The sequence below is a fragment of the Massilia sp. CFBP9012 genome (assembly GCF_034045115.1).
Lineage (GTDB): Bacteria > Pseudomonadota > Gammaproteobacteria > Burkholderiales > Burkholderiaceae_D > Telluria.
This window is the reverse complement of the sequence record NZ_JAXCWM010000001.1, coordinates 1-103938: the sequence shown is the minus strand read 5'-3', so window position 1 is coordinate 103938 and position 103938 is coordinate 1. Positions and strand designations below refer to the sequence as shown.

The 103938-nt window shown below is 66.7% G+C and carries 72 protein-coding genes and 1 pseudogene; 48 read left to right on the top strand and 25 right to left on the bottom strand.

Annotated elements, in window-relative coordinates; genetic code table 11:
* From SOM61_RS00365 to SOM61_RS00270, 20 genes and pseudogenes are all read left to right on the top strand, one after another.
* Positions 1-415 (top strand): annotated as a pseudogene (locus SOM61_RS00365) (IS1595 family transposase); the annotation flags it as partial.
* A gap of 668 nt (positions 416-1083) precedes the next feature.
* A complete protein-coding gene (locus SOM61_RS00360) occupies positions 1084-1665 on the top strand; it encodes a Pvc16 family protein (RefSeq protein WP_320472227.1) in 582 nt (193 codons plus the stop codon).
* Positions 1662-2480 carry a hypothetical protein gene (locus SOM61_RS00355; protein ID WP_320472226.1) on the top strand — a complete coding sequence of 273 codons (819 nt, stop codon included), beginning with the start codon at positions 1662-1664 and terminating at the stop codon, positions 2478-2480. Before SOM61_RS00360 ends, SOM61_RS00355 begins: the two co-directional genes overlap by 4 nt.
* A gap of 17 nt (positions 2481-2497) precedes the next feature.
* Positions 2498-4096: a phage tail sheath family protein gene (locus SOM61_RS00350; RefSeq protein WP_320472225.1), complete on the top strand. Its 1599-nt coding sequence runs from the start codon at positions 2498-2500 to the stop codon at positions 4094-4096.
* A 55-nt stretch (positions 4097-4151) separates the two neighbouring features.
* Positions 4152-4610, top strand: coding sequence for a phage tail protein (locus SOM61_RS00345; RefSeq protein WP_320472224.1), 459 nt, complete (start codon positions 4152-4154; stop codon positions 4608-4610).
* Between the two features lie 144 nt (positions 4611-4754).
* On the top strand, positions 4755-5258 hold the full coding sequence (locus SOM61_RS00340; protein WP_320472223.1) for a phage tail protein: 504 nt from the start codon (positions 4755-4757) through the stop codon (positions 5256-5258).
* Positions 5259-5262: 4 nt separating this feature from the next.
* On the top strand, positions 5263-5448 hold the full coding sequence (locus SOM61_RS00335; protein ID WP_320472222.1) for a DUF5908 family protein: 186 nt from the start codon (positions 5263-5265) through the stop codon (positions 5446-5448).
* Position 5449: 1 nt separating this feature from the next.
* Positions 5450-6088: a CIS tube protein gene (locus SOM61_RS00330; RefSeq protein ID WP_320472221.1), complete on the top strand. Its 639-nt coding sequence runs from the start codon at positions 5450-5452 to the stop codon at positions 6086-6088.
* 2 nt (positions 6089-6090) lie between these two features.
* Positions 6091-7887 (top strand): type VI secretion system tip protein VgrG, encoded by a 1797-nt coding sequence (gene vgrG, locus SOM61_RS00325; RefSeq protein ID WP_320472220.1) that lies wholly within the window; start codon positions 6091-6093, stop codon positions 7885-7887.
* A gap of 34 nt (positions 7888-7921) precedes the next feature.
* A complete protein-coding gene (locus SOM61_RS00320) occupies positions 7922-8194 on the top strand; it encodes a PAAR domain-containing protein (RefSeq protein WP_320472219.1) in 273 nt (90 codons plus the stop codon).
* Between the two features lies 1 nt (position 8195).
* A complete protein-coding gene (locus tag SOM61_RS00315; protein WP_320472218.1) occupies positions 8196-8606 on the top strand; it encodes a GPW/gp25 family protein in 411 nt (136 codons plus the stop codon).
* Complete coding sequence (locus SOM61_RS00310) at positions 8603-12352, top strand: hypothetical protein (protein WP_320472217.1); 3750 nt, start codon at positions 8603-8605, stop codon at positions 12350-12352. Before SOM61_RS00315 ends, SOM61_RS00310 begins: the two co-directional genes overlap by 4 nt.
* On the top strand, positions 12336-13157 hold the full coding sequence (locus SOM61_RS00305) for a hypothetical protein (protein ID WP_320472216.1): 822 nt from the start codon (positions 12336-12338) through the stop codon (positions 13155-13157). The genes SOM61_RS00310 and SOM61_RS00305 overlap by 17 nt, the downstream gene beginning before the upstream one ends.
* On the top strand, positions 13154-13483 hold the full coding sequence (locus tag SOM61_RS00300; protein ID WP_320472215.1) for a hypothetical protein: 330 nt from the start codon (positions 13154-13156) through the stop codon (positions 13481-13483). The genes SOM61_RS00305 and SOM61_RS00300 overlap by 4 nt, the downstream gene beginning before the upstream one ends.
* On the top strand, positions 13480-16011 hold the full coding sequence (locus tag SOM61_RS00295; protein WP_320472214.1) for a hypothetical protein: 2532 nt from the start codon (positions 13480-13482) through the stop codon (positions 16009-16011). The genes SOM61_RS00300 and SOM61_RS00295 overlap by 4 nt, the downstream gene beginning before the upstream one ends.
* A gap of 10 nt (positions 16012-16021) precedes the next feature.
* Positions 16022-21466, top strand: coding sequence for a contractile injection system tape measure protein (locus SOM61_RS00290; protein WP_320472213.1), 5445 nt, complete (start codon positions 16022-16024; stop codon positions 21464-21466).
* A gap of 30 nt (positions 21467-21496) precedes the next feature.
* The gene (locus tag SOM61_RS00285; RefSeq protein ID WP_320472212.1) at positions 21497-22615 is read left to right on the top strand and encodes a contractile injection system tape measure protein; all 1119 of its coding nucleotides are present in this window, start codon (positions 21497-21499) and stop codon (positions 22613-22615) included.
* A 10-nt stretch (positions 22616-22625) separates the two neighbouring features.
* Positions 22626-23999 carry an ATP-binding protein gene (locus tag SOM61_RS00280; protein ID WP_320472211.1) on the top strand — a complete coding sequence of 458 codons (1374 nt, stop codon included), beginning with the start codon at positions 22626-22628 and terminating at the stop codon, positions 23997-23999.
* Between the two features lies 1 nt (position 24000).
* Complete coding sequence (locus SOM61_RS00275) at positions 24001-26826, top strand: hypothetical protein (protein WP_320472210.1); 2826 nt, start codon at positions 24001-24003, stop codon at positions 26824-26826.
* Between the two features lie 77 nt (positions 26827-26903).
* Entirely contained in the window at positions 26904-28391 is a 1488-nt protein-coding gene (locus tag SOM61_RS00270; protein WP_320472209.1) for a hypothetical protein, read from the top strand.
* A gap of 60 nt (positions 28392-28451) precedes the next feature.
* Here SOM61_RS00270 and SOM61_RS00265 read toward each other — a convergent pair whose 3' ends face one another.
* Complete coding sequence (locus SOM61_RS00265; RefSeq protein WP_320472654.1) at positions 28452-29519, bottom strand: AI-2E family transporter; 1068 nt, start codon at positions 29517-29519, stop codon at positions 28452-28454.
* 243 nt (positions 29520-29762) lie between these two features.
* Between SOM61_RS00265 and SOM61_RS00260 the strand changes: the two genes are divergently transcribed.
* The 4 genes from SOM61_RS00260 (at position 29763) to SOM61_RS00245 (ending at position 34245) form a co-directional block, all read left to right on the top strand.
* Positions 29763-30620: a porin gene (locus SOM61_RS00260; RefSeq protein WP_320472208.1), complete on the top strand. Its 858-nt coding sequence runs from the start codon at positions 29763-29765 to the stop codon at positions 30618-30620.
* A 100-nt stretch (positions 30621-30720) separates the two neighbouring features.
* Entirely contained in the window at positions 30721-32007 is a 1287-nt protein-coding gene (locus SOM61_RS00255) for a paraquat-inducible protein A (protein ID WP_320472207.1), read from the top strand.
* Positions 32000-33610 carry a PqiB family protein gene (locus tag SOM61_RS00250; protein ID WP_320472206.1) on the top strand — a complete coding sequence of 537 codons (1611 nt, stop codon included), beginning with the start codon at positions 32000-32002 and terminating at the stop codon, positions 33608-33610. Before SOM61_RS00255 ends, SOM61_RS00250 begins: the two co-directional genes overlap by 8 nt.
* A complete protein-coding gene (locus SOM61_RS00245) occupies positions 33610-34245 on the top strand; it encodes a PqiC family protein (protein WP_320472205.1) in 636 nt (211 codons plus the stop codon). Before SOM61_RS00250 ends, SOM61_RS00245 begins: the two co-directional genes overlap by 1 nt.
* Before the next feature lie 4 nt (positions 34246-34249).
* Here the strand turns inward: SOM61_RS00245 and SOM61_RS00240 are convergent, their stop codons facing one another.
* Together SOM61_RS00240 and SOM61_RS00235 are read right to left on the bottom strand one after the other, a co-directional pair.
* The gene (locus SOM61_RS00240; protein WP_320472204.1) at positions 34250-35317 is read right to left on the bottom strand and encodes an SDR family oxidoreductase; all 1068 of its coding nucleotides are present in this window, start codon (positions 35315-35317) and stop codon (positions 34250-34252) included.
* Positions 35318-35441: 124 nt separating this feature from the next.
* Entirely contained in the window at positions 35442-37667 is a 2226-nt protein-coding gene (locus tag SOM61_RS00235; protein WP_320472203.1) for a TonB-dependent siderophore receptor, read from the bottom strand.
* Between the two features lie 252 nt (positions 37668-37919).
* On the opposite strand from SOM61_RS00235, the gene SOM61_RS00230 reads away from it, so the two are divergent.
* Entirely contained in the window at positions 37920-38321 is a 402-nt protein-coding gene (locus SOM61_RS00230) for a RidA family protein (RefSeq protein ID WP_320472202.1), read from the top strand.
* A gap of 22 nt (positions 38322-38343) precedes the next feature.
* On the opposite strand, the gene SOM61_RS00225 is transcribed toward SOM61_RS00230, so the two are convergent.
* A complete protein-coding gene (locus SOM61_RS00225) occupies positions 38344-39231 on the bottom strand; it encodes a LysR family transcriptional regulator (RefSeq protein WP_320472201.1) in 888 nt (295 codons plus the stop codon).
* Between the two features lie 218 nt (positions 39232-39449).
* Between SOM61_RS00225 and SOM61_RS00220 the strand changes: the two genes are divergently transcribed.
* The 4 genes from SOM61_RS00220 to SOM61_RS00205 are packed head-to-tail and all read left to right on the top strand — an operon-like array spanning position 39450 to position 46683.
* Positions 39450-42257: a type VI secretion system Vgr family protein gene (locus SOM61_RS00220; RefSeq protein WP_320472200.1), complete on the top strand. Its 2808-nt coding sequence runs from the start codon at positions 39450-39452 to the stop codon at positions 42255-42257.
* Positions 42258-42282: 25 nt separating this feature from the next.
* Positions 42283-43116, top strand: a complete 834-nt coding sequence (locus SOM61_RS00215; RefSeq protein WP_320472199.1) for a DUF4123 domain-containing protein — start codon at positions 42283-42285, stop codon at positions 43114-43116.
* Between the two features lie 19 nt (positions 43117-43135).
* Complete coding sequence (locus SOM61_RS00210) at positions 43136-45604, top strand: T6SS effector BTH_I2691 family protein (protein WP_320472198.1); 2469 nt, start codon at positions 43136-43138, stop codon at positions 45602-45604.
* Positions 45605-45612: 8 nt separating this feature from the next.
* Positions 45613-46683 carry a DUF6708 domain-containing protein gene (locus SOM61_RS00205; protein WP_320472197.1) on the top strand — a complete coding sequence of 357 codons (1071 nt, stop codon included), beginning with the start codon at positions 45613-45615 and terminating at the stop codon, positions 46681-46683.
* A gap of 77 nt (positions 46684-46760) precedes the next feature.
* On the opposite strand, the gene SOM61_RS00200 is transcribed toward SOM61_RS00205, so the two are convergent.
* The 3 genes from SOM61_RS00200 to SOM61_RS00190 form a co-directional block, all read right to left on the bottom strand.
* Positions 46761-47351: a class I SAM-dependent methyltransferase gene (locus SOM61_RS00200; RefSeq protein ID WP_320472196.1), complete on the bottom strand. Its 591-nt coding sequence runs from the start codon at positions 47349-47351 to the stop codon at positions 46761-46763.
* 51 nt (positions 47352-47402) lie between these two features.
* The gene (locus SOM61_RS00195; protein ID WP_320472195.1) at positions 47403-48809 is read right to left on the bottom strand and encodes an APC family permease; all 1407 of its coding nucleotides are present in this window, start codon (positions 48807-48809) and stop codon (positions 47403-47405) included.
* Between the two features lie 393 nt (positions 48810-49202).
* Positions 49203-50387, bottom strand: a complete 1185-nt coding sequence (locus tag SOM61_RS00190; RefSeq protein ID WP_320472194.1) for an alpha/beta fold hydrolase — start codon at positions 50385-50387, stop codon at positions 49203-49205.
* 234 nt (positions 50388-50621) lie between these two features.
* Between SOM61_RS00190 and SOM61_RS00185 the strand changes: the two genes are divergently transcribed.
* Complete coding sequence (locus SOM61_RS00185; RefSeq protein WP_320472193.1) at positions 50622-51566, top strand: 2-hydroxyacid dehydrogenase; 945 nt, start codon at positions 50622-50624, stop codon at positions 51564-51566.
* 7 nt (positions 51567-51573) lie between these two features.
* Here the strand turns inward: SOM61_RS00185 and SOM61_RS00180 are convergent, their stop codons facing one another.
* The gene (locus SOM61_RS00180) at positions 51574-52302 is read right to left on the bottom strand and encodes a siderophore-interacting protein (RefSeq protein WP_320472192.1); all 729 of its coding nucleotides are present in this window, start codon (positions 52300-52302) and stop codon (positions 51574-51576) included.
* A gap of 36 nt (positions 52303-52338) precedes the next feature.
* On the opposite strand from SOM61_RS00180, the gene SOM61_RS00175 reads away from it, so the two are divergent.
* On the top strand, positions 52339-52815 hold the full coding sequence (locus SOM61_RS00175; protein ID WP_320472191.1) for a MarR family winged helix-turn-helix transcriptional regulator: 477 nt from the start codon (positions 52339-52341) through the stop codon (positions 52813-52815).
* A gap of 19 nt (positions 52816-52834) precedes the next feature.
* Here SOM61_RS00175 and zwf read toward each other — a convergent pair whose 3' ends face one another.
* The 5 genes from zwf to SOM61_RS00150 form a co-directional block, all read right to left on the bottom strand.
* Positions 52835-54313 carry a glucose-6-phosphate dehydrogenase gene (gene zwf / locus SOM61_RS00170; protein WP_320472190.1) on the bottom strand — a complete coding sequence of 493 codons (1479 nt, stop codon included), beginning with the start codon at positions 54311-54313 and terminating at the stop codon, positions 52835-52837.
* A 192-nt stretch (positions 54314-54505) separates the two neighbouring features.
* Complete coding sequence (locus tag SOM61_RS00165) at positions 54506-57457, bottom strand: TonB-dependent receptor (RefSeq protein WP_320472189.1); 2952 nt, start codon at positions 57455-57457, stop codon at positions 54506-54508.
* A gap of 156 nt (positions 57458-57613) precedes the next feature.
* The gene (locus SOM61_RS00160) at positions 57614-59485 is read right to left on the bottom strand and encodes a glycoside hydrolase family 28 protein (RefSeq protein WP_320472188.1); all 1872 of its coding nucleotides are present in this window, start codon (positions 59483-59485) and stop codon (positions 57614-57616) included.
* An 8-nt stretch (positions 59486-59493) separates the two neighbouring features.
* Entirely contained in the window at positions 59494-60726 is a 1233-nt protein-coding gene (locus tag SOM61_RS00155) for a DUF4861 family protein (protein WP_320472187.1), read from the bottom strand.
* Positions 60727-60739: 13 nt separating this feature from the next.
* On the bottom strand, positions 60740-62146 hold the full coding sequence (locus SOM61_RS00150) for a glycoside hydrolase family 88/105 protein (protein ID WP_320472186.1): 1407 nt from the start codon (positions 62144-62146) through the stop codon (positions 60740-60742).
* A gap of 250 nt (positions 62147-62396) precedes the next feature.
* Here SOM61_RS00150 and garD point away from each other — a divergent pair, with 250 nt between their 5' ends.
* From garD to SOM61_RS00130, 4 genes are read left to right on the top strand one after another with little or no spacing between them, the layout of a single operon-like run.
* Positions 62397-63938, top strand: a complete 1542-nt coding sequence (garD, locus tag SOM61_RS00145) for a galactarate dehydratase (protein ID WP_147935544.1) — start codon at positions 62397-62399, stop codon at positions 63936-63938.
* A gap of 22 nt (positions 63939-63960) precedes the next feature.
* Positions 63961-64788 (top strand): NAD-dependent epimerase/dehydratase family protein, encoded by an 828-nt coding sequence (locus tag SOM61_RS00140; RefSeq protein ID WP_320472185.1) that lies wholly within the window; start codon positions 63961-63963, stop codon positions 64786-64788.
* Positions 64789-64792: 4 nt separating this feature from the next.
* Positions 64793-65668, top strand: coding sequence for an aldose 1-epimerase (locus tag SOM61_RS00135; protein WP_320472184.1), 876 nt, complete (start codon positions 64793-64795; stop codon positions 65666-65668).
* Positions 65665-68106 (top strand): alpha/beta fold hydrolase, encoded by a 2442-nt coding sequence (locus SOM61_RS00130; protein WP_320472183.1) that lies wholly within the window; start codon positions 65665-65667, stop codon positions 68104-68106. The genes SOM61_RS00135 and SOM61_RS00130 overlap by 4 nt, the downstream gene beginning before the upstream one ends.
* Here SOM61_RS00130 and SOM61_RS00125 read toward each other — a convergent pair whose 3' ends face one another.
* The 6 genes from SOM61_RS00125 to SOM61_RS00100 all read right to left on the bottom strand — a co-directional run bounded on the left by SOM61_RS00125 (position 68107) and on the right by SOM61_RS00100 (position 79016).
* Positions 68107-69948 carry a glycoside hydrolase family 28 protein gene (locus tag SOM61_RS00125; RefSeq protein WP_320472182.1) on the bottom strand — a complete coding sequence of 614 codons (1842 nt, stop codon included), beginning with the start codon at positions 69946-69948 and terminating at the stop codon, positions 68107-68109.
* 19 nt (positions 69949-69967) lie between these two features.
* Complete coding sequence (locus tag SOM61_RS00120; protein WP_320472181.1) at positions 69968-71122, bottom strand: pectate lyase family protein; 1155 nt, start codon at positions 71120-71122, stop codon at positions 69968-69970.
* A gap of 69 nt (positions 71123-71191) precedes the next feature.
* Positions 71192-74002 carry a TonB-dependent receptor domain-containing protein gene (locus SOM61_RS00115; RefSeq protein WP_320472180.1) on the bottom strand — a complete coding sequence of 937 codons (2811 nt, stop codon included), beginning with the start codon at positions 74000-74002 and terminating at the stop codon, positions 71192-71194.
* 302 nt (positions 74003-74304) lie between these two features.
* Positions 74305-75003: a FadR/GntR family transcriptional regulator gene (locus tag SOM61_RS00110; RefSeq protein WP_320472179.1), complete on the bottom strand. Its 699-nt coding sequence runs from the start codon at positions 75001-75003 to the stop codon at positions 74305-74307.
* A gap of 111 nt (positions 75004-75114) precedes the next feature.
* Positions 75115-78273, bottom strand: a complete 3159-nt coding sequence (locus SOM61_RS00105; protein ID WP_320472178.1) for a pectinesterase family protein — start codon at positions 78271-78273, stop codon at positions 75115-75117.
* 5 nt (positions 78274-78278) lie between these two features.
* The gene (locus SOM61_RS00100; protein WP_320472177.1) at positions 78279-79016 is read right to left on the bottom strand and encodes a rhamnogalacturonan acetylesterase; all 738 of its coding nucleotides are present in this window, start codon (positions 79014-79016) and stop codon (positions 78279-78281) included.
* Positions 79017-79190: 174 nt separating this feature from the next.
* Between SOM61_RS00100 and SOM61_RS00095 the strand changes: the two genes are divergently transcribed.
* From SOM61_RS00095 to SOM61_RS00075, 5 genes are all read left to right on the top strand, one after another.
* Positions 79191-79919 carry a FadR/GntR family transcriptional regulator gene (locus tag SOM61_RS00095; protein ID WP_320472176.1) on the top strand — a complete coding sequence of 243 codons (729 nt, stop codon included), beginning with the start codon at positions 79191-79193 and terminating at the stop codon, positions 79917-79919.
* 113 nt (positions 79920-80032) lie between these two features.
* A complete protein-coding gene (gene kdgD / locus SOM61_RS00090) occupies positions 80033-80944 on the top strand; it encodes a 5-dehydro-4-deoxyglucarate dehydratase (protein WP_320472175.1) in 912 nt (303 codons plus the stop codon).
* A gap of 2 nt (positions 80945-80946) precedes the next feature.
* Positions 80947-82533 (top strand): aldehyde dehydrogenase (NADP(+)), encoded by a 1587-nt coding sequence (locus SOM61_RS00085; RefSeq protein ID WP_320472174.1) that lies wholly within the window; start codon positions 80947-80949, stop codon positions 82531-82533.
* A gap of 72 nt (positions 82534-82605) precedes the next feature.
* The gene (locus SOM61_RS00080; RefSeq protein ID WP_320472173.1) at positions 82606-84000 is read left to right on the top strand and encodes an MFS transporter; all 1395 of its coding nucleotides are present in this window, start codon (positions 82606-82608) and stop codon (positions 83998-84000) included.
* Between the two features lie 14 nt (positions 84001-84014).
* On the top strand, positions 84015-84890 hold the full coding sequence (locus tag SOM61_RS00075; protein WP_320472172.1) for an SMP-30/gluconolactonase/LRE family protein: 876 nt from the start codon (positions 84015-84017) through the stop codon (positions 84888-84890).
* Here SOM61_RS00075 and SOM61_RS00070 read toward each other — a convergent pair.
* From SOM61_RS00070 to SOM61_RS00060, 3 genes are all read right to left on the bottom strand, one after another.
* Complete coding sequence (locus SOM61_RS00070; RefSeq protein WP_320472171.1) at positions 84879-85919, bottom strand: DUF4380 domain-containing protein; 1041 nt, start codon at positions 85917-85919, stop codon at positions 84879-84881. The genes SOM61_RS00075 and SOM61_RS00070 overlap by 12 nt on opposite strands.
* 131 nt (positions 85920-86050) lie before the next feature.
* The gene (locus tag SOM61_RS00065; RefSeq protein ID WP_123070517.1) at positions 86051-86440 is read right to left on the bottom strand and encodes a hypothetical protein; all 390 of its coding nucleotides are present in this window, start codon (positions 86438-86440) and stop codon (positions 86051-86053) included.
* A gap of 112 nt (positions 86441-86552) precedes the next feature.
* Positions 86553-87440: a LysR family transcriptional regulator gene (locus SOM61_RS00060; protein ID WP_320472170.1), complete on the bottom strand. Its 888-nt coding sequence runs from the start codon at positions 87438-87440 to the stop codon at positions 86553-86555.
* Between the two features lie 96 nt (positions 87441-87536).
* Between SOM61_RS00060 and SOM61_RS00055 the strand changes: the two genes are divergently transcribed.
* Both SOM61_RS00055 and SOM61_RS00050 read left to right on the top strand, forming a co-directional pair.
* On the top strand, positions 87537-88466 hold the full coding sequence (locus SOM61_RS00055) for a DMT family transporter (protein WP_320472169.1): 930 nt from the start codon (positions 87537-87539) through the stop codon (positions 88464-88466).
* Positions 88467-88571: 105 nt separating this feature from the next.
* Positions 88572-90086, top strand: a complete 1515-nt coding sequence (locus SOM61_RS00050) for a S41 family peptidase (protein WP_320472168.1) — start codon at positions 88572-88574, stop codon at positions 90084-90086.
* On the opposite strand, the gene SOM61_RS00045 is transcribed toward SOM61_RS00050, so the two are convergent.
* Together SOM61_RS00045 and SOM61_RS00040 are read right to left on the bottom strand one after the other, a co-directional pair.
* On the bottom strand, positions 90004-90696 hold the full coding sequence (locus tag SOM61_RS00045; protein ID WP_320472167.1) for an MOSC domain-containing protein: 693 nt from the start codon (positions 90694-90696) through the stop codon (positions 90004-90006). The two genes, SOM61_RS00050 and SOM61_RS00045, sit on opposite strands and share 83 nt — an antisense overlap.
* A gap of 14 nt (positions 90697-90710) precedes the next feature.
* On the bottom strand, positions 90711-92168 hold the full coding sequence (locus SOM61_RS00040; RefSeq protein ID WP_320472166.1) for a M28 family peptidase: 1458 nt from the start codon (positions 92166-92168) through the stop codon (positions 90711-90713).
* 387 nt (positions 92169-92555) lie between these two features.
* Here SOM61_RS00040 and SOM61_RS00035 point away from each other — a divergent pair, with 387 nt between their 5' ends.
* The 5 genes from SOM61_RS00035 (at position 92556) to SOM61_RS00015 (ending at position 100686) form a co-directional block, all read left to right on the top strand.
* Complete coding sequence (locus SOM61_RS00035; protein WP_320472165.1) at positions 92556-95123, top strand: TonB-dependent receptor plug domain-containing protein; 2568 nt, start codon at positions 92556-92558, stop codon at positions 95121-95123.
* A gap of 154 nt (positions 95124-95277) precedes the next feature.
* Positions 95278-96378 carry a sensor histidine kinase gene (locus SOM61_RS00030; protein ID WP_320472164.1) on the top strand — a complete coding sequence of 367 codons (1101 nt, stop codon included), beginning with the start codon at positions 95278-95280 and terminating at the stop codon, positions 96376-96378.
* Positions 96375-97175, top strand: coding sequence for a LytR/AlgR family response regulator transcription factor (locus SOM61_RS00025; RefSeq protein WP_320472163.1), 801 nt, complete (start codon positions 96375-96377; stop codon positions 97173-97175). The genes SOM61_RS00030 and SOM61_RS00025 overlap by 4 nt, the downstream gene beginning before the upstream one ends.
* Before the next feature lie 362 nt (positions 97176-97537).
* Positions 97538-98326, top strand: coding sequence for a ferritin-like domain-containing protein (locus SOM61_RS00020; protein WP_320472162.1), 789 nt, complete (start codon positions 97538-97540; stop codon positions 98324-98326).
* Complete coding sequence (locus SOM61_RS00015) at positions 98326-100686, top strand: DNA polymerase II (protein ID WP_320472161.1); 2361 nt, start codon at positions 98326-98328, stop codon at positions 100684-100686. The genes SOM61_RS00020 and SOM61_RS00015 overlap by 1 nt, the downstream gene beginning before the upstream one ends.
* Here SOM61_RS00015 and SOM61_RS00010 read toward each other — a convergent pair.
* On the bottom strand, positions 100683-101852 hold the full coding sequence (locus SOM61_RS00010; RefSeq protein WP_320472160.1) for an FAD-dependent oxidoreductase: 1170 nt from the start codon (positions 101850-101852) through the stop codon (positions 100683-100685). The genes SOM61_RS00015 and SOM61_RS00010 overlap by 4 nt on opposite strands.
* 132 nt (positions 101853-101984) lie before the next feature.
* Between SOM61_RS00010 and SOM61_RS00005 the strand changes: the two genes are divergently transcribed.
* On the top strand, positions 101985-103763 hold the full coding sequence (locus tag SOM61_RS00005; protein WP_320472159.1) for an alkaline phosphatase D family protein: 1779 nt from the start codon (positions 101985-101987) through the stop codon (positions 103761-103763).
* The last annotated feature ends 175 nt before the right edge of the window (positions 103764-103938 follow it).

Below are 103938 nucleotides of genomic sequence, written 5' to 3'. Positions count from 1 at the left end.
TGCATCCTGGTAGCGCGCGACCGCAGCGGCCAGACCATCGACGCCGTGACCGGTCGCGGCGCCTTGAAGGTAGCCCAACTGGTCAAGCACTTGCTGCCAAAACTCGATCCCCAGGCGCTGCTGGTCACCGATGCCAACGCCGCCTATCCCGCCTTTGCCCGCGCCCCATGGCGTCGCGCACCAGGCCGTCAACCTCAGTGCCGGCGAACGCGTCCGCAACGGGGCCGAGGGCGCCATCCACGTTCAAAATGTGAACGCCTATCACAGGCGCTTCAAGGAATGGCTGGCGCGCTTCCATGGCGTGGCGTCGCGCTGGCTCACCAACTATCTGGGCTGGCATTGGGCGCTCGATGGCGGGAGAGTCACTTCTGTCGAGCAATTGCTGCGTATTGCATTCGGGGTCATCAACAGGTAACGATGACAGCGCCGAAAAAATAGTATGGTCTGCCTGAGTCAATAAGATCCGGTGCGGTCGATATATGCAACAACCGGCATAAGCAATCGCCTGCGCCCGTAAGTACTCATTGTCGATCAATTCATTGGCAATCAATGAACGTTCGTTATTGAACAAGAATTTCTGGCGATATCGAATCTCCGACTCGCCCGCAAGAAATGGTGAATATTCACCTTGATATGTCAATGTCGGCAAGTTTAATCGACATTCTCGTGACATTCTCACCGCCGAGGCTTTGGCGAATATCGAATCACTTCCATTACTGCAGGGAGAGGGGCCTCGTTCGCGCGTGGAGGATAGCCGAGCCAGCCCTTCGCTGACAAGCTATTTTTGCCGATGAACCCTAAAAAAAATATCTGCAAAGTATGTGGAGTTTTTTTCCCGAAGCATGCATCATAACTGCCTGTGCAATCGTGGATTCCATTCAAAAAAGAGATCGCATGCCGTCCATCGACAATGATTGTGGCATCGCCTTGGAATCCGTTTTGCACCTATAAATATAAGAAGTAATTACATGATGCGGGACCGCATGCAATCCACGCGGCCAAAGCGCACATACAGGGATGTTTTTCGGCAGAACGCCAGGCGCGTTTGCTGGGGAATTGTGACGGCCGTTTTTCAGGAAGTATATGATTGATCGCGCAATCAGTCAGATAGCGGCGCAACTCAATGAATACCTGAGAGGCCTGCTGGGAACGTCCGAAGATATTGTCGTGGTCTCGAATCTGCTGGGGCCCGATGGCTCGCCGGCGCCGAACGTGAATAATCGCGTGATCCTGTTCCTGACCTCGATCGAGAAGGATACGGTGTCCCAGCGCCCGCCCGAAGGCCGTGGCATGGCATTCGCCGGATCCCAGCCGCTATTCCTGAATATCTACCTGATGGTGGCGGCCAATTTCACGGGTGCGAATTACCCGGAATCCCTCAAATTCCTGTCGCTGGTCATCGGATTCTTTCATCGCCAGCCAGTCATCGATCACGCCAATTCGCCCGATCTCGACCAGCGCATCAGCAAGCTGGTGCTGGATATCGAGAATACCTCGCCCCAGGCCATGAGCAATATCTGGGGCGTGCTCGGCGGGCGCTACCTGCCGTCGGTGCTGTACCGCGTGCGCATGGTCGCCGTCGGCGGCGGTGACATCCAGGGCCGGATCTCTCCCGTCACCGCGCCGGATGCGTCCGCCAGCTATCGCCCGGCGGACGCCTCATGAGCGCTTACGGCGAGTGGTTCCGCTTCGACGTCGAGCATGCTTACCATGGGGGCCGCTTCGGCGGCTGGCGCGCGCTGCCGGACGAGCCGACCGGCCGTCTGCTCAAGCGCGCGGGCGTCCTGATGCGCCAGGTGGACGGCGGCGTCGTGCTGCTGTTCCCCGAGCGCGACCGGGACCTGCTGCCCGCGCAGGAGGATGCCGTCCTGGTGTTCGAGGTGCGGGTCGACGATCCGCTGTTCGCCAGCTACACCTCGCTCCAGGCGGAGCGCGGCCAGGCGCTGCTGGCCGACAGCCGCCAGGCGGTGCGCGAGCCATCGGGCGCGTGGCGCCTGCATGCCGGCGAGCTGCTGGGCGAAGAGGCGCTGGCGCCGGACCTGCCGCGCCAGCCCGGCGCACGGCGCCCGGCGCTGCTGCTGCGCATCGCGCCACCGGTGCCACCGGCGCCCGATGCCCCCGCGCCGCACGCCGCGCCGCGCTACGTCGTGCGCCTGGGCGCCGCTTCGAGCCACTGGAAGTATTACCTGATGGACGCACTGGCCGAACGCGCGCTGTCGATCGTCGACCTCGACGACGAGGTGGAATTCACGCGCGTGGAGGGCGGCGGCCTGGATGGCCGGAAGGCCGCCGTGTTCGTGTCCGACCGCGCGCTCGCGCTGCATGAGCGGTCGGCGCACCGCTTCCAGTTGCGCGAACAGGCGGCCTTTGGCGACAAGGTGCTGATCAAGAGATTGCCCGTGGCGTGCGCGGGCATTCGCCGCAAGGCGGAGGTCGATGGACACGCGGTGCTGGTATCGGAAATTTTTGTCAATTATTAACTTGCGGAGCTGAGGACGTGGCATACAAAACCCCTGGTGTATATATCCTAGAAAAGGACGCCTTCCCGAATTCGGTCGTGGAAGTGGCCACCGCCGTCCCGGCGTTCATCGGCTATACCGAAAAGGCCGATAACAAGGGCACGACGCTGAACCGGAAGGCCTGGCGCATCACGTCGTTGACCGAATTCATCGACTACTTCGGCGGCCCGCCGGCGGCGCGCTTCAACCTGGCCGAAGTCGAACTGAAGGATGCGGGCGAAGACGACGTGGTGGTGCCCGATCCGGCCAACCCGACCGGCCCGCGCAAGGCCTACCGCATGAGCCAGGACAGCGGCGCCTACCTGCTGTACTACAGCATGCAGCTGTTCTACCAGAACGGCGGCGGCCCGTGCTACGTGGTGTCGGTGGGCGGTTACGGCGACGCGATCGAGGCCGATCCGATCGTGGCCGGCCTGGACGTGCTGCGCAAGGAACAGGAACCGACCCTGGTGGTCGTGCCGGACGCCATGCTGCTCAAGGGCACCGAGGACAGCCCGGGCGCATCCGCGATCGCGGTCCAGCAGGCCGTGCTCCAGCACTGCGGCGAAGTGATGAAGAACCGTTTCGCCATCCTCGACGTGTACGACGGCTGGCGCGACCGCAAGGATCCGGCCGGCGATCCGATCGCGCAGTTCCGCGATGCGCTGGGCGTGAACAACCTGCACTTCGCCGCCGCCTACTATCCGTGGGTCGACACCACCATCGTGCCCGAGACTGCGCTGAGCTTTCGCAACCTGAACGACAAGGGCCTGCTCAAGACCCTGCTCACGGCCGACATGAAACTGGACCCGGCCAGGGCGCCCGTCGATCCGATCCCGCGCAAGGGCTTCGACGAGAAGGTGGCGGCGGTGAACAACCTGGACGCCAGCTGGGAGATCGACGGCGAGCGCTACCAGAACGAGAGCGACGTGGCCAAGGGCCAGCTCGACCTGCACCAGTTGCTGGCCAAGTTCAGCCCCCTGTACGCGAGCCTGATGGGACGCCTGGCGCGCCGCCTCAACCGCCTGCCGCCGGCGGCGGCGATGGCCGGCGTCTACACCAGCGTCGACAACGGCCGCGGCGTGTGGAAGGCGCCGGCCAACGTCAGCCTGAACTCGGTCATCGCGCCGGTGGTGAGCATCAGCCACGCCGAGCAGGAAGACCTGAACGTCACCACCTCGGGCAAGTCGATCAACGCGATCCGCGCCTTCATCGGTTCGGGCGTGCTGGTATGGGGTGCGCGCACCCTGGACGGCAATAGCCTCGACTGGCGCTACGTCAACGTGCGCCGCACCATGATCATGCTCGAGGAATCGCTGCGCCTGGCGATGGCGGCCTATGTGTTCGAGCCGAACACCGCCAACACCTGGGTCACGGTCAAGGGCATGGCGAGCAACTTCCTGACCGGCATCTGGAAGCGCGGCGGCCTGGCCGGCGCCTCGCCGAGCGACGCCTTCAGCGTGTTCTGCGGCCTGGGCGAGACCATGACCGGGGAAGACATCCTGGAAGGCCGCATGAACATGACGATCCTGGTCGCCCTGTCGCGCCCGGCCGAGTTCATCGAGATCACCTTCCAGCAGCAGATGCAGAAGTCGTAAGCCCGCGGGCAGCGACACCCAACCACCTTATTGAACATAGCAAAGCGAGGATACGATGGCAGACGACGGTTCCGCACAATCCAAGAACCTGTGGCCCCTCCCCAAGTTCTATTTCGAAGTGAAATGGGACTCCGAAGTGATGTCCTTCCAGGAGGTCAGCGGCCTCCAGATCGAGATGGAAGAACTCAAGTACCGCGCCGGCGACAGCAAGTCGTTCGGCGTGATGAAGATGCCGGGCATGATGAAGGTCGGTAACGTGACCATGAAGAAGGGCGTCTACAAGGGCGATAACAAGTTCTGGGACTGGTTCAACGAGATCAAGATGAACACCATCAAGCGCAAGCCGGTGACCATCAGCCTGCTCGACGAGACCGGCGCCCCGACCATGGTCTGGACCCTGCTCAACGCGTTCCCGATCAAGATCACCAGCACCGACCTGAAGGCCGAAGGCAACGAAGTGGCGATCGAGACCATCGAGATCGCGCACGAGGGCCTGACCATCGCCAACAGCTGACGGTGATCGCATGCCGACGATGCACGATGAAGAAGAGGCGGCGCGGTGACGGATAAGGCCGGGATTCCACCCGCGCCCCCGCTTCCGCCGCCGCCTGCCCCCCCGCCGGCGCCCCGTTCCGTTTCCGCGGTGCGGGGCGGCGGCGTGAGCGCCAGCAGCCTGCAGACGCAGATCCTGGCGCGCACACTGCGCGCCGAGCAGGCCAATCTGCCGCCGGTCGCGTACTCGTTCCGGGTCGTGTTCGCCGAAAACGGCATGAAGGACGAAACCAGCTTCCAGGAAGTATCGGGCATCGGCGGCGAGATGCAGGTCGAGGAGGTAAGCGAAGGCGGGGAGACCCGTTTCGTGCACCGCCTGCCGACCGGCGTGAAGTACAAGCCGCTGGTGCTCAAGCGCGGCGTGGCGCCGGCCGGCTCCGCGCTGGCCAAATGGTGCCGCGCCACGCTGGAAGGCGGGCTTGGACGCCAGATCCTCACCGTCCCGCTCACGATCTACCTGCTCGACGAGCAGAGCAATCCGCTGCGCGCCTGGCTGTTCGCCAACGCCTATCCGACCCAGTGGGAGATCGGCAATTTCGACGCGATGAACAACGCGGTCGCGATCGAGACCATCACCCTGAGCTATACCTATTCCACCCGACTCCTGTAACAGCATGGCCATCGAAATACGCAACCTGTCGATCACGTCCAAGGTGGTCCAGCGCCAGGCAAGCCAGCCCGGCGCCGGGCGTGAGACGCCCGACGAGCAGAAGGACGGCTTCTGCGCGCCGTCTTCGGACTGGCGCGTCGAGTGCCGCCGCATGATCCAGGAACTGCTCGAACTGCAGCGGGAGCGCTGACATGGCAGAGAAGGAACGCTTCAAGATCAGCAAGTGGAACATCGTCGCCGGCAAGCCGAACGGCACGCCGTTCCAGGCGATGCTCAATCCGTCGGGCTACGAGATCGCGCGCCAGGCCAAGGCCAGCAAGGATGGCGCCGCCGATGGCGGCATCGAGGAGACGCTGACGCTGGAAGACCTGGTGCTGGACGGCACCGGGGTGGTGCCGTCGGCGACCGGCGTGCCGCAGAGCGTCGAGCAGCAGCTGGCCGACCTGCTGGCGATCGTCCAGATCAAGCGTATCGGCCAGACCACGGTCTATCCGATGGTGCAACTGGTGTGGGGCGCCCTGTACTTCGTGGGGCGCGTGCGGCGCGTCGGCACCAAGTTCACCCTGTTCGCGCCGGACGGCACGCCGCTGCGGGCGCGCGTGTCGCTGTCGGTCGAAGAGTACGTCCCGGCCAACAACACCAAGCCGGCGCGCGAAACCGCGGCCATGAGCCGCCAGCTCAGCGTCGAGGCCGGGGTGCGCCTGCCCGAGCTGTGTTTCGCCGCCTATAGCGACCCGGGCATGGCCGCCGCGCTGGCCCGCTACAACAACCTGACGTCGATGCGCAATGTCCCGGCCGGGACCACGCTCGCCACACCACCGAAAGCCTGACGATGGCACAGTCTCCACTCGACAACGCCGACGGCGACTTGCGGGTCGAAGTCACCTGCGATGGCGTCGCGCTGCCCGATGCGGCGCAGCTGCTGTCGGTCGAAATCACGCATGCGGTCAACCGCATTCCTTCCGCCCGCGTGGTCGTGCTGGATGACAGCGACGTCGACGAGGGCATGCGCCTGGCGCTGAGCGACGGCGAGCTGTTCAAGCCGGGCGCCGCGATCGTCATCAAGGCAGGCCGCGGCGAGGCCGCCACCGACCAGGTCTTTAGCGGCATCGTCATCCGTCACGGCGTGCGCATCGGGCCCTTCGGACGCAGCCGGCTGGTGGTCGAGTGCCGCGACAAGGCGATCAAGATGACGGTCGGCCGGCACAGCGCCAACTTCGTCGACATGAGCGACGACGCGATCCTGTCCAAGCTGATCAAGGCGAACGGGCTCGATGCGAGCGTCGACGCCACCACCGTCACCTACAAGGAGCTGGTGCAGTACGAGGTCAGCGACTGGGACTTCGTGCTGGCGCGGGCCGAGGCCAACGGTCTGCTGGCGCTGGTCGACGCCGGCAAGGTGACGCTGGCCGCCCCTGCTACTTCCGGCGCGGCGGCGCTGGCGGTCGAGTATGGCGTCGACCTGCTGGAGTTCGACGCCGACATCGACGCCAGGAGCCAGCTGGCCGCGGTCGGCGGCGTCGCCTGGGATCCGTCCACCCAGGAGGTGGTCGAGCAGAGCGCGAGCCCGGCGACGCTCAACAATCAGGGCAACCTGGACGGCGCGACGCTGGCCGCCGTGCTCGGGCTCGACAACTATCGGCTGCAGTCGGCGGCGGCGCTCGACAGCGAGGGCCTCAAGGCCTGGACCGCCGCGCGCCAGATGCGCGCCGGCCTGGCGCGCGTGCGCGGGCGCATGCGCTTCGTCGGCAGCGCGCTGGCCGAGCCCGGCACGCTGCTGGCCGTGAGCGGCGTCGGCAAGCGCTTCGACGGCGACGCCTGGCTCGCCAGCGTGACCCACATGATCGCCGACGGTAACTGGATCACCGAGGCCGAATTCGGCCTGGCGCCCGAGACCCAGTCCGAGCGCGGCGAGCTGGCCGCGCCGCTGGCGTCCGGCCTGAACGCGGGCGTCTCCGGCTTGCAGGTCGGCGTGGTCATGAAGCTCGACGCCGATCCCGAATCGCAGTACAAGATCCAGGTCTCGCTGCCGGTGACCAAGGCCGAGACGGCCGGGGTCTGGGCGCGCCTGGCCAGCCACTATGCGTCCAGCGGCATCGGCCACTTCTTCATCCCCGAGATCGGCGACGAGGTGGTGCTGGGCTTCCTGAACGGCGATCCGTCGCACCCGGTGATCCTCGGCAGCGTGTACAGCGGCAAGCGCAAGGCGCCCTACGAGCCGACGGCGGACAACTTCACCAAGGCCCTGGTCACGCGCAGCAAACTGAAAGTGGAGTTCGACGACGACAAGAAGTCGATCACCATCGCCACGCCCGGAAACAACACCATCGTGCTGAGCGACGACGCCAAGTCGATCGTGCTGCAGGACCAGACCGGCAACAAGGTGACGCTCGACACGGGCGGCATCACCCTCGACAGTCCGAAGGACATCGCGATCACCGCCAAGGGCAAGATCACGCTCGACGCGGTGGGCAATATCGAGCAGTCGAGCAAGGCCGACCTCAAGCAGGACGCCCTCAACATCGCGAGCACCGCCAGGATGGGCCTGACCGCGAAGGGGGCGGCCAGCGCCGAACTGTCCGCCAGCGGCCAGACGGTGGTCAAGGGCGCCCTGGTCATGATCAATTGAGGACGCCATGCCGCCCGCCGCCCGTTTAACCGATATGCACGTCTGCCCCATGGTGACGCCCGGCGTCCCGCCGATCCCCCATGTGGGCGGGCCGATCACCGGCCCCGGCGTGCCCACCGTCCTGATCGGCAAGCTGCCGGCAGCCGTCGTGGGCGACCTCGCCGTCTGCGTCGGCCCGCCGGACAGCATCGTCAAGGGTTCCGCCACGGTGCTGATCGGCGGACGCCCGGCCGCGCGCATGGGCGACACCTGCGCCCACGGCGGCAGCGTCGTGATCGGCTATCCGACCGTCCTGATCGGGGGCTGAGGTGAATGCAGCGCGCAAGACGCCATCCTTCCTGGGGACCGGCTGGGCCTTCCCGCCGCAGTTCGGCCGCGACGGCCGCACCGTCATGGTGTCGGACGAGCGCGACATCCGCGAAAGCCTGGGCATCCTGCTGGCCACGCGACCCGGGGAGCGCATCATGCACCCGCTGTATGGCTGCAACCTGCACGCGCTGGTGTTCGAACACGTCAGCGAAAGCGTGGTCACCGAGATCCGCCAGGCGATCCTGCAGGCGATCGCACGCTGCGAGCCGCGGGTCGAGGTCGAGCGGGTGGCGGTGCTGCCCGGGCCCGACGCGCACGGCGTGCTGCCGATCGAGATCCTGTACCGCGTTCGCGCCACCAATACCCGCGCCAACCTGGTCTATCCCTTCCATGTGGAAGCCGCTTCATGAGCATGCGGGAGGGGCTGGCGCAGCATACGCGCCTGCCGGCGGCGCTGGCGCCGCACTACATCGACGTCGACGAGCTGACGCAGGCCCAGTTGATGACGCTGGCGCTGCACTACGCCGGCCTGGTGCGCTTCGCCACCGAGGGCCCCGAGGCGAGCTGGGACCGCACCTGGCGCGACTACTTCGGCGACGACGAGACGCTGGTGATGGCCGAGATCCTGTCGTTGCGCGTTCACCGTAACCGGGCCGGCTTCGACGCCCTGGTGGACCGCGCGCTGGACGGCATGGCGCCGGGCGGCATGCCGGCGCCGCGCGGCGGCTCGCCGACCGCGCTGCTGGCCGCGATGGTCGAGCGGCTGGAGACCTGGTCAGGGGTGCTGCTCGGGCGCGGCAGTCCGGTCGGGATCGACCTCGGCACCCTGATCGTCGGCGTGCTGGACAACCTGCCGGCATCGCTGCGGCGGGCGCTGGCCTACCGGGCGGCGCGCCCAGAATGGAATGCGGGCCGCGACGCCCCGGCGCTGGTGGCCGAGATGGGCGCGATGCTGGGCCTGGAGCCGGGCGGGGCGGTGCGCGACGACGAGCTGCGCGCGTTGTGCCGCACCTGGTTCAACCAGCTGGCCAAGGCCATCGAGATGGTCCAGCGCGGCGCCGCCCAGCGGCTCGGGCAGAGCCTGGCGAGCGGGGTCCACGATCCGGGCGCGGGCCTGTTGCTGGCCTTCGTCCAGATCTACCGGCGCGCCCAGGATGCGGCCAACACCCTGACCGAACGTCACCTCGATTTCTATTACGATCGCGTGCTGCGCATGCGCCCAAAACCGGCGGAATGCGATTCGACCTTCCTCGTGTTCGCCCCCGCCGCGCCTGGCGCGCACACCACGGTGCCGGCCGGAGCCGCCTTCCTGGCCCCGGCCGGGCGCCAGCTGGGCGACCTGGTGTTCGCGCCGCGCCAGGGTCTGGTGGTGGGCGACGCCAGCCTGCGCGCGATGTACACGCTGTTCTGCGAGCGCAATCCGCTGACCGCGCCCGAGAACGCGCTGTGGGAGCAGCGCCACGACCGGCGCATGAGCTATCCCACCGCCTGCCGACTGGCCAGGTTGCCGGTGCTGGAGCCGGACCAGGCGCTCGACCGGGCCAACCTGGCGCCGCGGCCGCTGTTCGGCGCGCCGCGCACGGCCACCAGCGCGGCCCCGGGCCAGGCCGCGCGCCTCGGCTTCGCCCTGGCCAGCAACGTGCTGCTCATGCGCGAGGGCGAACGCAGCGTGCACGTGACCGTGCTGCTGGGCGCCCAGCGCCACGGTCCCACGGGCGACGAGACCCTGGGCGACCGGCTGGCACAGCTGGCCACGCAGATGCGCGAATCGCAGGCCGAGATGCGCTACAAGGTGCTGCGCCGGATGTTCACGCTGGCGCTGACCGGTGTCGACGGCTGGATGGCGGTGCCGGCCTATAGCGCCACCTTCGATCCGGCCGGGGAGGGTGGCGTCCACGACGCGCTGCACATCCATTTCACGCTAGGGCACGAGGCCGGCGCGGTGGCGCCCTACGACCCGGCGCTGCACGGGCCCGGTGTCACGGGCGCCTGCCCGCTGCTGCGCTTCGAGCTCAATGGCGAAGGATATTTGTATCCCTACGGCCTGCTGCGCGGCCTGCCCATGGTGCGCGCCCAGGTCGACGTCAAGGTGCGCGGCCACCGTTCGCTGGCGCTGTACAACCAGATGGGGGCGCTGTCGCCGGCGGCGCCCTTCCAGCCTTTCGGTCCGCTGCCGGCACATGGCGCCTGGCTGGTGGTCGGGAGCGCCGAGATGGCATGCAAGCGCGTGACGGCGGCCGAGCTGGCGTTCGAGTGGGGCGGGCTGCCGCAGGCGGCGGGTGGCCTGCGCGCCTGGTACGGGGGCTACGACGGCGAGCCGTTCCGCGACGTGCGCTGCACGGTGGCGGCGCTGGCCGACGGCCGCTGGCAGCCGGTCGAGACCCAGGTCGAGGCGCGGCCGGCGCAAGTGCTGTTCGCCGATGCCCCGGCCGACCGGCGCCAGGCGGGCGCACCGGGCGTCTCTGCCAGCGAGGTGGTCAACCTGGGCCCGGTGCTGCACCTGGCGCGCCCGCTGCCATTGGGACGCTGCGCGCCGGACCAGCCGTTCGCCTGGGAACCGGGCGCCAGCAGCGGATTCTTCCGCCTGACCCTCGATACCGGCGAATTCGCCTTCGGCCACCGCGACTATCCCTACCAGCTGGCGCGGGTGCTGACCCGCAACAGCCAGTGGCGCTACCGGCGCGACGCGCACGCGCTGCCGAATCCGCCGTATACGCCGACGGTGGAGACGGTGGCGATGACCTACGCGGCCACCAGCACGATCGGGCCGACGCCGGCGCCGTCCGGAGAAGCGCTGCTGCGCCTGCATCCCTTCGGCTGGGAAGCGGCGCGTGGCGGCAGCGAACACGGCGACCTGCTGCTGCCCTCGATCGACTATTCCGGCAACCTGTACCTGGGCCTCTCCGCGAGCGCGCTGGATGCGCCCCTGAGCCTGTTCTTCAACCTGGTCGAGGACGCGCTGCCGATGGCGAGCCAGCACGCGCGCGACATCAGCTGGGCCTACCTGGCCGGCAACCGCTGGATCGCGCTGCCGCCGCACGCGGTGCTGGGCGACTCGACCCAGGGCTTCATCCGCCCCGGCATCGTCACGCTGGCGCTGCCCACGGACGCGGGATGCGACAACACCATCATGCCGGAAGGACTGGTCTGGCTGCGGGTCTCGTGCGAGCATGAGCTGAACCGTTTCTGCCAGCTGTATTCGGTGCATCCGCACGCGCTGCAGGTGTGGCGCGCCGAGGACGACATGGCGGCGGGCGCGCCGGAGCGCATCGCGGCGGCGACCATCCGCCGTCCGCGCCAGGCCATCCCCGGACTGGTGCGCGTGACGCAGATGACGGCGTCCAGCGGAGGGCGCCTGCGGGAAGACCGGGTCGAGCTGCGCCGCCGCAGCGCCGAACGCCTGCGCCACAAGGGCCGCGCGGTCGTGCCCGACGATTACGAACGGCTGGTGCTGGAGCGCTTTCCGGACATCGACCGCGTCAAGTGCTTTCCCAACCTGTCGCTGGAGCTCAGGCCGGATGGCGGCGCTTGCCCGGGGCACGTGCTGGTGGTGGCGCTGCCGGCGTTCGCGTCCAGCGGCAACCTGAGCGTGCTGCCGCGCCTGAACGGCGACCTGGTGGCGCGCGTCCACGCCTTCCTGGCTGCGCGGGTCGGCGCCGACGTGCGCCTCGAGGTCGCCAATCCGTTCTACCAGCGCATCCAGGTGCGCTGCAAGGTGCGGCTGGCGCCGGGACTGGACCACGGCCGCCACGTGAACCTGCTCGACCGCCTGGTCTCGGACTTCATTTCGCCCTGGAACCCGGCCGGCAACACCAGCCTGTTCGGCTGGACCTTGCGCCAGCATGACGTCGAGGCCTTCCTTCTGGCCCAGCCGGGCGTGCTGGCCGTCAGCGAATTCTCGATGCTCAGCGTGAGCGACGCCGGCCTCGAGCGCTATAAGCTCACCGATACCGCGGCGCCCGGCCGCAAGGGCGAGCCGGCGCCCGACGTGACCCCGCTGTATCCGTGGAGCGTGGCGGTGCCGATCCGGCGCCACGCCATCCTGGTGGCCGGCAGCGAGCAGTCGCGCGTCGCCAAGCGCACCGGCATTGGCAAGCTGGAAATCGGCAGCACTTTCATCATTTCACCCGAGACCGACAATGACCAAGCGAAATAGAGACACGCTGAAGAGACGCTTCGGCGAGGGCGAGATGCCGTCGGCCGGCGATTTCAGCGACCTGATCGAATCGGTGCTGAACATCCATGACGACGGCATCGCCCACAACGAACGCGACGGCCTGCGCCTGACCCAGATCAGCGGCAACAACCGCGTCCTCAGCCTGTACGGCGCGGTGGAAGAGGAAAGCACCGCCTGGGCCTTCGGGCTGGACGGGCGCACTGCGCGCCTGACGCTGGACGCGGCGCGGCGCGGCGCGGCGCCCGGGGAGGTGGATGCCGACGACGAGGCTGAAGGCGGCGGCTACGCGGTCCTGACCCTGCTGGGGCCAAACAGTGACGGAAGGACCGACGGCCGGATCGGCGTCAACACCCGCCATCCGCGCCACCAGCTGGACGTGGACGGCGTGGTGGCCAGCAGCGGCCGGGTGGGCGCCGCCGGCAGCCTCCCGGCGTTGGCCGACGCCGAGTGGCACACCATCGGAGGCCCCTACCAGGGCTGCACGGCGCTGGAAGTGACGGCCGGCGCCGGCCGCCGCGATTCCGGCAAGTACGCGCTGATGCATGCGTTCGCGCTGCGCGCCTTCGACGCCAAGGGTGAGATCACCTATCACCAGGCGCATTACGGCTCGCGGCGCCACCGCCTGCAGCTGCGCTGGCTCGACGACAAGGCGGTGCCGGGCGACTACTACCTGCAGCTGCGGGTCGGCTGCCCGTATGGCGAAAACACCCGCATCCAGTACCATCTGACCTCGCTGTGGCTCGACCCGCGCATGGACGGCAGCGCCGCGCAGGAGGAGGCATGAACGCCCGCGGTGACGCGGCGGCGCGCTTCGCCCTGCAGCTGGCGCCGCGCCAGGCGCGCCTGGTGGCCGAGGCGCTCGGCCTGCGTCCGTATGCCCAGGTGCAGGCGCTGATGGCGCGCCTGGAGGCCTGGGCCCAGGCGTGGAGCGCAGGCGGCGCGGCGCCCTTCGTGCTCGACGCCGGCGAGCTGGCGCTGGTGGTGGCGGCCCTGTCCGACCTGCCATATCGCCGCGTGCATGTGCTGGTGCGCAGCCTGGAGGCGCAGCTGGAGCAGCTGGCGGCGCTGCCGGCGACCGGCGCGCGCACGACGCTGGAGCGGGCGGCATGACGGCCGCGCCGGGCCGCGACCGGCTCGATGCCGGCGTGGACGATGCGGCCAGCTTCGAGGCGCTGCGCAGCGCCGGCATCGCGGCGCTGCAAGACCTGTGCGGCGAGGTCTGGACCGACTACAACCTGCACGATCCGGGCGTCACCACGTTCGAGCAGCTGGCATACGGCCTGACCGACCTGGCCTATCGCACCGGCTTCGATATGGCCGACTACCTGACCGGTCCGGACGGCCTCATCGACTATGCGGGCCTGGCCCTGTATCCGCCCGAGGATATCCTGCCGGGCGCGCCGCTCACGATCGAGGATTACCGCCGCCTGCTGTACGGCGAGATCCCGGAGCTGGCCGACGTCTGGATCCGCGCCGAAGGGGGCGGCCTGCTTGCGATCGACGTGCTGGCCGACCATGATGGCAGCGCCGCGGCCCCCGCGGGCGAGACGGTGGACGCGGCCGCGCTGGCGCGCCAGGTGCGCCAGGTGTACGCGGGCAACCGCGCGCTGGGGGCCGACCTGGCCCGGGTGCGCGTGCTGGAGCCGCGCGCCTGCTACCTGCGCGGCGAGATCGATACCTGGGGCGAACGGTCGCAAGCCGAGGTGCTGGCCCAGATCCTGTTCGACTGCGGCCAGTACCTGTCGTCGGGACTGACGGCGCAGCGGCTGCGCGACGTGATCGCGCTTGACTGGAGTCCCGAGCGCGTGTACGACGGCCCAGCCACGCGCCACGGCCATGTCGGCGTGCGCCCCGGCGGCGACGACGGCGCCCCGGTCACGGTGAGCGAACTGATTGGCGTGATCCAGAAGATCGAGGGCGTGCGCCGCATCCGCAGCCTGTCGATCGTCGACGCCGAGCTGCGGCCGCTGGCGGGCATCCCGCGCGACCGCGCCGATGGCGCCTGCGGGGTGCTGCCGTTCCCGGCCGGCGAGACCCTGGTCGAGCTGCTGCGGGTGCAGCCGGAGCAGGGCATCGAATATGGCGTGAGCGAACAGATGATCCCGCCGGCGCCGGCCTGGCGCAGCGCCAACCGCCTGCTGTACGAGGAGGCGCGGCTGGAACTGGCCAAGCTGCGCTTCGAGCGGCGCGCGTTTCGGGCCGACGACAGCTGCGCGCGCACCCGCTATGCGCTGCCGTCCGGCACCTACCGCGAGCTGCATGCCTATTACTCGGTGCAGCACGAATTTCCCGCCGTGTACGGCGTCGGCCAGTACGGCCTGCCCGAGAGCGCGAGCGCTGAGCGCAAGGCCCAGGCGCGCCAGTTGCAGGGCTACCTGTATCCGATGGAGCAGCTGATGGCGAACTACCTGCAGAACCTGCAGGAATTCCCGCGCCTGTTCGGGCTCGGGCACGAGGACACGCACAGCTATGGCTCCCAATACCTGGCGGGCCAGGCGGCGCCGGGCGTGGAAGCGCTGTACCGCGAGTCGCCCGACGCCACCCGCGCGCGCCTGGCGCGGGTGCTGGCGCGCCAGGACGAGCACATGGAGCGCAAGGGCCGGGTCTACGATTACCTGCTGGCGATCTATGGCGAGACCTTCCCGCAGACCGCGCTGCGCCGCTTCAATCACTACCACCCGCATGACACCGACGTCTGGCTGCTGGACGCCAAGCGGCGCCTGCTGGAGGAGCTGGTCGGCCTGAGCGCGCGGCGCGGCAGCGGCGCCGACTATACGCTGCCGCCCGATGCGGCGGGCGCCGTGTCGCCGCTGGCCCGGCGCGCCGCCATCCTGCTCGGTTTCGACGCCGCGGACGGCCGGCGCAGCCTGTGCCCGGCGCGCGGCGGCGCGCGCCTGGCGCTCGACGAAGAAGATGAATCCGCGCATGGCGCCATGCCGCCCGCCGCGCCGGACGACTGGTTGCCGCTGCCGCCCGCCAGCGGGCGCGCCGCGGCGCCGTCCGGCGGTTTCCTGGCGCGCCGCGACCGGCTCGACGAGGCGCTGTTTCGCGACGGCGCGCTGCTGGCCAACTACCGGCTGGCGCGCAGCGGTGGCGCCTATCAGTTGCACGTGCAGGCCGGCGCGCACTGGCGCATGCTGGGCAGCCACGCGCGGCGCGACGTCGCGGTCGCCGCCGCGCATGCGGCGGTGGCCGAGCTGGCCGACCTGAACCGGGGCTGCGAAGGCATGCACATCGTCGAACACCTGCTGCTGCGCCCGGGCCTGTGGCGCGACGACGCTGGCCGGCACGCGCCCGGTGAGGGACTTGGCAATCCTTCGTTCTACGCCGCCCACATCAGCGTGGTGCTGCCGCGCTGGACGCTGCGCTGCGCCGACCGGGGTTTCAGGAACCTGGTCGAGGAGACCGTGCGCGAGCATTGCCCGGCCCACATCCAGCCCGGCTTCCTGTGGCTGGGTCCCGCCGCCATGGCGCAATTCGAGCAGCTGCACGACGCCTGGCGCGACGCGCTGCGCAGCTGGCATGCGGCCGACGAAGGGGAGCGCGGGCGCGAAGAAGAGCCCCTGACTGCATCCCTGCACGACGCGGCCGGCGTGCTCGTGCATTTCCTGCGCGCGCACCGGAAGGAACCGACATGAGGCCGGCCGGATGAGTACTCCGCACCTGATCGATCGCTTCGACGTCGAGATCGAGTTCGATCCGCCGGATCCCGGGCTGCAGGACGAGCAGGGCTTGCTGCGCCTGGTCCGGGAGGCGCTGCTGCCCGTGCTCGACGAGGTGCTGGACGCCTGCGATGAACCGGGCACGGTCCTGGTCCTGCCTTCGCTCGCGCTCGACCTGGGCACGATCGAGCGCCATGCGCTGCACGAACAGGCCCCGGCGCGCCTGCGCGCGCTGCTCGAGGATGCGCTGGCGGCGGCGCGTCAGCAGGCGCGGCTGGCGGCTGCCGGGCCGGGGGCGGAGTCTGTTGGCCTGGCCGCATCCGCTCTTCCCAGCATCAGGAGCGCGCAGGACGACGCGCTGGCGCGGCTGGCGGCCTTCCTGCGCAGCGGACGGCTGGGCTGGGATGCGCCGCCGCGAAGCCGCGACCTGCACGTACAATTGCTGGATGGCCTGCTGGCGTCGGCGCCAGGGGCGCTGGCGCGGATGCTGGCCGACGCCATCCGGCAGCCGGGAGCCCTGCGGCGGCTGGCGGCACAGTTCCCGCCACGCCAGCTCGAGGCGGTGCTGGAAACGGCGGCGCCGGGCCAGGCGCGCGCGCTGCTGGCCTGGCGCGCCGCCTTCGCGTGCGGATCGGGTGGCACGGACGCCGCGCTGGCCTGGAGCTGGGTGTTGGGCGTGGCCTTGGGCGCCACAGCGCCGGCCGCCGGCCTGGCGGCGGTGGCAGCGGCGATCGGACACCCGTCCGGCACGCTGGAGAGGGTAACGCTGGCGCCGGCAGACGGCGAGCGCCTGGCGGCGTGGTGGCGGCGCGGCGAGCGCGATGCCGGCGCCGCAGCCGTGCTGGAGCGGCTGCTGGCGGCTGGAGGCGGGCGGGGCGTGCGCGACGGCCTGGCGCGGGAGCTGGGAACGGCGCTGTCCGCCCCGGACGCGGCGCGCCGGCTGGCCGGCGCCATGCCGCTGCACCTGCGCGAGCGCATGCTGCGCTTCCTGATGCCGTCCGGCGCCGCGCGCCTGCTGTTGCTGATGAGCGAGGTCGAACGGCAGCTGGTGTCGCGGGTGAGCGACCGTGGCCGCGGCGCCGAAGCGCATGCGCGCTGCTGGCTGGAGCTGCTCGCGGCCGGCCTGGACGGAGCACATGTCGTCGTGCGCGACGATGCGGTGCGGACGCGCCTGTACGCGGTGCTGGATGCCGCGACGCAGGGCACGGCGTTGCCCGATCAAGGCGTTTCCCGCGCTGCCGATGCCATGGCGCCGGACGAACTCGCGCAACTGGCGGCATTCCTGGAACGCGGCCGCTTCGACGGCGCGCTGCCGCTCGCAGGAGAACAGGGCGAGCCGCACGTCCGGTTGCTCGCACGCCTGCTCGAACGCGCCGGGCGCAGCCGCGCTGCGCGCGAGGCGCTGCTGCGAATGCTGGTCAGGGTGTCGGCAAACCCGGCGGCACTGCGCCGGCTGGTCGAACAGTTCCCGCAACGCCAGCTGGCCGGCCTCGTGGATGCGGCGGCGCCCGGGCGAGCAGCGGCGCTGCTGGCGCTGTTGCAGGAATTGCAGGACGGCGCGCGCCTGGACCTGCCGGCGATCGAGGACGACGCGCGCGACGCCTGGCGCGACCTCCTGCTGCGCGCGCTGCGCGAGGGGCCGCCCGAGGCGCACGCGGCGGCTGAGGACGATGCGCAACTGGCCGGATTGGAAGCCTGGTGGCGCGGCGGCCGCTACGATCCGGCTGGCGCGGCGCGGCTCGGGGCGCTGCTGGCAAGGGTGGAGACGGAAGGCGTGGATGCGCCCCTGAGGATGGCGCTGGCGCGCGTGCTGTCCGCGCCGGACGGCGCGCTGCGCCTGGCCCGGGCGCTGCCGGAACGCCTGCGTGAATCGCTGATCCGCTTCGCGCTGCCGGGCCTGGCGCCACGCGCGATCGCGCTGATGCAGCGGCTGCGCGCGCGCCACCCCCAGGCGCCGGAGACTTGCATCGATGCCTGGGCGCGCCTGTTGACGGCATGCCTGGCGCCGCCGGTGTCGGCGGCCGCCGTGCAGGTGTTGTGCGAACGCCTGGACGCGGAGCTCATGCCGCCGCCGGCACGCGACGAAGCACCAGCCGCGTCCCAGCAGCGGATGCCGGCGGCGCTGGACGAGCTCGAAGCGTGGTGGCGTGGCGGACAGGCCGACGCCGCGCGCGCCGCGCGGATGGAACGGATGCTTGCCCGGGCCACGGCGGCCGGTGGCGACGACGACCCGGGCGCCGGGCGGTCGCTGGCGCAGGCGCTCGTCGCCGCGCTGGCGCGCACCGTGGCCTTGCCCGAGGGGCCGCGCCGCCTGGCGGCTGCGCTGCCCGAGCAGCTGGGCATCGCCCTGTTGTGGTTCGCCGTGCCGTCGCTGGCGCCACGGCTGGTCGCCTTGTTGCAGCGCCTGGGCCGGCGCCTCGCTTCCAGGCCGGACGCCTTGCGCGATTGCTGGGCGCAGGTGTACGCGCTGTGCCTGGGGCCGGCGCCATCCTCGGCGTCGGTAGAAGCATTGTGTCTTCGCCTGGATGCCGCAGCCCCGCCCGACGCCGCGCCGCGCCAGCGCGGCGCGAACGTCCGGGGCAGTCGGAACAAGGGCGCACTCGACGGGCTCGAAGCCTGGTGGCGCGCGGGACATGCCGATCATGGCCGCGCGGCCCAGCTGGAGCGCCTGCTGGCGGTCGATGCGGCAAGTTCTACGGATGCGGCCGAGGCCGGGGCGCTGGAAGGCGCATTGGCCGTGGCGCTGCGGCGCACGCTGGCCTCGCCGGGCGGCGCGCGCCGGCTCGTGTCCGCGATTCCGGTGCACCTGCGCGAAACCTTGCTGGCGCGCTTCGCTCCTGCTTTCGCGTCGGCCGCGATCGTGCGCCTGCGTGCGCTGGGCCGGTGGCTGGCCTCCACACCAGGCGCCTCCGGCCCGGCGCCGGGCCTGCATGCGCGGTCTTGGGCGGAGGTGCTCGAGGCCTGCCTGTCGCCGACGGTGACGGCGGCCTCGGTGCAGGCCCTGTGCGCCCGCCTGGACGAGGTCATCGCGCGGGTCGCGCGCCACGGCCAGGAGGATACGCACGATCGGATGCACCATCGGATGCACGAGCGGACGCAAGATGGGCCCGCGGCGTGGCGCGGCGCCTCCGCCCTCGAGCGCCTCGCGGCTTTCCTGCGCAAGGGCCGCCTGCTCGGAGCGCATGCGGCGGCCGGAGCGGCCGGCGATGGGCCGGCGCCGCTCGAGGAAACCCACGTGACGCTGCTCGACGGCCTGCTGGCTTCGCCGTCGCTGCAGCCGCTGTGGCGCATGCTGGCCGCCGCCCTTGCGCGTCCGGCCGCGGCGCGGCGCATGGTGGAACAGTTCCCCGAACGGCAGTTGCGCGACCTGCTGGCACGAGCGGCGCCGGCCCGTGCCGCGGCGCTGTACGCGCTGGCGGACGAGCTGGAGCGCGCGGGCGTCGCGGCGGGTATCGCACCACGGCGGCTGCGCCTGCTGGTCTGGCCCGCGTTGCTCGGCGCCGCCGTGCGCGCCGCGGCGGGGCAGGCGCCACTGCCGCCGTTGAAGGCGCTGCGCGGCGCCATAATCGACCGCCTTGCCGCGCCGCCCGATCAGGCCGGCGCGGAGCAGGATGGCTCGGCGGTCGTTGCCGAGATTGCGGCGCTTGCTCCCGGCACGCCGGTGCGCGCACGCCTGCGCGAGTTGGCAGGCTCCGGCAGTGTGACTGCGTTGCGCGCACTCGTGCGCAAGACGGTGCAACACGATGCTGCCGATGCGCTGCTCGCCATTGCCGACGGCGTCGAGCTGCGTGCACGCGCGCATCCGGGCTATCCGCGCGTAGAGGCCTGGGCCGACCTGCTGGAGGCCGCCCTCGGCGGCCCGACGTCCCGGCACATCGCGCAACTGCAGGGCCGCTACCTGGGCGCCGCAGGCGATGCCCTGCGGCTGCGCCAGGCCCACGCTGCGGCGCCGGCTTCCATGCCATGGCAGGCGGCGGCTCCGGATGGCGGTGCGGGGCGCGCGTTGCGGCGCCTGCTGTCCGGCGCCGCACGGGTGCGGGCCGGCGGCAGGCACGCGTTCGAGGACGCCTCCGGCCGCGCCATCCCTGTCCCGTCCGACCCGGCTGCGCGACGCCTGCTCGACGCGTGCGGGGTGCTGGAAACCGGGCTGGCTGCCGCCACGGCGCCACCGGCGGCGCTCGACGCCGCGCACTGGCTGGCGCGCATCAGCGACCATCTCGCCAGGGAAGATCGTATCGCGCCCGCGCGCCGCGCCGTCATGCTGGAGGCGATCTCAGAGGCAGCCCGGGCCAGCGGCGGAGAACAGGCCTGCCTGCGCGCAGTCATGGATGCGCTGGAGCGCGGCGCGCCGCTGGACCTCGAGGCGATCGTCCTGCAGGACGGGTCGCAGCCGGAGGCTAGGCACACTGCAAGCGAACCCCGAAGCGCAGTCGTCGCGGCGCTGCTGGCCGCCGACGACGATCCGCCGCCACCCGCATGGACCGCGCTGCTCGAAAGGCGGGGCGACGACGTGCTGCGGTCGCTGCGCACGGCCGGACGCCGGCGTGGCTGGCGCGCGGCGCTGCGCGAGGGCCTGCCCCAACGGATGCTGGCCGACCTGGTCGCGCTGTCGCGGCCCGAGCTCGGGGCCGCGGTGCGCGTCATCGCCGAACGGGCCGACGTCGTCGCCCCGGTGCTGGGAAGCGGCTGGCAAGATGCGCTGTGGCGCGGCGCCTTCGACCTGGCGGCGCGCCCGTTCAGGGCCGCCACCCCCGACCTGGCCGCCGCCTGCGAGCAGGTATTGCGCGCGGCCGCGCCGGGTGCGCGGGAGCGTGCGGCGCTGCTGGAGGCATGGCGTGCTGCCCCGTCCCCGGCGGCGGCGGTGCGCGAGGCGCCCAAGCTTCCTGCCACCGCGAATATCGCCGACGGTCCGCCCGGCATGCCCGAAGGCGAGCGCATCGCCCTGGCGAATGCCGGCATGGTGCTGATGGCGCCTTATCTGCCGCGCCTGTTCGGCATGCTGGGACTGGTGGCGGATGGGGCCTTCGTCGACCTCGACGCCGCCGAGCGCGCCGTGCACCTGCTGCAGTTCGCGGCATCGGGGGCCGGAAGCGCGCCGGAGTATGCGCTGCCCCTGAACAAGCTGCTGTGCGGCCTGCCACTGGAGGCGCCGGTCCCCGCCGGCATCTCGCTCACGACAGTCGAGCAAGAAACGATCGAGGGCTTGCTGGAGGCGATGATCGCCAGCTGGAGTGCACTGGGACGCACCTCGGTGGAAGGGCTGCGCCAGTCCTTCCTGATGCGCGACGGCGAACTGGCCCTGGGACCCCAGGGCTGGGAGCTGTCGGTCGTGCGCGGCCCCTTCGACATGCTGATGGACCGCCTGCCGTGGAGTTTTTCGATCGTGCGCTTCGCGTGGATGCCGGCGCCGCTGCACGTGACCTGGAATTGATTGACAGAAGAATTGGAAAGGATGACAGACATGGACAAGACAACGGATAACGCCAATATCGCGGGCAGGCCTGAGCAAGTGCTACTCGCAGCGCTGCTGGCCGCCGAGGACGGGCCGGCGCCGCCCGCATGGAGCGCATTGTTGGAGAAACGCCCCGAAGAGGTATTGCGCGCCCTGCGCGCGGCGCACCGGCGCCCCCTGTGGCGTGCGGCGCTGCGCGCCGGCTTGCCGCAGTGGATGCAGGCCGACCTGGTCAATCTGGCCCGCCCCGACCTTGGCGCCGCCGTGCGCGCCATCGCCGACCGGCGTGCGACCATCGCCCACGTGCTGGGAAGCGGATGGCAGCGGGCCCTGTGGGGCGGCGCTTTCGAGCTGGCGGCGCAGCGGACGCTGCTTGCCCTCGCCGACCTAGAGAGCGCGTGCGTCGCGGTGCTGCGCGCGGCGGCCGGGCCGGATGCGCTGGCCCAGGAAGCGTTGCTGGCGGCCTGGCGCGGCGTCTCGCCGGTGGCCGCGAAGGTAGAACCGGCGCGCCCGCTCGTGGCGGAGGCGGCATTGAGCCCGCAAGCATCGAGCCCACAGGACGAGTTGCGCGCCACCCCGGCGCCGGAGGAGGCCCCGGCCAGCGCGGCGCCGGCTGTGCGGGACGGGGAACCCATTTACCTGGGCAATGCCGGCCTGGTCCTGTTCGGGCCCTATCTGTCGCGCCTGTTCAATATGTTGAAGCTGACAGACGGAGGCGCGTTCGTGAGTCCGGCGGCCGCCGCACGCGCCGTACACCTGCTGCAGTTTGCGGCGTCGGGATCGGACAAGGCGCCCGCCCATGCGCTGACGCTCAACAAACTGCTGTGCGGACTGGCGCCGGAGACGCCAGTCCCTGCCGGCATCGTGCTGACGGAGACCGAGCGCCAGACGGTCGAGGATATGCTCAAGGCGATCATTGCCCAATGGGGTGCGTTGGGAAAAACCTCGGCGGAAGGGCTGCGCAAGTCATTCCTGATGCGCGAAGGGCACTTGGTACGGGACGACCAGGGCTGGCAACTGCGGGTGATGCCCGCGCAGGTCGACATGCTCTTGGATCGTCTGCCATGGACCTTCTCCCCCTTGCGCCAGGCGTGGATGCAGGCGCCGCTGCGCGTTCAATGGCGTTGAGGAGCGGCCGGTGACAACGTCCATGATGGAGCTGCCGATGTTGCAGGCCAATGCGGCGGCGCTGACGCGTGAGGCCGACTGGTTCGGCCGGGTGCTGCACGCGCGCTTCAGCCATTATTTCGGCGATGGCGTTGGCGACGGCGGCGCGCCCTGCGTGCTCGAGGCCCCGCCGGCGCTGGAGGGCGACGGGTCCGAGTACGCGGCGCTGGTGAATGAACTGGGCTTCGGCATGGAGGAACGGCTGGTGCTGATGCTGGCGCTGCTGCCGCACGTGCGGCCGCAGGCGCTCGACCTGTTCTTCACCCAGAACAAGCTGCAGGGCCAGCGCTTCACCGAGTTTGGCGGCTGGCGCGGCAAGACCCACGAGGGTTTCCTGCCGACCTGCGAGACCGCCGCCTTCCTGCTGGCGGGCGACGACCTCGCGCAGCGTTTCGGGGTGCTGGCACTGTTCGACGACGACCATCCGCTGATGCGACGGCGCATCGTGCGCCTCGAGCAACCCGCCGCCGGCGAACCGCAGCTCGGCGCGATGCTCAGCCTGGCCCCGGAATACCTGCAGCGCTTCACCACCGGGGCGCGCCACAAGCCGGACTACGATCGCCAGTTCCCGGCCAAGCTGATCGCCACCCGGCTCGGCTGGGACGACCTGGTGCTGGCGCCCGAGGCGCGCCACGACGTCGAGAGCATCGGCCTGTGGATCCGCGAATCCGGCAAATTGCTGGAGGAGTGGGGCCTGGAGCGCGCCGTCAAGCCGGGCTACCGCTGCCTGTTCTATGGCCCGCCCGGCACCGGCAAGACGCTGACGGCGACCCTGATCGGCGCCAGCGCCGGGGTCGACGTCTACCGCATCGACCTGTCGATGATGGTCTCGAAGTACATCGGCGAGACCGAGAAGAACCTGGCCAATGTGTTCGACCAGGCCCAGGACCGGCGCTGGATCCTGTTCTTCGACGAGGCCGACGCCTTGTTCGGCACCCGCACCGAAGGCAATACCTCGAACGACCGCCACGCCAACCAGGAAATCGCCTACCTGCTGCAGCGGGTCGAGGATTTTCCCGGCGTGGTGATCCTGGCCAGCAACCTCAAGGCCAATATCGACCAGGCCTTCGCGCGTCGCTTCCAGAGCGCCGTCTATTTCGGCATGCCGGACGCGACGCAGCGCCTGCGCCTGTGGCAGGGCATGTTCCGCGACCCGCGCCGGCTGGGGCAGGACGTCGACCTGCGCGCGCTGGCCGAGGGTTACGAGCTGGCCGGCGGGGCCATGACCAATGTGGTGCGCCACGCCGCCATCAGCGCTACCCGCCAGGGACGCGACCACGTGACGCAAGCCGAGCTGCTGCTGGGCGTGCGCAAGGAAATGATCAAGGAAGGAAAGACATTCTGACATGAAGCCGATCGCCATCGTCATCCGCATCGTGCTGGCCGCCGCCGTGCTCGGCGCCTCCGGCGCCATCGCCCAGGTCGGTCCACCCGCCCAGGCCAGGCCGGCGCCGGCCGCCGAGCGCGCGCCACCCCGCATCACGTACGACGCCGCCGAACGGGCGCTGTTGAAGCGCCTGGCGACGCCGGCGGCGGCGCAAGTGTTCCGCCAGTACAACGCGGCCAGCGGCCGACGGATCCAGGACCATCTGGTCGTCATCTATGGCGTCGACCCCGATTACGTGCGCGACGCCGGCGGCGCGCGCCGTCCCTTGGGCGACGGCGTCGTCGGCCCGGTCACGCTCAGGTGGCTGACGCGCTTTTGCAAGGAGTATGGCATCGTCGCCAGCGATCCCCATTTCGAGCGCGCCGTGGTGGCTTCGCTGGAGCAGGTGGCGGATATCGTCAGCGCCCATCCGCAATGGGTCGACATCCTGGCCAGCCCCGAATTCAATGAATGGCTCAATGACCAGCCGACCACCGAGCGGGTGCGCAGCCTGCAGCGGCGCCGGTCTGGGGATGCCTCGCAGGTCAATGCGTTGATCGAGCAGTTCAAGCGCGAACAGCGGCCAGCCCCGCCGACGCGGGCGGCCGAGCCGACCTGGCTGACCTTCGGCTACGACCCCGCGCGGCGCGAACAGACCGGTAACTCGGCCCAGATTGCCGCAAGCCTGGCGCCGCTGTCCACCCGTGCTCCGGAGGACGAGCAGATCTTCGAGGAAGACGTCCTCGACGCGCTGGATGGGCTCCAGATCGCGCCCGGCACCATGCCGCTTATCAAGCGCTATTCGCGGGTCGACGCCTATCTGGTCGGCCCGGAACTGCTGCAGCGCCTGCGGCGCGAGGGACTGCCGGAGTCCGCCGTGATCGAGCTGAAACAGGCGCTGGAGGGCGTCGAGCACCCCAGCGCCCAGGAATTCCTGGATGCGCTGCGCGAGGTCTCGGACAACAGCACACAACGCGAGGCGCTCGAACGCAAGCGGCTCACGATCGTGCGGGGCGCGCGCGTGACGCGTTACAAGGTCCCGGCCAACCTGGCCAGCAGCCTGGCGGTCGACGCGCCGCTCGACCCGGCGGTGGCCGCCGTTTTCGCGGGTTTCCAGCACATCCAGTATCCGACCAGGGAATTGTTCGATGCCGCCATCGACTGGCAGGTCCGGCGCGCACTTGGCATGTGCCGCGATCCGATACCGGACCGGCAGCAAAGCCAGGCAGTGCAAGACAGGCAGGGCGAACTGGGCGACGACGGCATTGCCGCATTGGCCACGCTGATGCGTGGCGAGGACGAGCTGTTCGCCAGGATTCGTGAGCTGCGTGGCCGGAAGGTCGCGTGCACGGCCGTCGACGTGGTCGAAGCCGACGTGCTTGCCTATCAGGTTGCCAGCTTCGTGACGCCCAACATCGACAGCAAGATCGATTTCCGCATCCGCAATACCGTCCCCACGCCGGCGCCGCGCGTCAACGCCTGGGCGCCGGACGGGTGTCGCTGCGCACGATCGGAGGCGGAAGGAATGGCGTACGGCTTCTATCCCTTGTGGCTCGATGCCGGCGAGCGCCAGATCGATTTCGGCGCCTTGACGCGCATCGGCCTGTATGGCGTGACCGTCGGCGACCATGGTGTGCTGGAGCCCCCGCCGGGCATGGACTCCGTCGCGCTCCCCGACCATCTGGCGCCGATGGTGCGCGCCGCGCATCGCCACAACGTCAAGGTCGACTGGGTGGTGTCGCGCAACGACTGGACGGCGTGGCGCACCATGGCGCCCGCGCGCAAGCGAGAGGTGCTCGACGCCTTGCTGCGCAATATCGCGACCCTGCTCGAGCGCGCGCCGCCCGATGGCGGCCAGACCACGACGCGCCTGGCCTCGCTGGGGCTGGATGTTGGCCAGACCGGCGGCGATGGCGTCACGCTCCACTTCCGTGATTTCCCAAGCGCCGACAAGGAACTGTTCAATGACTTCGTGCGCAAGCTGTCCGATCGCCTCAAGCGGATGCGGCCGGCGCGGCGGCTCAGCATGGCGGTCGCCTACGACGAGCTTGGCCTGCCGGGCCCGTTCGCCTTCCGCAACCTGGTCGAGCTGATCGCCGGCGACAACCCTCTGCCGAAGGACAAGACCTTCGCCGAAAGCGGCCCGGAGATGATGGCGGATATGCCGATCCTGGTGATGCTGCCCGAATCGACCCAGGACAGCAAGAAGGCGCTGCGCACCGCGATCCAGAACGCGCTGCACGGCACCGAAGCCGTACGCCTGCAGTGGGCAATCTTGCCGGTGGTCGAGTATGACCGCGTCGGATCGATACAGCTGGTCAACGACATCGTCTTCGCAGCGGCCAATTATCGCGGCATCGGATTCTGGCCGCTCGCGTTTGCCAGTCCGACCGGCGCGGACGGTATCGTCGACGCCAGGGACGCCAACCACCTGCTGACCAGCTATCTGCAGCCGTTCGGTGAGCAGCCCACGAAGCTGAGCTATTACGCCAGTTACCTGTGTCCGCATCGTCTGTGGCTGCGCTGGCTGTTCTGGGGATCGCTGGCGCTTGCGCTTGGGGTCGGGGCCGTCTATTTCAGTTGCCGCGGCTGCAACGAACGGCTCGACAACAATGGCCTGTATTTCGCGGGCATGGTCGCCGTGCTCGTGCTGCCGCTGGTGACGCTGTCGGTGCTGGTGGTGAGCGATCCGCTGTTGACCGGGTACTTCAAGTACACGCTGGCGCTGTATGGCACCGGCGGCATCGTGGCGGCGGCGCTGGTGTCGCGTTATTACTTCAAGAAGTCGCGCCGCAAACTGCCGTAAGGCGTGCGCGCGGCGCGTTCCGGCCCGGCACGGCAGGCACGGGCCGGGCATCATCATATTGCACAGGGGGTAACGTCATGCGCGAACGTCAGCAATCACCGGATCGAACGGAAACCGGGTCCAGCGATGTCCGGCAGCCCTGGAACACGCCTGCGGCGCATCATCCGGCATTCGTCGATAAGCGTTCATCGGCGTTGGTGCAAGGCAAGCTGGTCGAGATGATGCACGACAGCCCGCGTCTTTCCCGGCAACTGGCGCCGGGCGATGCGATTCACGATAGTCCGCGGATGGTGGGCCAGGGCCATCGGACCGGATCGCCGCGAACGGCACCGGTGCAACGGGTCGTGAAAGTTGGCGCCATTTCTTACAAGGCGCCGACCGGCAAGGCAACCACCGAACTGATCGCACGGATCGACCAAGCCCTGGAGGCGGCAGGGAAACGGCTCACGCCCGGCTGGAAGGGGGCACTGAGAGATTGGGTCAGGGATGACCAGGCCATCGCGCACGATTTCGCCGACGAAGACGCCTTGCAGCTGGCGCTGGAAGTACTGTATCCGCCCAAAACCGCTGCCAGCGGCAGCGGCAAGCGCAAAGCCGATATCGCCCTGCAGGACGAGAATATCCGCACGCTGACCACCGGCGCCGACGACGGCACGCGCAAACGCGCCAGATTGTTGTCCGACCATTCGGGCAAAGCCTGGAGTGCACTGGTCCGTAATGTATCCGGGTGGGACACGGTCACCGATACTGCCCGGAGTTTGGAGGCACTGCCTCCCGGCGTAATGGATGGCACGCCGAACGTGGCGAGCACCATACGCCCATTCGACTTCTTCGCCGCGCTGGGCGACAGCGGCAAGCGTGACAAGCTCGACCGCATGGACTTCAACTTCGGCGGCACCCAGGTGTTCACCCATGGCTATGAATCGCAGGGTAAGCGCGACTTGGCGCCCCGCGGGTCCTACAGCACGGCTAAAGGCAAGAGCAAGAGCTTTCTCCCTTTTAATTTCAACACTGTAAAGATCGGGAATGATATCGGCACCTATGGGCAGCATCAGAACGCGCAGCCGGCGGATTTCCAGGGCAGCGCTTTCACCACCCTCGACACGCTCGAGAAATACCGTTTGCCCGGGCAGGCCTTCGGTACCTCGATCAAGCGGGATTTGATGGGCAACGGCCTTTTCACGACGCAGCAGGGACTCGGCCAGAACCACCCGCACGCGAATGTCGAATTCCTGGGCGCGACGGCGGGCTCGGGGCTGAACATGCAACAGGTGGAAAATATGCGGCTCCAGCAGGAGCTCAGCAATATCCGCATCCTCGAATCCGGCCTTCTGGCGGCGCCTGACATGGAACTGGGCGAGGATATGCAGGACACGAAGAAGCGTACCACGCTGCGCGCAATCCACAAGCAGCTCGAGGTCGTCATGGGCTCAGCTTCCGCCGACCGGGCGACCAGGAAAGCTGCAAAGAAGCAACTGCGGCGCCTGATAAAGCGGGCAATGGCCTCGATACAGCGCCTGCCGAACATCGAATCGGACGATGAGGTGTCGGACACCGAGATATAGCCATCGCCAACTGAGCAATGCAGGCGCCGCCCGCAGTCAACGCGACGGCGCCGGGTTCGGCTATTCCGCGCCCGGCTCGTGAAACTCGTCCGCGCGCGAAAACAGATCCCAGGCCGCGATGAACAGCGCCGCAATGACCGGCCCGATCACGAAGCCATTGAGCCCGAACAGCGCCATGCCGCCCAGGGTCGACAGCAGGATCACGTAATCCGGCAGCTTGGTATCCTTGCCGACCAGGATAGGGCGCAGGATGTTGTCGACCAGGCCGATCACCAGTACGCCATAGGCGGTCAGCACGACGCCTTGCCAGATGTCGCCGGTGGCCAGGAAGTAGACCGCCACCGGCGCCCACACCAGGGCCGCGCCGACCGCCGGCAACAGCGACAGGAAGGCCATCACCACGCCCCACAGCAGCGCGCCGCTGACGTCCAGCGCCCAGAAGATCAGTCCACCCAGTGCACCCTGGGCCATCGCCACCAGCACATTGCCCTTGACCGTGGCCCGGATCACCGTGGTGAAGTTCTGGAACAGGCGGCCCTTGTATTCGACCGACAATGGCACTGCGCGCTGGATGCGCGCCGCCAGGATGCGGCCGTCGCGCAGCAGGAAGAACAGCAGGTACAGCATGATGGTCATGCTGACCACGAAGTCGAGCGTGTTGCGGCCGATATTGAGGGCGTAGTGCGCCGTGGCCTGGCTGATCTGGGCCGCGCCTTCGGTGATCTTCTCCTGCAGTGAGGCCAGGTTGGTCAACTCGAAGCGCTCGAGCAACGAGATCGCCCAATCCGGCAGGGCGCGGATCACGAGGTTGAAGTAAGAAGCAAAATTGACCTCGCCGGCGCTGACGCGGGCGTAGATGACGGTGACTTCATTGATCAGCGACGAGGTGATCAGGGCCAATGGAAACAGCACCATCAGGATGATCACCAGCAGCGAGAGCAGGGCGGCGGCAGTCGGCCTGCCCTTGGTCACGCGCAGCAGGCGCGATTGCAGCGGTGCGAACAGGATGGCGAACACCACGCCCCAGAACACGGCCCCGGAATAGGGCAGCAGCACCCAGAAGAAAGCGATCGTCACGATCGCCAGTAAAAGGAGGAAGGAGTTCTGCGGCAGCGTGTATTGCTTCATCGGCGGGGTGGAAATGGTTGATGTTTCCTGATAATAAACCATGCCATCGCCCATACGGCGACCATTTGCGTCGCGCCGTACGCCAGCTAACATATGTTTCGACTTTTGGTGAAGTGTCGCTTGTTGACCACGAAGTCAGTTCAATCGTGCGCATTGTTTAAATGGCATCTTGCGATAATAAATGTCGCCGCGTCAAGACATAGTCTGGCGGGCTTTGAACAACATCATTTATCGGAGAGCTCCATGTCCCGCACCGCGCCGCGCACCACCATGTCCACCGTCCACACCACACTCGTCTCGGCCCTGAAGGGCGCCATCCTGCTGGGTGCAGCTAGCGCCGGCATGGCCCAGGCCCAGCAGTCGCCAGCCCTCGACCGCATGAGCATCTCGGCTGGCGCCTTCTATGCCGAGCCGAAGATCCATCTGGGCGGCGACACCCGCTACGGCCGCGTCGACACCCCCGACGAAAAAATCGACGACGTCACCTTGCCGCGCGTGAAGGCCGAGATGCTGATCGGCGACAGCCACGGCCTGTCGTTCGATTACTTCCGCTTCGACGAAGACTGGGCCGGCAGCGCCAGCGGCGACACCGTGTACGAAGGCCGTCCGGTCAGCGGCACCATCACCGCCGACGCCGACCTGCGCCTGGAAATGGCCCGCTTCGCCTACAAATGGTGGATGGGCAAGGAAAAGAACGCCTTCGGCGTGGGCCTGGGCGCGGCCTATCTGCGCGCCAAGATCTCCGGTTCTGCCGAAGCCAACCTCTCCGCCTCGAACCCGGTCGAGAACTACTCGTGGAGCGGTTCGGCCGAGGGCAGCGACAGCGTCTGGGCGCCGACCGTCGAGCTGGCATGGCGCCACTCGCTGAACGAACAATGGCGCCTGTACGCCGAGGCTTCGGGCATCAAGAAGAATGGCGGCACGGTCGAAGGCCATGTCTGGAACGGCGCCGTCGGCGTCGAATGGTTCCCGCACAAGAACGTCGGCCTGATGCTCGACTACACCGTCCAGAAGATCGACCTGCACCGCAATGGCGACCGCACCGCCGACCTCGACCTGAAACTGAAGGGACCGTCGGCGTTCGTCAAGGTTCGCTTCTGATCGACCGGGCACGCGCGATTCGATCGAAAAGACACGCTCAATTGCTTCCGGTCATAATACATAGTGCGAAAGCATTAATGTAGCAGAGCGAGGAGAGCGATTGAGCGCGGAGCATCTGATCGGTTGTCATGATTGCGGTTGCCTGTACCACCGGGAGCCGCTGAACTCGTGCGAGCGCGCGCGTTGCACGCGCTGCCGCCATGAGCTGTATCGCTGGCATGCCGGCGGACCGCTGCGCCGCGCCGATTCGCTGGTGGCGCTGACCCTGGGCGCCGTGCTGGTCTACCTGCTGGCCCAGAGCTTCCCGATCGTCACGCTCGAACTGGGCGGCATGGCGACCGGCGCGACCCTGCTGCAGGCGGTGGGCGTGCTGTGGGACGCGCAGATGCAGGTGGTCGCGGCCATGGTGCTGCTGTGCGCCATCGTCTTCCCGGGCCTGGAACTGGGTGCGCTGCTGTACGTCGCCATCGGCCTGCGGCGCGGCCGCCGCGTTCCGGGCTTTCACCTCGTGCTGCGGGTGGTCCAGGGCGCACGCCACTGGGCCATGACCGAGGTGCTCATGATCGGCATCCTGATTACCGTCATCAAGATGACCAGCCTGGCGCGCGTCGTGCCGCATCCGGGGCTGTTCGCCTTCGGCGTGCTCACCATCCTGTGCGCGCTCGTGATGCGCTACGAGCCCAGGGCCCTGTGGGAGCTGGCCGACCGCCTGGCGCCGCGCCCGCCGCAGGGCGCCGGGGAAGTCGCCGTGGCCCATGCGCCGGACACGCTCCTGGCGTGCCGCGCCTGCGGCCTGGTCAACGGCCACCCCTGGCAGCGCTCGAAGGACGGCGCCTGTCACTGCCGCCGATGCGGCGCGGCGCTGCACCGCCGGATCCCGAACAGCATCGGCTGGACCTGGGTGATGCTGGCGGCGGCCACGCTGCTCTACATTCCCGCCAATATGCTGCCCGTGATGTACTCCCGCATGATCGGCGGCGGCGCCGAGGGCGATACGATCATGAGCGGGGTGGTGTTGTTCTGGAACACCGGCTCGCCCGGGCTGGCCATCATCATCTTCGTCGCCAGCGTGGTGGTGCCGGTATCGAAGCTGGTGGCGCTGGCCTGGCTCAACGCCACCGCCCAGCTGCGCTCGCGCGCCGCGCCGCTGGCGCGCACCCGCGCCTACCGGGTGGTGGAATTCGTCGGCCGCTGGTCGATGCTCGACATATTCGTGGTCGCGCTGACCGTGGCCCTGGTGCGCTTCGACGCGCTGGCCACGATTACCGCCGGCCCCGGCGCGATCGCTTTCGGCTGCGTGGTGATCCTGACCATGGTCGCCTCGCACCAGTTCGACCCGCGCCTGATCTGGGACCCTATTGAATCGAATGGAGAACGACATGTCTGAACCGGACGGCGCACGACCGCCGCAGGGGCCCGCCTCGCCCGACGTCGACCGCCCGAGCCGCTGGCTGCCGTCGCTGATCTGGCTGATCCCGCTACTGGCTGCCGTCATCGGCGCCTGGCAGGTGGCCCAGTGGGTAACCAACAAGGGACCCACGGTGTACGTGTATTTTGCCACCGGCGAAGGCCTGGAGGCGAACACGACCCGGGTCAAGTACAAGGACGTCGACATCGGCCGTGTGGTGTCGGTGACGCTGGCCGAGGACGGCAACCGGGTAGTGGCCAAGATCGAGATGGTCAAGGAGGCCGGCCGCTTCACGGCCAAGGATTCGCGCTTCTGGGTGGTGCGCCCCCAGATCGGCGCCAGCGGCGTGTCGGGGCTCGGCACGCTGCTGTCCGGCCCGTATATCGGCGCCGCGCCGGGCGCCTCGGAGGATTCCAGCGATGCCTTCACCGGACTGGAGACGGCGCCGCCGATCCCGATCGGCCTGAAGGGCCGCGAGTACCTGCTGCACGCCGACAGCCTGGGCTCGGTGGCGCCCGGCTCGCCGGTCTATTTCCGGCGCGTGCGCGTCGGCCAGGTGGCCAAGGTCGAACTGGACAAGGCCGGCCAGGGCATCGACATGTCGGTGTTCGTCGAGGATCCGTATATCGGCTTCGTTGGCATGGACACGCGCTGGTACCACGCCAGCGGCGTCGACCTGCGCCTGGACGCGAGCGGCCTGAAGCTCAATACCCAGTCGCTGGCGGCGCTGGCCACCGGCGGCATCGCCTTCGAATCGACCGACGGCAAGAAGCCTGCCGCGCCGGCCCCGGCGGGCAGCCGCTACCGCCTGGCCGAAGACCGCGCCGCGGCTTTGCGCCCGCCGGACGGTCCGGCCACCAGCGCGGTGCTGTACTTCGACCAGACGCTGCGCGGCCTGGCGCCGGGCGCGCCGGTCGATTTCCGCGGCGTGGCGCTGGGCGAGGTGCGCAGCGTGGGCATCGAATGGGATCGCGAACGCCGCCGCTTCAATATGCCGGTAACGATCGATATGTACCCGGGCCGCCTGGGCCAGGACTTCATGAACGCCCTGAACCAGGGCCGCGAGGGCAAGGACATGATGGCCATGATGGTCGGCCGTGGCCTGCGTGCGCAGCTGCGCAACGGGAACATCCTCACCGGCCAGCTGTACGTGGCGCTCGACTTCTTCCCCAACGCGGCCAAGGCCGCGGTCGGCCAGCAGGGCGAGCTGGTGGTGCTGCCGACCGTGCCGGGCCAGCTCGACGAGCTGCAAAGCCAGGTGGCGCGCATCGCCAACAAGCTGGACAAGGTGCCGTTCGACGAGATCGGCGCCAACCTGAACCGCACGCTGGCGCAGGCGAATGCGACGTTGGCGCGCCTCGAAGGCCAGGTGCTGCCGGAGATGACGGGCACGCTTGCCGCCGCCAAGGGCACGTTCGCGCGCGCCGAGAACCTGCTGGCGCAGGATTCGCCGCTGCAGTCAGACCTGCGCCAGGCGCTGCAGGAAGTGTCGGACACGATGGCCAAGCTCAATACGCTGGCCGACTACCTCGAACGCAATCCGCAGTCGATCATCCGCGGCAAACCCCAGGAGAAGAAGTGATGACGTCGTTCCCATTCCCTCGCCGCGCCTTGGTCGCTACTGCATTCGCCACCGTCCTGGGCGCCTGCAGCAGTACGCCGGTCGACCGCTTTTATACCCTGAGCGGCGGCCCGGCCACGGCCACGCCGCCCGCGGCCAGCACCGCGCCGCTGTACTTCGAGATGCGGCCGGTGACGGTGCCGGCCCAGCTGCGCCGCCCGCAGATGGTGGTGAGCACCGGCGAAGGCACGATCGACCTCGAGGAACACCACCGCTGGGCCGGGCCGCTGGCCGAGGAGATCGGCAACAGCCTGTCGCTCGGGATCGCGGCCCGGTTGGGCGGGGTGGACGTCTACCGCAGCGCGGCGCCGGACGGCAGCACGCTGTACCGGATCGGCGCCGACGTCCAGCGCTTCGAATCGCGCCCCGGCAGCCTCGCGCTGCTCGATGTGGTGTGGAGCGTGCGCCGGATCGATGGCAACCAGCCTGGCGGCCAGATGCAGACTTGCCGCAGCGTGTACCAGGAACCGGTGGGAATGGGCCACGACGCCCTGGTGGCGGGCCACCGGGCGGCGCTGGACAAGCTCTCGGCCACGATCGCGCAGGCGGTGCGCGCTCAGGCCGGGGGCCAGTCGCCGGCCTGTCCGGCCGGCTGAACGATCAGGGAATCAGGCGCTCTGCGCGCAGGCGCGCGAACAGGTCGTAGAACGAATCGTCGGTGGCCTGGTAAGCGGTAAAGCCCCGGCGCCTGCTGTTGGCCATGTCGGTCATCACTTCCAGCGGCCGGCCAAGATCGAGGTCGGTATGCCAGGGCGAGGCCAGGCGATCCAGGTCGGCCTCGGCCAGGCCGTGGCGCTCGGCGATCTCGCGCCATACCGCATGGTCGTTCGCCATCGCGGCCTCCAATGGCTGGATCGTGCCGTTGAAGCCCGCCGCCTCCACGCCGAAGAACGCGGCCAGTTTCGGCCACAGCCAGCTCCAGCGGAACACGTCGCCGTTGACGATATTGAAGGCTTCGTTGCGCGCGGCGTCGGTGTCGGCGGCCCATACCATCTGCCTGGCCAGCATGCGCGCATCGGTAACGTCCGACAGGCCATTCCACTCCGCCGCGGAACCCGGGAACTGGAACGGACGACCGGTCTCCTTGCATATGGTCGCGTACACGGCCAGGGTGGTGCCCAGGTTCATCGCATTGCCGACCGCCAGGCCGATCACGGTGTGCGGGCGGTGCACGGTCCAGGTGAAGCGGTCACGTTCGGCCGCGGCATAGACCTCGTCTTCCTGCGCATAGTAAAAATTCTCGAGCGGCAGGCGCGGCTGGCTCTCGCGCAGCGGGGTGTCGGGCAGCGTGCCCGAGCTGGCGTAGGCTTCGAACGGGCCCAGGTAGTGCTTCAAGCCGGTCACCAGCGCGACGTGGCGCACGCTCTTCTTGGGCGCCAGTGCGTCGAGCAGGTTGCGCACCAGGGCGGCATTGACGCGGATGTTCTCGGCTTCGGTGTCCTGACGCATCCAGGTGGTGATGAAGACGTGGGTCGGTTCGACGTCGGCCAGTGCGGCGCCCAGGGCTGCAGGATCGAGCAGGTCAGCGGCCACGTGGCGCACGGCGGGCAGGTCTTGCGGCGCGCGGCGCGACAGGCCGACCACATCCCAGCCCCCGGCCAGCAGTTCGCGTGCCACGTGGTTGCCGCCGATGCCGGTGACGCCGACGACCAGTGCGGTTCGTTTCATGTGATTGCTCCCGATGTGACAATTGGACCTCATTCTACCGGCTGGGAGAAATCGGCGCGCAGGCCCAAAAGAAACGGGGCGCCGCATTGCTGCGGCGCCCCGTCGGGGATCACGCTTCAGGATATCAGAAGCGGTAACGCAGGGTCAGCGAGGTGTTGCGCGGCGCACCGTAGGTGAGCTGGTTGAAGGCCGAGAACATCGCGAAGTGGGTCTCGTCGGTCGCGTTGCTCACGTTGAGCTGGGCCGACAGCTGCTTGGTGAAATCGTAGCGCGCCATCAGGTTGACCAGGGCGAACGAATCCTGCTCGATGCGGCCGTCGATGCCAGGGGCCACGGTGCCGTCGATCGTGTAAGTGCTGCCTTCCCAATTGACGCCGCCGCCGACGGTGAGCTTGCTCCACGCGCCTGGCAGGCGGTAGGAAGCGAAGGCGCGCAGGGTCTTGCGTGGATAGATCGAGTTGAAGTCGACGCCGGTTGCATCCTTGGCGCGGAAGATCGCGTAGCCGATGCTGGCGTTCAGGCCAGAGACGATCTCGCCCGAAACGTCCAGTTCGATGCCCTTGCTGGTGGCGCCGTCCGCAGCGCGGTAGTAGGTTTCTTCCAGCAGCGGGCCGGTCGGGCCGTCACGATCGATACGGCCGGCGGCCTGGCCCAGCTTGTCCTGCTTCAGGTGGAACACGGCCAGCGACGCATTCACGCGGCGGTCGAAGAACTCGCCCTTGATGCCGGCCTCGCTTGCCTTGCCCTCGATCGGGTCGAGCAGCTTGTTGGACAGGTCGCGCAGGTTCTGCGGCTGGAAGATACTGGTGTGGCTGGCGTACAGCGAATAGGTGTCGTTCAGGTCGAACACCAGGCCGGCGTACGGCGTGATCTCGTTCGAGTGCTTGATCTGGTACGAGGCTTCCCACGCGCCGCCGCCTTCTTTCTCGTACTTGGTCACGCGCGCGCCGACGATGGCCTTGAGGCGGTCGGTGAGCGAGAAGCGCGCCATGCCGTACAGGCCTTGCTGGGTCGTTTCGCTGTCTTGATAACGCGCTTGCGCGCCCCAGGTCGGGACCGGGTAAGCGGCCGGGTTCCAGTTGTTGAAGTTGTCGACCGGTGGCGCCACGCCTTCCGGCAAGCCGGCAAATTGCGCGAGGCGGTTGTTCGAAATGAAGTCGGTCTTGGCATGCAGGTAGCCGATGGCTGCCTGGTGCTCGCGGCCGAAGGCCGAGAACGGGCCGCTGGCGTGGATGCCGAAGTCTTTTTGCTTGGTCTCGATGACGTAGGAACCTGCGAAGGTGCCGATGCCGGCGCCGGTCACGCGATCCGGCACGCCCGACAGGTACAGCAGGCGCGAGTCGCCGTCGCGGGTGGCGTCGGTATAGGTGAAGCGCAGGTTCCAGCCGTTGTCGAAGCGGTGCTCGTAGTCGGCGAAGAAGTTGTCGTACTGGTTGTCGTAGCCGGCCCATGGTGTGCCGGTGGTCAGCGAGCGGTCTTCAGGGATGACCGAGCCATCGGTGTAGCGGTACGGCAGGCCGCCCCACATCGGGCCGCGCGGGCTCATCTTCTGGCGGCTGAAGCCGGCCGAGAAGGTGCCGTCGCGGCCGATGTCGGCTTCGATCGTGCCGTAGAAGGTGCGGTCCTTGTTCTCCAGGTGCTTGACCCAGCTGTCGCCTTCGCCGTACTCGCCGACGAAGCGGCCGCGCACGCTGCCCGATTCGTTCAGCGGGGTCGAGACGTCGGCCATGATGTGGCGCTTGTCCCAGCGGCCGACGGTGGCCTCGATGCGGCCGGCCAGCTTCTTGCTGAAGGCGCGCTTGCGCACCAGGTTCAGCGCGGCCGACGGCGTACCGGCGCCGGTCATCAGGCCGGTCGCGCCGCGCACCACTTCGACGCGGTCGTACAGGGCCAGGCTGCCCAGCACCTCGCCGGCGCTCCAGGCGGCGTCCCAAGTGGTCGGGATGTTGTCGATCTGCAAATTGGTGACTTCGAAGCCGCGCGCCGTGAAGCTGCCGCGGTGGGTCTCATACTGGTTGACCGAGATGCCGGTGACGTTGTTGACGACGTCGGTGATGGTGAGCAGGCCCTGGTCTTCGATACGCTGCTGGGTGATGACCGAGACCGATTGCGGGGTATCGCGCAGCGACATGTCGAGCGGGGTCGCGGTGCGGGTGCGGCCGATGGTGTAGGAACCGACGTCGTCGGCCAGTTTCTGGGCCTGCACCTGCACTTGCGGCATCGAGGTGGTGCCGGCGGCGGTGTTGCTCTCGCTGGACTGCGCTTGAGCGATGAACGGGAGCGCGAGGCCCACACAGACCGTCAGGGTCTTCAATTTACGGCTTCCGTTTGCGCTGACCTGCTTTTCCATCTTTATTCCTGTTTTTTAACGATGAGTGGGTGGCGGACCAGCGCTCGCTGAGCACATGTCTACCTATGACAAATAAATGCGACTACGAATGATAACGATTCTCATCTATTTATGTCAATGTATGACAGCTGCATTGGCCTATTTAGGTGGGATTGTGCAGCTGGATGGATGGTATTGGCAGCGAACCGGTCTGTATCCGGACGCTGGAAAGGGCTAAGCTGACGTCACTTCAGAAACCGAAAGGACAAGCAAATGGATAAACCAGAATTCTTCGTGACCCCGGGTTACGGCGAGATGTTTTACAAGAAGCTCGGCTACTCGCAGGCGGTGAAGGTCGGCAGCCGGGTCGAGATCTCGGGACAGGGCGGCTGGACCGACGAGCTGCAGTTCCCGGAACGGCTCGAGGATGAGATCGAGCTGGCCTTCAAGAACGTCGAACGCGTGCTGGCGGCGGCCGGCGCCACCTGGGAGCACGTGATCCACGTGAACTCTTACCACGTAGGCGGCTTTCCTCCCGAGACCAACGCGACGATGGCAAGGCTGTTCCGCCAGTACATGCCGAATCGGGCGCCGATCTGGACCGAGCTGGGTGTGGCGGAACTGGGCGCCCCGGGTATGCGGATCGAGATCCGGGTGACTGCGATTATCGAGTAATCATCCTGGCGCCGGGGCGGCGTTAGTCGCGGAAAGTAGCGATCAGCCAGTCGACGAACACCGTGAGGCGGGCGTTCTGGTGCCGGTTCGGCGGGTACAGGATGTGGAAGGGCATGGCGGGCCGGCGCCATTCCTGCAGGATCGGCACCAGCTCGCCGGCGTCGATCGCCGGTTGCACCATCCGCGTGAAGTGCTGGCCGATGCCCATGCCGGCGCGCAGCAATGCCAACAGGCCGTTGCCGTCGTTGGTGGACAACTCGCTGGCCTCGATGTCCAAGCGCTCGTCGCCGCGCTCGAAGATCAGCGGATTCGGCTTCGTCGTGGCTGCAAAGAAGTATCCCAGGCGCACGTGTTGCTCGAGGCCGGCGGGTGTGCGCGGCGTTCCCGCCCTTTCGAGATAGGCGGGTGACGCGAAAGTGCCGTAGCGCAGATCGAGCAGCTTGCGGCCGACCATCGACATTTCATGCACTTCCCCAGCACGGATCACGCAGTCGACGCCTTCGCCGACGATGTTCGCGGGGCGGTCGCTGATGCCGAGCGCCAGGGTGATGTCCGGGTATTCGCTGTGGAAGGCGGGCAGTGCGGGAATCAGGAGCGAAGTGGCGAACGAGGCAGGGGCATCGATCCGAAGATGGCCGCGCGGCTTGCGCTTCTGGCCGCGCATGGCGTGGTCCATCGCGTCCAGCTCAGCGAGCAGGCGGGTGGCTTGCTGGTAGTATTCGACGCCCTCGGCCGTCGCCGCTACCGTGCGCGTCGTCCGGTGGAGCAGCTTGTTCCCGAGATGGGCCTCGAGGTCGCCGACCAGTTTACTGACGGTAGAACGGGGCAGTGCCAGCTGATCGGAGGCGCGGCTGAACGAACCGGTGTCGATCACGCGAACGAAGGCGCGCAGGGCCAGGAGCTGGTTCATGGGTAACGATGAATTCTCGGATTGTGCATAGGCGAAGATTATCCACGAAGCTGGATAGTGTTTGGAACATCCTTTGATGGATGAAAAAGCTTGTCCGTGATTGCCTGAGTTTTCTCAAGAGCATCCTCTCGCATGTCGCGTGTAATCCCCGATGTTTCCCGCGCCACATGTAGACATCGGAAATTTTCCGCCGTCGGTGGGCGCTGCACGGAGGACTCATGCCGAAATCAGCGGTAGCCGCGCTTTCCTCGCTCGTTCGCTTCACACAAGGCACCCGCCTGATCGCGCTGCATACGCCTGCCGGCCCAGGACTACTGGCCGAATGCGTGCGTGGCGAGGAAGCAATCAGCGCCGGATTCCGGTTCAGAATCGACGCGCTGTCGACTGACGCCCATTTATCCTTGCGGAGTCTGCTCGGTCAGCCAGCGCTGCTGCAATTGCTTACCGCTGAATCGCGCGAAAGCCATCGGGCCTTTCATGGGTACGTGACAGCGGCCGAGCTGGCAGGATCGGACGGAGGTTTTGCACGATACCTGTTGACTGTCGAGCCATGGACAGCCTTTATGGCGCTCGGACGCGACAGCAGGGTGTTCCAGGACATGGATGTCATCGACATTCTCGACACCGTATTCCGGGGATACCAGAGCAAGGGAAGACTGGATCCTGCATGGAGGATCGAGGTAATCGAGCGCGGTGTCTACCCTAAACGAAGCCTGACTACCCAGTATCAGGAGAGCGATCTGGCGTTCGTCGAGCGTCTCATGCTCGAGGAGGGGCTGTTCTACTACTTCGAGCACGAAGGCGATCCCGCCAGCGCGTCGCGGGGGAAGCATACGATGGTCATCGCCGACCACAACGGCGTATTCAGGCGCAACAGGCAGGGGCTCGTGGAATTCACCAGGCCTGGTGCGGTCATGAAGGCCGATAGCATCGATCGTTGGCGCACCGAGGCGACAATGCGTGCCAATGCGATCGACCTGGATACCTGGGACTACCGGGCCGCCCGTACGCGGTCGGTGAACGCCGACGAGTGGAATGCGGATGGCCCGCCGCTTCGCAGTCGCGATATGCCGGGCGTGTATGCGTATCCGGACCGCGCGCAGGGCAATCGCCTTGCCGAAGTCCAGTTGCAGGCCTTGCAGGCGCGTCGTGTCGTGCATATTTGTGCCGGCACTGTGCGCACCCTGATGCCCGGGACAACCTTCACCTTGCGAGGCCATGCGGTATTCGATCGCGAGCCGGGCGATGAGGCGCGAACCTTTCTTGCAATCCGCGTTGTCCACCTGATGCACAATAATCTACCGGCGGAGTTCCTTGGCGATGTCGCCGGCCTGCTCGGCCTGGGCCCTACCGCGAGCACATTGCTCGCCGAGCGTGATCTGCAAGCCGTGGGCGCCCAAAAAGTCGAGCGACCCCTGTATCGCAATTGCGTCGAAGCGATCCTGGCCAGCGTTGCGTATCGTACGAGTGACAAGGATGACTTCGGCCAGCTGCTTCATCCACGACCAACGGTACAAGGGCAGCAGACGGCCATCGTGGTCGGCTCCCCGGGTTCGGTCGCTCATACGGATCGGGATCATCGCATCAAGGTGCAGTTTCACTGGCAGCGAGGGACGACCAGCCATAGCCGCCTCGAGCACCCTTCGCCCGAAGGGCATACGGGTGCGCCGGGTAACCACATGGCAGGCACCTGGGTGAGGGTGGTGGCCCCGGTAGCAGGAACCAACTGGGGAGCCAGCTTCGTTCCCAGGGTCGGGCAAGAGGTATTGATCGATTTCCTGGATGGGGATATCGACCGGCCGGTGGCCATTGCGAGCCTTTACAACGGCCGCGGGCAGAAGGATGCGCAGCATAACCAGGTGCACTGCGGCGGCGGAGCCGCGACCGGCAATGCGGCGCCGTGGTTTGCCGGCGACGAAGGCGGACATGCGCATCCGGCGGTGTTGTCAGGATTTAAATCGCAGGCGATGCATGGTAGCCAGCTTGGCACGGATGCCTACAGTCAGCTGGTATTCGACGACAGCCCGGGCCAGTCTGGGCTTGGCTTGCAGCGGCATCAGCGCGCGCATGATGGCATGGCGGAGCTCAATCTCGGCTATTTGCGGCACCGAGCCGACAACCAGCGACTGGAGACGGTTGGCGCTGGCGCAGAGCTGAAGACCGCGCATGCCGCCGCACTCAGGGCCGGAGACGGCCTGTTGCTGGCGGCGGGCGCGCAGGACGGCACACGCGACCAGTTGGGTTCGGCCGCGAGGGGGCAGGTCGAGCAGTGTTGTCAGCTGCAGCAAGATTTGGCCAAGCGCGCCCGTGACCACCAGGCGGTGCTTCCGAGCGAGCCGTCGCACGATGCGTTACCGGCGCTGGCCGCGATGCGCCAGACCTCCAAGGCATTGGCCGGCACGGCGGCGGGGAGATCCGGTTCCGATGGCGGCGACTCGATTCGCGCGACCGCCTACGGTGAAGCCCTGTTGCAGCTCTGGAGTCCAGCAGGCATCGTCGCGGTCACACCTGCGAACGTCATTCTGTCGGCGGAACAGACGGGGGCGCTGACGGCGGGGGGAGATGTCGGCATCGTCGCACAGGGGAATATTTCTGTCATGGCAGTCGCCGGTATCAGCCTGTTCAGTTACGGCAAGGCGGACGACAAGGCACGACCGCTTCAGGAAACGGGGATGAAGTTTCATGCGGCTAGTGGCCGCCTGAGCTTGCAAAGTCAATCCGGAGCGAGCCGGTTCGTTGCCGACAAATCTGTCACGGTGGCCAGTATCACCAAGTCGGTGACGGTGCGGGCACCAAAGAAGCACGTGTTACTGACTGCCCAGGGCGCTTGCATCCGCCTGGAAGGGGGCAATATCGAGGTGCATGCTCCTGGTAAGGTCGAATTCAAGGCCGGCAAAAAGGAACTTGGCGGGCCGCAGAAAGCATCCTCAGAGGTAAGGTTACCGCAGCCAGGGGACCTAAAACTATGTGAAATGCGTGCGGCGGGCGCCGCTTCTGCGGGAGACGGCATCGTGCCGGTCTCTTGACTTGGGCGACGCCATGGCGACGCATATGAATGAGTTTGTCAGGGGCCATGCATACGGCGTGGTCGATGCCACGATGCGGGCACTGGTGCCGAAGGGAGTACGTGTCGCGCCGCTGGTGCCGCAAAGATTGGCAGGCAGCGCGCACCTGATGTCTGCCCTGGTCGACCTGAGATCCGCAAGCGAACCAGAGCTGGAAACGCTCATTGCTGGTGACGATACCGCTGCTCCAGAAATGAGAACACCGCTCGTGGCAGTGATGCTGAAGACGGCGATAGGCATGGACGAAGTCGCGCGCCATTGGAATGCCATGCAGCTCGCTTCCCCTTATGGCGCAGGTCTTGTCTGGCTACGTATGCATGACCCTCGGGTGTTGCATCAGCTGTTTCGCATCCTTCCGCCTGCACAGTGTCGCGACTTGTTCGGGCGAGTCGAGGCCATCGCCTATCGGATCGGTGGCGAATGGGTGGAGCGTGAAATCAGATCGACAGCGCCGCTGCCTGGCTTGAACCGTGCAAATGAAGCCCCCGCGCACAGGGACTGGGCACGCATCGGGCGAATAGGGATCGTGAATCGTGCACTTCAACGTGCGGGTATACGAGATGCCGCACAGATTGATATGTGTAGCGAGGCAGCCGAGGAGGCGCTGGATCGTGCGGGGTCGCGATATGCACTGCGGGAGGCCGAGGATCTCACCGAGTTCGCGTTTCGGGCCCTTGTTTGCCGCGCCAGCTTCGATGATGAGCCCTGCATCGCTGCCGCGATAAGGAGGCATGCGTCAAGCTGCCACGATTCCTATCTGTCAGACCATTTCGCACTGATCGATCCCGAAGTCTGGCGCGCTCTGCGGAGCGCCAAGTAGGTACAAACCGGAGACTGTCATGCAAGCGCCAAAGAAATGCGAGTTCTGCGACAAGCGGGGATTGCCTCTGTTGCTCGTGCGTGATGCAGTGGCGCCTTCGGGCTCAGGAGCTCCGGCTGCAAAAGGACCGCCGATAGCATTGCCGTCCACGACTGCCTACTATACCAAGCGGTTGTTGCGCAGCGGTTACGTCAACGTGTATGACGAAGCCAGGCGGAGGTGGGATTGCTACTTCGTGACACCGGAGGCGCTTCTCTACAAGCTTTCGCTGACGTCGATTCTCGCGCCGCTGCTCACTCCAACTGGACCTTTTAATTGCACGATCGATGGCCATCGCGAAGCTGCGGGATGTATCACGATTTCCGATCCACGCAATGCTACCTCGGTATGGATCGGGTTCAGCGACACTCTGTGGACCGAAAAGGTGCGCAAGGCTAACGAGGACCGGCAGGTTCGCAGGCGTCATATGGTGGAGGTGGATGTCCGCAGCGCCATGGCGGGGACGAGCGTGCCGCATACGTCGATCCGCCAGGTGGAAGCGGTTGTAGCGGAGTATTCGCTGCCATCGCCGCGTATCAAGCCGATGATCGATGCGAGTCCATTCCGATATTGTGCGAATTTCGGTGGCGGCGAGGAGCTGGTAACGAAGTTTGAGGAGATCCAGGCGGGAAAAGGATTGATTGTCACTGTGCCTGACCCCGCCGGCATAGTGCAGGAGATTGCATTCTTGATGACGCATCTGCTCGAGGCGTTCATCGCGGAGAATCCCACCAACCAGAGAAATCTCGCTGCGAGCGCGGGGATTGATCAGATAAAAAGTTCGATCATAGGCAGGGCCGAGACGGAAGAGATCGCGGCGGCAAGGGCAGCGGCATCGAAAATGGAGGCGATAAACCCTTTGGGGCACGTACTGTCCGAGTCAACGCGTGACAAGACCTCGAAGGTGCGAGAGGTGACGGCGGGTGAGCTTGATCGCGCTACAGCGTCGGCGTGGTCGAAATATGACAGAAAGTTCGATGACGCCGCACGGCAGAAATGGAAGGTAGGATTCGATGCAAAGCTCAAGGCATTCGATGAGCAATCCATCGCGCCGTTGGCTCTACGCCATGTGGCATGGTTCAAAAGTGCCGCATTCACGGATTATTTTGAATTTAATTATGATCCTTCTAACGCCCTATGCGGAGTTGCCTATACCAATGTGGTGACCAGTTGTCTTGCTGGGACACAGGATAAAGCCTGCTGCGATAGATTATATGCAGAACTCCTCCAAGGGGACTTTCAAGATAAGAAGAACGTTCTTTTAAGGGCATCTATCTTTAACCAGGCCGCACTTGCTGAGTCGATTGAGGAATCATCAAAAATTGCCCTCGATAGTCGACAAATACCCTGGGACAATTTGTTCTCCGTGTACACGGCCGCAATGGAAGCACTCGATGAAAACTCCACGAATGCACTTGCACTCTATATTGCACAAATTTCAGGCCCGGTGGCCCGGGTTCTGGGTAAAGTCGTGGATGGACGTCCCGGTTTCCATAAAATCCTGATGATGTTGGGGATCATCTCTGGAGATCCCGTCACCGTCTTCGAAATTAGTGGGAAGCGCTCGCAGTTCGTGAGGTACCTGGCAAAGCAGATGATACGGACAAGCGGGGCGGTGATCAGCGAGAATCAGCTGCGCGCGGCGGTAAGCCTTGAGCTGGAGCGCTTGCAAATCCGCGGCATGAAGGTTGAAGGAAGCAGAAAGCTGCGTTGGGTGGTAAGCGCCGACCGTGCCTCCATTGAGAGTCTGGCGGGTAACATGAGTCGAGCTGCACAAGAAGCGCAGCTGAAATCGAGCCTGCGATCGGTGGAGCAACTGGACTCCCTTCGTCTAGAACGCTGGCGATCGGTCATTAATCAAAAAGTTCGATGGGGTGTGGTAACCGCGATCCTACAGGCTGTTTGCTTGACGAAAGTGTATGAAGATGAAGAGGCCAGCCTTGCGAATGAAAAGCGCGATGCTCGTTGGCGACGGATAGCGGGCATAAGCGGTCTAGTAGGAACTACATGTGAAATTATAGGAAAGGCACTGGAGTCGCGGGCGCGGCAAGGACTTCGGTTTGGGCGGATATTCATATCGTTATCGGCGAAGGCCCTGACGCATATTGGAAGAGCCGTCGGGGCAGTGGCAGGTCTAATCCTTGCGGTGCTCGATATATCGAAAGCGTTCGAAACACGCAAAGAAGGTGGTAATGGGTTACTTGTTGCTGCCTATTTGACATCAGGAATATTGGGTATAGGTTTGGCTATTGCAATGTTTTTCGGGGCGACTTTCCCCGTAATTCTCATACTCGTGGCCTTGTTAGTGGTCGTTGGAATAGTAATTGAATTTATGAAAGATGACGCGTTGCAGGACTGGCTGGAGCGGTGCCCATGGGGAGCGCTCACGAATCAGCGTTATCCGGATATGAAGGTTGAGCAAGAGCAGTTTGTCCAGGCATTTAAATGAGGGTATAAATGAATTATTTCGGACTATTTCCAAAATACAAAGTCAATCGACCCTTGAGTGAAAAAGAAGTAAAGCACCGGCTGATGCAAAAGCAGCGATTGAATGTTGAGCCCCATTTTCAACTTTGCGTAATAAAGATGAATTCAACATTCCTTGAGTCTGTTGATAAGTGGTACGGTTGGCGTGGAAGTCTTTTGTTGTTTTTGCTTCCGGCAACTTCGATACCGTTGTGGTTTATGCTTGCTATGATATCTATGGCGGTCGCCGAGGCCGACGGGTGGCGCCTGCGGCCCTACGATATCGAGATCCTGTCAATAACAGCAGTGCTTACGGTTCCAACGATTCTTGCTGGGTTATGGATTCTGCGTAAAGATTGCTTTTCTTTTACACATTATCCAATCCGATTTAATCGAAAAAAGCGGCTTGTTCACGTTTTTCATACGGATGGAACAGTAAGTACGACATCGTGGGACGAGATTTATTTCACATTAGGTCACATGAAGGGGTTGCATGAATGGGAGGTCCGCGGGCATATCCTTGAGCCCAATACCTCGACTATAAGAAGCACGTTTGCCCTGAGTTACACAGGGCCTTTGAATTCGAACGATATCGACCCCGGGTTGAGCGGCCCATCGAAGTTCGACTTTATTCGATCACATTGGGAATTCATCAGGCGTTACATGGAAGAGGGACCGGAGGCAGTGTCAAGCCAGGTTCAGTTCTGTATGCCGCTGGATGGACGGAGGGAGAGCATTCGCGTTGGGACCGAGCGAGTATTCGCAAATTTCGCCTCGGTTCCACTTTTGTTATGCGTGGTGACTTGGCCGCTCTGCGCTTTTATTAGCGTGCTTCGTATCTTTGCAATGCGGACCAGCAAAATTCCTGTTTGGCCAGATGATGTGGAGAAAGACTGCAAGATAGAAGTTGACGATCCTTATGCCATCATTGGCGACGAGATCGGCGACCGGGTTGCCGTCTATCCTGAAGCGGCAGCAGCAGCAGGAGTCGAATTCCGTGAGCGTGTGGAAGAGGCTGAAAATCCACGGTCGCGAACTGTGACCCTCAAAGTCACAAAATGAGCAGACAATCAGCGCTGACTACAGCATGACTAATCTTGCAGTCCGAGCCCCGTTTGGGGCTCGTGTCTGCTGTTAAATCAAGCCACTTCTTTCTTGTTCGCTTCAGTAATGGTCCAGTAATAAATCGTCCGGCCATCCACCTCGACCGTCTTCTCCGCCGGCCATTCCGACCCCATGTCAAAGGCATGCGACACCACGCGCGTGCCCACCTTGAGCTGCTTCCACAGTTGCGGACGCAGCTTGGCATTAATCGTCGGCAGCAGGTACAGGGTCACCACGGTGGCCGTCGAGAAATCGGTCTTGAACAGATCGCCGACACGGAACTGGGCGCGGTCGGACACGCCGGCCTTCTTGGCGTTCTCCTTGGCTTCCGCGATGCGGGTCGGATCGATGTCGATGCCGGTGCCGCGCGCGCCGCGTTCCTTGGCGGCGGTGACGACGATGCGGCCATCGCCGCAGCCCAGGTCGAACAGGGTATCGTTCTTGCCGACCTTGGCCAGGTCGAGCATCTTGTCGACCACCTCTTGCGGGGTCGGCACGTAAGGCACGTCGAGGCGCGGCGTGGCGGCAGTGGCCTGGGCCAGCGCGCGGCCGAACGGGAACATCATCAGGCCGGTGGCGGCAACGGTGGACAGCAGCAGGGTACGGCGGCGAGGTTGCGGGTTCATCTGCACAGCTCCTTGGTCAGGTTTGGACTTGGGGGATAAAACAATCAGCATTTATTGGTCGCTCTTCGAGCGCAGCAGCAGCAACAGCACGACGCCGATGGCCAGCACGGCGACGCCGATCCAGGCGGCGTTCAGGCCGCCGAGCTGCTGGCTGTACACGTACGACAGGCTCGACCACAGCATATAGGCGCAGCTGGCGCAGAACAGCAGCGGCAGCACCGGATACAGCGGCACCTTGAACGGCCGCGGCACATGCGGCTCACGTCGGCGCAGCACGAACAGCGAGATACCGGTGAGCAGGAAGAACAGCCAGAATACGGGCGCCGTGAATTCGACCATGGACTTGAAGCCGCCGCCCAGCGCGGCGCCGGTCGCGACCAGGGCCAGGGCGGCCACGCATTGCACCGTCATGGCGACCGTCGGCGTGCCGCGCTCGCTGTCCCACTCGGCCAGGCGGCCCAGCTTTTTCCAGTCGAGGCCCATGGCGTAGCTGGTGCGGGCGCCGACGATCATGGTGGCGTTGATCGATGTAAGCGCCGAGATCGCCACCAGCACCGAGATGATTTTTTCGCCGGCCGGGCCGAAGGCAGCCTTCATGACGTCGGCCGCGACCGCCTCGGAGGCGGCCATGCCGTCCATGCCGAGCACCTTCCAGTAGGCCCAGGTCACCATCAGGTAGAGCACGGTGATGATGACGATGCCCATGGTCTGCGCCTTGACCATGTCGCGCGGACCGCCGCGCATCTCGGCGCTGATGTAGGCGGCTTCGTTCCAGCCGCCGTATGTGAGCAGGACGAAGACCATCGCCATCCCGAGGGCGGCGGTGGTCGCGCCGGATGCGCCGGCGGCGGCCGTCGCCGCGGCGGTCGCGGCGGGCGCCGGATCGGTGAACAGCGCGGCGGCGCCGACGATGAGCAGCAGACCGAGGATTTCCGCGACCGTCAGGAAGGTCTGGGTGCCGGTGCCGGTGCGAATTCCGCGCAGGTTGAGCGCCGACAGGCCGGCGATCACGGCGACGGCGTACGTTGTGCTGCCCCAGCCTTCCGGCAGCATGGTCAGCGGAATCGCCTGCTGCATGTAGTCGCCGAAGACGAAGCCCAGCAGCGCGATCGAGCCGGTGGTGATCACCGAGAAGCGCGCCCAGCCGAACAGGAAGGCGACCGAGCGACCATAGGCGCGGTGCAGGTAGTGGTAGTCGCCGCCGGCATGCGGATACGAGGTGGTCAGCTCGGCGTAGCACAGGGCGCCGATGAGCGAGACCACGCCGCCCATGATCCACAGGGTGAACATGGCCGTAGCCCCGCCGCTCATGCTGGCGACCAGGGACGGGGCCTTGAAGATGCCTGCGCCGATCACGACGCCGACGATGACGGCCACTGCTTCGCGCAGGCCGATGGTGGGACGGGGGCGGGTGTCGTGAGGGGCTGAGATAGTGCGTTGCGCTTCTATGGCATCCATGTCGTGATCGGTTGGGCGCGGCGCCGGCCGAGGGCCGCGTCGCGCTTGGTTGCACATGGGGAGCCTATAAATACACTCTCGCTCACCCGCTTTTCGGTACTGGATGTTATCCAGCCTGCAGAGCAGATGGCGCGCGATTGAATTGCTATAAAGATAAATACAGTTTGGTTCGGCGGGGGCCCGGAGGAATGTGCAATGCACGGACGCGGCACGACGCCGCGCCCGTACCCGGGTACTAAGTACTCACCCGTAAATAAATGTGTTTTTGGCTGCCAGAACCGGCGCGTTGCTGCGTTGGCTCCTGCTCGCAGTGCTCGCACTGCGGCGCAGTCGCCGCCTTGCACCGCATCCGGTTTTGTTTGCCAAAATTCACATTTATTTCCGGTTGAGTACTTAGTCCGCTGCCGGGAAAGCCTTGGTGTCGGTTCCGGCGCTGACCGCGACCGCCGGCAGCGCCCGCATGCCGCCATCGTTCGATGCATTCGCCAGCGCGGGCGAGCCGAGCCACTCGAAGATGGCAGGCCAGATCGCCGCGTGGGCACTGCGGCCGACCAGCACGCCGACGTGCTGCAGGTTGACGCCGACGTCGCCCTGGTATTCGAGCACATGCTTGCGTTCGCTGCTGGCGGCGTCGTGGAAGGGCAGCACGGCTTCGGGCGGAATCACCTTGCTGCGGAAGTCGACCACGCACAGCAGCGGCGCGCGCAGGTCGCGCGGGCCGATCGTGCGGCCACCGATGTCGAGCCGGCCCTGCATGAACTCGTCGTTGCGGTACAGCGACTCGACGATGTCGGTGAACAGGCGGCCGGGCAGCGGGAATTCGTCATGGGTCCAGCGCTCGACCCGCATATGGGTGGCCAGCGCCTTGGGGTCGAGCAGCGACAGCCAGCGGTCGGCAATGCGCTCCCACTGGAAGGCCTGCGGTTCGGCCATGGCGCTCATCATGTTCAGGTAGACGCCCGGCACGTGGCGGAAGGCATCGGCGATGCCGCGCGCGTGCGGCGTGGCGTTGACCAGCGGCGAGAAGCAGCAGCTGGCCTGCTCGAAGTGCAGCGGCGACTCGAGCAGGATGGTCGCGGCAACGCGCTCGGGATGGGTGCAGCTGTAGATGGCGGCCAGGATGCCACCCAGCGAGTGACCGACGATCGTCAATTGTTCTTGTCCGCTGTCTTCCATGATGGCGCGCTGGCAGGCCGACAGCATGCGGTCGCCATAGTCGTCCAGGCCGACGTCGCCGTCGCCGTCGGGCATCGGCAGCCATTCGGCCAGGTAAACCCGGTAGCCACGTTCGCTCCAGCGCTGCACCACGCTGATGTCGGGCGCGAGGTCCCAGATATAGGCGCGCTTGATCGGCGCCGGCACCAGCAGCACCGCCGGGCCGCCGCCGGGGGCGTCCTGGAATCGGTGGAGCTTGAGGCCGGGCTGTTCGAGGATCACGGTGGACGGCGTCTGCTGCGGCCCGTAACCGGCGCGATCCAGCATCTTGCCGCGCGCCTGGCGGCTGCGGTCCATTTGCTTGAGGGCTTGCGTGCCGAGGTCTCCGAAGGCCCCGAGCTTGTTCCAGTTGCTGGCGTACATGGATGGCGATCCCGTTGAATTGGCGATCACGCGACTCTACGCCAACTACCGCCGGGCTCCAACCGCGCACGATTGGAATCGCAAACCTGTTTGCGCTAGGTAAAACTCTGTACGAATAGATATAGCCGGAGCGAAAGGCAGCGGCGTAGGGAAAGAGGCCGGCGACCGGCGCATGAACTGCTCCTCTGGCATACTCGACTTATCCATTTTGAGCGACAGGGCAGGTATTTACCGATGAAACCAGAGATTCTCGTAGTGGGCAGCGTGTGGTCGCCGGAGGTGCGCGCACAGGTTGAACAAGCATTCCAGTGCCATTTCGTGCCGGCGATTCCGGCGGCCGGAGACCCGGATTTCCAGCGCATCGCCGGCGGCATCCGCGCCGTCCTCACCACCGGCACGCTCGGCGTGACGCCGGCGCTGGTGGCCAGCCTGCCGGCGCTCGAGATCGTGTCGGTGCACGGCGTGGGCGTCGATGCGGTGCCGCTGGCGCTGCTGGCGGACAAGGGCATCCACGTCACCAATACACCCGACGTGCTGACCGACGACGTGGCCGATTTCGCCGTCACCCTGCTGTTGTCGACCGTGCGCCGATTGCCGCTGCTGGACCGCTACGTGCGCAGCGGCGGGTGGCCGGCCAAGGCGCCGCTGACGCAGGCGCGCAGCCTGAAAGGCAAGGTGGCGGGCATCGTCGGCTTCGGCCGCATCGGCCAGGCGGTGGCGCAGCGTTTGCAGGGCTTCGGGATGGAGATCCGTTACCACCAGCGCAGCCCGGGGCCGGCGCCGGAAAAGCGCAGCAGCTCGCTGCTGGCGCTGGCCGAGGAAAGCGATATGCTGGTGCTGTGCATGCCGGGCGGCCCGGAGACCCGGCACATGATCGGGCCGGACGTGATCGAGGCGCTGGGGCCGGAAGGCACGCTGGTGAACATCGCGCGCGGCTCGGTGGTGGACGAGGCGGCGCTGGTCGCGGCCCTGCAGGACGGCCGGCTCGGCGCGGCCGGGCTGGACGTGTTCGAGGACGAGCCGAATGTGCCGGAGGCGCTGTTCGCGCTCGATAACGTGGTGCTCACACCCCACGTCGGCAGCTTCACCGTGGAGGCGCGGCGCGCGATGGGGCGGCTGGCCGTGGCCAATCTGCTGGCCCACTTCGATGGCGAACCGTTGCCGACGCCGGTGGTCTAGCCGGGCTTCAATCCAGGTGCTCGTGGTGGTCGGCCACGCCCTGTTTCCAGTAGGCCGAAATCCGAGCCGCCTGGCGCGGCAGGCCCTTGTCGATCATGAGCTGGCGCACCTGGACCATCAGCGCGGCCTCGCCGCCGCCCCAGGCTAGGCCGGCGCCGCTCGGCAATGGCAGGTCCTTCAGCACTTGCAGCAGTTCTTCGTTCGATGCCGCCCAGTGGACGTCGGCGTTGGCCTGGGTGGCGAATTCGCGGCGGTCGGCCGCATCGACCAGCAGCACGGCCTGGACCCGGGCCGCGGACGGCAGTTCTTCCAGGCGCCGCGTCACTGCCGGCAGCGCGCTGGCGTCGCCCACCAGCAGGTGCCAGTCCATGACCAAGGGCAGGATCATCGAGCCGCGCGGGCCGCCGATGATGGCCTTCGATCCGACCGTGGCATTGCGCGCCCACTCGGCGGCGGCGCCATGGCCGTGCAGGGCGAACTCGAGGTCGACTTCGCAGGCTTGGCGGTCGAAGCGGCGTGGCGTATAGTCGCGCCGAACCTGCTGGCGGTCCGCATCGTCGAACATGAACTTGACGTGGTCGTCGAAGGACAGCGACGTGAAATCCGACAGTGCGGCGCCCTTGAAGGTGACGCTGGCAAAGCCGGGGCTGAGCTGTTCGATGCGGGCAACCTCGACCTCGCGCATCTTGAGGTCGTGGCGGACGCGTTCAATGGAGGGAATTTGGAATTCAGACATGCTACACTCCAGAATTAGTTGATAGTATCCACCATTATGCAAAAAGAAGTTGATAGAGTCAACCAAATCCGCGGCGACCGTGCGGACGATCCCCTGGAGACGATGCATGCGATCGTGCATCTCTACCGTTCGCGGCAGCTGCGCGGCCTGCGCGGCGGCCCGCATGAGCTGGCGCATATGGAGATGAAGGCGCTGGGGTATTTTGCCCGCCATCCCGGCGCCACACAGAGCGATCTGGTGGCGCATTCGGGAAGGGACAAGGCCCAGGTGGCGCGCCTGATCCGGGCGCTGCGCGAAGCACAGTTGCTGGAGGCGGCTGCCGACGAGCAGGACCGGCGCAGCACGCGGCTGACGCTCAGCGCGGCCGGGCAGGAGGTGTTCGCGGGACTGCACCGCCAGAGCGGCGCCTTGGGGGCGGTTGCGCTCGCTGGCCTGTCCGGGGATGAACAGGCCCAGCTGACAACGCTGCTGGCGCGGGTGCGCGCCAATCTGGAAGAAACGCGGGCGGACTGACCGCCCGGTCAAGACAGGTTTATTCGACCCAGCCGAAGCCGTCGCGCGCGAGCAGCGCGAACGACTCCGCCGGACCCCACGAACCGGCCGCATACGCGTGCGGCTTCTCGTTCAGGGTTTCCCAGCCATTGATGATCGGCTCGACCCATTCCCACGCCGCTTCCAGTTCGTCGCGGCGCATGAAGTGGGTCAGGCGGCCGCGCACCACGTCGATCAGCAGGCGCTCATAGGCTTCGGCACGACGCTGCTGGAAGGCCGATTGCAGGTCGAGATTGAGCGCGACCTGCTGCATCAGCATGCCGCTGCCGGGCTGCTTGGCGAAGAGCTGCAGCTTGATGGCTTCTTCGGGCTGCAATTCGATCACCAGGCGGTTGGCAACGCCGCCCGGGGTTTCCGGAAACAGCGGGAACGGCGGATTGGCGAACTCGATCACGATCTTGGACGAGCGACGGGCCATGCGCTTGCCGGTGCGCAGGTAGAACGGCACCTTCGACCAGCGCCAGGTATCGATGTGGGCGCGCAGCGCCACGAAGGTCTCGGTATGGCTGTCGGCCGGCACGTTGCTTTCTTCGTGGTAGCCCTTGACCTCCTGGTTGCCGCTCACGCCGCGGCTGTACTGGCCGCGCACCGTGTCGCGCGCAATGTCGGCCAAGGTCATGCGGCGCAGCGAGCGGATCACCTTCAGCTTCTCGTCGCGCACCGCGTCCGGCGACAGCGAGGTCGGCGGCTCCATGGCGACGATGCACAGCAGTTGCATCAGGTGGTTCTGCACCATGTCGCGCATCGCGCCGGCGCTGTCGTAGAAACCGGCGCGGCTGCCCACGCCCACTTCTTCGGCGACCGTGATCTGCACGCTGGCGATATTCGGCGCGCGCCACAGCGGTTCCAGGATCGAGTTCCCGAAGCGCAGCACCATCAGGTTCTGCACCGTCTCTTTACCCAGGTAGTGATCGATGCGGTAGATCTGCGATTCGGCGAAGTGCTTGCCGACCGCCTGGTTGATCTCGACCGCCGAAGCCAGATCGCGGCCCAGTGGTTTTTCCAGCACCACGCGCGCATTGGCGTCGACCAGGCCGGTGGTGGCCAGCTTGTCGCAGATGGTGGTGAACAGCGAGGGCGCGGTGGCCAGGTAGAACACGCGCTGGGCGCCGTCGCGCGAAGCGTCGCGCAGGGTGTCGAAAATCTCGGCGCTGGACACGTCCAGGCGCACGTAGACGAGCAGGTCGAGAAAGCCCGCCCAGCTTTTTTCGTTGAAATTGGCGGCGCTGATGAAGGAGCGCGAGTGTTCCTCGACGAAGGCCAGATAGGCGGCGCGATCGTAGTCCTGGCGGCCGGTCGACAGGATGCGGGTCGATGGCGGCAGGTTACCGTGCAAAAAGGCCATGTACAGGGCGGGCAACAGCTTGCGCATGGCGAGGTCGCCCATGCCGCCGAAGATGGTCATGTCGAGGGGAAGGCCCTCATTGTGCTGATTCGCTTGCTCGTTCGAGGTGCTCATGTCTCTTTCGCTGACAGGTTGTATAGATCGCTTGCGTCGTGCGCTCGCCTGAAATGGTCTTCGATTGTAGCTTACATGACCGAATAAAGTCTGGCAAAAGCGGCAAGCTTGCCATTGTCGGCGGACGAACGAAAAGCGGAACGAAAAAAAGCCCGCGCAAGCGCGGGCTTCAAAGCCACCAAGAGACGATGCTTAGAACTTGTAGCGCAGGCCGAACAGATACTCGCGGCCGGTCACGTTGTTGACCACCACGCTGTTACGCGCGCGGCTGATGAACTGGTCGTTTTCCTCGTTGGTCAGGTTGACGCCTTCGAGCGTGAACTCGAGGTTTTCATTGACCTTGTACGACAGCGACAGGTCGACGTTGAAGGTTTCGTTCTTGCCCTCGACATCGTTGTTGTTCTGGCCCGGCACGCGGGTCACGAAGCCCGAGCGCTTGGCGCCCGAGACGCGTGCGCTGAACTTGCCGTCGTCATAGAAGAAGGTGGCGTTCCACGATTTCGGCGACAGGTTCAAGAGGTCGTCGGTGATGGTGGCGCCGCCGGTCGGCGAGACCAGGTATTCGATCTTCGAGCTCACCTTGGTGTAGTTCAGCAGCGTGCCGAAGTTCTTGCCCCAGCCAGGCAGGAAGGTGAACGGCTGCTGGTAGCTCAGCTCGAAGCCCTTCAGCTTGCCGCCATCGGTATTGACCGGCAGCGTCTGCTGGAACACTTCCTCACCCGTGAAGTTGGCCGGCAGCAGCGACATCGGCAGGCCCGAATCCCTGAACGCCACATTGGTGCGCAGGCTCTGGATATAGGTGTCGATGTTCTTCTGGAACAGGCCCAGGCCGACGAAGGCCTTGTTGGCGAAGTAGTACTCAAAGCTGCTGTCGAAGGTCTTGGCGCGGAACGGCTTCAGGAACGGGTTGCCCGAGTTGATCGACAGGTTGCCGGTGGTGGCGATGCTGCCGCCCGGCGACAGGAAGCCCAGCTGCGGACGGGTCATCACCTTGGCCGCGCCGAAGCGCACGATGAACTCGTCGGTCACGTTGGCGGTCAGGTTGAACGAGGGCAGGGTGTCGGTGTAGTCGTGCTCCACTTTCACCGCGGTGCCGCCGCCGGCCGCCTGGTAGCCGATGGTTTCGAGGTCGGTCTTCACGTAGCGCACCCCGACGTTGCCGCGGACCGGAATATTCCACAGGTCGTGACGGAACTCGCCCATCAGGTAGATGCCGTCGCTCTTCTCGGTGACCGAGCGGTTGTTGCCGCGCGCATTGCCGTTCTCGATCGAGGACAGGGTGAAGTCGCCCGGGCCGCCGGCAGGACCGCTCTTGATGCAGTTGCAGTAGATGTCGTAGGCGGCGGCGATGGCCTGCAGGTTCGGCATCACCCAGCCGGTGGCGTTCCCGGCCGGCATGCCGAGCTGGCTGCCGAAGCCGGTCATGTTCGAGGTCAGGCCGGTGGCGCCGGCCGGTGGCGCGAAGATCGTGTCGTTCTGGTTCACGCGGCGGAACTCATAGGTCTCCGACGTGTACTTCTTGCTGTTGACGCCGCCCTTGAAGGTCAGGCTGTCGCTCGCTTCCCAGGCCAGGTCGAACTGGGCGACGTTGTTGACGTTATCGGTGCCCTGCGGACGGATGCGGATCTCGCTGGTGGTGGTGTTCGGCACGGTCGTCGGCTGGGTGCCGCTGGCGACCTGCGGCACGCCGATCAGGCCCAGCGGGCCGCCGTTGACGTCGAACGGATACGAGATCAATGGACGGCGGCTGTCGCCACGGAAGTCGATGCTGTAGCCATCCACGTTCAGGGCGTCGAGCGTGACCGTGGTCTGGATCGGATTGCGGAACTTGGATTCGGCGCGGCCGTACTTGGCGCTCATGCTCAAGGTGTCGGAGAGCTTGTGTTCCAGGGTCAGGGTCGGCTGGGTGAAGGTGGTCTTCAGTTCGTCGAAGCGTTGCTCGGAACGGATGTCGACGTTGTTGTAGCGGCCGTACAGCAGCGAGCCGTTCGGCGCGTACTGCGCTTCGAGCACGCCCACTTGCGGCTTGCCGCCCTGGCTGGCGCTGCGGCTGAACGACGTCGCCTGCAGGAAGTCTTCCTGGCGGGTCGCATCGAGCTTCGAGTACAGCATGTCGAAGGTCAAGAGGGTGCCGCGTTGCGGACGCCATTGCACCGAGCCGGTCAGGCCCAGGCGGTCCTGGTCGTGGGTCAGGCGGCCGTAGCGCGGCAGGCGCGGATGGAAGTTGTTCGGATCGCTGGCGTTGTTATAGGCGGCGATGTTCTCGGGCGTGCCGGGCAGGCGCTCGGCGCCTTGCGCCGCCGGGCCGCAGGTGGTCGCGGTCGAGTTGCTTGGATTGGCGACCATGCCTTGCGGCGCGCACCAGCCGCCCGAGGATGGGCCGTTATCCCAGCGCACGGTGCTGAAACCGTCTTCCAGCACGCGGCGCTTGGAGTAGGCGCCCGAGAACAGCACGCCGACCTTGCGGTCGAAGAAGGTGTTCGAGATCATGAAGGCGGCGCGCGGATCGGTTTTCTCCGAGCCGTCGTTGTACTTGCCCTTCAAGGCGACCGTGGCGTTGAAGCCGCGCAGGTCAAACGGACGCAGGGTCTGCAGGTCGACGGTGGCGCCGAGCGAGCCTTCGTCGACGTCGGCCGAGGAGCTCTTGCGCACCGTCAGGGCGCTGAACAATTCCGACGCGAACACATTGAAGTCGAAGCCGCGGCCGCGGTTGGTGCCGCCCGAGCTGTCGGTGCCGCCGGTGGTGGCCAGGCCCTCGATGCCGTTGATCCGCACGCGGGTAAAGTCCTGGCCCAGGCCGCGCACCGTGATGCTGCGGCCTTCGCCGGCGTCACGGTCGATCACCACGCCCGGCACGCGCTGCAGCGACTCGGCCAGGTTCGTGTCCGGGAACTTGCCCATGTCTTCCGACTTGATGACGTCGACGATGCCGTTGTCCTGGCGCTTGGCGTTCAGCGCGCTCTCCAGCGAGGCGCGCAGGCCGGTCACGACCACGGTTTGCGCATTGGCCGTTTCGGCGCCGGCTGACGTGGTTGCCACTTCCTGGGCAAAAGCCGGGCCAAGCGAGAGAGCGGATACCGAGGCGGTGCCCAGCAGGCACAGGGTGAGTTTGCGCAGGACAGCGCGGTGCGGGTTGTGATTCATCTTGTCTCCGTGCGTTTTTATAGCGGCGCGATCAAGAGATCGGCCGGTGTTGCATCTGGGATCTGGTCAGGCCAGTTTTGTAATTCTATGGCAACTCAACGAATTTTGGTCAGGCCAAAGTAAAAATATTTACGAATTGGCCTGACCTGCTGACACTTAACCCTTGGTGGATAGGGTTTGCTTGTAGCGTTTGCCTGCGATGGTGACGTTATCGAGCGTGATGTCGATAGCGTTGTGCAGGAACCACGGCTTGGCCGTGTTGCGCGGCGTTCCGAAGTCCGAATCGCTGATGCGCACCCGTGCGATCGGCGGAATCGCAGTGCCCGGCTTGCCGTTGAAGCTCGAGGCGACCGGCCCCAGCAGCACGAAGGCCTGGTAGCACGAGAAGCTGCCCTTGCCGGTATCGACATTCGACGTGCGCACATTGCTGATCTCGATGTCCGACACCTGCGGCGGCCGGATGCGCATGGTGTCGTCGCCCGGCACGTAGTCGCAGTCGATCGTGATGATCGCGCCGGCGGTCGAGGCCACCGGCTCCTTGATCTCGTGCGCGCCCGGCAGCGGCTTGTACAGCATCGGCTCGGTCGCCACGCCATGCGGCAGCGTGACGTCGCGCACGTACAGGTGGCGCAGGAATCCGCCGCGGTTCATATTGGTCTTGAGCCGGATCGCGGTGTTGAGCGGGTCGCCCTTCCAGTGGATGTTGCGGAACTCCAGCTTCTCGGCATAGACGTGCTCGATGCCGCCGGCCATCTCGCTGCCCAGGGTCACGCCGCCGTGGCCGCTGTTCATCACGCAGTTGCGGATCACCACATTGCGTGTCGGGCCGTGGCCGGTGTCGAGGTTCTTGCCCGACTTGATCGCGATGCAGTCGTCGCCGTTGTTGAACAGGCAGTCGTCGACCAGCACGCCGTCGCAGGCTTCCGGGTCGAAGCCGTCGCTGTTCGGTCCCAGGCTCTCCATGTTCACGCGGCGGATCAAGAGGTCGCGGCAAGCAACCGGATGGTGCAGCCAGAACGGCGCCGCATTGACCTGGTAGCCCTGCAGCAGAACCTTGTTGCAGCCGATCAGTTCGATCATGCACGGACGCAAAAAGTGGCCGTGGCCGAACACGCGCTTCTCGACCGGCACGCCGGCTTCGGACAGCGCCGGCAGGTAGCGTGAATCAGTCTGCCAGCGATCGCCTTCGCCCTGGATAGAGGCCTGGCGCCGTCCATCGATGCCGGGGACGACCTTGTCGAGCGAGGGATTGTTCGGGTTGGCATAGACCTCAGTGCGCTTGCGCACCGGCTTGCCCCGTCCCTTCCAGTCCCACCAGCATTCCGGGCCGTCGGCGAAGCCCGGCTCGAACGGCACGCCGCCCTGGCCATTGAGGATGCTGGTCCAGTCCTCGCCGGTGAGAGCGATATTGGTCTGGTTGATCGCGTACACCATCGGCGAGTAGTTCAGGCAGTCGTTGCCCTGCCAGCGCGACAGCACCAGCTTGCCGTTCTTTCCGCAATCGTGTTCGCCATGCTGGGCATAGTGAGTGGGGTTGGCCGAGAAGTGCACGCGCGCGCCGGCGGCCAGGTGCACGTGCACGTTCGAGCGCAGCACGATCGGACCGGCGCAATACCATTCTCCCTTGGGGATCACGACCCGGCCGCCGCCCTTGGCGTGGCAGGCGGCGATGGCGGCGGCGATCGCGGGATAGCAGTCGGGCGAACCGGGCGCCGGCGTGTCGAGGGTGCCCTCGACCAGCGATTCGGTCTGGCCCTTCACCTTCACCAGCGTGCAGGGCTTGGCGCCGTGCGCGGTGATGACGAAGTCCTCATCGCGGAACGCGAGCGGCGTGGCGAAGCGGGCCACGATGTCGGCTGCGCGTTTCCACGGGTCGGGGCGGGCGGCGTTGGCCAGCGCGGCGGCGGCTGCTGCGGCAGCGCCATCCTGGTGGGCACGGGCGATGCTGGCGGCGCCAAGGCCGGTCATCATCAGCGAGGCGGCGGGGACGGTGCGCAGCAGCGCGCGTCGTTTGGCTTGGAATGGCATGTCGCTCCTTATCGTTGTTTCGCCAGGTTCACGCGCACAGGGCTGGCGTCGCGCGCAGCCTGGTCTTGCGTCACCTGCTGCCACTTGGCGCGGCTGGTGATCTCGCCGGCGCGGCTCCAGGCGCCGCCGGCGTAGTAGCGCAGCGGCTGGCCGGGCGTGGCCTTGGCGAAGATCAGCTCATTGAGTGGGTCCTGGGCGAAGCCTTCGGCGGCCGGCAGCACCACGGCGGTGCCGAAGGCGTCGTTGCTCTTTTGCTCGACCCACTGCAACAACACCTTGCCGTCGCGGCCGACCTGGATCTTCGGATCCTGGCCCTTGTCGCCCGGCGTCTTGTTCAGGCCAATGGCGACCGTGAGCGGGGCAGTGTCGCCGGCCGTCGTGGTGAAGGTGCTGTCGATCCGGTCCAGCCAGTGGCCGGCGTCGACCGTGAAGCGCTTGACCTCGCTGACCTGGCGGCCGCCCGCATCCCATGGCGCGTAATGGAGTTCGAACACGGCGCGGATCGGGCCATTGGCCAGGATCTTGTAGCTGGCCCAGTTCACGCCCGTGTGCAGCGTCTTGCCATCCCAGATGCCGGCGCCGCCGGCGCCGCGGGACTTGCCGACGTTGTACATGTCCATGCCTTCGCCCTGGTCCTTGTGGTAGTGGTCATGGCCCTTGTTGTACCAGCGGTCGACGATCGGATAGTCGACCCGCTTGAACCACAGGTCGAGGCCACTGGTCACCAGCACTTCCTTGACCACGCCCGCGGGCGCCGGCGCGGCCAGTGCCGGGCCATAGGTGCGGTGCGCCACCTTGTCGTTTTCCCAGGCGAAGTCGTCGAGGCGCTCCGGGATATGGCGTGCGAAGGCCTTGACCGGGAAGGGCGGCGCCACGCCGTCGATGCGCTCGATGGTGAAGCTGGCGCTCTTTTCGCCAGCCGCGAAGCTGTGCTGGAACAGCAGTTCGCCGTAGGCGATGCCTTCGTTGTTCGGGTCTTTCGCCTGCGGCGCGATATTCGTCACCTGGTGCGGCAGCACCCGGCCGCTCGCGTCCTTGACCGCGATCTTCTGGATCATGGCGCCGGGCAGGGCGGCGTTGACGTCCTTCCAGGCGATGGCGATGGTTTCCGACGGGCGCGCGATCGCCAGGTCGTGCTGCACGCTGACGTTGACCTTGTCGGCCACTGCGGCGGCATGTGCGGTGTAGGTCGACAGGGCGAGCGGCGCCCCCAGCAGGCTTGCCAGTACGAGTCGTTTCATGGTGTCCCCCGGGTCAGTGGTGTTCGCGGTAATCGGTCTGCCCGCCCTTGGGCAGGTAGTGGTAGGTGCGGACCTTGTGCTGGATCTCGAATGCCGGGTTGTTCACCAGGCGGATGATCTCGGCGCCGGCCAGCAGCATCGGGCCGTAGCCGTGCAGGGCGTCGACGCTGGTCGGGCGATTGTAGTAATAGACCATGTCGCTGGCCAGGGTCGTGCCGACGCAGGTGCCCTCCACCTGGCCCAGCGAATTGATGCGGGTCGAGATCGCGTTCCAGCCGGTCTGGGCGATCGAGCCATAGGTGGTGGCGCTGATCCAACCTTCGTTGACGGCGTGCGCGATCACATAGGTGAAGATGGCGCTGGCCGAGGTCTCGAGGTAGGAGTCGTTACGGTCCAGCATCTGGTGCCACAGGCCGCTGCCGCTTTGCAGCTCGGCGATGCCTTTCAGCGAGGCGCGCAGCTGGGCCAGCACCTTCGGATAGCCGGGGTGGTCCTTCGGCAGCACGTCGAGCAGGTCGGACATCGCCAGCACCGCCCAGCCGTTGGCACGCGCCCAGTAAAAGCGCGGCGCGTCCTGGTGGTTGGCGTGCCAGCCGTGGGTGTACAGGCCGAGCTGAGGGTTGAACATGCGGCTCGACATGCCCATCACGTTGTTGACGGCGTCGTCGAAGTAGGCGCGCTCGCCGGTCAGGCGACCCATCTCGGCCAGCGCCGGGATGCTCATATACATATCGTCGGCCCACAGCGAGACTTCCTGTGGACGCTTGCGCGCCATGGTGCCGTCTTCCAGGCGGAACTGGCGTTTATATACCCAGTCGCTGCAGGTATCGATCATGTTCTTCAGGTCGGGGCCGACCTTGGCGAAGCGGGCGCGGATCAGGGCGGCGCACATCGAGCCGCTGTCGTCGAGCGAGCGCGGATCGAGGAAGCGCGAGAAGCTGTTGGCGCGCTCGAGCTTGAATTTCTGTTCCTGGGCGCGGAAGTAGGGGAGGGTGTCGTTGAAGAACTGGAAGTGACGGCGGGTCATGCTGGTGAAGCCGGCGTCGCCGGTGACCTGCGCCGCCTTGATCAGGCCCGAATGGACCACGCCCATCTCGTACACCTGGATGCCGTAGTCGCCGGCGCTGCGCTCGAAGATCGCATCCGCCACCGGGGTTTTCAGGTCTGCGATCGGCTGGCCGGTGCGCTTGCTCACGACGCGGGTTGGCGTCGCGCGGTCCATGAAGGCCCGGATCGACTGCAGCTGGGCGGTGACTTCGGCCACCACTGGCTTTTTGTAGGGAATCGGGTAAGTGCCTTCGCTCGCGTCGCCAAGGTTGGTGTTGTCGGTGTTGCGGTAGACGCCCTGTGCATGGGCGGGTCCGCAGGCGAGCGCGCAGCCCAAGAGAGCTGCAAGCAGGTGCAGGGTGTGGCCTTTCATGTGTCTCCAATCGCTTTGTTGTATTACCGGATATCGGTATGTGCTTCAGCTACCGTGCTTCTAGTATTGCTGGCTTGCATGGTGCAGGTCCAGGACTTCGTTACTGTCTTGACACTGCTTATATTGCGTTTTGGTCAGGCCATTCTAATTTGGTCCGGCCAAAATCGCAAGGTGGACTAGCCGCATTTGATTTATTTATGGCATACTAAAAATGACCCTCCCCAATCAGCCAAGAGACAGGCAAAGAGACATGAATCACCAAGTTCCGCGCACTATCCGCATGCAGGCCAGCGACAACGTCGCGATCGTCGTCAACGACGGCGGCCTGCCCGCCGGCACCGCATTCCCGGACGGCCTGGTGCTGCTCGAAGGTGTCCCGCAAGGCCACAAGGTGGCGTTGACGGACCTGCAGGATGGCGAGGCGGTGATCCGCTATGGCGTCACCATCGGCTACGCCGACGGCGCGATCCCGCGCGGCAGCTGGGTCTCGGAGCGCGTGCTGCGCATGCCGGCCGCGCGTTCGCTCGACGACCTGCCGATCGGCACCCACGCCGTCGATGCCGGGCCGCGCCTGGATGGCTACACCTTCGAGGGCTACCGCAACAAGGATGGATCGGTCGGCACCCGCAATATGATGGCGATCACCAGCACCGTGCAATGCGTGTCGGGCGTGATCGACTACGCCGTCAAGCGCATCCGCGAAGAGCTGCTGCCGCGCTATCCGAACGTCGAGGACGTGGTGGCGCTCGAACACGTGTACGGCTGCGGCGTGGCGATCGACGCTCCCGGCGCCGACATCCCGATCCGCACCATCCGCAACCTCTCCAGGAACCCGAATTTTGGCGACAGCGTGATGGTCGTGAGCCTGGGCTGCGAGAAACTGCCGCCGGCACGCCTGTTCCCGGCCGGCGCCATCCCGATCGGCAATGCCGCGCCGTCGGTGGTGACCCTGCAAGACCAGCAGCACGTCGGCTTCATGTCGATGATCGATGCGCTGATGAGCACCGCCGAACAGCACCTGCAAGAACTCAACGCGCGCCGCCGTGAAACCTGTCCGGCGTCCGACCTGGTGGTCGGCATGCAGTGCGGCGGCAGCGACGCCTTTTCGGGTGTGACCGCCAACCCGGCGCTGGGCTTCGCCACCGACCTGATCGTGCGCGCCGGCGGCACCGTGATGTTTTCCGAGGTGACCGAGGTGCGCGACGGCATCGACCAGCTGACGGCGCGGGCCTCCAGCCCCGAGGTGGCGCAGGCGATGGTGCGCGAGATGCAGTGGTACGACGATTACCTGGTGCGCGGCGGCGTCGACCGCAGCGCCAACACCACGCCCGGCAACAAGAAGGGCGGCCTGTCGAATATCGTGGAAAAAGCCATGGGCTCGATCGTCAAATCGGGCAGCACCGCCATTACCGGCGTGCTGTCGCCGGGCGACCGGCTGCAGCAGAAGGGCCTGATCTACGCCGCGACGCCCGCCAGCGACTTCATTTGCGGTACGCTGCAGATGGCCGCCGGGATGAACGTGCACATCTTTACCACCGGCCGCGGCACGCCCTACGGCCTGGCCGCGGTCCCGGTCATCAAGGTTGCCACCCGCACCGAACTGGCGCGCCGCTGGCACGACCTGATGGACCTGGACGCCGGCAGCATCGCCAGCGGCGACGCCACCATCGAGGACGTCGGCTGGGAGCTGTTCCGCATGATCCTGGACGTGGCCAGCGGCCGCAAGACATGGGCCGAGCGCTGGAAGCTGCATAATGCGCTTGCGCTGTTCAATCCGGCGCCCGTGACCTGAACGCATATTTTTGGAGACCTGAATGACCGCTGCAGTACAAAACAAGACCGGCAAGCCTTTCAAACGCATCCTGCTGACCGGCGCCGCCGGCGGCCTGGGCAAAGTGCTGCGTGAGCGCATCAAGCCCTGGGCCGACGTGGTGCGCCTGTCCGACGTCGTCGACATGGGCCCGGCCGGCCCGGGCGAAGAAATCGTCCAGTGCGACCTGGCGGACAAACAAGCCGTGCTGGCCCTGCTCGATGGCGTGGATGCGGTGCTGCACTTCGGCGGCATCTCGACCGAGAAGCCGTTCGAACCCATCATGCAGGCCAATATCCTCGGCGTGGCCAATCTGTACGAAGCGCTGCACAAGGCCGGCACCCGGCGCGTGATCTTTGCCAGCTCGAACCACGCGATCGGCTACCACCCGGTGACCACGGTGCTCGACGCCGATTCGCCAACCCGTCCCGACAGCTACTATGGCCTGTCGAAGGTCTTCGGCGAGCAGATCGCGCGCTACTACTATGATCGCTTCGGCATCGAGACCGTCTGCGTGCGCATCGGCTCGAGCTTCCCGGAGCCGGCCAACAAGCGCATGATGAGCACCTATCTCTCCTACGACGACCTGACCGAACTGCTGCGCTGCTCGCTGTTCGCCCCGCGCGTCGGCCACACCATCGTGTACGGCATGTCGGACAACGACAGCACCTGGTGGGACAACCGCCTGGCCTCGCACCTCGGCTACAAGCCGAAGGACAGCTCGGCGAAGTTCGCCCACCTGTTCCCGGATTCGTCCGAGTTCCCGGCCAAGGATGACGTGACCACGATGTACCAGGGCGGCAAGTTCCTGCTCGACGGTCCGCAGTATTGAGCCGATGATCGAGCGCCTCGTCTTGCGCAACGCCAGCCTGGTGGCCGAAGTCGTGCCCCAGGTGGGTGGCGGACTGGCGCGGCTGGACTGGATTGCCGGTGGCGAGGCGAGCCCGCTGTTGCGCGCCTTGGCGTCCGATGCAAGCGGCGTACCGACGCCCTCGCAGCTGGCCTGCTTCCCGCTGCTGCCCTGGTCCAACCGCATGGCGCCTTCGGGGTTTGCGTTCGAAGGCCGACAATACGTGCCGGCGCCGAACCGGGCCGGCGAGCCGTGTCCGATCCACGGCGACGGCTGGCAGCAGGCCTGGCAGGTGGCGCATCACAGCGACTCGGTCTTGACGCTGACCTTGGCGCGTCCCGACGCTTCGCCATTTTCCTATGAAGCCGAGTTGCGCTACACGCTCGACGGCGCAGCGCTGGCGGTCGATCTCGCGCTGCGCAATACCGGCGCGGCGGCGCTGCCGTTCGGGATCGGCCTGCATCCCTGGATGCCAGACCCGCAAGGCGCGCTGCTCGAAGCGGGCGCTGAAGGGGTATGGTCGAGCGGTCCGGACAAATTGCCGCTGACCCGCGGCGAGATACCTGATCACTGGTGTTTCGACATGCCTGCCGCGCTGCCGCAAGACGGTGTCGACCATGTGTTCGATGGCTGGCCGGGACGGGCGCGCATCGCCTGGCCGGCGCGCGGCGTGGCGCTCGAGATCGAGGCCGACATGGAATATTTCATCCTTTATACTCCGCCGGGACGCGATTTCTTCTGCTTCGAGCCGGTGGATCACCCGATCAATGCGCACAATCTGCCGGGCCAGCCCGGCCTGACCGTGCTCGCCCCTGGTGCGACGCTGCGCCGGCGCTGCACCTTCCGCGGCGCGTCGCTATGAAACCTGCTCCTGTTGCCGCCGCGCTGGTGCTGGCCGCGGTGCTGACGCCGGCCGCCGCCCAGTCTCCCTATAACGCCGAAACCACCTACCGCAAGCTGGTGGGTGACTATCCCCAGATCCGCATCGCGAGCGCCGAGGCGCCGGCGCCGGTCCGGGTCCGCAAGGACCTGGTCTATGCGCGGCGCGCCGAACTGGCGCTGGCGCTCGATCTCTACCTGCCGGCGCCCGACGCAAAGCCCGCGCCACTGGTGCTGCTGGTGCACGGCGGCGGCTGGGGCAGCGGCGAGCGCACGAATATGGCGCCGCTCGCGGCGCGCCTGGCGGCGCGCGGCTATGCCGCCGCCACCGTCAGCTACCGCCTGTCGGGCCAGGCGCGCTATCCGGCCGCGATCGACGACGTCAAGGCGGCGCTGGACTGGCTGCGCACGCAGGCGGGCCAGTTCGGATTCGACAAGGAGCGGATCGCGCTCGCGGGCGGTTCGGCCGGCGGCCAGATCGCCGCCCTGGTCGGCATGACGCGTCCGCGCGAGGTGCGCGCCATCGTCAATATCGACGGCCTGTCCGATTTTACCTCGCCCGAGGCGCTGCGGCATGAAGACGATCCGGCCAAGAAGCCGTCGGCGGCCGGCGCCTGGTTCGGCGGCCCTTATGCCGACAAGGCGGCGCTGTGGCGCGAGGCCTCGCCCCTGACGCACGCCGGCAAGGACAGCCCGCCGGTGCAGTTCATCGTCAGCAGCGTGCCGCGCTTTTCCAGCGGACGCGAAGCGCTGGCGGCCAGGCTGGCCGGGCATGGCATCGCGACCGATACCGTGGCGCTGGCGGGCGCGCCGCATTCGTTCTGGCTATTCGATCCGTGGCTGGCGCCGACGGTCGACGCCATGGACCGTTTCCTCAGTCAACAGCTGGGCGCCATGCCGGCGCGTGCGCCATGGTCGGCCGACCTGGGCGAGGGCCGCTACCGCAATCCGATCCTGCATGCCGACTATTCCGATCCGGACGCGATCCGGGTCGGCGAACGCTATTACATGGTCTCTTCCAGCTTCGCCAACGCGCCCGGTCTGCCGCTGCTGATTTCGAGCGATATGGTCAACTGGGAGCTGGTCGGCCACGCGCTGCCGCAACTGACGCCGCAGGCGACCTTCGCGACGCCGCAGCATGGCAAGGGGGTATGGGCGCCGAGCCTGCGCCACCATGACGGGCGCTTCTGGATCTTCCATCCCGATCCGGACCACGGGGTGTACGTCAGCACCGCAACGGACTTCGCCGGTCCGTGGAGCACGCCGCACCTGCTCTTGCCCGGCAAGGGCATCATCGACCCGGCGCCGCTGTGGGACGACGATGGCCGCGCATGGCTGATCCACGCCTGGGCCAAGAGCCGGGCCGGCTTCAATAATGTGCTGACCCTGCGCCGCATGGCGCCGGACGGGCGCAGCCTGCTCGACGGCGAGGGCCAGGTGGTCGTCGACGGCAACCGCCTGCCGGGCTACCGCACCCTCGAGGGCCCCAAGCTGTACAAGCGCAACGGCTGGTACTACGTGTTCGCGCCGGCGGGCGGCGTCGAGCATGGCTGGCAATCGGTGTTTCGTTCGCGCCGCATCGACGGCCCGTACGAAGACCGGATCGTGATGGAGCAGGGCGCCACCGATATCAACGGCCCGCACCAGGGCGCCTGGGTGACGACGCCGCAGGGCAGCGACTGGTTCTTCCACTTCCAGGACCGGCGCGCCCATGGCCGCGTGGTGCACCTGCAGCCGCTGCGCTGGATCGACGACTGGCCGCTGATCGGCGAGCCATCCGCCAAGCCGGGTGTGGGACAGCCGCTCATCGAGCACGCCAAGCCGGTGCCGGGAGTCTTCGCGCGGCGCGAGCCGGCGGTGGGCGACGAATTCGACGGCCCGGAGCTGGGCCCGCAATGGCAATGGGCGGCCAATCCGCAGGCCGGCTGGCGTGCGCTGGACGCGCGACCGGGCTTTCTGCGCCTGTTCGCGCAAGCGGCGGCGCCGGTACGGCAGCTGCCGTCGGTGCTGACCCAGAAATTCCCGGGTCCGGCGTTCGGCGTGACGGCAAAGGTGGAGCTGCGCGCCCAGCAGGATGGCGACCAGGTGGGGCTCGGCGTGATGGGCCTGGCCAGCGACTGGTTCGGTGTGCGCCGCGTCGACGGCCAGCCGCGCATGGTCGGCGTGCGCTGCGGCCAGGACGGCGCCTGCGCCGAGACGGTCGGACCTGCCTTGCCTGGATACGCGGTCACGCTGCGCATGCACGTAACGCATGGCGCGCGGGTGTCGTTCTCGTACAGCGCCGACGGCCTTCGGTACATGTCGCTGGGCGAGCCCTTCGACGCCACCATGGGCCGCTGGGTCGGCGCCCAGGTCGGCGTGTTCGCGACCGGTACGCCGGGCGCCTACGCCGACCTGGATTACCTGCGCATCACTCCCTGATCAGGCGCGGTGCGACAGCACCGTGTCGATCACCTTGCCGCCGATGCGGACATTCCTGAGGCTGACGTCGCGCACATTGTAGAGATACCAGGGCTGCCCAGCGTTCACTGGCGTGCCGAAATCGCAGTCGGTGATGGTCACGTCGCGGATCGGCAGGATCTCGGCCGCCTCGCTGCCGTTGTAGTCGAAGCCGACCGGCCCAAGGAACAGCATCGCCTGGTAGCACGAGCGCGGCCCGGCCGCGGTTGGCACATTGCCCACCCTGACGCCCGAGATGTGGATGTGTTCCACCACCGGCGGCCGGGTGCGCAGATTGTCGGCGCTCGGCGCGTAGTCGCAGTCGAAGGTGATCACGGCGCCGGCGCCGGGGGCGACCGACTTCGGCGCGATCGGCGAGCCTGGTAGCGGCTTATAGAACTGGGGCTTGAGGTTCACGCCATTGGGCATGGTGACGTTGCGCACGTAGAAATGGCGCAGGAAGCCGCCGCGGTTCATATTGGTCTTGAGCCGGATCGCGGTGTTGAGCGGGTCGGTGGCCCAGTGGGTGTTGCGGAACTCGATCTCTTGCGCATACACGTGCTCGATCCCGCCGGCCATCTCGCTGCCCAGGGTCACGCCGCCATGGCCGCTATTCATGACGCAGCGCTGGATAACGACGTTGCGGGTCGGCCCGAAGCGGGTGTCGCGGTTCTTGCCGGCCTTGATCGCGATGCAGTCGTCGCCGCTGTTGAAGGTGCAGCCATCCACCAGCACGGTGTCGCAGGCTTCCGGGTCGAAGCCGTCGCTGTTCGGCCCAAGGCTGTCCATGTGCACGCCGCGGATCTCCACCTTGCTGCAATTGACCGGGTGATGCTGCCAGAATGGCGCGCCATTGAGCTGATAACCCTGTAGCAGCACATTGCTGCAGCCGATGAACTCGACCATGCAGGGACGCAGGTAGTGGCCGCGGCCGAACACGCGCCGGGCCACCGGTACGCCGGCTTCGGACAGGGTCGGCAGCCAGGCCTCGTCGGTGCGCCATTTGTCGTTGCCGCCTTCCAGCAGCGCGGCCTGGGCCGAGTCGAGGCCGGGCGCCACCTCGCGGACCGATGCCGGGGTGCGCGGATTGACGGCGGTCTGCGCTTCGTGCTGGCGCGGGCCCGGCTTGCGCTTGCCCTTCCAGTCCCACCAGGTATCGCCGTTCGCACGCGGCACGCCGCCCTGGCCGTCGAGGATGCTGGTCCAGTCCTCGCCGGTCAGGGCGATATTGTCCTGGCCATAGGCGTAGACCAGCGGCGAGTGGTTCAGGCAGTCGTTGCCCTGCCAGCGCGACAGGGTCAGCCTGCCGTTTGCGCCGCAGTCGTGTTCGCCGTACTTGATGAAGTCCTCGGGGTCGTTGCTGAAATAGACGTGGGCGCCGCTGGCCAGGTGCACGTTGACGTTGGACTTGAGGACGATCGGTCCCTTGATCAGCCAGTTCCCGGCCGGGATCAGGACGCGCCCGCCGCCAGCGGCGCTGCAGGCCGCGATGCTGGCGGCGATCGCGTGGTAGCAGTCCGGGGCATCCGGCGCCGGCGTCGTCAACTTGCCGGGCTCGTGATGGGCGACGTGGCCGTCCACCGTCACCACCTTGCACTGCCTGGCGCCATGGTCGGTGATAGTGAAATCGCGTTGGGGGAAGGTCAGCGGCTGCCTGAAGCGATCCACGATGGCTTTTGCGCGCAGCCAGGGATCGCCAGCCGGGGCTGCGCCGGCCTGGCTGCCTGTGTGGCAGCCGGCGGCGAGACCGGCCACCGAGGCCGAGGCGGCGCGCAGCAGGGAACGGCGCCGGGTGTCGATGATCTTGCCTTGGTTGATACGCATGATGTCTTTCGTGAGATGGTTACTTGCCGGCGCCGGCGTGCCTGCGCACATGCGCCGCGACCGAGGCCGCGGGCAGCGGCGCGAATGGGTAGGGCACCTCGAAACCCGGCGCGGCGTCCACGCCGCAGCCGGCGAGCGGCGCGCCGTTCAGCAGCGAACCGCTGTCGCTGAAGCTGCCCGCATCCGGCCCCTGTGCGAACGGCTTCACGGCGTCGGCGCAGCCGCGCGCATCGGCCACCTCGAATACGTTGGCCTGCGAGACGATGCGCGCCTGCCTGGCCACGCCGACGCTGTAGTCGTGGCGGTAGGCCGGGTGCTTGCGGTCGCTGACGTGGTAATTGTTGAACAGGTGGACCTGGCCGAAGCGCACCCGCGGGGCGCGGCTGGAAATGAATTCGAACAGGTTGTTGCTGATGGTGATGCGCAGGTGGCCGGCATCCGCTTCGGCCTTGTCGCTGGCGCCGATCAGCGTGTTCTTGGCATGCAGGGCGAAGTGGTTGTACGAGACCGTGACGTAGTCGCTGGCGTCGCGGATGTCCAGCGCGCCGTCGTGGCACTGCTGGGTCTTGCCGTCGACGACCGGCAGCGTGTCGTCGGTCGCCGGAGCGTCGGTGAAGCTGTTGCGGTCGACCCAGACGTGGGTCGAGGCGACGACTGCGATCGCGTCGAATTCGGCATTCCAGTTGCCGTCGCCATCCTTCGGATCCCAGCGCGGAGCGACGTCGCAGGGATTGCGCAGGTGCAGATTGCGGATGATCACCTGCGACACCCGGCTCACCGTCAGGTGGGCGTTGACGAAGCCGGAATGTGGCCCGAGCCCGATCAGCGTGGTATTGCCCGGCACCGCAACGCGGCCGCGCCTGGACTGGTCTGCATGGTCGGCGTAGGGCCGGCCTTCGCTCATGTCGATTGCGCCGGCGACCTGCACGATGCGGCTGCCCTGGACCGACTTGCCGAGCGCCTGGCGCAGCTGCGCGGCGTCGGTGACGGTCAAGACATTGGCGACCGGCGCGTCGGCGCCGCCCCGGGTGCCGCCGGCCTGCGCCGCCCAGCCGTCGGGCGGCGCCACCTGGCGCATCAGAGGGATGGACGAGATATCGTGAGGCGCGTCGCTGGCACAGCCGGCAGCGGCTGCGGCGGCGCACAAGATCAGGGAGTTGGACAGGTGCTTCATGGCGCTCCAGGAGGCGTCGTTACCTCCACCGGAGGTAACGACTTTTCGCGCAGGCGGGCAACGACGGGCTTAGAACGTGTAATCCGCGCGCACCGTGAAGGCACGGCCGATCGGCTTGGCGATGTTCTGCGCAAACACGACCCGCGAGGACAGGCGCTGGTTCGACAGCGGCGGATCGGTGTCGAACAGGTTGTTCACGCCGGCGCCGAGCTTGAAGTTCGGCGACACCTTGTAGGTGGTTGACAGGTTATACACGCGGTAGGGCTCGATCACGTTATGGAAGGGCTGGCCCGGCTGCTGGGTCGGCAGGGCGTTGGTGTCTTCGTAGCTCGACGTGTACTGCTGCGTCAGCTGGGCGAAGAACGGGCCGTAGCTCCAGTTCACGCGCGCCTGGTGCTTCCACTTGAAGATATACGTGTTGGCCGAGGTCGAGCCGGTGGACAGGGCGCCGATGCGGCCGACGCTGTCGACCCACGGGCTGCCCGCGTCGTTCTGGCCCTCGTAGCGGTCGGTGTAGGTGCCGTCCATCGAGAAGCCGAAGCGGCCCCAGTTGGCAGTCGGCACCAGGTAGTTCAGGCCGATGTCGATGCCGCGCGTCTTCAGGCCGCCCATGTTCAGGCGCGTCTTGGTGATATAGGCCAGCGTGCCGTCGGGATTACGCACGAACAGGTCGCCGTAGCGGTCCAGGTTGTCGAAGATCGAGTCTTCGTTGATCTGGGCGATCGTGCGCTTCATGTCGATCTTCCAGAAATCGATGGTCGCCACGAAGTTCTTGACCGGTTCGATCACGAAGCCGACCGTATAGGTCTTCGACTTCTCCGGTTCCAGGTCCGGATTGGCGCCCACCAGCGTGGTCAGGCGCGTGTTGCAGACACGTTCGGCGTCCAGGCCCAGGCCGGCGAAGCGCGGGTCGGTGGTGAGGGCGCCGGAACCGGCCACGTTCGGGGTCGGGCCGGGGCACAGCAGCGGGTCGTCCCAGCTCGAGGTCGACGCCTGCAGGCTGCGCGGAACGCCGTACAGCTCGGGCAGGGTCGGGGCGCGGAAGCCGGTGCTGACGGTGCCGCGCACCATCAGTTCCTTCATCGGCTGGTAACGGAAGCTGGCCTTCGGATTGAAGGTCGAGCCGAAGTCGCTGAAATGGTCGCCGCGCACCGCGAAGTTCAGGTTCAGGTCCTTGGTGACCGGCGCATCGAGTTCGGCGTACAGGCCCGAGACGCGGCGTGCGCCGCTCGGGTTGTTGCCCGGCGTGCCGTTGACGCGCCAGACCACTTCGTCGCCGACCATCGGCACGTTTTCCTCGTAGGTCTCGCGATGCCAGTCGCCGCCGACCGCCAGGCCCAGGGCGCCGCCCGGCAGGTCCATCAGGGTGCGGCTCAGGTTGAAGTCGACGCCGTAGTAGCGCACGTCGGCCTTGCGGAACACTTCACCGTCGGCCGAGATGCCCTCGAGGTAGGCGCGGCCGGCCTCGTCCTGCGCGCCGAAGGGGTTCAGGATGCCGTTGGCAACGCCCGCATACACGGCCGGCGTGCGCACGAAGTTTTCCTTGAAGCCGCTGTCGCGGTGGCTGTAGCCGTAGGACGCGCCCACGCGGTAATCCCAGTCGGCGACCTGGCCTTCGTCGGCGATCACCAGGCGGTGGTTGGTCTGCACGTCGTGCAGCTTGACCGGGCCGAGTTCGTCGAGGCTCCAGGTCAGCGCCAGGTCTTCGCCGTTCAGGCCGGCCACCGCCGGCACGCCACCGCTGCCGCCCGGATACCACTTGCTGGCGGACGTCATCATCAGCGGACGGCGCGATGCCGTGAGGCGGTCATAGTCGGTGTTGTTGCCGAAGGGCTGGGGACCGCTGACGGCATCGATGTACGAGCGCGCCAGGTTCAGTTCGACGGTGAGCATCTTGCCCTCGCCGTGCGCCAGGCTGGCTTTCGTGAACAGGGTGACTTGCTGGTTTTCCGGCAGCAGTTCGGGGTAGATTCCCGGGTCGGTGATGCAGGTATTGCCGCCGTTGGCGGCGGTGCGGGTCGATGGCACCGTCGTCTGCGCCAGCCCTGGCGCCGCGCAGCCAGTCGCATAATAAGGGTTGCCGGTGATGTTGGCCGAACGCCCGTTGCGATAGATGGTGAAGTTCGCCGGCGAGGCCGAGCCGCCCGAGGTATTCGAATTGAACGGCGTGCCGCCCAGCGAGGCGAGCTTCGCGGGGTCCCAGATCTGCGGCCGGTCGCGCTGCAGCAGCGAGTCGCGGCGCTGGGCGCTGAAGGCCGTGTAGACGTTCCAGCCATCCTTCGCGAGGTCGCCCTTGCCGGCCACGATGGTGACGCGTTTCTGGTCGCCGCCGCCGGATTCCTGCGGCTGCACGGTGCTGGCATGCAGGGTCACGTCCTGTACCGAGCGCTTGGTGATGAAGTTGACCACGCCGGCGATCGCGTCGGTGCCGTACAGGGCCGAGGCGCCGTCGCGCAGCACCTCGACCCGGTCGATGGCAGCCATCGGGATGACGTCGACGTTGACCGAGCTCGCGCCCAGCGCCTCGTTGGCAAGGCGGCGGCCGTTGAGCAGCACCAGGGTGCGGTTGGTGTTCAGGCCGCGCATATTGATCATGGTGCCGCCGCCACCGCCGCCCACTGGCTCGTTGGTCGCGGCCACGGTCAGGGCCACCGCGACCTCGGACATCGTGGTCAGGCCCTGGTTGGCCAGTTCCTCGGCCTTGTAGGTCGTCAGCGGCAGGGCGTTCTCGGTCGCCAGGCGCTTGATCGAGGAACCGGTCACCTCGATGCGCTGCATGGGCGCTTCCTGCGCCGCTGCGAGGTTCGCCATGGTCATCGCCGCGAGTGCGACGGCCGAAAGGATGAAGCGGGGTTGCTTGGTCGTGCGAAGTTGGTTCACTGCGTGTCTCCTGCCTGTAGTCGTCGAATGCGTCCGGATGTTCTCTCCGGATCGCGCGCATGTTCGCCCCGTTTCCGCCGGGCCGCCGATGATTGGTATGAAAACAATTCTACTTTGGTCAGACCACTTTTGCAATCTGGACGAGCCAGAAATTAAACTGGTCTAGCCTTTTGGTTTCCGGGTGAGGTGGAGCGCCGGTCGTCGCGGGGGCGGCGCTAGAAGGAAATGGGCGTACGCACGCCGGCTCGGGCCGTGCGTGGCGCCGATGCCGGGAGGCGAGGAAGAAGGCGAGAAAGCGCGGCTTAGCCGCGCGAGAAGGTGCGTGTGACGCGGTCGAGGTGGGCGCGCATGGCCTGGCGCGCGCCCGCGACGTCGTGCGAGGCGATGGCGGCGAAGATGTTGCGGTGGTCGATCAGCGTCTGCTGGCGCAGTTCCTCGGTCTGGAAGTGTTCTTTCAGCTTGTGCCACAGCGAGCCGCGCTGGCTCCACAGGTATTCGATCACGCCGACCATCGCGCTGTTGCCGGTGGCGCGCGCGATCGCCAGGTGGAAGTTGCGGTCGGCCGATTCGTTGCCGCTGCGGTCTTCGTGGTGCTGTTCCATCTCTTCGACCGCGACCAGGATCGCGTCGATCGCCGAATCGCTGGCGTGCTTGGCCGCCAGCGCCGCGACCTCGACCTCGATCAGGCGGCGCGCCGCCAGCACCTCGAACGGACCGGGGCCGACGGTCGGCACGTCGGCCTTCGGCGCGACGTCCTCGCTGACATAGACCCCCGAGCCGCCGCGCACTTCGACCTTGCCGCTCAGTTCGAGCGCGATCAGGGCCTCGCGCAGCGAGGTGCGGCTGACCCCCAGCTTGGCGGCCAGCTCGCGTTCGGCCGGCAGGCGCTCGCCGGTGCGGATGTTCTCGGCGCGGATCAGCTCCTCGATCTTGGCCGAGACGACCCGGTACAGCCGCGGCTCGGTGGTGCTAGGTTCATTCAGCGCTGGGGTCTTCTTCATCGATCGGTTCGTCCTGGATTATTGGCAGTGGGCGCCAAAACTAGCGAATCTTAGTTTGGTATGGTTGATGTTGCAAGTGTACGGGTAAATCTCATGGCGCGTGCGGGCCGCCTAGGGTTGCGGGTTCCAGCCGCGGCCCGCAAACACGGCGGCGCGGTTCGACAGCTTCGCGGCCTGTTCGCGCCCGAGCATGAAGCCGCCGTAGCTGCGCGCCTGGCCGTCCGGACCCCGGTTGCCGTATTCGCGCCACCCTCCTTCGGCCGGATTCGGCGCCGGCCGCCGCAGCCAGCCGTCGGCGGCGATGTGCGGGCCGACGCTGCAATCGATGAAGGCCACGTTATCCCAGGTGTTGGCGGTGCCGGGCGAGCGCGCCAGATAGGCACTGCCGTCCGCCGGCATATTGCCGGCCGGCCCGGCCCCACGTGTCAGGCGCGAGCGCAGGAAGATGAAGCCCGGTTCGGTGGCGCCAATCGTGCGCGCCTGCACGATGTAGCCGCCGCTCTCCGGACGGGCGCTGTCCCCGATGCTGCGGATCTCGCTGTCCTCGAACAGCGCGGCGCGGTTGTTCCCCCAGATGAAGTCGACGTTGCCTTCCACCAGCGACTTGTGGAACCAGGCATAGCCCGTCAGCTGCAGCGTATCCTGCTCGCTCAAAAAGTGCGCGTTGCGTACCATCAGGCGACCATCGCGGCTGCTGAAGAACAGGGTCTCTGCTTGCGGCGAGTGGCCGTCGGTACGCAGGGTGCTGTTGTGCAGGGCGATGTCGCGCAGGTCGAGCAGGTCGCTGTCCTGGGCCAGGAACAGCGCGCGCCCACCCAGCAGTCCGGGCGTGCCGGCTTCTTGTCCGGCGCCGGAGCCGGGATTCAGGGTGTCGCTGTTGGCGGCGCGGATGACGGTCGCTTCGCGGCTGGCGCCACGCAGGGTGAGGTTGTCCTTGTCGCGCAGGTACAGCAATTCGGGATAGACGCCGTCGCGCACATTGATCGTGAGCGGCTGCGCGCGCGGCAGCGACATCGCGTAGTCGAGCGCGCCCTGCACGGTGCGGAAATGCGACCGTCCTTCGGTGGCTACCGTCACGCTGTCGCCCACCGGGCGCTGCGGCGTGGTGCGAAAGCGCCAGCGCGCGCCGTGGAAAACCGCGCCGCGCACCAGGCTCGCCTCGGCCAGCGCCTCGTACTCGGTGTCGTACTCGAGCGCCTGCGGCAGGCGCGCGCGCAGTTCGCCGTCGACGATCCGCAGCGCGTGCTGGCGCACCAGGCGCTGGCGCGGCGCGGGGCCGATGGCGGTCACCGTTTCGCCCGGACGGATTACCGCAACCAGCAGGCCGTCGCGCTTGCGCAGCACCCGGATGCTGCCTTCCCCCGTCAGTTCGGCGCCAGGCGCCAGGGCCAGGCGCAGCGGCGTATCGGGCGGTACGCCACGCTCATCCAGCTGCGGACGGGTTGCTACGCTCCCGGTGCCGCGCGGTTCGATGAAGCGTTCCCCGACCACGACCGCGAAGCTGGCCTGGGCCCACGGATCGTTGGTGCTGCGCACGGTCAGTGTGGTTCGACCGGCTGCGAGCGGCGTTACGCGCACGGCGCCGTGCGCGACGTCGGCCACGACGTTTGCTGTGGCGATGCGCGGATCGTCGCTGACTACCTCGAAGCTGGAGGCGCCGCCCATCGGGATGGCGGCGGCCGGGTCGCCGGCCTGCAGCAGGATGCGCCGCTCGGCGACCTGGGCGCTCAGGCGTGCCGGCGCCGCGTCGATGGGGCCGCCGCGCAGGTCGAGCAGCCGGTGCGCGCCAGCTTCCCAGTCGAGCGGCTGGGTGGCCGGCAACGGTTCGGCCAGGGCGGTGGTCACCCGTTCGCCGTCGACCAGCGCGGCCAACTGGCCGGCGTCGGCGGCAAAGCCCAGCACCAGCGGCATGTCGGTGGGCACGGTGCGGCGCCGTATCTGCTTCAGGCGCTGCACTTGGCCATCGCGTGCGGCCAGCAGTTCGACCTGCAGTGTCTTGCCGCCGTCGACCAGTTGCAGGCTGGCGCCCTGCCAGTCGCCGTTGGCGGCGCGCCGGGCGCGCAGCACGAATGGCGCGCCGGTCGCCGGCGCGAGGCGGGCCTCCACGATGGCGCCGGCGCTGTCGTTGGCGCCTGGGTGCGGGCCTGCATTGGCGCGCACGTGAGCGGGCACCTGCGAGGCCGGCAACGCCATATAAGGGTAGGGGACGCGCCAACCGGCGTCGCCGCCGTGCGGGCAGTCGCTCAGCGGCTGGCCATTGAGCAGCGAGCCGCTGTCCACGAAGACGCCAGGGCTACGCGCCGGGTCGCGCACCAGCTGCTCGCAGGTGTTCGCGCCGGCCACCTCGAAGGCATTGGCGTCGGAAATCAAACGCGAGGCATGCGCGACGCCGATGCTGTAGCCGTGGCCATACACCGCGCGTCCGCGCTCGCCCACATAGTAATTGTTCAGCAGGTGGACTTGCCCAAAGCGCACCCGTGGGGCGCGTTCGGCGACGTGCTCGAACAGATTGCCCTTGAGCGTGATTCGCAGCCGCCCCTGGTCGCCGGTAAATCGGTCGCCGGCGCCGATCAGCATGTTCTTTTCGTGCTGGGCGAAGTGATTGTAGGTGACGCTGACCAGGTCCGAGCCCTGGGTGATGTCGAGCGCGCCATCGTAGCATTGCTTGCGTTTGCCGTTCTCGATCGGGGCGCGGTCGTCGGTGTCGGGCGCATCGGTGAAGCTGTTGTGGTCGATCCAGACGTGGCGCGCGGCGCGCACCGTGATGCCGTCGAATTCCGAGTTCCAGTTGCCCTTGGCGCCGTCCTGCGCATCCCACTGCGGCGCGACGTCGCAGGGATTGCGGATCGCCAGGTGGCGCACGATCACCTGTTCGACGCCGGTGATCATCAGGCTGGCGTTGACGAAGCCGGCGCCCGGGGCGACGCCAACCAGGGTGGTGTTCGATGGAATGCGCACGGCGCCACGCCTGGCCTGGTCGTCGTGGTCGCGAAAAGCCCGGCCCTCGCTCATGTCGATGGTGGCCGCCACCCGCACGATGCGCGCCGGCGCCGGCGCCTCCAGGGCGGCGACCAGCTGCACGCGGTCGGCCACCGTGTATACATGGGCCGGACCGGCGAGGGCGCCGCCGCGGGTGCCGCCTTGCTGCGCGGCCCAGCCGTCGGCCGGCGCGTGCTGGCGCTCGGCGATCGGACCGGGCATCGGAGCTGCCGCGAGGGAGGTGGCCGGGATCAGCGCGGTGAGGGTGAGGGTAGCGGCGATTGCGCGCACGCCGCTCATTCCGCGCCCCGCGCGGCGGTGCGCCCGCCTGGCGCGAACGCCGGGGCGAGGTTCGGGACTTTGCGCAGCAGTTCGCGTGCGACGATGTCCGAGAAGCGCTGCGCGCCCAGCGGGCCGACATGGGTATGGTCGAAATTGGCGCCGGTGCGCGCCAGCTTGTCGGCTTCCTGCGGCCCCATGGCCTGGACCGCGGCCAGCGACAGCGCATTCAGGTCGACCAGCGGGGTGCCGGTCGTGGCGGCGATCTTGCGCACCGTGCCGGCCCAGGGCGCCAGGTCGTCCTGCACATAGCCCTGCCTGAAACTGCGGCGCGTGAGCGGGGTCACCAGCACCGGCACGGCGCCGAGCGCGCGCGCTTCTTCGACGTAGCGGGTCATATTGACGGGGAATTCGGTCGCGTAGTCGGTCGAGCGTCCGGGCTTGCCCGGCTGGTCGTTGTGGCCGAACTGGATCAGCACATAGGTACGGCGGTAGGCGGCATCATCACGCAACAAGCCTGTCACCTCATCCCAGCGGCCTTCGGCGCGAAAGCTCCCCGAGCTGCGCCCGCCGCGCGCCAGGTTCAGGCAGGCGGTTTCGGGTGTCAGGCGGGCGCACAAGGCGTCGCCGTAGCCGGTGCTGCTGGCCATGGTCGAGTCGCCGACCAGGATCACGCGGTCGTGCGCCGCCGGCGCGGACCAGGCGGCGCCGGCCAGCAGCAGGCAGAGCAGGGGAGTGAGGCGAACGAACGGCATGAAGTCTCCTGATGTTTTTTTTGATAGACGATTCTAGTTTGGTCGGGCCAATTCTGCAAGGTGGCTGTACCGGTGCTGCACCGGATGTCATGCGAGAGAGATAAGATGTCTGATGACTGTGGCATCAACTAACCATCCGCGTATAATTCCCTCATCTTTCACCAGCAAATTGCCATGAATCTGCCACAACGCAAGCACCGTAATCTCGCCCAGGGCGTGGTCGAACACATCAGTGCCACCATCCGCCAGGGCACGCTCAAGCCGGGCGACAAGCTGCCGACCGAATCCTCGCTGATGACCCAGCACGGCGTCAGCCGCACCGTGGTGCGCGAGGCGATCTCGCACCTGCAGGCGGCCGGCTACGTGCAGACGAGGCACGGCATCGGCACCTTCGTGATCGAACGCCAGCAGGCCGGGCTCGGGCTCGATGCCGAGAACATCCTGACCTTGCGCGACGTGCTGTCCATCCTCGAACTGCGCATCGGCGTCGAGACCGAGACGGCGGGCCTGGCGGCCGGCCGCCGCAGCGAGAACCAGGTCGACGAGCTGGCCGGCGCGCTGCTCGAGATGCAGCAGGCGATGGCCGACGGCAGGTCGGCGGTGGAGGCCGACAAGCGCTTCCATCTGCTGATCGCGCAGGCAACCGGCAACCGCTATTTCGTCGATATCCTGGAGCAGCTGGGCAATGCGATCATTCCGCGTGCGCGCCTGGATACGCCCAAGCTGGAGCAGGACAAGCCGGCCGATTTCCTCGAGCGCGTCAGCCGCGAGCACGACGATATCTTCCGCGCCATCGAGCGCCGCGATGCCGAAGCCGCGCGCGCGGCGATGCGCACCCATCTTTCCAATAGCCGCGAGCGCCTGGTCCAGGCACAGCGCCGCCTGGAAAGCTCCCTGAACTGACATTCGCATCACATTTTGCTTGCCCTTGCTGATTTTAGGTTGTACGATGACTTACAACATGATTCATCGCACTTCTTTTTCATCCAACACCTAGACCAACGGAGACCTAAGCAATGCAACCAAATGAACTCAAGCAAGTCCTGTCGCACGGCCTGCTGTCCTTCCCGATCACCGACTTCGACGCGCAGGGCGAGTTCGATCCAAAAGGCTATGCCGCCCGTCTGGAATGGCTGGCGCCGTTCGGCGCGACCGCGCTGTTCGCGGCCGGGGGCACCGGCGAATACTTCTCGCTGCACGGCGAGGAATACGGCCAGATCATCAAGACCGCGGTCGACACCTGCGCCGGCGTGGTGCCGATCCTGGCCGGCTGCGGCGGTCCGACCCGCACCGCCATCGCCCACGCCCAGGAAGCCGAGCGCCAGGGCGCCAAGGGCCTGCTGCTGCTGCCGCACTACCTGACCGAAGCCAGCCAGGATGGCCTGATCGCCCACGTCGAGGCGGTGTGCCGCTCCGTGAAGATCGGCGTCGTGGTCTACAACCGCGCCAACTGCCGCCTGACCCCGGATTCGCTGGCCAAGCTGGCCGACCGATGCCCGAACCTGATCGGCTTCAAGGACGGCAACGGCGACATCGAACTGATGGTCTCGATCTGGCGCAAGCTGGGCGACCGCTTCAGCTACCTGGGCGGCCTGCCGACCGCCGAAGTGTACGCCGGCGCCTATAAGGCCCTGGGCACCCCGGTGTACTCATCGGCCGTGTTCAACTTCGTGCCGCAACTGGCGATGGACTTCTACCACGCCACCGCTAACGACGATTTCGCCACCACCAACCGCCTGATCGACGAGTTCTTCCTGCCTTACCTCGAGATCCGCAATCGCAAGGCCGGCTACGCCGTCAGCATCGTCAAGGCCGGCGCCCGCCTGGTCGGCCACGGCGCCGGCCCGGTGCGTCCGCCGCTGACCGACCTGACCGCCGAAGAAGACGCGATGCTGCTCGACCTGCTCAAGAAGAACGGAGTGTTGTGATCATGACGATTCTCGGTGAAATGATCATTGGCCAGCAGTGCGTGCGCGGCACCGCCGGCGAGGCCTTCGGCTTCAACCCGGCCACCCGTGCCAACCTGGAGCCTGGCTTCGGCCAGGCGACCGGCGACGACGTCGAGCGCGCCTGCGCGCTGGCTGGCCAGGCCTTCGACCCTTACCGCGCGCTGCCGCTCGAACAGCGCGCACGCTTCCTGGAAGCGATCGCCGAGCAGATCCTGGCCGTGGGCCCGGAACTGATCGAACGCGCCATGTTAGAGACCGGCCTGCCGCAGGCGCGCCTGGAAGGCGAACGGATGCGCACCGTGACCCAGCTGCGCTTGTTTGCGAAAGTGGTGCGCGACGGTTACTTCATGGATGCGACGATCGACAGCGCGCTGCCTGACCGTACGCCGCCGCGTCCCGACCTGCGCCTCTCCAAGATCGGCCTCGGCCCGGTGGTCGTGTTCGGCGCCAGTAACTTCCCGCTGGCGTTCTCGGTGGCCGGTGGCGACACCGCCTCGGCACTGGCGGCCGGCTGCCCGGTCGTGGTCAAGGCCCATGCAGCTCACCCGGGCACTTCGGAACTGGTCGGCCGCGCCGTCCAGCGCGCGGCGAAAGAAGCCGGCGTGCCGGAAGGCGTGTTCTCGATGCTGTACGGCGATGGCCGCACGGTCGGCCAGCAGCTGGTGGCGCACCCAGCGATCAAGGCGGTGGGCTTTACCGGTTCGCGCCAGGGCGGCACCGCGCTGATGCGCACCGCCGCAGGCCGCTCCGAGCCGATTCCCGTGTATGCCGAAATGAGCAGCGTGAATCCGGTATTCCTGCTGCCGGCCGCCCTGCAAGCCGGCGGCGCCGGCCTGGCGCAAGGCTTCGTCGATTCGCTGACGCTGGGCGTCGGCCAGTTCTGCACCAACCCGGGCCTGCTGTTCGCGCTCGAAGGCGCCGACCTGGACGCCTTCGTCAAGGCGGCCAGCGAGGCGCTGGCAGGCAAGGGCGCGGGCACCATGCTCACCGCCGGCATCCATGAGGCCTACAACACCGGCGTGGCCAAGTTCGGCCAGGTCGAGGGATTGCAACTGGTCGCGCAGGGCGGCGAGCAGGGCACCGGTTGCGCGGCGCGCGCTGCGCTATACGTGTGCGACGCCGACACCTATCTGGGCAACGCGGCGCTGGAAGACGAAGTGTTCGGCCCGGCCGCGGTGCTGGTGCGCTTCAAGGACGCCGATCAGCTGCTGAAGGCGGCCGAGGCGCTGCACGGCCAGCTGACCGTGACGGTTCACGCGCTGGCAGCGGACCACGGCCTGGCCGGCGCACTGCTGCCGGTCCTGGAACGCAAGGCGGGCCGGGTGCTGTTCAACGGCTTCCCGACCGGCGTCGAAGTGGCGCACGCGATGGTCCACGGCGGCCCGTTCCCGGCCACCAGCGACAGCCGCACGACCTCGGTCGGCGCGTCCGCGATCGACCGCTTCCTGCGGCCGGTGTGCTACCAGAACCTGCCTGCCAACCTGCTGCCGGAAGCGCTGCGCGACGAGAACCCGCTGGGCCTCGCGCGCCTGCAGGACGGCACTTTGCAAACTGGAGGAAAAGCGTAACGCCTTAAGCCTTTATCGCCGTACCAGCCGGGGGAGACACCGGCTGTTTTAACTTGTAAAGAACTGATCACCATGAATCAGCAAGTCATCGACCTCGCACCGGCACAGACGGTGGTGGGCAAGTATCGCTGGACGATTTGCTCACTGCTGTTTTTCGCCACCACCATCAATTACCTGGACCGCCAGGTCCTCAGCCTGCTCGCACCGATGTTGTCGGCCGAATTCGGCTGGTCGAACACCGACTACGCGAATATCGCGGCCACCTTCCAGTTCGTCTACGCCATCTCGATGCTGTTCGCCGGCCGTGTGATCGACCGCATGGGCACCAAGCGCGCCTACGTGGTGGCCATCGTCGTCTGGTCGCTCGGCGCCATCGCCCACGCCTACGCGATCTGGATCGGCGAGGCGGTCAACACCGTGTTCACCTCCATCGGGCTGGCCGTGGTGCCGGTGTCGATCGCCGGCTTCATGATCGGCCGCGCGATCCTCGCTATCGGCGAAGCGGGCAACTTCCCGGCCGCGATCAAGGCCACCGCCGAATACTTCCCCAAGCGCGAGCGCTCGTTCGCGACCGGCATCTTCAACTCGGGCGCCAACGTCGGCGCCATCCTGGCGCCGCTGACGGTGCCGGTGATCGCCGAGTTCTGGGGCTGGCAGGCGGCCTTCATCGTGATCGGCGCCATCGGCTTCGTCTGGATGGGGATCTGGATCTGGCTGTACGACGTGCCGGAACGCTCGACGCGGGTCGGCGCTGCCGAACTGGCGTATATCAACAGCGATGCGGGGATCAGCCCGGCGGCCGTCGACAATACGCAAGTGGCGAAAAGCTCATGGTTCAAGCTGCTCAGCTACCGTCAGACCTGGGCCTTCGTCGCCGGTAAATTCCTGACCGACGGCGTGTGGTGGTTCTTCCTGTTCTGGCTGCCCAAATACATGTCGGCGCAATACGGCATGTCGGCTACCGCCATGATCCTGCCGCTGGCGGTCCTGTACAGCATGACGATGGTGGGCAGCATCGGCGGCGGCTGGCTGCCGACTTACTTCCTGAACCGCGGCGCCGACATCTACCATGGCCGCATGCGCGCCATGTTGCTGATCGCGCTGTGCCCGCTGGTGGTGCTGCTTGCGCAACCGCTGGGTTATCTCGGCTTCTGGATTCCCGTGATCCTGATCGGCATCGGCGCCTCGGCCCACCAGGCCTGGTCGGCCAATCTGTTCACGACGGTGTCGGACATGTTCCCGAAACACAGCGTCGGCTCGGTGGTCGGTATCGGCGGCATGGCCGGCGGCCTGGGCGGCGTGCTGCTGACCAAGCTCGGTGGTTGGCTGTTCGACCATTATGGCGCGCTGGGCCAGCTGTCGACCGGTTATATGATCATGTTCTCGATCTGCGCGCTGGCCTACCTGGTGGCCTGGTGCGTGATGAAGGCGCTGGTGCCGCAGCACCGTGAAATCAAGGACCTCTAAGGATGTCGATGGAAATGGAAATCGTCTCCGGCGTGCACTGCGCGACCGGTGAAAGCCCGATGTGGCATGCGGGGGAACAGGCCTGGTACTGGGTCGACATTCCCGCCCGCCGCATCTGGCGGCGCGACCACGCCAGCGGGGAACTGCGCCGCTGGCTGGCGCCGGAAATGGTGGCCTGCATTGCCGGTAGCAGCAACGGCGGACTGGTGGCGGGGATGGAAAGCGGGATATTCCACCTCGACCTGAACGACGACGGCTCGGTCGGCGCCAGCCGGCTGGCCGCGCCGCCAGCCGCGGAACTGGGCGAGGGCATGCGCTTCAACGACGGGCGCTGCGACCGCCAGGGACGTTTCTGGAGCGGCACCATGTTCATGGACATGGGCGCCGCGCGCGCGGTCGGCGGGCTGTATCGCTACTCGCAGCGCGACGGCCTGCACGGGCCGGTGGTGTCGAACATGCTGACCCAGAACGGGCTGGCCTGGTCGCCGGACGGGAAGACGATGTACCTGTCCGACTCGCACCCCCAGCGCCGCGTGGTCTGGGCATTCGACTACGACGTCGACGCCGGCCTGCCGCATGACCAGCGGGTGTTCCTCGACCTGAACGGCCAGAAGGGCCGGCCCGATGGCGCCGCGGTCGATGCCGACGGTTGTTACTGGACCTGCGCCAACGATGGCGGCGTGGTGCAGCGCTTTACCCCGGCGGGCAAGCTCGATCGCGAGATCGAACTGCCGATGGCCAAGCCGTCGATGTGCGCTTTCGGCGGGCCGGATCTCGACCTGCTGCTGGTGACGTCGATCGATCCGGGCACGGGTGGCGATGCTGGTTCCGTGGTGCTGTTGCGTCCCGGTGTCAGTGGCGTGGCCGAGGCATTGTTCTTACGGGATTGATATTCCGAGCTGCGCCGCATGCCGGCGCAGGAATTCGAGGTGGGCGTCGCGGGTGGCGGGACCGTCGTAGGGCAGCATGGTCCACAGCTCCGACGCCCGCATCGCCGCCCCCGGCGCCAGCTCGACATAAGGCGCGTGCACTTCCAGCTCCAGCATCCCTTTGTCCGCCGCGCGCGCGTCGGCGTCCTGGTACAGCTCGACCTGGCCCTGGGCCGGGTGAATGGCGGCGCGCGGCTGGTGGACGAACTGGATCACCAGCGCCTGGCCGTCGCGGAACGCCGCCAGCCAGCCGTGTGACGGCTGGGCGAACAGCTTGCCCTTGCGTGGGGCGTCACTCGGCAGCGGCAAGTCCAGCGACAGCAGGCCGCCACCCAATGTGTAGCGCAGCGCCCCGGCCGGCTCGATCCGAACCTCTTCTTGCGAAGCCACCGGCACATAGGCCATCGTGTGCGCCGGCACGCGCGTATTGAACCAGATGTCGCGCCCGGCAATCTTGCCGCTGCGGTTGGTCGCCTCGGCCTCCAGCCGCAGGCTGTGCGGCTTGTCCGCGAGCAGGGCGTAGCGCTTGCGCAGCTGGATGCCGGATACGGGGCTGGCCGGGCTATCGAGCACGATGTCGTCCTGTTTTCTCTCCACCAGCGTGTACTTCGCCAGGCTCAGCCAGGGATCGGGCGGCCAGGTCGCCTTGGCTGCGGCGCGCGCCGGGTTGACGTCCTGGTGCACCCACCATTCGCGCTGCGGTCCGATCCAGACCTCATGGCCCTGGTAGCGGATGTAGCCCGACGTCGCATTCGGGGCCACGTCGGGATCGCCGGCGGCTTCGTCGATGAGCAGGAAGTTGGACTTGCCCTTCAGCGCGAACGACAGCAGGCGGCCGCCGGCGACTTCGGATACGCGCGCGTCCACGACGCCGTTGTCGAAGCGATGCGAAGGCAGCGGTGCGGAGGCGAGTGCGGCAGGGGTGACGAAAAGGGACAGGCAGAGGCAGGCGCAATGGAGCGCCAGGAAAGACGGGTGCGGACGTGGCATGAATGCGGGCATCTGCTGTGCGTTGGGCGCTCCAGCATAACAGACAACAAGCCGCAAAAAACAAGCCGAAAAGCCGGTTGCACGGCCTTTCGGCTTGTCGATGCCTCAGGTGCTACAGGATGGCGACGAAATTACTTCGAAGCGTCCTGCATTTTTTCGCCTGCGCGTTCGACGCTGCGGCCAGCAGCGGCGGTGGTGTCGCTGACGGCATCCTTGGCTTCGGCGGCGGCTTCACGCGATTCCTGACGCACTTCGGCGGTGGCGTTGTCGATGCGGTCGCCGGCGCGGTCAGCGGCGGCTTCGGCGCGGTCGCCGGCAGCTTCGATACGGTCGCCAGCGCGCTCGGCGGCGGCGTCGGCAGCTGCCACGCCTTCGCGGGTTTCATTGGCCACGGCACGGCCGGCGTTGTCGACGGCGGCGCCGGCTTCTTGCGCTGGGCCCATATTGTCGTTCTTGTTACAGCCGGTAGCCAGCACGGCGACGGACAGCATGAGGGCGGAGAGGGCGATAGTGGTTTTCATGGTGTGCTCCTTAAAATAAATGTTGTCGTTTAGCTTACACCTATTGCTAATTTTTTGACTCACGTCACGATCGCAATCGTGCGCGACGAAAGCATTACAACATTTCCAACACTCATCGGCTGTGCGCTAGATAACGTAACAACGTTTCAGCATGGGGCGACAAGGTAGTCGGATCGGCGAAGCACACTCTTAATTCCCGGTTGGCCCAGGTATCGTCTAGCGACACAATGCCCACCGGCATCTCGCGGGCGAAGCGGCTGGCGGCGGCCTCGGGCAGCATGGCGATGCCGGCGTCCTGCGCCACCAGCTGGGCGATGGCGTCGAAGCTGGGCGCCCGCACCCGGACCTTGAGCGGCCGTCCGCTCTGGACCGCGCGCGACTCGATGAAGTGCTGCATCGGGCGCTCGGCCGGCAGGCACACGAAGGCGAACTCGAAGGCGTCGCGCATCCGGATGGCCGGGCGTTCGGTCAGCGGATGGCCGTTCGGCACCAGCAGCACCAGCCGGTCGGTGCGAAACGGCAGTGAGATCACGTCGCCCGTTGCCACATTGCCGTCCAGGATGCCGATTTCGATCTCGCGTTCGCGCACCGCCTGCAGGATGTCGCGGCTGGTGCGTTCATCGAGCTGCAGGTCGACTTCCGGGTGGTCGGCCAGGAATACGCCCAGCGCGGCCGGCAGGAACGTGCTGATCGCCACCGTGGTGCCGGCCAGTCGCACCGCGCTGCGCTGCGGCCCGCGCAGTTCACGCACGGTGTCGCGCAGCTGGTCGGCCTCGCTGACCACGCGCGCAGCGCGTTCCAGGATGAAGCGGCCGGCCGGCGTTGGCGTCATGCCGCCGGCGGAGCGCGTGAAGACGACGACGCCGCAATCGTCCTCGAAGCCACGCAGGCGGTTGCTGGCGGCCGACAGCGCGAGCGGGAAGCGCTCGGCTGCCTTGCTGAGGCTTCCGGCCTCGGCGATGGCCAGCAGCAGGCGAAGATCGGTGAGGTCGAAGTGCATGGGTTTCTCGAAACGCGAAGGCCTTGTCCAGGATTGACGCATTCTAACGTGGATGCTTTCTCGTCAGAATAAGGTCTTTGCCACCGAAGCCCGATCATGAGTCCCACCCAAGCACGTCTGCGCAGCTGGTCGCAGGATGGCCGCCTGTATGCGGTGCTGGCCGCCGCCGGCTTCAGCATGAAGGCGGTATTCGTCAAGCTGGGTTATGCGGCGGCGCCGGTCGATGCACTGACCCTGCTGGCCTTGCGCATGGGCTTCGCGCTGCCGTTGTTCCTGTGGCTGGCCTGGCTGGCGCGCGATCGCGACGCCGAACCCCTGTCCGTGAGGGATGGCGTCCACATCGCCGTGCTGGTTTTTCTTGGCTACTATCTTTCCAGCCTGTTCGACTTCTATGGGCTCGAAACCATCACCGCCGGATTGGAACGCCTGATCCTCTACCTTTATCCGACCCTGGTGCTGCTGTTCCAGGTTGCTCTCACGCGCCAGCGGCCCTCGGCGCGCACCCTGCAGGCGCTGGCCATCTGCTATCTGGGCCTGGGCATCGGCTTCGTGCACGACCTGCAGGTGACCGGCTGGAGCCGCGAAGTCATGGTGGGCTCTGCCTGGGTATTCGCCAGCGCCGTGACCTACGCCATGTACTACCTCGGTACCGGCGCTCTCGTGGGCCGGATCGGCTCCATGCGCCTGGCCGGCCTGGCTGGCAGCGCTTCGTGCGTGTTCGTGCTGGGGCACTTCATGGCGGCCGGCGACCTGGGCGCGCTGCCGGCACTGCCGCCCGCGGTCTGGCTCAATGGCGGCCTGATGGCGGTGGTCTCGACCGCGCTGCCGATCTACTGGCTGGCGCTGGCGATCGGACGCATGGGCGCGGCGCAGGCGGCGGCGGTGGGAAACCTCGGGCCGGTGCTGACCGTGTTCGCTTCCTGGCTGCTGCTGGGCGAGCCGCTGTCGATCTACCAGCTGGGAGGGCTGGCGCTGGTGATCCTGGGAGTTGCGCGGCTCAAGCCGACGTCGCCGTCGCACCGGTAGCGCACGATCTGCGACACACAATCGCAGTTAGCGATCCATTTGAAGCAACCGCGACATGGTAAAACTCTTGCTGCAATGTATATTCATCGACAGCAACGAGGAATCATGACAAGCACGTTAACACTGCGTCGCGCGATCAAGGCGCTTGCCTTCGGTCTGTGCGGCCTGCACGCGACGCTGGCGCCAGCCGCGAACCCACAGAATCACTGGGCCGCGATGGCGCGGGCGGACGCGGACTTCATCAACCATTGGATCGAGCGGCAATCCATCTCGGCGGTCCACCCGGCCGATGGCGCTTTCAAGGCGAAGCTGGCCACGGCGCGGCGCACGTTCGAGGCCGAGTCGGCGCGGGTCGATAGCTACGCCGGCTATCGTCACGCGCTTGGCCATTTCGTCGGCTCCCTCCAGGACCTGCATCTGGTCCTTCGCCATACGCTGACCCCGTCCACCTACCAGTGGCCCGGCTTCATGGCGGAATATCGTGGTGGCCGCTACCTCGTGGCTACCCAGGGCAGCGACCTCGCCGGCCAGGAGATCACGCAATGCGACGGCCAGCCGATGGATGCGCTGGTCGGCCGTGTCGCCATCTACGAACAGCTGATCGCCGGCGTGGAGTCGACCAAGGCGCGGGCCGCGCCCCTGGTCTTCCGGGATGGCGGCAGTCCCTTTGTGCCGCGACCGCGCAGCTGCCGCATTGGCGGCCGCGACGTCGCTCTCGACTGGCAGAGCGTCGCGGCGAGCAGGTTTGCGGCAGATATGCGCAGCGTGATCGCATTCACCGACCGGGTCACGGGCGTGACGCCATTCGGCGCCGATGGTTCCTGGGTGCGCATGGGTATATTCCACATGCAAACACAGGCCGAAGGCAAGGCGTTCAAACAGCTCATGGCCGATGCGCCGGCATTGCGGGAGAAATCCGTCATCGTCCTCGACGTGCGTGGCAACGGCGGCGGCTCCTATGAGTGGTTCATGGGCTTCCTGCGCGCGCTGTATGGCAAGGACTACGCCGACTATCACGCCCGGTCGCGCCTGGAGATTTCGCACGTCTACCGGACTACGCCCGAGATCATGGCCTTCTTTGCCGCCGACGAAGCCGCCGAGACGGGCGAGCTCATACCTCCTGCCGACGGAACGCCATTCGACAAAGGCTATGTCAAGTACCGCCAGGCCGTCGAGGCCGGGAAGACGGTTTTCGTCACGCCGCCCAATGCGCGCGGCATCCCGAAACCGGCGCGGGAACCAGTCAACCCGGTCAAGGCCAGGGTGCTGCTGCTGACCGACTACAACTGCGCCAGCGCGTGCATGGTCTTCGTCGATGAACTGAAACGGTTCCCGGGAGTCGAGCAGATTGGCGTCGAGACCTCGGTCGACTCGCGCACCGGCACCGGGTTCGGGGCGTCGCTGCCGAGCAGGAATGGCGTGATCGAAGTGCCGGTCGTGACACGTGACGGCCGCGAGCGAGGGGATAATATTCCGCATCGTCCGAGCCGGGTCTTCACTGGGAATATTTTCGATACGGCGGCCGTGAAGGCATGGATCAGCGAAGAGATCCTGGGCGGGAAGGCGCGAGCGCATCCCGATCGAACAGGCCCGCACCCGTCCAGCGCGGCTGCGAAGTGAGGGTGCGCGCCGCGACCGCCTTTTGCGCGTCAGCGGCTTTCATTGTGCGTAACAGACGTGGAAAGGCGCGGCAGTAGCTGGACTGGATGCCCGTCAGGCGCGCCAGCTGGGCATACTCGACCACGGCGCCATCAGGGACGGCGTCAAGCACCTGGGCGATGCGCAGGCGCCAGTCGTCCCGCCACGGAGCGAAGTGTTGTCCCAGATTGCGCACCGGATCGCCCGGGCGAATGACGCCGCCCTCGACCACGCGCGCCAGCACGCCGCGCCGGGCGCCGATCCTGGCCGCCAGCCGCTCGCCATGCAGGTCGAGCCGGCCGCAGGCCTCGCAGGCAAACATCAGGCGCACCTTCGCCTCGTCCCCGATCTGCAGCACGGTTCCGGAAGGCAGGCGGTCGATGTCGTCGTCGAGCAGGAGGTTTTCGCGCAGCGCCTGCGGCGGGAGCGACAGGGCTGCGTAGCTGGCGCAGGAGGCCAGCAGCAGCTGGCGCGGCGACAGCGGGTCGAGATGGCGGTCGCCCTCGGCGCCGCTGCCGGCGAGCAGCCGCAGGCTGTCGACCCGCAGTGGCGCGGGCGCCCCTTCGGGGCGGATCGACAGCCCGGCAATCACTTAGGTCGCCACAATCAAGGCGCGCCGTGCAGCGCGCGCGCCGCCTCGCGGTACTTGGCGGCGTTAGGGACGTCGGTCCATGCCGGCTTGGCCGTGTCGTTGGCGATGTCCTGCAGGGCGACGGCGATCATGCGGCTGACGCGCGCCATATTGTCGTAGTCGATCTTGTCCCAGGTGTCGTCCTTGCCGTGGTAGTCGGGGAAGCCGAAGGCCACCGCCAGCGTGTGGGCCGGCACGCCGGCATCGGCCAGCGCCTGGTTGTCGCTGCGCGCGAAATAGCGGTCGCTATTGGTCGGGTGCTTCCAGAAGCGGATGCCGGTGCCGTCGGCGGCGCGTTGCAGGGTCGTGCCGACGGTCGAGTAATCGAAGCCGGTCATGGTTGCGGACGAGACCTGCGGACCTTCGCTGTCGTCGGTGCGGCCCAGCTGCTCGAGGTTCAGGTTCATCACGGTGTCCTTCAGCGGGAACACCGGGTTCTTCGCGTAGTAGCGCGATCCCAGCAGCCCCAGCTCTTCGCCGAACAGGGCGACGAACACGATGCTGCGGCGCGGACGCTCCTTTTGCGCGGCCATGGCCGCGGCGATCTCGATCATCGATACGGTGCCGCTGCCGTCGTCGTTGGCGCCGTTATAGATCTCGCCGTCCCGGATGCCCAGGTGGTCGTAGTGGGCGCTGAGCATGACGTAGGTGCTCTTCAGTTGCGGATCCGACCCGCGCAGCACGCCGATCACGTTGCGCAGCTTGACCGGGCTGACGGTCGGCGCCACCACCCTGGCGGCCACGCTGGCGCCGCCTTGTTCCAGCGTGCCGGCGACGTCGGCCGCGTGCAGCAGCACGACCGGCGGGCCGTCCTTGGCTACCGGCTGGCTCGGATCGATCAGCCAGCCGCCCTGGGTGCGGCCGTGGCGGCGTTCGCGGTCGATCATCACGACCAGCGCAGGTTTGCTCTGCAGCTTCGATTGCAGGGTGGCGGCCGCGCCGGGAATCGCCGCCGCGGGCACGACCAGCACCTTGCCATTGGCCACGCTCTTGTCGTCCAGCGCTGCCTGCCACTGCATGAATACGGCCGGCGTGTTCTTGAGCGCGACCGGATCGATGAAATTGGCCGAGGCGCCGCCCAGCGGCACCTCGATCGTCTTGCCGCCCGCCGTCACCGTGATCGTGATGTCCTTCTCGCCGCGCGTGGCGTATTGCCAGTTGGCGGTCTGGTAGTAGCCGTCGTCGCCCGCTGCTTCCAGGCCGGCGCGGCGGAACTGTGCCGAGATGTATTCGGCGGCCAGGTCGACACCGCGCGACGGCGTGCCGCGGCCCTCCAGCAGGTCGGACGACAGGAAGGACAGGTGGCCGCGCAGCGAGTCGGCCGAGATCTGGCTGGTCAGCGCTGTATTGGAGGGCGCGCGTGGCGCTTCGGCATGGACCGCGCAGCCGGCGAGGACGACGGAAAAGCCGAGGGCAGAGACAAGGTGACGCATGCGTGAACTTCCTTGGGATGGAAAAAATTGCAATATGACATGTTGAGCAAATGCGGTCAATCGCATGGCCGGCAGGGCGTTTCGATGGCGATTTGCATAAGCTTGTATTTATTTATTCGTTTGGCATAGCATTTCCGCTCGGTATTATGCGTCTTCCACAGGAATTCAACGATCATTCAGCCATGACACATTCGCAGCATCCCACTTCACGAACCCGCGCGGCGCACATGCCGGGCAAGGTCGGGTCGTGCTGTCGAATGCCGCGCACCTGATCGCCTGATCCATACCGCCGTCTTCCGTACCCGTCCACCAGGGATGGGGCAGGAAGCGCACGCCCGCTGCGGGGCCGGGAGCACCGCCCGCGGGTAGACCACCACCAGGAACACCATGCACAAACCACTCGCTATCGTCGTGGCGCTCGCCGCCGCATTCTCGCAACACGCCACGGCCCAGGACATCGAAAAAGTCGTCGTCACCGGCTCCAATATCCGTACCACCCAGAAGGAAGGCGCCAGCGCCGTCCAGGTGATCACCGCCAAGGAACTGGCCGCCACCGGCAAGTCCAGCATCGCCGACGTGATTCGCTCGATCTCGGCCAATAGCGGCAACAGCTACAACGAGCAGTTCACCGGCAGCTTCTCGGCCGGTACCGCAGGCCTGTCGCTGCGCGGCCTGGGCCAGAAGAACACCCTGATTCTTGTGAACGGCAAGCGCGTCAGCCCCTACGCCACCGCCCAGAACCTGCAGGAAGTCTTCGTCGACCTGAACAGCCTGCCGATGGCGGCGGTGCAGCGCATCGAGGTGCTCAAGGACGGCGCCTCGTCGGTCTACGGTTCGGACGCCGTCGCCGGGGTGGTCAACATCATTCTCTACAAAGAGTTCAAGGGCACCGAGATCAGCGCCCAGGTCGGCCGCTCCACCGAGGGCACCGGCCAGGACGACAAGAGCGTAACCCTGCAGACCGGCTTCGGTTCGCTGGTCGAGGATGGCTATAGTGTCGTGTTCTCGGCCGACGCGCAGTGGCGCGACAAGCTGCAGCAGGACCAGGTGGGCTGGATGGCGGGCAGCGACTTCCGCGGCAATCCGAACGGCACCCTGGCCTGGGTGCCGACCAACTACGTCAATAACGACCCGACCCAGTGGCTGGGCGGCTCGACCGGCGCCAATGCGGGTCCGCTGGCGGTCCAGCCCTACGGCCAGATCACCCCGGGTCGGAGCGGCAACGTGTTGGCCTATAACCCGGCCACGTACAAGACCCTGATTCCGGGCATCCAGCGCGCCCACGCCTCGCTGCGCGGCACTGTCAAGCTGGGCCAGGACCACGAGGCCTATGCCGAGGTGCTGTACGGCCGCTCGCGCGCCGACCAAACCTTCAGCGCGCCGCTGACCGTCGGCACCGGCCTGCGCGCCTGGAACAACGGCACCCAGCAGCTGGACAACATCAATGTCGTGCTGCCGGTAGGCCACCCGAACAATCCCGGCGCCACGCCGCTGCCGTTCAACGCCACCCTGTTCGACCTGGGCCCGCGCATGAAGCAGGGCCGCGTGGAGTTCTTCCGCGTGCTGACCGGCGTGAAAGGCTATGCCGGCGGCTGGGAATACGACGCCTCGGTTGGCCATTCCGGCAGCGAGCTGAAGGAAACCGTGCAGAACTTCGTCAACCGCTACGAGTTCGAGAAGGTGCTGGCGGACGGCAGCTATGACTTCGTCAACCAGGCCAACAACAGGGAAGAAGTGCGCAACCGCCTGCGCCTGTCGACCCTGCGCCCGGCCGAATCGAAGCTCACCACCGTCGACCTGAGCGCCACCCGAGAACTGGCCCAGCTGCCGGCCGGCGCACTCGGTTTCGCCGTGGGCGCCCAGTGGCGCCGCGAAGAGATGGATTCGCAGACCTCGACCGCCGTACTGTCGGGCACCGAGCTGCGCCCGGCGATCAACATCATCGACGGCAGCCGCGACGTGGCGGCGCTGTTCGCCGAGTTGAACGTGCCGGTGCTGAAAGACCTGAGCGTCAACCTGGCCGGCCGCGGCGACCATTACGACGACTTCGGCAGCGCGTTCTCGCCCAAGGCCAGCGTGCGCTGGCAGGCGGCGCCGTGGCTGCTGGTGCGCGGCACGGTGTCGCGCGGCTTCCGTGCGCCGTCGCTGCCCGAGATCACCAACTCGACCTCGGTCAGCTACGGCAACGTGGTCGATCCGCGCGATCCGATCTCGCCAACACAGGCACGCGGCATCACCAACCTGACGATCGCCAACCCAGACCTGTCGCCGGAACGTTCGACCAATGCCAACTTCGGCATCGTGCTGGCCCCGAACAACCGCACCAGCCTGGGTCTGGACTTCTACCGCATCCGCACGGAAGGTGTGATCGGCACCGAATCGGCCGACAACATCATCGCCAACGAAGCGAGCGCGCCCGGCAAGATCGTGCGTGACGGCCAGGGCCGCATCCTGACCCTGTACCGCCAGTATGCCAACCAGGGCAACCGCTCGGTATCCGGCTTCGACATCGACCTGCGCCACGTGCAGCCGCTGGCCGCGTACGGCAAACTGACCGTGAACGCGCAACTGAGCCGCGTGCTGACGTTCGAACAGCCGCTGGCCGTCGGCCGGCCGCTGACGGAAGGCGCTGGCAACAATTACTTCGGTTCGATCCCGAAGTGGCGCGGCGTGACGGGCCTGACCTGGGACATCCAGGACTGGAGCAATACGCTGGTGTGGAACTACATCGACGGCTACGAGCAGACCACCCGCCCGGGCGAACGCGTCAAGCCATATGGCACCTTCGACCTGAACCTGGCGTGGAAGGCGACCGAGGCGGCCACCGTCAGCTTCATCGTGCATAACCTGGGCGACAAGCGTCCGTCGTGGGATTCGTCGACCGCCTTCTTCGATTACACCCAGGGCGATCCGCGCGGCCGGGTGGCGTCGGTGAAGGTCAATTACCGGTTCTAAGCGCAGTTTCGAGGTGCCGCCGCGAAGCGGTTTCGGTCGATTCCGGGATCGCTTCACTCCACGCATTTCCCGTTTCATCACGCCTGGCTTGCGGGGCGTCCGGGTGCTGGGCACAATGGCTTGCGTTCCTCACCAACGAGAAAAGCGAGCCCGTATGTCGTTCTCCGTCCAACCATCCACGGCAGCACCCCGTTCGCGCTGGGGGCGCATGCTGAGGGATGCGCCGATCGCGATCGGCATCAGCGCGCTGATTGCAGTCGTCATCGTGCTGATCATCGGCCGGCCGGAAACCCTGTTCGAGCAACTGGTGTTCTCGATTATTATCGGTACGATCGCTTTCCTGATCGTGAACGGCGCCCGCCTGCTGCTGTGGGACCGCAACGGCTGGGGACTGCGTGAGTGGGTGCCTTTCTCCCTGCTGGTGGTTGCTACCGTGCCGGTGGCGCATTTCGGGGGCATGCAGATCAGCGGAGCAATCCTGGGCATCGACGTTCCGACCCTGGCCCAGTATCCGACCCTGAACCAGTTAAGCATGAATCTCCTGACGCTGATCGTGGTGGCCGGGATGGTGATGCTGGTGCGCCATCGCGAGCATATGCGGCGCGCCGAGGAAGAGCGTGCCGCCGAGCGGCTGCGCGCCGAGGTCATCGAACGTCAGGCTCTGCAAGCGCAGTTGCGCCTGATGCAGGCGCAAATCGAGCCGCATATGCTGTTCAATACGCTGGCCAACCTGCAGGGCCTGATTGCCATCGACCCGGACCGCGCGAGCGAGATGCTCGACCAGCTGATCCAGTACCTGCGCGCCACCCTGAGCGTCTCGCGCGCCGAGAGCACGACGCTGGAGCAGGAATTCGCGGCAATGCAAGCCTACCTGGGCCTGATGGGAGTGCGGATGGGCGAGCGGCTGGCCTACCGCATCGAGCTGCCGCCCGAGCTCAGGAAGGCGCGCCTTCCCACGATGCTGCTGCAGCCACTGGTGGAAAATGCAATCGTGCATGGACTGGAGCCGAAGGTCGATGGCGGTGAGGTCGTGGTCAAGGCCCTGGTGTCGGGCGACAGCCTCGTGATCGAGGTGCGCGACACGGGTCTGGGCCTGGGACAGGTACATGGCCGGCGCGGCGGCGGGGTGGGCGTATCGACCACCCGCGAACGTCTCGATGCCTTGTACGGTGAGCGCGCGACGATTACCCTGACACCGGCCTCGCCACAAGGCACGCTGGCCCGACTGACCCTTCCCCTGGAGACCACCGCATGACCCGCGCCCTGATTGCAGAAGACGAACCGATCCTCGCAGCTACCCTGGCCAAGACCTTGCAGGGCTTGTGGCCGGAACTCGACATCGTGGGTAAGGCGCCGAATGGTCTCGCGGCTGTGGAGCAGGCGCTGGCGCTGCGTCCGGACGTGCTGTTCCTCGACATCCGCATGCCGGGCCAGACCGGGCTGGAGGCGGCCGAGGAACTGGCCGAGCGCTGGGAGGGGCCGCAGCCGTTCCCGCACATCGTGTTCGTGACTGCCTTCGACGACTATGCGGTCGAAGCCTTCGAGCGGGCCGCGGTCGACTACGTGCTCAAGCCGGTCAGTGCGGGGCGGCTGGGCAAGACGGTTGAGCGCCTGCGCGCGCTGGTCGAGGCGCGGCGCGCGCCGGCAGTGGGCGTGGCGGATGCAGACTCGCTGGGCCAGCTGCTAGGCCAGCTCCAGGCGTTGCTGCCGGCTGCAGCGGCGACCGAACGCCTGACCACGGTGCGGGCCGCGGTCGGCAATGTGGTGCGCATGATCCCGGTGGCCGACGTGGTGTTCTTCCAGGCAGTCGATAAATACGTGAACGTGGCGACGGTGGACGGCGAGGCGCTGATCCGGGTGCCGCTGAAGGACTTGCTGCCGCAGCTGGATCCGGACCGGTTCCGGCAGGTCAGCCGCAGCATGGTGGTGAATATGGCCTGCGTGATCAGTGCGGGGCGTGACGATTTCGGCAAGGTGACCTTGAACCTGCGCGGGCGGGCGGACAAGCCGCGGGTCAGTCCGGTGTATGCGCATTTGTTCAGGCAGATGTAGACCGGGCAACTATCGGATGGTCACCTGCATCAGCGCCTTGCGGCGCGCAAGCGCTGCGTATATACCTTCCCGTCCACACTCACGAGCGTCTATGCATCGTCATCCCCCCTTGCCGGACGCCTTGGGGAGGATCCATGCTGAATCGCAGAATGTTCATGCTTTAGCGTCATCTCGTCGCTTGCCGAAAGCGATTTCTTAAGCTGTTGGTCGGTCAGACTTAGGTTCCCGCCTGCGCGGGAACGACGTGGTTTCTCCGATGAAGCAGCCTGTTTCAAGCGCCCAAAATTATTCCGGACACCAGTGCATCCACGGAGGATGACGGATTGAGTAAAATGCCGTCTTTCGCTCGACTAGTCACCACCATGGAACTCCGCGCCGCCGCGCTGCACGCGCTGCTCGAAACCGATCCCGCAACCAAGGCCCAGAAGGTCGCCGCACTGACTGCCGCCTGCAAGGACGGGACCGTGCGCATCGACACCGGCATCGCGCTCGCCGCACCCGCCGGCATCCCCGGCCGCCCGATCCGCCCCGAACTGGTGCCGCCGCTGCAGGTCGGCCGCCGCTCGATGGCCACGCCCGAGGGCCGGGCCATGCTGGTCCACGCCCTCGCGCACATCGAATTCAACGCCATCAACCTGGCGCTGGATGCGCTGTGGCGTTTCCATGGCATGCCGGCGCAGTATTACCTCGACTGGCTGCGCGTGGCCGACGAAGAGGCGCTGCATTTCACGATGCTGAGCGCCCACCTGGGCACGCTCGGCTACGCTTATGGCGACTTTCCCGGCCACGACAGCCTGTGGGAGATGGTGGCCAAGACGGGCGACGACGTCATGGCGCGCATGGCGCTGGTGCCGCGCACCCTGGAGGCGCGCGGGCTCGATGCGATTCCGCCGCTGCGCAAGAAGATCGCCCAGGCGGGCGACCTGGCCGCGGCCCAGATCCTCGACCGGCTGCTGGTGGACGAAGTAGGGCACGTCGAGATCGGCAACCGCTGGTATTTCAGCCTGTGCCATGAACGGGGGCTGGAGCCGATCGCCACCTACGACGAACTGACCGTGCGCTACAAGGCTCCTGTCCTCAAGGGACCGTTCAATATCGAAGGCCGGCGCCGGGCCGGCTTCACCGAGGCCGAGCTGCAGCGCTACCGCTGATGGACACTGGCTTTCTCCTGACGCGCCACTGGCGCGACACCGCCGCCGGCTGCGAGGTCGAGTTCTGGGTCGCCACCGATGCCGGGCCGCGCCGCCTGCGGCTGCCGGTCCAGAAACCGGTTGCGTTCATCCCCGAGGAGCAGCGCGCCACCGTCGAGCAGTTGCTGAGCGCTGAACGCGGATGGGAGCTGCGTCCGCTCGACCTGCTCGACTTTCGCCACCGGCCGGTCGCCGGCCTGTATTGCCTCAAATACCGCCAACTGATGCGCATCGAAAAGCAGCTGCGCCAGCACGGCCTCGACGTGTTCGAGGGCGACGTGCGTCCGCCCGAGCGCTACCTGATGGAGCGCTTCATCACGGCGCCGGTGAGCTTTGGCGGCGCGCCCGTCGAAGGCGATCCCCTGTTGCTGGTCGACGCCGTCCTGAAGCCGGCGCCGGGCTACCGGCCGGCGATCCGCACTGTCTCGCTCGACATCGAGACCACCTTCCAGGGCGAGCTGCGCTCGATCGGGCTGGAAGGATGCGGTCAGCGCCAGGTCTATATGCTGGGGCCACCCAATGGAGAGGACGGTGACCGCGATTTTGAACTCGAATACTGCGACACCCGCCTCGCACTGCTCGACCGGCTGGAGGAGTGGTTCATCCGCCACGATCCCGACGCCATCATCGGCTGGAACCTGATCCAGTTCGACATGCGGGTGCTGCAAAAGCACGCCGAGCGCTTCAACCGCCCGCTGCGGCTGGGCCGCGACGGCAGCGCGATCGAATGGCGCGAGCATGGCGGCAAGCAGGAGCACTACTTCATCTGCATCGCCGGCCGCCTGGTCATCGACGGCATCGACGCCCTGCATTCGGCCACCTGGAGCTTCCCGTCCTTCAGTCTCGAGAACGTATCGCGCGCCTTGCTTGGCGAAGGCAAGGCAATCGACAACCCGCACGACCGCATGGCCGAGATCGACCGCATGTTCGCCGAGGACAAGCCGGCGCTGGCCTGGTACAACCTCAAGGATTGCGAGCTGGTCACGCGCATTTTCGACAAGACGAAGCTGATGGCCTTCCTGCTCGAGCGCGCCAGCGTCACCGGCTTGGCGGCCGACCGCAGCGGCGGTTCGGTGGCGGCGTTCGAGCACCTGTACATGCCTCTGCTGCACCGCCAGGGCCGGGTGTCACCCAATATCGGCGACGTCGCCGGCGCCGACAGTCCCGGCGGCTTCGTGATGGATTCGCGCTCCGGCCTCTACGACTCGGTGCTGGTGCTGGACTACAAAAGCCTGTACCCGTCGATCATCCGCACCTTCCTGATCGATCCGCTCGGCCTGGTCGAGGGCTTGCGCGAGCCCGAGGAAGCCACGGTGCCGGGCTATCGCGGCGGACGCTTTTCGCGCACCAGGCACTGCCTGCCCGGCATCGTGACCCAGGTCTGGGCGGGCCGCGAAGCCGCCAAGAAGGACAGCAATGCGCCGCTGTCGCAGGCGCTGAAGATCATCATGAACGCCTTCTACGGCGTGCTCGGCACCACCGGCTGCCGCTTCTTCGACCCGCGCCTGGCCTCGTCGATCACGATGCGCGGCCACGACATCATGCACCGCACCCGCGAGCTGATCGAGGAGCGGGGCTACCAGGTGATCTACGGCGACACCGATTCGACCTTCGTCTGGCTGGGGCGCGAACATGCCGAAGACGATGCGCGCCGCATCGGGCAGGCCCTGGTCGATCACGTCAACGGCTGGTGGCGCACGCATTTGCAGGCCGAGTTGGGCATCGAGAGCGCGCTCGAACTGGAATACGACGTGCACTTCCGCCGCTTCCTGATGCCGACCGTGCGTGGCTCGGACGAAGGCAGCAAGAAGCGCTACGCCGGCCTGGCGGCGACGGCGAACGGCGGTGAAGAGATGGTCTACAAGGGCCTGGAGACGGTGCGCACCGACTGGACACCGCTCGCGCAAGCCTTCCAGCAGGGGCTCTACGAACGCATCTTCAAGGGCCAGCCCTACGAAGACTATGTGCGCGAACTGGTCGCCCGCATGCTGCGCGGCGAATGCGACGACGACCTCGTCTACCGCAAGCGCCTGCGCCGGCCACTGGAGGAATACCAGCGCAACGTCCCGCCGCACGTGCGCGCCGCGCGCATGGCCGACGAGCACCACCTGCGCCATGGCCGCACCGCGCTCTACCGCAAGGGCGGCTGGATCCGCTACGTGATGACCTTGAACGGCCCCGAGCCGATGGAAGCGCGCCACGGGGCGATCGACTACGAACACTACCTCACGCGCCAGCTCGAACCGGTGGCCGACGCCATCCTGCCCTTCCTGGGCGACAGCTTCGCCAATCTCACCAGTGGGCAGCAAACGCTGTTCTAGCCGGCGGACCAGGCGCGCCGCACGCAGCGCCGCGGCGCCGCGATACTGCGGTGCATGAGGTAGCGGCTGCCCGGCACCTGCAGGGCGCCGGCGAACAGCAGGTCGCGCCAGAGGCCCTGGCCGTCGGCCTGGAAGCAGGGCGTGAGCGCGCGGCTCAACGCCTGGTAGGCGCGCACTGTCCGCAGGCGGCTGCGCGAATAGCGCGCCAGGCCAGCGACCGGCCCGGCCGCGTCGACGCAGGCGGCCATCGTCAGCGCATCCTGCACCGCCAGCGTCGTGCCCAGCCCGAGCTGGGGACTCATTGCATGGGCGGCGTCGCCGACGATGCAGACCGGCCCCGCCGCCAGTCGCGTCGGCCGGGCGTGATGATAGCTGGCGAAGGCGAGCTGCTCATGGGAGTGAATGCGGTCGACCACCGGCCGCGACGCGGGCCACAGCGCGAGCAGTTCACGCTTCCATTCGGCGAGCGGCGCCGCGCGCCATGCGGCGTAGCGGTCGCGCCGCAGGCTCCAGAACAGCGATACGCGCAGCAGGCGGCCCACACGCTCGGTAGGCATGATGCCGAACATGCGCTCGGTGCCGCCGTAGCGCTGGGCGAGCAGGTGCGGATCGGGCCAGTCGTCCAGGTCGACCAGCGACCACAGTGCGCCCCAGTCGTACAAGGTCGAATCGGTGGCCAGTCCACAGGCAGCGGGCAGCCGCGAGGAGGCGCCGTTGGCGATCGCGACGGCGTCGAAGCCATGCCGGACGCCGCCCACGTCCACGACGCCGGTGGCGCCGTCGGCCGAGATGGCATGGACGTCGCAGCCGTAGTGCAGCCGGACCCCGAGTGCGACGCATTCGCGCTCCAGGACGCCGCCCAGGGCCGAACGGCTGACCGCGCGCGCCTGCAGGTCGCGGTAGGGGATGTCGACCAGGGTCCAGCCACGTTCGCACTGGCCGACGAGGCGTTCGATCGGCACGCTGATCGCCTCGAATGCCGCACCGACGCCCAGTTCGTCGAGCGCGGCGACGCCCTGTGGCTGGATCAGCACGCCCGCGCCGAGGGTGGCCAGCGATGGATGTTTTTCGAATACGTCGACCGCGTGCCCGGCGCGGGCGAAGGCAATCGCCGTGGCCAGGCCGGCGGTGCCGGCGCCGACGATGCCGATCCGGTGGCCGCTCATGATCCAGCTCGCATATTTATCCTTACGGAAACCTTTTGACGAGTATAGCGCCCGGCGCGAGTAGCCGTTCTGTCACGCCTTGGACATATCCGCTCGCTAGACTTCCCGCACCTTTTCAATAGGAGAAACCACGTGGATCGTCGCGGCTTTTTACGCAGTAGCGCTTATTTTACCGTCGCCAGCGCAGGCGGCTTGCTGGCTGCCTGCGGCGGCTCGGACGACACGCCGCCGCAGGGCAGCTTCAGCTTCCCGCTGGGCGTCGCCAGCGGCGATCCGAAGGAGGGCAGCATCGTGTTCTGGACCCGATGCGCGCCGAAGAGCGGCAGCGAAGAAGTCGAGTTGCGGCTCGAGGTTGCGACGGATGCGGCATTCACCCAGGTCGCTGGCGTGGTCGAGCTGAGGGCGGTGCCGACCTACGACCACACGGTGCGCGCCAAGCTGACCGGCCTGGCCCCAGCCACCCGCTATTACTTTCGCTTTCGCGCCGGCGCCGACCTGAGCCCGGTGGGCCAGGCCAAAACCGCGCCGGCAGCCGCCAGCACCCCGGCGCAGATGCGCTTCGCCTGGATGACCTGCCAGGACTGGAGCATCAATCACTGGGCCGCGATGGGCATGCTGGCTGCCGAAGAACTCGATTTCATCGTCCACCTGGGCGACTACGTCTACGAGACGGTCGGCGCCGACTTCCAGACCGGCCGCGCCGAGCCGGCCCATGCACGTATCAACCTGCCCGATGGCGTGACGATCGCGGGCGGCGGGCGCTACGCCAACACGCTGGCCGACTACCGCACCTTGTACCGCACCTATCGCGGCGACGCGCGCCTGCAGGCGCTGCACGCCAAGTGCCCGATGATCGTGATCTGGGACGACCATGAATTCTCGGACGATTGCTGGCAAGACCACCAAACCTACGACAACGCCAACCAGCAACAGACCTCACGCCGCCGCAACGCTACCCAGGCCTGGGCCGAGTACATGCCGATCGACTGGGGCGACGTCTCATTCGACCTGAACAAGGCCGGCTACGACAATATCCGCATCTACCGTGACTTCCGCTTCGGCACCCTGATGCACCTGGTGATGACCGACCAGCGGTTGTACCGCGACGATCACGTGGTCAATGAAGCGGCTTACGCCAGCATGCTGCAGGGCGACCCGGTGAATGGCGACGATTCCATCGGTTCGCGCTACTTCGTGCCGCAGCCGCTGCTGGCCCAGTTCGAGGCTGGCGCCAGGGCGGCGCTGGGCCGCAATCCGGGCCTGCTCGGACCGACGCAGACCCAATGGTGGAAAGACACCATGAAGGGCTCGACGGCCACCTGGAAGGTGTGGGGCAACGAGGTGACCCTCAACCGCATGTGGCTCGATATGCGCACCCTGGCGCCGGCGCCGTACAACAACCTGTATATCGTGAACGCCGACGGCTGGGACGGTTTCCCGTCCTACCGGGCCGAGATGCTGGGCCACCTGGCCAGCAACAACGTGAAGAACGTGGTGGCGATCACGGGCGACCTGCACGCCTTCCAGTGCGGCGTGATCTACGACAGCAACGATCCGGTCGGCGGCCGTCCGGTGGCGGTGGACTTCGTCAGCGCCGGCATCAGCAGCTCCTCGTTCTACCAGTACCTGCGCGCCGGCGCCGGCAGCACGCCGCTGGCGCCGCTGGTGGCCACGGCGCAGGGCTTCGACCAGGTGCTGCGCATGAATAATCCCGCCTTTGCGTATGCCGACCACGACGCCCAGGGTTATGCGGTGGCCACCGTGACCGCGGCTTCATTCAGCGTCGTGTTCACCAAGGTCAAGCCGCTGGACGCCAACGGCGCCGCACCGAGCGCTCCGCTGGCCAAGCGCACCCGCATCACGCTGGCCAGTGGTTCGACGACGCCGCGGGTTGAGGATAACGTTGCCTAGTCGTCGTCCTCGCCCTCGCCGGGCGCCTTGGCGGGGGACCCCAGTTTGCTTGAGCTGTCGATATGCGTGCAAACTTAGGTTCCCGCCTGCGCGCACTGGTGTCCGGAATATTTATACGCAAAGTATGCATCGTCATCCCCGCGAAGGCGGGGATCCAAGTGAAATCACAGAATGT

What these genes read in the sequence shown, in the direction of transcription:
- SOM61_RS00360 (WP_320472227.1), top strand. Translation starts at nt 1,084, where the DNA reads ATGATTGATCGCGCAATCAGTCAGATAGCGGCGCAACTCAATGAATAC.
- SOM61_RS00355 (WP_320472226.1), top strand. Translation starts at nt 1,662, where the DNA reads ATGAGCGCTTACGGCGAGTGGTTCCGCTTCGACGTCGAGCATGCTTAC.
- SOM61_RS00345 (WP_320472224.1), top strand. Translation starts at nt 4,152, where the DNA reads ATGGCAGACGACGGTTCCGCACAATCCAAGAACCTGTGGCCCCTCCCC.
- SOM61_RS00335 (WP_320472222.1), top strand. Translation starts at nt 5,263, where the DNA reads ATGGCCATCGAAATACGCAACCTGTCGATCACGTCCAAGGTGGTCCAG.
- SOM61_RS00330 (WP_320472221.1), top strand. Translation starts at nt 5,450, where the DNA reads ATGGCAGAGAAGGAACGCTTCAAGATCAGCAAGTGGAACATCGTCGCC.
- vgrG (WP_320472220.1), top strand. Translation starts at nt 6,091, where the DNA reads ATGGCACAGTCTCCACTCGACAACGCCGACGGCGACTTGCGGGTCGAA.
- SOM61_RS00320 (WP_320472219.1), top strand. Translation starts at nt 7,922, where the DNA reads ATGCACGTCTGCCCCATGGTGACGCCCGGCGTCCCGCCGATCCCCCAT.
- SOM61_RS00310 (WP_320472217.1), top strand. Translation starts at nt 8,603, where the DNA reads ATGAGCATGCGGGAGGGGCTGGCGCAGCATACGCGCCTGCCGGCGGCG.
- SOM61_RS00305 (WP_320472216.1), top strand. Translation starts at nt 12,336, where the DNA reads ATGACCAAGCGAAATAGAGACACGCTGAAGAGACGCTTCGGCGAGGGC.
- SOM61_RS00300 (WP_320472215.1), top strand. Translation starts at nt 13,154, where the DNA reads ATGAACGCCCGCGGTGACGCGGCGGCGCGCTTCGCCCTGCAGCTGGCG.
- SOM61_RS00295 (WP_320472214.1), top strand. Translation starts at nt 13,480, where the DNA reads ATGACGGCCGCGCCGGGCCGCGACCGGCTCGATGCCGGCGTGGACGAT.
- SOM61_RS00290 (WP_320472213.1), top strand. Translation starts at nt 16,022, where the DNA reads ATGAGTACTCCGCACCTGATCGATCGCTTCGACGTCGAGATCGAGTTC.
- SOM61_RS00285 (WP_320472212.1), top strand. Translation starts at nt 21,497, where the DNA reads ATGGACAAGACAACGGATAACGCCAATATCGCGGGCAGGCCTGAGCAA.
- SOM61_RS00275 (WP_320472210.1), top strand. Translation starts at nt 24,001, where the DNA reads ATGAAGCCGATCGCCATCGTCATCCGCATCGTGCTGGCCGCCGCCGTG.
- SOM61_RS00270 (WP_320472209.1), top strand. Translation starts at nt 26,904, where the DNA reads ATGCGCGAACGTCAGCAATCACCGGATCGAACGGAAACCGGGTCCAGC.
- SOM61_RS00265 (WP_320472654.1), bottom strand. Translation starts at nt 29,519, where the DNA reads ATGAAGCAATACACGCTGCCGCAGAACTCCTTCCTCCTTTTACTGGCG.
- SOM61_RS00260 (WP_320472208.1), top strand. Translation starts at nt 29,763, where the DNA reads ATGTCCCGCACCGCGCCGCGCACCACCATGTCCACCGTCCACACCACA.
- SOM61_RS00250 (WP_320472206.1), top strand. Translation starts at nt 32,000, where the DNA reads ATGTCTGAACCGGACGGCGCACGACCGCCGCAGGGGCCCGCCTCGCCC.
- SOM61_RS00245 (WP_320472205.1), top strand. Translation starts at nt 33,610, where the DNA reads ATGACGTCGTTCCCATTCCCTCGCCGCGCCTTGGTCGCTACTGCATTC.
- SOM61_RS00240 (WP_320472204.1), bottom strand. Translation starts at nt 35,317, where the DNA reads ATGAAACGAACCGCACTGGTCGTCGGCGTCACCGGCATCGGCGGCAAC.
- SOM61_RS00235 (WP_320472203.1), bottom strand. Translation starts at nt 37,667, where the DNA reads ATGGAAAAGCAGGTCAGCGCAAACGGAAGCCGTAAATTGAAGACCCTG.
- SOM61_RS00230 (WP_320472202.1), top strand. Translation starts at nt 37,920, where the DNA reads ATGGATAAACCAGAATTCTTCGTGACCCCGGGTTACGGCGAGATGTTT.
- SOM61_RS00225 (WP_320472201.1), bottom strand. Translation starts at nt 39,231, where the DNA reads ATGAACCAGCTCCTGGCCCTGCGCGCCTTCGTTCGCGTGATCGACACC.
- SOM61_RS00220 (WP_320472200.1), top strand. Translation starts at nt 39,450, where the DNA reads ATGCCGAAATCAGCGGTAGCCGCGCTTTCCTCGCTCGTTCGCTTCACA.
- SOM61_RS00215 (WP_320472199.1), top strand. Translation starts at nt 42,283, where the DNA reads ATGAATGAGTTTGTCAGGGGCCATGCATACGGCGTGGTCGATGCCACG.
- SOM61_RS00210 (WP_320472198.1), top strand. Translation starts at nt 43,136, where the DNA reads ATGCAAGCGCCAAAGAAATGCGAGTTCTGCGACAAGCGGGGATTGCCT.
- SOM61_RS00205 (WP_320472197.1), top strand. Translation starts at nt 45,613, where the DNA reads ATGAATTATTTCGGACTATTTCCAAAATACAAAGTCAATCGACCCTTG.
- SOM61_RS00200 (WP_320472196.1), bottom strand. Translation starts at nt 47,351, where the DNA reads ATGAACCCGCAACCTCGCCGCCGTACCCTGCTGCTGTCCACCGTTGCC.
- SOM61_RS00195 (WP_320472195.1), bottom strand. Translation starts at nt 48,809, where the DNA reads ATGGATGCCATAGAAGCGCAACGCACTATCTCAGCCCCTCACGACACC.
- SOM61_RS00190 (WP_320472194.1), bottom strand. Translation starts at nt 50,387, where the DNA reads ATGTACGCCAGCAACTGGAACAAGCTCGGGGCCTTCGGAGACCTCGGC.
- SOM61_RS00185 (WP_320472193.1), top strand. Translation starts at nt 50,622, where the DNA reads ATGAAACCAGAGATTCTCGTAGTGGGCAGCGTGTGGTCGCCGGAGGTG.
- SOM61_RS00180 (WP_320472192.1), bottom strand. Translation starts at nt 52,302, where the DNA reads ATGTCTGAATTCCAAATTCCCTCCATTGAACGCGTCCGCCACGACCTC.
- SOM61_RS00175 (WP_320472191.1), top strand. Translation starts at nt 52,339, where the DNA reads ATGCAAAAAGAAGTTGATAGAGTCAACCAAATCCGCGGCGACCGTGCG.
- zwf (WP_320472190.1), bottom strand. Translation starts at nt 54,313, where the DNA reads ATGAGCACCTCGAACGAGCAAGCGAATCAGCACAATGAGGGCCTTCCC.
- SOM61_RS00165 (WP_320472189.1), bottom strand. Translation starts at nt 57,457, where the DNA reads ATGAATCACAACCCGCACCGCGCTGTCCTGCGCAAACTCACCCTGTGC.
- SOM61_RS00160 (WP_320472188.1), bottom strand. Translation starts at nt 59,485, where the DNA reads ATGCCATTCCAAGCCAAACGACGCGCGCTGCTGCGCACCGTCCCCGCC.
- SOM61_RS00155 (WP_320472187.1), bottom strand. Translation starts at nt 60,726, where the DNA reads ATGAAACGACTCGTACTGGCAAGCCTGCTGGGGGCGCCGCTCGCCCTG.
- SOM61_RS00150 (WP_320472186.1), bottom strand. Translation starts at nt 62,146, where the DNA reads ATGAAAGGCCACACCCTGCACCTGCTTGCAGCTCTCTTGGGCTGCGCG.
- garD (WP_147935544.1), top strand. Translation starts at nt 62,397, where the DNA reads ATGAATCACCAAGTTCCGCGCACTATCCGCATGCAGGCCAGCGACAAC.
- SOM61_RS00140 (WP_320472185.1), top strand. Translation starts at nt 63,961, where the DNA reads ATGACCGCTGCAGTACAAAACAAGACCGGCAAGCCTTTCAAACGCATC.
- SOM61_RS00135 (WP_320472184.1), top strand. Translation starts at nt 64,793, where the DNA reads ATGATCGAGCGCCTCGTCTTGCGCAACGCCAGCCTGGTGGCCGAAGTC.
- SOM61_RS00130 (WP_320472183.1), top strand. Translation starts at nt 65,665, where the DNA reads ATGAAACCTGCTCCTGTTGCCGCCGCGCTGGTGCTGGCCGCGGTGCTG.
- SOM61_RS00125 (WP_320472182.1), bottom strand. Translation starts at nt 69,948, where the DNA reads ATGCGTATCAACCAAGGCAAGATCATCGACACCCGGCGCCGTTCCCTG.
- SOM61_RS00120 (WP_320472181.1), bottom strand. Translation starts at nt 71,122, where the DNA reads ATGAAGCACCTGTCCAACTCCCTGATCTTGTGCGCCGCCGCAGCCGCT.
- SOM61_RS00110 (WP_320472179.1), bottom strand. Translation starts at nt 75,003, where the DNA reads ATGAAGAAGACCCCAGCGCTGAATGAACCTAGCACCACCGAGCCGCGG.
- SOM61_RS00100 (WP_320472177.1), bottom strand. Translation starts at nt 79,016, where the DNA reads ATGCCGTTCGTTCGCCTCACTCCCCTGCTCTGCCTGCTGCTGGCCGGC.
- SOM61_RS00095 (WP_320472176.1), top strand. Translation starts at nt 79,191, where the DNA reads ATGAATCTGCCACAACGCAAGCACCGTAATCTCGCCCAGGGCGTGGTC.
- kdgD (WP_320472175.1), top strand. Translation starts at nt 80,033, where the DNA reads ATGCAACCAAATGAACTCAAGCAAGTCCTGTCGCACGGCCTGCTGTCC.
- SOM61_RS00085 (WP_320472174.1), top strand. Translation starts at nt 80,947, where the DNA reads ATGACGATTCTCGGTGAAATGATCATTGGCCAGCAGTGCGTGCGCGGC.
- SOM61_RS00080 (WP_320472173.1), top strand. Translation starts at nt 82,606, where the DNA reads ATGAATCAGCAAGTCATCGACCTCGCACCGGCACAGACGGTGGTGGGC.
- SOM61_RS00075 (WP_320472172.1), top strand. Translation starts at nt 84,015, where the DNA reads ATGGAAATCGTCTCCGGCGTGCACTGCGCGACCGGTGAAAGCCCGATG.
- SOM61_RS00070 (WP_320472171.1), bottom strand. Translation starts at nt 85,919, where the DNA reads ATGCCACGTCCGCACCCGTCTTTCCTGGCGCTCCATTGCGCCTGCCTC.
- SOM61_RS00065 (WP_123070517.1), bottom strand. Translation starts at nt 86,440, where the DNA reads ATGAAAACCACTATCGCCCTCTCCGCCCTCATGCTGTCCGTCGCCGTG.
- SOM61_RS00060 (WP_320472170.1), bottom strand. Translation starts at nt 87,440, where the DNA reads ATGCACTTCGACCTCACCGATCTTCGCCTGCTGCTGGCCATCGCCGAG.
- SOM61_RS00055 (WP_320472169.1), top strand. Translation starts at nt 87,537, where the DNA reads ATGAGTCCCACCCAAGCACGTCTGCGCAGCTGGTCGCAGGATGGCCGC.
- SOM61_RS00050 (WP_320472168.1), top strand. Translation starts at nt 88,572, where the DNA reads ATGACAAGCACGTTAACACTGCGTCGCGCGATCAAGGCGCTTGCCTTC.
- SOM61_RS00040 (WP_320472166.1), bottom strand. Translation starts at nt 92,168, where the DNA reads ATGCGTCACCTTGTCTCTGCCCTCGGCTTTTCCGTCGTCCTCGCCGGC.
- SOM61_RS00035 (WP_320472165.1), top strand. Translation starts at nt 92,556, where the DNA reads ATGCACAAACCACTCGCTATCGTCGTGGCGCTCGCCGCCGCATTCTCG.
- SOM61_RS00030 (WP_320472164.1), top strand. Translation starts at nt 95,278, where the DNA reads ATGTCGTTCTCCGTCCAACCATCCACGGCAGCACCCCGTTCGCGCTGG.
- SOM61_RS00025 (WP_320472163.1), top strand. Translation starts at nt 96,375, where the DNA reads ATGACCCGCGCCCTGATTGCAGAAGACGAACCGATCCTCGCAGCTACC.
- SOM61_RS00020 (WP_320472162.1), top strand. Translation starts at nt 97,538, where the DNA reads ATGGAACTCCGCGCCGCCGCGCTGCACGCGCTGCTCGAAACCGATCCC.
- SOM61_RS00015 (WP_320472161.1), top strand. Translation starts at nt 98,326, where the DNA reads ATGGACACTGGCTTTCTCCTGACGCGCCACTGGCGCGACACCGCCGCC.
- SOM61_RS00010 (WP_320472160.1), bottom strand. Translation starts at nt 101,852, where the DNA reads ATGAGCGGCCACCGGATCGGCATCGTCGGCGCCGGCACCGCCGGCCTG.